At 71.6% G+C, this 115,343-nt stretch carries 90 protein-coding genes, 1 tRNA gene, 4 pseudogenes, 2 CRISPR repeat arrays and 1 riboswitch (1 of these 98 running past the window's edge); of the genes and pseudogenes, 36 read left to right on the plus strand and 59 right to left on the minus strand.

What is annotated here, in order from left to right; genetic code table 11:
• On the plus strand, positions 1-1,670 hold a 1,670-nt coding region (locus tag ACZ63I_RS09615), incomplete at its 5' end, for an alpha/beta fold hydrolase (protein ID WP_469337083.1).
• Positions 1,671-2,005: 335 nt separating this feature from the next.
• Here the strand turns inward: ACZ63I_RS09615 and sbnB are convergent.
• From sbnB to ACZ63I_RS09645, 6 genes are all read right to left on the minus strand, one after another.
• Positions 2,006-3,013 (minus strand): 2,3-diaminopropionate biosynthesis protein SbnB, encoded by a 1,008-nt coding sequence (gene sbnB / locus ACZ63I_RS09620; protein WP_469337084.1) that lies wholly within the window; start codon positions 3,011-3,013, stop codon positions 2,006-2,008.
• Positions 3,014-3,083: 70 nt separating this feature from the next.
• Entirely contained in the window at positions 3,084-4,031 is a 948-nt protein-coding gene (sbnA, locus tag ACZ63I_RS09625) for a 2,3-diaminopropionate biosynthesis protein SbnA (protein ID WP_469337086.1), read from the minus strand.
• Complete coding sequence (locus tag ACZ63I_RS09630) at positions 4,028-5,248, minus strand: glutamate synthase-related protein (protein ID WP_469337088.1); 1,221 nt, start codon at positions 5,246-5,248, stop codon at positions 4,028-4,030. Before ACZ63I_RS09630 ends, sbnA begins: the two co-directional genes overlap by 4 nt.
• Positions 5,245-6,261 (minus strand): asparagine synthetase A, encoded by a 1,017-nt coding sequence (locus ACZ63I_RS09635; RefSeq protein WP_469337090.1) that lies wholly within the window; start codon positions 6,259-6,261, stop codon positions 5,245-5,247. The genes ACZ63I_RS09630 and ACZ63I_RS09635 overlap by 4 nt, the downstream gene beginning before the upstream one ends.
• Positions 6,262-6,334: 73 nt before the next feature.
• A complete protein-coding gene (locus ACZ63I_RS09640) occupies positions 6,335-7,570 on the minus strand; it encodes a methylaspartate mutase (RefSeq protein WP_469338308.1) in 1,236 nt (411 codons plus the stop codon).
• A 112-nt stretch (positions 7,571-7,682) separates the two neighbouring features.
• Complete coding sequence (locus ACZ63I_RS09645; protein ID WP_469337092.1) at positions 7,683-8,153, minus strand: cobalamin B12-binding domain-containing protein; 471 nt, start codon at positions 8,151-8,153, stop codon at positions 7,683-7,685.
• A gap of 383 nt (positions 8,154-8,536) precedes the next feature.
• Between ACZ63I_RS09645 and ACZ63I_RS09650 the strand changes: the two genes are divergently transcribed.
• Entirely contained in the window at positions 8,537-17,365 is an 8,829-nt protein-coding gene (locus ACZ63I_RS09650) for a non-ribosomal peptide synthetase (protein WP_469337094.1), read from the plus strand.
• A gap of 134 nt (positions 17,366-17,499) precedes the next feature.
• Here the strand turns inward: ACZ63I_RS09650 and ACZ63I_RS09655 are convergent, their stop codons facing one another.
• Entirely contained in the window at positions 17,500-18,495 is a 996-nt protein-coding gene (locus ACZ63I_RS09655) for a LuxR C-terminal-related transcriptional regulator (RefSeq protein ID WP_469337095.1), read from the minus strand.
• Between the two features lie 195 nt (positions 18,496-18,690).
• Between ACZ63I_RS09655 and ACZ63I_RS09660 the strand changes: the two genes are divergently transcribed.
• From ACZ63I_RS09660 to ACZ63I_RS09680, 5 genes and pseudogenes are all read left to right on the plus strand, one after another.
• Entirely contained in the window at positions 18,691-19,431 is a 741-nt protein-coding gene (locus tag ACZ63I_RS09660; protein WP_469337097.1) for a Type 1 glutamine amidotransferase-like domain-containing protein, read from the plus strand.
• 184 nt (positions 19,432-19,615) lie between these two features.
• On the plus strand, positions 19,616-22,729 hold the full coding sequence (locus tag ACZ63I_RS09665) for a type 2 lanthipeptide synthetase LanM family protein (RefSeq protein WP_469337099.1): 3,114 nt from the start codon (positions 19,616-19,618) through the stop codon (positions 22,727-22,729).
• A 140-nt stretch (positions 22,730-22,869) separates the two neighbouring features.
• Positions 22,870-23,115 carry a hypothetical protein gene (locus tag ACZ63I_RS09670; RefSeq protein ID WP_469337101.1) on the plus strand — a complete coding sequence of 82 codons (246 nt, stop codon included), beginning with the start codon at positions 22,870-22,872 and terminating at the stop codon, positions 23,113-23,115.
• Positions 23,116-23,214: 99 nt separating this feature from the next.
• Positions 23,215-26,127: a helix-turn-helix transcriptional regulator gene (locus tag ACZ63I_RS09675; RefSeq protein WP_469337102.1), complete on the plus strand. Its 2,913-nt coding sequence runs from the start codon at positions 23,215-23,217 to the stop codon at positions 26,125-26,127.
• A 9-nt stretch (positions 26,128-26,136) separates the two neighbouring features.
• Positions 26,137-26,463, plus strand: a pseudogene (locus tag ACZ63I_RS09680) (Type 1 glutamine amidotransferase-like domain-containing protein); the annotation flags it as partial.
• 54 nt (positions 26,464-26,517) lie between these two features.
• Here the strand turns inward: ACZ63I_RS09680 and ACZ63I_RS09685 are convergent.
• Together ACZ63I_RS09685 and ACZ63I_RS09690 are read right to left on the minus strand one after the other, a co-directional pair.
• Entirely contained in the window at positions 26,518-27,237 is a 720-nt protein-coding gene (locus tag ACZ63I_RS09685; RefSeq protein WP_469337104.1) for an ABC transporter permease, read from the minus strand.
• 63 nt (positions 27,238-27,300) lie between these two features.
• Positions 27,301-28,182 (minus strand): ABC transporter ATP-binding protein, encoded by an 882-nt coding sequence (locus tag ACZ63I_RS09690; RefSeq protein ID WP_469337106.1) that lies wholly within the window; start codon positions 28,180-28,182, stop codon positions 27,301-27,303.
• Between the two features lie 134 nt (positions 28,183-28,316).
• On the opposite strand from ACZ63I_RS09690, the gene ACZ63I_RS09695 reads away from it, so the two are divergent.
• From ACZ63I_RS09695 to ACZ63I_RS09705, 3 genes are all read left to right on the plus strand, one after another.
• On the plus strand, positions 28,317-29,447 hold the full coding sequence (locus ACZ63I_RS09695) for a histidine kinase (RefSeq protein ID WP_469337108.1): 1,131 nt from the start codon (positions 28,317-28,319) through the stop codon (positions 29,445-29,447).
• Positions 29,444-30,046 (plus strand): response regulator transcription factor, encoded by a 603-nt coding sequence (locus tag ACZ63I_RS09700; protein ID WP_469337109.1) that lies wholly within the window; start codon positions 29,444-29,446, stop codon positions 30,044-30,046. Before ACZ63I_RS09695 ends, ACZ63I_RS09700 begins: the two co-directional genes overlap by 4 nt.
• Positions 30,047-30,270: 224 nt before the next feature.
• Positions 30,271-31,101: a COG4705 family protein gene (locus tag ACZ63I_RS09705; RefSeq protein WP_469337111.1), complete on the plus strand. Its 831-nt coding sequence runs from the start codon at positions 30,271-30,273 to the stop codon at positions 31,099-31,101.
• Here ACZ63I_RS09705 and ACZ63I_RS09710 read toward each other — a convergent pair.
• Positions 31,082-32,443, minus strand: a complete 1,362-nt coding sequence (locus tag ACZ63I_RS09710; RefSeq protein WP_469337112.1) for a sensor histidine kinase — start codon at positions 32,441-32,443, stop codon at positions 31,082-31,084. The two genes, ACZ63I_RS09705 and ACZ63I_RS09710, sit on opposite strands and share 20 nt — an antisense overlap.
• Complete coding sequence (locus ACZ63I_RS09715) at positions 32,440-33,102, minus strand: response regulator transcription factor (protein ID WP_469337114.1); 663 nt, start codon at positions 33,100-33,102, stop codon at positions 32,440-32,442. Before ACZ63I_RS09715 ends, ACZ63I_RS09710 begins: the two co-directional genes overlap by 4 nt.
• A gap of 128 nt (positions 33,103-33,230) precedes the next feature.
• On the opposite strand from ACZ63I_RS09715, the gene ACZ63I_RS09720 reads away from it, so the two are divergent.
• From ACZ63I_RS09720 to ACZ63I_RS09735, 4 genes are all read left to right on the plus strand, one after another.
• Positions 33,231-34,607, plus strand: a complete 1,377-nt coding sequence (locus ACZ63I_RS09720; protein ID WP_469337116.1) for a glycosyltransferase — start codon at positions 33,231-33,233, stop codon at positions 34,605-34,607.
• Positions 34,604-35,365 carry a polysaccharide deacetylase family protein gene (locus ACZ63I_RS09725; protein WP_469337118.1) on the plus strand — a complete coding sequence of 254 codons (762 nt, stop codon included), beginning with the start codon at positions 34,604-34,606 and terminating at the stop codon, positions 35,363-35,365. Before ACZ63I_RS09720 ends, ACZ63I_RS09725 begins: the two co-directional genes overlap by 4 nt.
• A 63-nt stretch (positions 35,366-35,428) precedes the next feature.
• On the plus strand, positions 35,429-35,812 hold the full coding sequence (locus tag ACZ63I_RS09730) for a BlaI/MecI/CopY family transcriptional regulator (RefSeq protein WP_469337119.1): 384 nt from the start codon (positions 35,429-35,431) through the stop codon (positions 35,810-35,812).
• Positions 35,813-35,816: 4 nt separating this feature from the next.
• Positions 35,817-36,803 (plus strand): M56 family metallopeptidase, encoded by a 987-nt coding sequence (locus tag ACZ63I_RS09735; protein ID WP_469337121.1) that lies wholly within the window; start codon positions 35,817-35,819, stop codon positions 36,801-36,803.
• Between the two features lie 66 nt (positions 36,804-36,869).
• On the opposite strand, the gene ACZ63I_RS09740 is transcribed toward ACZ63I_RS09735, so the two are convergent.
• From ACZ63I_RS09740 to ACZ63I_RS09755, 4 genes are all read right to left on the minus strand, one after another.
• On the minus strand, positions 36,870-37,826 hold the full coding sequence (locus ACZ63I_RS09740) for a M48 family metalloprotease (protein WP_469337122.1): 957 nt from the start codon (positions 37,824-37,826) through the stop codon (positions 36,870-36,872).
• The gene (locus ACZ63I_RS09745; RefSeq protein WP_469337123.1) at positions 37,823-38,203 is read right to left on the minus strand and encodes a BlaI/MecI/CopY family transcriptional regulator; all 381 of its coding nucleotides are present in this window, start codon (positions 38,201-38,203) and stop codon (positions 37,823-37,825) included. The genes ACZ63I_RS09740 and ACZ63I_RS09745 overlap by 4 nt, the downstream gene beginning before the upstream one ends.
• A 113-nt stretch (positions 38,204-38,316) precedes the next feature.
• Complete coding sequence (locus tag ACZ63I_RS09750) at positions 38,317-38,961, minus strand: DedA family protein (RefSeq protein WP_469337125.1); 645 nt, start codon at positions 38,959-38,961, stop codon at positions 38,317-38,319.
• A gap of 115 nt (positions 38,962-39,076) precedes the next feature.
• A complete protein-coding gene (locus tag ACZ63I_RS09755; RefSeq protein ID WP_469337127.1) occupies positions 39,077-39,748 on the minus strand; it encodes a phosphatase PAP2 family protein in 672 nt (223 codons plus the stop codon).
• A gap of 182 nt (positions 39,749-39,930) precedes the next feature.
• Between ACZ63I_RS09755 and ACZ63I_RS09760 the strand changes: the two genes are divergently transcribed.
• Complete coding sequence (locus tag ACZ63I_RS09760; RefSeq protein WP_469337128.1) at positions 39,931-40,317, plus strand: BlaI/MecI/CopY family transcriptional regulator; 387 nt, start codon at positions 39,931-39,933, stop codon at positions 40,315-40,317.
• A 36-nt stretch (positions 40,318-40,353) separates the two neighbouring features.
• Here ACZ63I_RS09760 and ACZ63I_RS09765 read toward each other — a convergent pair.
• The 9 genes and pseudogenes from ACZ63I_RS09765 to ACZ63I_RS09805 form a co-directional block, all read right to left on the minus strand.
• A pseudogene (locus ACZ63I_RS09765) lies at positions 40,354-40,973 on the minus strand (FTR1 family iron permease); the annotation flags it as partial.
• Positions 40,974-41,729: 756 nt separating this feature from the next.
• Positions 41,730-42,374: direct repeats of the CRISPR family, unit length 29 nt; unit sequence GGGTTCATCCCCGCACGCGCGGGGAGCAG.
• Between the two features lie 314 nt (positions 42,375-42,688).
• On the minus strand, positions 42,689-43,060 hold the full coding sequence (gene cas2e / locus ACZ63I_RS09770) for a type I-E CRISPR-associated endoribonuclease Cas2e (RefSeq protein ID WP_469337130.1): 372 nt from the start codon (positions 43,058-43,060) through the stop codon (positions 42,689-42,691).
• Complete coding sequence (gene cas1e, locus ACZ63I_RS09775) at positions 43,057-44,055, minus strand: type I-E CRISPR-associated endonuclease Cas1e (RefSeq protein WP_469337132.1); 999 nt, start codon at positions 44,053-44,055, stop codon at positions 43,057-43,059. The genes cas2e and cas1e overlap by 4 nt, the downstream gene beginning before the upstream one ends.
• 2 nt (positions 44,056-44,057) lie before the next feature.
• Positions 44,058-44,762: a type I-E CRISPR-associated protein Cas6/Cse3/CasE gene (cas6e, locus tag ACZ63I_RS09780; protein WP_469337134.1), complete on the minus strand. Its 705-nt coding sequence runs from the start codon at positions 44,760-44,762 to the stop codon at positions 44,058-44,060.
• Between the two features lie 3 nt (positions 44,763-44,765).
• Positions 44,766-45,497 (minus strand): type I-E CRISPR-associated protein Cas5/CasD, encoded by a 732-nt coding sequence (gene cas5e, locus ACZ63I_RS09785; RefSeq protein ID WP_469337136.1) that lies wholly within the window; start codon positions 45,495-45,497, stop codon positions 44,766-44,768.
• Positions 45,494-46,738: a type I-E CRISPR-associated protein Cas7/Cse4/CasC gene (cas7e, locus tag ACZ63I_RS09790; protein WP_469337137.1), complete on the minus strand. Its 1,245-nt coding sequence runs from the start codon at positions 46,736-46,738 to the stop codon at positions 45,494-45,496. Before cas7e ends, cas5e begins: the two co-directional genes overlap by 4 nt.
• Complete coding sequence (casB, locus tag ACZ63I_RS09795; protein ID WP_469337139.1) at positions 46,735-47,541, minus strand: type I-E CRISPR-associated protein Cse2/CasB; 807 nt, start codon at positions 47,539-47,541, stop codon at positions 46,735-46,737. The genes cas7e and casB overlap by 4 nt, the downstream gene beginning before the upstream one ends.
• Positions 47,538-52,256, minus strand: a complete 4,719-nt coding sequence (gene casA, locus ACZ63I_RS09800) for a type I-E CRISPR-associated protein Cse1/CasA (protein WP_469337141.1) — start codon at positions 52,254-52,256, stop codon at positions 47,538-47,540. Before casA ends, casB begins: the two co-directional genes overlap by 4 nt.
• 1,036 nt (positions 52,257-53,292) lie before the next feature.
• Positions 53,293-55,519: direct repeats of the CRISPR family, unit length 29 nt; unit sequence GGGTTCATCCCCGCATGCGCGGGGAGCAG.
• 359 nt (positions 55,520-55,878) lie between these two features.
• A tRNA-Pro gene (locus tag ACZ63I_RS09805) sits at positions 55,879-55,952 on the minus strand.
• Positions 55,953-56,108: 156 nt separating this feature from the next.
• Here ACZ63I_RS09805 and ACZ63I_RS09810 point away from each other — a divergent pair.
• Together ACZ63I_RS09810 and ACZ63I_RS09815 are read left to right on the plus strand one after the other, a co-directional pair.
• Positions 56,109-56,621: a mycothiol transferase gene (locus ACZ63I_RS09810; protein ID WP_469337143.1), complete on the plus strand. Its 513-nt coding sequence runs from the start codon at positions 56,109-56,111 to the stop codon at positions 56,619-56,621.
• Positions 56,618-57,475: an aldo/keto reductase gene (locus ACZ63I_RS09815; RefSeq protein ID WP_469337145.1), complete on the plus strand. Its 858-nt coding sequence runs from the start codon at positions 56,618-56,620 to the stop codon at positions 57,473-57,475. The genes ACZ63I_RS09810 and ACZ63I_RS09815 overlap by 4 nt, the downstream gene beginning before the upstream one ends.
• 56 nt (positions 57,476-57,531) lie before the next feature.
• Here the strand turns inward: ACZ63I_RS09815 and ACZ63I_RS09820 are convergent, their stop codons facing one another.
• The 8 genes from ACZ63I_RS09820 to ACZ63I_RS09855 all read right to left on the minus strand — a co-directional run bounded on the left by ACZ63I_RS09820 (position 57,532) and on the right by ACZ63I_RS09855 (position 64,721).
• On the minus strand, positions 57,532-58,569 hold the full coding sequence (locus tag ACZ63I_RS09820) for an alpha/beta fold hydrolase (RefSeq protein WP_469337147.1): 1,038 nt from the start codon (positions 58,567-58,569) through the stop codon (positions 57,532-57,534).
• 110 nt (positions 58,570-58,679) lie between these two features.
• Positions 58,680-59,216 (minus strand): GAF domain-containing protein, encoded by a 537-nt coding sequence (locus ACZ63I_RS09825; protein ID WP_469337149.1) that lies wholly within the window; start codon positions 59,214-59,216, stop codon positions 58,680-58,682.
• Complete coding sequence (locus ACZ63I_RS09830) at positions 59,213-59,935, minus strand: ATP/GTP-binding protein (RefSeq protein WP_469337151.1); 723 nt, start codon at positions 59,933-59,935, stop codon at positions 59,213-59,215. The genes ACZ63I_RS09825 and ACZ63I_RS09830 overlap by 4 nt, the downstream gene beginning before the upstream one ends.
• On the minus strand, positions 59,913-60,284 hold the full coding sequence (locus ACZ63I_RS09835) for a DUF742 domain-containing protein (RefSeq protein ID WP_469337153.1): 372 nt from the start codon (positions 60,282-60,284) through the stop codon (positions 59,913-59,915). The genes ACZ63I_RS09830 and ACZ63I_RS09835 overlap by 23 nt, the downstream gene beginning before the upstream one ends.
• Positions 60,285-60,286: 2 nt before the next feature.
• The gene (locus tag ACZ63I_RS09840; protein WP_469337154.1) at positions 60,287-60,724 is read right to left on the minus strand and encodes a roadblock/LC7 domain-containing protein; all 438 of its coding nucleotides are present in this window, start codon (positions 60,722-60,724) and stop codon (positions 60,287-60,289) included.
• A gap of 7 nt (positions 60,725-60,731) precedes the next feature.
• Positions 60,732-62,711 (minus strand): sensor histidine kinase, encoded by a 1,980-nt coding sequence (locus ACZ63I_RS09845; protein ID WP_469337155.1) that lies wholly within the window; start codon positions 62,709-62,711, stop codon positions 60,732-60,734.
• A 180-nt stretch (positions 62,712-62,891) separates the two neighbouring features.
• The gene (locus ACZ63I_RS09850) at positions 62,892-63,587 is read right to left on the minus strand and encodes a TetR/AcrR family transcriptional regulator (RefSeq protein WP_469338310.1); all 696 of its coding nucleotides are present in this window, start codon (positions 63,585-63,587) and stop codon (positions 62,892-62,894) included.
• Between the two features lie 207 nt (positions 63,588-63,794).
• Positions 63,795-64,721: an NADP-dependent oxidoreductase gene (locus ACZ63I_RS09855; RefSeq protein WP_469337157.1), complete on the minus strand. Its 927-nt coding sequence runs from the start codon at positions 64,719-64,721 to the stop codon at positions 63,795-63,797.
• A 228-nt stretch (positions 64,722-64,949) separates the two neighbouring features.
• Here ACZ63I_RS09855 and ACZ63I_RS09860 point away from each other — a divergent pair, with 228 nt between their 5' ends.
• Together ACZ63I_RS09860 and ACZ63I_RS09865 are read left to right on the plus strand one after the other, a co-directional pair.
• Positions 64,950-66,053, plus strand: a complete 1,104-nt coding sequence (locus tag ACZ63I_RS09860) for an FAD-dependent oxidoreductase (protein WP_469337159.1) — start codon at positions 64,950-64,952, stop codon at positions 66,051-66,053.
• Positions 66,054-66,181: 128 nt separating this feature from the next.
• Positions 66,182-66,985: an SDR family NAD(P)-dependent oxidoreductase gene (locus tag ACZ63I_RS09865; RefSeq protein WP_469337161.1), complete on the plus strand. Its 804-nt coding sequence runs from the start codon at positions 66,182-66,184 to the stop codon at positions 66,983-66,985.
• Between the two features lie 74 nt (positions 66,986-67,059).
• Here the strand turns inward: ACZ63I_RS09865 and ACZ63I_RS09870 are convergent, their stop codons facing one another.
• Together ACZ63I_RS09870 and ACZ63I_RS09875 are read right to left on the minus strand one after the other, a co-directional pair.
• Positions 67,060-68,562, minus strand: a complete 1,503-nt coding sequence (locus tag ACZ63I_RS09870) for an FAD-dependent oxidoreductase (protein WP_469337162.1) — start codon at positions 68,560-68,562, stop codon at positions 67,060-67,062.
• 239 nt (positions 68,563-68,801) lie between these two features.
• Positions 68,802-70,025, minus strand: a complete 1,224-nt coding sequence (locus ACZ63I_RS09875; RefSeq protein ID WP_469337164.1) for an MBL fold metallo-hydrolase — start codon at positions 70,023-70,025, stop codon at positions 68,802-68,804.
• A gap of 206 nt (positions 70,026-70,231) precedes the next feature.
• Between ACZ63I_RS09875 and ACZ63I_RS09880 the strand changes: the two genes are divergently transcribed.
• Together ACZ63I_RS09880 and ACZ63I_RS09885 are read left to right on the plus strand one after the other, a co-directional pair.
• On the plus strand, positions 70,232-71,437 hold the full coding sequence (locus tag ACZ63I_RS09880; protein WP_469337166.1) for a Glu/Leu/Phe/Val dehydrogenase dimerization domain-containing protein: 1,206 nt from the start codon (positions 70,232-70,234) through the stop codon (positions 71,435-71,437).
• A gap of 210 nt (positions 71,438-71,647) precedes the next feature.
• Positions 71,648-72,526, plus strand: a complete 879-nt coding sequence (locus tag ACZ63I_RS09885; protein WP_469338312.1) for a carbohydrate kinase family protein — start codon at positions 71,648-71,650, stop codon at positions 72,524-72,526.
• A gap of 6 nt (positions 72,527-72,532) precedes the next feature.
• Here the strand turns inward: ACZ63I_RS09885 and ACZ63I_RS09890 are convergent, their stop codons facing one another.
• Both ACZ63I_RS09890 and ACZ63I_RS09895 read right to left on the minus strand, forming a co-directional pair.
• Positions 72,533-73,573, minus strand: a complete 1,041-nt coding sequence (locus ACZ63I_RS09890) for a DUF6745 domain-containing protein (protein WP_469338313.1) — start codon at positions 73,571-73,573, stop codon at positions 72,533-72,535.
• A gap of 132 nt (positions 73,574-73,705) precedes the next feature.
• Positions 73,706-74,035 (minus strand): hypothetical protein, encoded by a 330-nt coding sequence (locus ACZ63I_RS09895; protein WP_041993189.1) that lies wholly within the window; start codon positions 74,033-74,035, stop codon positions 73,706-73,708.
• A gap of 181 nt (positions 74,036-74,216) precedes the next feature.
• Between ACZ63I_RS09895 and ACZ63I_RS09900 the strand changes: the two genes are divergently transcribed.
• Genes ACZ63I_RS09900 through ACZ63I_RS09920 form a run of 5 tightly spaced genes read left to right on the plus strand, consistent with a single transcriptional unit; the run spans position 74,217 to position 79,466 of the window.
• The gene (locus ACZ63I_RS09900; protein ID WP_469337168.1) at positions 74,217-75,170 is read left to right on the plus strand and encodes an STM4015 family protein; all 954 of its coding nucleotides are present in this window, start codon (positions 74,217-74,219) and stop codon (positions 75,168-75,170) included.
• On the plus strand, positions 75,151-76,281 hold the full coding sequence (locus tag ACZ63I_RS09905) for an STM4014 family protein (protein ID WP_469337169.1): 1,131 nt from the start codon (positions 75,151-75,153) through the stop codon (positions 76,279-76,281). The genes ACZ63I_RS09900 and ACZ63I_RS09905 overlap by 20 nt, the downstream gene beginning before the upstream one ends.
• A gap of 58 nt (positions 76,282-76,339) precedes the next feature.
• Positions 76,340-77,152 (plus strand): STM4013/SEN3800 family hydrolase, encoded by an 813-nt coding sequence (locus ACZ63I_RS09910; protein WP_469338315.1) that lies wholly within the window; start codon positions 76,340-76,342, stop codon positions 77,150-77,152.
• The gene (locus tag ACZ63I_RS09915) at positions 77,149-78,531 is read left to right on the plus strand and encodes an STM4012 family radical SAM protein (protein ID WP_469337171.1); all 1,383 of its coding nucleotides are present in this window, start codon (positions 77,149-77,151) and stop codon (positions 78,529-78,531) included. The genes ACZ63I_RS09910 and ACZ63I_RS09915 overlap by 4 nt, the downstream gene beginning before the upstream one ends.
• Positions 78,532-78,539: 8 nt before the next feature.
• On the plus strand, positions 78,540-79,466 hold the full coding sequence (locus tag ACZ63I_RS09920; protein ID WP_469337173.1) for an STM4011 family radical SAM protein: 927 nt from the start codon (positions 78,540-78,542) through the stop codon (positions 79,464-79,466).
• Here ACZ63I_RS09920 and ACZ63I_RS09925 read toward each other — a convergent pair.
• Positions 79,413-80,237: an SGNH/GDSL hydrolase family protein gene (locus ACZ63I_RS09925; RefSeq protein ID WP_469337175.1), complete on the minus strand. Its 825-nt coding sequence runs from the start codon at positions 80,235-80,237 to the stop codon at positions 79,413-79,415. The genes ACZ63I_RS09920 and ACZ63I_RS09925 overlap by 54 nt on opposite strands.
• 151 nt (positions 80,238-80,388) lie before the next feature.
• Complete coding sequence (locus ACZ63I_RS09930; protein ID WP_469337177.1) at positions 80,389-81,282, minus strand: M23 family metallopeptidase; 894 nt, start codon at positions 81,280-81,282, stop codon at positions 80,389-80,391.
• A gap of 3 nt (positions 81,283-81,285) precedes the next feature.
• A riboswitch (cyclic di-AMP (ydaO/yuaA leader) is annotated at positions 81,286-81,443 on the minus strand.
• A gap of 378 nt (positions 81,444-81,821) precedes the next feature.
• On the opposite strand from ACZ63I_RS09930, the gene ACZ63I_RS09935 reads away from it, so the two are divergent.
• Entirely contained in the window at positions 81,822-82,640 is an 819-nt protein-coding gene (locus ACZ63I_RS09935) for a tyrosine-protein phosphatase (protein WP_469337178.1), read from the plus strand.
• Positions 82,641-82,687: 47 nt separating this feature from the next.
• On the opposite strand, the gene ACZ63I_RS09940 is transcribed toward ACZ63I_RS09935, so the two are convergent.
• The 18 genes and pseudogenes from ACZ63I_RS09940 to ACZ63I_RS10025 all read right to left on the minus strand — a co-directional run bounded on the left by ACZ63I_RS09940 (position 82,688) and on the right by ACZ63I_RS10025 (position 102,074).
• Entirely contained in the window at positions 82,688-82,831 is a 144-nt protein-coding gene (locus ACZ63I_RS09940) for a DUF6126 family protein (protein ID WP_469337180.1), read from the minus strand.
• Positions 82,832-82,866: 35 nt separating this feature from the next.
• Positions 82,867-83,490, minus strand: coding sequence for a helix-turn-helix domain-containing protein (locus ACZ63I_RS09945; protein ID WP_469337182.1), 624 nt, complete (start codon positions 83,488-83,490; stop codon positions 82,867-82,869).
• A 110-nt stretch (positions 83,491-83,600) separates the two neighbouring features.
• Positions 83,601-85,004 carry an aspartate aminotransferase family protein gene (locus ACZ63I_RS09950; protein ID WP_469337184.1) on the minus strand — a complete coding sequence of 468 codons (1,404 nt, stop codon included), beginning with the start codon at positions 85,002-85,004 and terminating at the stop codon, positions 83,601-83,603.
• The gene (gene dxs / locus ACZ63I_RS09955) at positions 85,001-86,887 is read right to left on the minus strand and encodes a 1-deoxy-D-xylulose-5-phosphate synthase (protein WP_469337186.1); all 1,887 of its coding nucleotides are present in this window, start codon (positions 86,885-86,887) and stop codon (positions 85,001-85,003) included. Before dxs ends, ACZ63I_RS09950 begins: the two co-directional genes overlap by 4 nt.
• Positions 86,888-87,018: 131 nt before the next feature.
• Entirely contained in the window at positions 87,019-88,038 is a 1,020-nt protein-coding gene (gene hpnH, locus ACZ63I_RS09960; protein ID WP_469337188.1) for an adenosyl-hopene transferase HpnH, read from the minus strand.
• A gap of 5 nt (positions 88,039-88,043) precedes the next feature.
• Positions 88,044-88,691: a phosphorylase family protein gene (locus ACZ63I_RS09965; protein ID WP_469337190.1), complete on the minus strand. Its 648-nt coding sequence runs from the start codon at positions 88,689-88,691 to the stop codon at positions 88,044-88,046.
• On the minus strand, positions 88,691-90,688 hold the full coding sequence (shc, locus tag ACZ63I_RS09970; protein ID WP_469337192.1) for a squalene--hopene cyclase: 1,998 nt from the start codon (positions 90,686-90,688) through the stop codon (positions 88,691-88,693). The genes ACZ63I_RS09965 and shc overlap by 1 nt, the downstream gene beginning before the upstream one ends.
• A gap of 122 nt (positions 90,689-90,810) precedes the next feature.
• Positions 90,811-91,926, minus strand: coding sequence for a polyprenyl synthetase family protein (locus ACZ63I_RS09975; RefSeq protein ID WP_469337194.1), 1,116 nt, complete (start codon positions 91,924-91,926; stop codon positions 90,811-90,813).
• Positions 91,923-93,359: pseudogene (gene hpnE, locus ACZ63I_RS09980) on the minus strand (hydroxysqualene dehydroxylase HpnE); the annotation flags it as partial. The pseudogene hpnE and the gene ACZ63I_RS09975, both read right to left, overlap by 4 nt.
• A 46-nt stretch (positions 93,360-93,405) precedes the next feature.
• Entirely contained in the window at positions 93,406-94,356 is a 951-nt protein-coding gene (gene hpnD, locus ACZ63I_RS09985; RefSeq protein ID WP_469337196.1) for a presqualene diphosphate synthase HpnD, read from the minus strand.
• Positions 94,353-95,273, minus strand: a complete 921-nt coding sequence (hpnC, locus tag ACZ63I_RS09990; RefSeq protein ID WP_469337198.1) for a squalene synthase HpnC — start codon at positions 95,271-95,273, stop codon at positions 94,353-94,355. The genes hpnD and hpnC overlap by 4 nt, the downstream gene beginning before the upstream one ends.
• 378 nt (positions 95,274-95,651) lie before the next feature.
• Positions 95,652-96,443, minus strand: a complete 792-nt coding sequence (locus ACZ63I_RS09995) for an ABC transporter ATP-binding protein (RefSeq protein WP_469337200.1) — start codon at positions 96,441-96,443, stop codon at positions 95,652-95,654.
• Positions 96,430-97,359, minus strand: a complete 930-nt coding sequence (locus tag ACZ63I_RS10000) for an ABC transporter permease (protein ID WP_469337202.1) — start codon at positions 97,357-97,359, stop codon at positions 96,430-96,432. Before ACZ63I_RS10000 ends, ACZ63I_RS09995 begins: the two co-directional genes overlap by 14 nt.
• A gap of 113 nt (positions 97,360-97,472) precedes the next feature.
• A pseudogene (locus ACZ63I_RS10005) lies at positions 97,473-97,610 on the minus strand (glycosyltransferase family 2 protein); the annotation flags it as partial.
• A gap of 31 nt (positions 97,611-97,641) precedes the next feature.
• The gene (locus ACZ63I_RS10010; protein WP_078863789.1) at positions 97,642-98,427 is read right to left on the minus strand and encodes a CDP-alcohol phosphatidyltransferase family protein; all 786 of its coding nucleotides are present in this window, start codon (positions 98,425-98,427) and stop codon (positions 97,642-97,644) included.
• Positions 98,405-99,466, minus strand: coding sequence for an iron-containing alcohol dehydrogenase family protein (locus ACZ63I_RS10015; protein ID WP_469337205.1), 1,062 nt, complete (start codon positions 99,464-99,466; stop codon positions 98,405-98,407). Before ACZ63I_RS10015 ends, ACZ63I_RS10010 begins: the two co-directional genes overlap by 23 nt.
• Entirely contained in the window at positions 99,454-100,203 is a 750-nt protein-coding gene (locus ACZ63I_RS10020; protein ID WP_469337206.1) for a phosphocholine cytidylyltransferase family protein, read from the minus strand. Before ACZ63I_RS10020 ends, ACZ63I_RS10015 begins: the two co-directional genes overlap by 13 nt.
• A complete protein-coding gene (locus tag ACZ63I_RS10025) occupies positions 100,200-102,074 on the minus strand; it encodes a DUF5941 domain-containing protein (protein ID WP_469338317.1) in 1,875 nt (624 codons plus the stop codon). The genes ACZ63I_RS10020 and ACZ63I_RS10025 overlap by 4 nt, the downstream gene beginning before the upstream one ends.
• Positions 102,075-102,315: 241 nt before the next feature.
• On the opposite strand from ACZ63I_RS10025, the gene galE reads away from it, so the two are divergent.
• The 3 genes from galE to idi all read left to right on the plus strand — a co-directional run bounded on the left by galE (position 102,316) and on the right by idi (position 105,167).
• The gene (gene galE / locus ACZ63I_RS10030; protein WP_469337208.1) at positions 102,316-103,299 is read left to right on the plus strand and encodes a UDP-glucose 4-epimerase GalE; all 984 of its coding nucleotides are present in this window, start codon (positions 102,316-102,318) and stop codon (positions 103,297-103,299) included.
• 142 nt (positions 103,300-103,441) lie between these two features.
• Positions 103,442-104,380 (plus strand): cation diffusion facilitator family transporter, encoded by a 939-nt coding sequence (locus tag ACZ63I_RS10035; RefSeq protein WP_469337210.1) that lies wholly within the window; start codon positions 103,442-103,444, stop codon positions 104,378-104,380.
• Between the two features lie 190 nt (positions 104,381-104,570).
• The gene (gene idi / locus ACZ63I_RS10040; RefSeq protein ID WP_041993120.1) at positions 104,571-105,167 is read left to right on the plus strand and encodes an isopentenyl-diphosphate Delta-isomerase; all 597 of its coding nucleotides are present in this window, start codon (positions 104,571-104,573) and stop codon (positions 105,165-105,167) included.
• Here idi and ACZ63I_RS10045 read toward each other — a convergent pair.
• Positions 105,133-105,606, minus strand: coding sequence for an ATP-binding protein (locus ACZ63I_RS10045; protein ID WP_469337212.1), 474 nt, complete (start codon positions 105,604-105,606; stop codon positions 105,133-105,135). The two genes, idi and ACZ63I_RS10045, sit on opposite strands and share 35 nt — an antisense overlap.
• Before the next feature lie 218 nt (positions 105,607-105,824).
• Here ACZ63I_RS10045 and ACZ63I_RS10050 point away from each other — a divergent pair, with 218 nt between their 5' ends.
• The 3 genes from ACZ63I_RS10050 (at position 105,825) to ACZ63I_RS10060 (ending at position 109,522) form a co-directional block, all read left to right on the plus strand.
• A complete protein-coding gene (locus ACZ63I_RS10050) occupies positions 105,825-106,574 on the plus strand; it encodes an enoyl-CoA hydratase/isomerase family protein (RefSeq protein WP_469337214.1) in 750 nt (249 codons plus the stop codon).
• A gap of 128 nt (positions 106,575-106,702) precedes the next feature.
• Positions 106,703-109,135, plus strand: a complete 2,433-nt coding sequence (locus tag ACZ63I_RS10055; RefSeq protein ID WP_469337215.1) for a Tex family protein — start codon at positions 106,703-106,705, stop codon at positions 109,133-109,135.
• Positions 109,136-109,219: 84 nt separating this feature from the next.
• Positions 109,220-109,522 (plus strand): DUF4190 domain-containing protein, encoded by a 303-nt coding sequence (locus ACZ63I_RS10060; protein ID WP_469337216.1) that lies wholly within the window; start codon positions 109,220-109,222, stop codon positions 109,520-109,522.
• Between the two features lie 101 nt (positions 109,523-109,623).
• Here the strand turns inward: ACZ63I_RS10060 and ACZ63I_RS10065 are convergent, their stop codons facing one another.
• A complete protein-coding gene (locus tag ACZ63I_RS10065) occupies positions 109,624-111,261 on the minus strand; it encodes an ABC-F family ATP-binding cassette domain-containing protein (protein ID WP_469337218.1) in 1,638 nt (545 codons plus the stop codon).
• Between the two features lie 202 nt (positions 111,262-111,463).
• Between ACZ63I_RS10065 and ACZ63I_RS10070 the strand changes: the two genes are divergently transcribed.
• The 3 genes from ACZ63I_RS10070 to ACZ63I_RS10080 all read left to right on the plus strand — a co-directional run bounded on the left by ACZ63I_RS10070 (position 111,464) and on the right by ACZ63I_RS10080 (position 114,484).
• Positions 111,464-112,432, plus strand: coding sequence for an FAD-dependent oxidoreductase (locus tag ACZ63I_RS10070; protein WP_469337219.1), 969 nt, complete (start codon positions 111,464-111,466; stop codon positions 112,430-112,432).
• A gap of 102 nt (positions 112,433-112,534) precedes the next feature.
• Positions 112,535-113,581: a LacI family DNA-binding transcriptional regulator gene (locus ACZ63I_RS10075; RefSeq protein ID WP_469337221.1), complete on the plus strand. Its 1,047-nt coding sequence runs from the start codon at positions 112,535-112,537 to the stop codon at positions 113,579-113,581.
• Positions 113,582-113,758: 177 nt separating this feature from the next.
• Positions 113,759-114,484 (plus strand): MerR family transcriptional regulator, encoded by a 726-nt coding sequence (locus tag ACZ63I_RS10080; RefSeq protein ID WP_469337223.1) that lies wholly within the window; start codon positions 113,759-113,761, stop codon positions 114,482-114,484.
• 41 nt (positions 114,485-114,525) lie between these two features.
• Here ACZ63I_RS10080 and ACZ63I_RS10085 read toward each other — a convergent pair whose 3' ends face one another.
• A protein-coding gene (locus ACZ63I_RS10085; protein WP_469337224.1) for a 3-hydroxyacyl-CoA dehydrogenase NAD-binding domain-containing protein crosses the window boundary here: on the minus strand, positions 114,526-115,343 show its 3' portion. It continues 1,357 nt past the right edge of the window; the window shows 818 of its 2,175 coding nt (coding positions 1,358-2,175); its start codon lies beyond the right edge, outside the window; its stop codon occupies positions 114,526-114,528.

The raw sequence follows: 115,343 nt of genomic DNA on the forward strand, positions 1-115,343 counted from the left end.
GCTACACCACCACCCTCGGCCGACCCATCACCAACACCACCACCTACCTCCTCGACCACCACAACCAACCCGCACCCATCGGCATCCCCGCCCACTCCCTCCTCGGCGGCATCTGCCTCGCCCGCAACTACCACAACCGCCCCGACCTCACCACCCAACGCTTCACCCCCAACCCCCTCAACACCCCCAACGACCCCCGCACCTACCACACCGGCGACCTCTGCACCTGGCGCCCCGACGGCACCCTCGAATTCATCGGCCGCATCGACAACCAAATCAAACTCCGCGGCTACCGCATCGAACTCGGCGAAATCGAAAACTCACTCAACACCCACCCCTACCTCACGACCGCGGCCGTCGTCGTACGGGAGGACACTTCCGGCGACAAACGACTGACCGCCTACATCGTCACCACCCCCGGAACCAGCCCGGACATCGACGAACTGCGAGCCCATCTCCAGCAGCAGCTCCCGGACTACATGGTCCCGGCGGCCTACGTCACACTCGACCAACTGCCCCTGACCCCCAACGGCAAGGTCGACACCAAAGCCCTCCCGGCACCAGACCACCACCGTCCCGACCTCAACACCAGCTACACCGCCCCCCGCACCCCCACCGAACACATACTGGCCACCATTTGGGGCGACATCCTCGGCATCGACGCCATCGGTATCCACGACAACTTCTTCACGCTCGGCGGGCAGTCCATCAGCGCGGTGCGCGTGACCTCCCGGGTCCGGGAGGCCGGTCTGCGGATGGCCCTTCAGCAGCTCATGCGGCATCCCACGGTGGCCGAGCTGGCCGGCGTGCTGGACGCCCCGGAGACCGAGTCCGGCGGACTGGTCGTACTGCTCTCGCCCGAGGCGAACCCCGCTCTGCCCACGCTGTTCTGCGTCCATCCTGGCGGTGGGAGCACGCATCCGTACCAGGCGCTCGCACAGCGCCTGGCCGGGGCGTTCACCGTGTACGGCATCCAGGCGCCGGGGCTGAACGCGGGCGAGTCGCCGCTCGTCGGCTTCGAGGCCATCGCCGACCGCTACTGGCGCGAGATCCGCCGGGTGCAGCCCGAGGGGCCGTGCACGATCCTCGGCTGGTCGACCGGTGCCGTGATCGCGCACGCGATGGGTGCGCGGGACCCGCAGTCGGTGGCCGCACTGCTCCTGCTGGAGCCGGCGACGACCGGGGACGACCAGCAGGCCCGGTTCCAGCGGCACGCGGAGGTCTACCGCCAGGTGAACGCCCTGTGGCAGCGGGGTCAGGGCGAGACCGGCGACCAACGCGCCAGCACCGAAGGGGAGATGAAGCTCCTGGCTCCGGAGATGAACATCGACGAGGCCGCGATCACGCTCGCCGAGTGGCTGCCCTACGCGGTGCTGGAGGCCGAGGTACGCTCCCTCGCCGCGTACCGCCCTGCGGACTCGGCTGCCCCGGCCACGCTGTTCGTCAGCGACACCGTACGCGACGGCAGCGGTGACGAGGTGCCGCAGGCGCGGTACGTCGCCCACTGGTCCGGGCTCTACCCGATGGGCCTGGACATCCGCCCGATGCCCGGTCGCCACATGGAGATGGTGAAGGGTGAGGAGCAGTTGTCCGTACTGGTCGCCGCGGTACGAGAGGCCATGACGGCGGCCGGCTCCGGCCGAGAGGCGGCGCTCCTGCTGCCGGCCTGACGGACGACACCACGCCACCACCAGCCGCCCCCCGCACCCGCGGGGGGCGGCTGCCGTTCGTCCCGGGCCAGCGGCTTCTTCGTGCAGGAGCCTGGGTGCTCAAGGCTTGATGCGCGGTGCGTAGCAGGGGTGCGGAGTGCGGGGTGCGTAGTAGGGGGTGCGGAGTGCTCGGTGCGGGATGCGGCGTTCGAGGTACGGGGTGCTGGGTGCGGAGTGCGGGGGCGTAGTACGGGGTGCTGGGTGCTGGGGCATCCGCCCCGCAGCAACGTCGACGCCCTCGTCCCGGATCCGGGACGAGGGCGTCGAGGTCGTGCGAGCAGGTCAGGCTGGTCGGCTCACCAGCGCGTCAACTCCGGTATGAAGCTGGGGATTTCGGTGGCGCGGCCGCTGTCCAGAGCCGTCCGGTAGATGTGGCAGCCGACCGCCAGGTCCAGGACGCCGAGGCCGAACGGGGAGAACACGGTGGGGCGGTTGCGGTCGAGGGTGACCTTGCCGTTCAGGACGTCGGCGAGGGTGCCGTTGATGAAGTCGCGGCTGCCGTACTCGATTTCGGTGAGGTGGGGTGAGGTCTGGGCCGTGAGGCAGTGGTCGATGTCGTCGAGGATGTTGTTGCACTTGATCATGACCGTAGGGTGGATGTCGCGCAGCGACAGGTTCAGGATGAGCTGGTCCGGCAGCAGGGGCTGTTCGTCGGCCAGCCACGGCGCCGGCGCGGTGGTCGCGAGGATCACCAGGTCGGCGACGGCCAGGGCCGCGTCGATCTCCGTGACGGCTCTGGCCTGCCAGCCGTGGGCTTCGGCCGCGTAGGCGGCGAACTTCTCGGCGTACGACTCCACATGATCGTGGACGAGGCACTCGCGGACGTTGAGTCCGCGGGCGGCGAGAAAATCGGAGACCGTACGGCCGATGACGCCGGCGCCGACGAAGAGCACCGTGCGGGGCGCCTCGTCGGGGGTCAGGGTCTCCACGGCGAGCGCCGCCGAGGCCGCCGTACGGGCGGCGCTGATGGCGGACGCCTCCAGGCAGGCGAACGGGTAGCCGGTCTCGGCGTCGTTGAGGAGCAGGACCGCCGAGGCGCGGGGCAGGTTCTGCCGCACGTTCTGCGGGTAGCTGGCGATCCACTTCAGGCCGGACACCGGCGCCTCGCCGCCCAGGTGGGCGGGGAGGGCGATGATGCGGGCGCCGGGGTTGTCGGGGAAGCGCAGGAAGTAGCTGTCGGGATTCACGGTGGCGCCGCGGCTGTGCTGGAGGTAGGTGTCCCGCACGATGTCCAGGATCTCGGACGGCGCGGAGGTGATGACGTCTCGGGCGACGGCCCCGTCGATCACATGGAATGCAGACATCGGTGGTCCCTTTCACGGGAGGGGCGCGGGATGGCGGTAGCGGTGCCGATGGCGGTGGTGGTGGTGGTGGTCACGCGAGGACACCCAGGTGTGCTCCCACCCAGGCGTCGTTGTAGACCGTGCCGAGGTAGCGCTCGCCCAGGTCGGGTGAGATCGCGGCGATACGGGAGCCGGCCGGGAACACGTCGGCGTACCGGCGGATCGCGGCCAGGACGGATCCGGTGGAGCCGCCGACCAGCAGGCCGTGGGTGCGGGCGAGCAGCCGGCACTCGTGGATCGCGTCCTCCTCGGGGACGAACACGACGTCGTCGGCGAGGCCGGGTTCGAACAGTTCGGGGATCCGGCTGGCGCCGAGTCCCGGGATGACGCGCGGTCCTGGCGGGGCTCCGAAGATGATCGAGCCGACGGCGTCCACGGCGACGATCCGGGTGTCGGGCGAGTATTCGCGCAGATACCTGGCGCAGCCGACGAACGTGCCGGTGGAGCCCGCGCCGACGAACAGGTAGTCGATCTGCTGGAGTTCCTTCAGCAGGGTGCGCGCGGTCTGCTCGTAGTGGGCGCGGGGGTTGGCCGGGTTGGCGTACTGGTTGAGCCACACCATGGTGGGGTCGGCCTCGACGCGGCGCCGGATGTGGGCGATGCGGGACTGGAGGAAACCGCCGTTGGCGTCGACGGTGTCCACGACGACGACCTCGGCGCCGAGGGCGCGCATGTGGTCGATGCTGGTGGCGTTGGTGTTGGGGTCGACGACGCAGGTGAAGGCGTATCCCTTGGTGGCGCAGATGGAGCTGAGGGCGATGCCGAGGTTGCCCGAGGACGATTCGATGACGCGGGCCCCGGGGGTGAGGACGCCGCGGTGTTCGGCGTCCTCGACCAGGCTGAGTGCCGTCTTGAGTTTGACGGATCCCGCCGGGTTGAGTCCCTCGATCTTGAGGAAGACCTCGGCGCCGGGTGCCATGCGGGGCAGCCGGACGAAGAGGTCGTCGGTGACCAGCTCGTACGTGTGCTCGTAGATCATGACTCGGGCCTCCACAGGTCCTCGGGGCCGGTCTCGTCCGCCGCGTATCTGCCGAGGGAGCTGACGGCCATCCGCATCTCCAGGGCCATGGCCTCCAGGAGGCGTTCCAGGCCGTGTGCCGGGTCCTCGTCGGCGGCGACGAGCGCCGCGCGGCCGAGGCCGACGGCGCGGGCGCCGAGGGCGAGCAGTTTCACGGCGCGGATGCCGTCCCAGACGCGTCCGCTGGCGAGCAGGGTGCGTCCTTCGGGTTCGACGCGGCGCAGGCACTCGGCGAGCGGCAGTCCGACGTGGCCCAGGAAGCCGGTGGGGGCCCATCCTGTGCCGCCTTCGGCTCCGTCGACGGTGACGGCGTGGGCGCCCGCGTCCCAGGCGATGCCGGCGGCGTGGCCGACGTCCCTGCCGGGGAAGAGCTTCACCCAGCAGCGGGCGCGCGGGTAGTTGTTGCGCATGAGCTGGATCTGCCGGCGGAAGATCTCGTCGGTGAAGGTGCCGGGGCTTGAGCAGCGCAGGACGGCTCCGCCGTCCGTGAGGCGTTCGACGGCGTACTGGCCTTCGAGGTCGGCCGCGACCGCCTCGCTGACCATGGTGAGGCCGCCGAGTCCCGGCTTGGCGCCCTGGCCGACCTTCATCTCGAAGCCGAGGCGGCCGGAGGCGAGGAGTCCGGAGACCGCGGGGTCGCTGTAGACGTGGTTCCAGACCTCGGAGTCGGCGTCCTCGGTGCTCTGCTGGACGCAGATGCCGCCGACGCCGTCGGGCAGCTCCTCGCAGTAGGCGAGGATGCGCTCCAGCAGTCCCTTGCGGTGGTCGTCGCCGCTGCTGCGGAAGCCGTTCATCGGGGCGACGTTCTCGCCGATGACCATGGGGATGCCGAGGCGTCCTGCCTGCCGGCTGAGGGCGAGGCTGGTGCCGGCGACGCGGGTGGAGCCGAGGGCCGACATGTACACCGGCAGCGGGGCCTCGAAACCGCCGATGGCGGTGGTGAGGCTGACGTCGGAGTAGAGGGGTTCGCGGCCGAGGTCGATGAGCTTGGCGAGGCGGCCCGGCATGAAGACGGGCGGGGCCAGGCGCAGCGCGTCGATCTCGTCGCCCTGCGCGGGGGTTCCGCCGAAGACGGCGGTGCCGTAGCTGTCGAGCGGCGGGAAGACGGCGGCTGCTCCGTCGCGTGCGCGGGCGCGGATGTCGTCCTCGGGCAGTCCTGGTGCGGTCAGGTACGTCACGGGGACACGACCCCCGCGAGCTTCGGGAAGGCGGTGGCCTGCCAGACGGAGTCGAGTCCCGCGACCCAGCGGGTGAGGCGCTCCAGGCCGATGCCGAAGCCGGCGCTCCTGGGGATGCCGTGCCGGGCGACCTCCAGGTACCAGGCGTACTTGGAGGGGTTCTCGCCGGTCTCCCGCATCCGGGTGACCAGCGCGGCGTACTCGCTCTCGCGCTCGCTGCCGCTGCACAGTTCGCCGCAGGACTCGGGCGCGATCAGGTCGAAGTTGAGCAGGGTGCCGGGCTCGGTCGGGCTCTCCTTGTCGTAGAAGCCGCGCGAGCCCTTGGGGTAGCCGACGACGAAGAACGGGGCGTCGGCCTGGCGGGAGATGCGCTCCTCGGCCTCCCACTCGATCTCCGTGCCCATGGCCTGCGGGTAGCCGTCGGCGCGCAGCCGGTCGACGACCTCGCCGTGCGGTACGCGGGCGAACGGCCGGGCGACGAACCGGCGCAGGGCGTCGGGATCGCGGCCCAGTACGGCCAGTTCGGGGCCGCACTCGTCGGCGACGGTGGTGACGGCCTGCCGGACGAGGCCTTCGGCGATGTCCATGGCGTCGTCGCGGGTGGCGCCCGCGTACTCGACGTCGATCTGCCGGAACTCGGCGAGGTGGCGGCGGGTGGTGCTGGTCTCGACGGGCTCCAGGCGGACGTTGGGGGCGACGAGGAAGATGCGGTCGTACGCCAGCAGGGACGCCTGCTTGTAGAGGATGGCGCTGGTCATCAGCTTGTAGCGGTGCCCGTAGTAGTCGACGTCGACCTGCTTGGCGCCGCGCGAGCCGGGGTCGGTGACGGGACCGATGATCGGGTGGGACATTTCCACCGCGTCGTCGGCGCGGAGGTAGGCGCGGGCACCCGCGACCAGGGCCTGCTGGATGCGCAGGGCCGCCCGGGTGCGCGGGTCGCGCAGGTGTTCCAGCGGGGTGGGGAGGGCGGGAGCGGCGGCGAACGCCAGGGGGTGGTCGATCTGGAGTGTCATGTCGGTCCTTGTCCGGTCGACGTACGGTTCATCGGCCCGAAGAAGGGCCGCGGAAGGGGAAAGTGACGGTCCGTCAGCTCGCTCGGGCGAGCGGGACGGCGGCCGCGTCGTAGCGGGACTTGACGTGGTGGAGCGCGTACATCAGCCCCGACGAGGTCAGGGGGTGGGAGCTGTGCGCGGTGGCCGTGGGGCCGAGCGGCAGCGATCCGGTACGGGACCACTCCAGCCGGCCCTGGTCGGAGATGACACTGCGGGTGCGGCCCGCGTTGTCGGGGTGCAGGCAGAAGGGGACGTCGAGGTAGCCGCGGGCGAAGGCCCGGATCAGGGCCTGTCCGAGGTCGTCGTGCAGGCCGAGGACGGCCTCCACGAGGGCGCGGGCCTCCGCCTCGACGCCCGTGGACGGCGGCGGTGCGGTGGGCCGCTCGGACTGCCCTGCGGCCGTGGCGGTCTCCAGCGCCGTGACGTTCTCGGCGATCGACGGGATGCGGGCGGACTCGGCGGCCGTCTTGACGATGAGGCGCGCCGCTCCGGTCCGTACCGCGAGCCGTGCCGCGTCGGCGACGAGGGCCAGCGCACCGGGCCTGGTCTGCGGATAGACGCCCATGTAGGCGTAGACGACCACGTGCCAGGAGGTGTCGGGGAGGTGGTCGGCGGCCAGGGCGCGCAGCGCGTGGACGGCTTCCTCGTCCTGCTGGGCGTTGGTCTGCTGGGCGTAGCTGAGGGAGATGCTGCGCAGACCGTGCTGCCGGAAGAACATCCCTTCCAGTACGGAGATGGCGACGAGCAGCGAGGGCGGGCAGAGCTGGCCCAGCATGCAGCCGCCGAAGCTCTCCAGGTGCGGTTCGACACCGGATGCCCGGAGCGAGGCCAGCCTGCGGCACGCCTCGCCCCACGCCTGCACGGAAGTGGCCAGCGGAGTGCGGCCGTAGGGCAGGCAGTACGAGACGGGGCCGCCCTCGGTGGCGTCGAGACCGGCTTCGACCAGGGCCTCGACGATGCGGCCGGGCTGCGCCGAGCCGTGCCGCACCTGGACGGGGAAGTCCTCGCCGCGGACGCCGTCGAGCATCCCTGTGGTGGTGGCGACGGGCATGCTCACGAGCGGGTAGCCGTTGAGCGCATGGCCCTGAGCCGCGGCGCGTGCGGCGGCGGCGTAGTCGCCGACGCGGGTGAAGCTGTCGAGGGTGAGGGTGCCGACGGTGGTGGCCGCGGCGCCGCGGGTGGCGAGCAGTCCCGCGCGCATCCTGGCGGGCTCGGCGAACCCCATGCGGGGCTGGACGACGAGTGTGCCGTCGCGTGCCGCTTCGGCCATGAAGTGGTGGAAGGTGCCACCGGGGAGCGGGTCGGTGAGCGGCGCCGGGCTGCCGGGGGCCGGGTCGCTGCCGGGGATCGTGTCGCTGCCCGGCGCTCTGCCGAGTGCGGGATCAGCGGATCGCATCGGCGTAGGCCCTTCCGTGCCCGGACTGCGCGAGGGAGTCGAGCAGGCCGAGCATGCGCGGTACGGCGTTCGGCCCGATCAGGACGGCGTCGAAGCCGGCCTCGGTGAGCGCGGGATGGGCTTCGGGGTCGACGGACCCCTCGGTGTCGAGCTTGCCGCCGATGACGAGCGGCACCCGGGCCAGGGCGGGCTCGGCACGGACCGCGCGGGCGAGGGCCGGGCCCTCCTCGGCGCCGTGGCCGTTGACGGTGCTGACGACGATGAGGCCGGGCGGCCGGGCGGCGGACTCGGTGACCAGGACATCGACCGGGACGCAGGCACCGAGGTTGGTGACCTCCCATCCCTGTTCCTCCAGGGTGAGTTGGAGGAACAGCAGGTTCCAGGTGTGCGCGTCCGAGGGAATGGTGCTCAGGACCGCGTGGGGCGGGCTCTCCAGGGGCTGGTGACGCTGGTACACGACCGGCTTTCCTCTCGACACCGTAGGGGCCTCGATCGCTGCGACCGGGCCGGTCATCCGGGCCAGCCCCCGCGCCGGGCCGGTCCTCGAAGTCCCGCCCGCCTCAAGGGCGTTCGGCGGCGCTTCGGGAATCCGGCGGCGGGCGTACGGGCTGTCGTCGGGTGACGTTGTCCATCGTGGCCAGCGGTGTTGCTGAGCGGCACTGGGCACTTGTGGCCAGCCGCGGGGGCGTCACTTGTGCCCACTGGGGGTGTCCGCGCACGCGTCCTAACGTGCTCATCGCGGACGTCCTTCCGGCGCCGAACCGCTTGTACCGCGAGTACCGCTTGAACCGCTTGTACCGCTTGTACTGCTGACAACGTGCTGACGATGGGGAGTGAACGGTGGCTGATCACCAGGTGGAGGAGTGGCGGGGCGCGCTGGCGGGTCTGGAGCCGCTGGAGTTGCCGGCCGACCGGCGCCCTGCGGACGACGGGGCAGGACCGTCGGACCGGGTGCTCTTCGACGTGCCCGCCGCGACGGCAGCGGCGCTGTCGGCGACGGCGCACGAGCGGGGCACGGACCTTTCGACGGTCCTGCTGACGGTGTTTCAGGCACTGCTCGCACGGCACACCGGCCGGGGCGACGTCCCGGTGGTGGTGCGGGGCGACGACGGACAGGCGCTGGCCGTACGGGGCCCCGACGGCGACCCGCAGTTCGAGGACGCGCTGACCCAGGCGGCGACGGCGGTACGAGCGCGCGGCGGCCTGCCGTTCGCGGCGCTCGCCGACGCGGCGGCCGGTGCGCTGGACACTGCCCCCTGGTTCGTCTGGCGCACCGCCGGAGATACGCCGGCCGGGTGCGCGCCCGCGGCGCAGCTCACCCTGGAGCTGGCCGCCGACGGCGAAGCGCTGCGCGGTGTGCTGGGCTACCGCACGGACTTGTTCGACCGGGCCACGGCGGAGCGTCTCGCGGACCACTTCGGTGTGCTCGCCCGGTCCGCCGCCGACGATCCGGGGGCGCGGCTGGCCGCGCTGGAGATGCTGACGGCGGTGGAGCGGACCCAAATCCTGACCGAGTGGAACGGCCCCCGGTCCGCCTTCCCCGACACGTCGACCGTCCACCGGCTGGTCGAGGAGCGGGCCGCCCGGCAGCCGGACGCGGTCGCCCTGGAGCACGACGGTCAGTCGCTGACGTACCGGGAGCTGGACGAGCGGGCGAACCGGCTCGCGCGCCATCTGGGCGAGCGGGGCGTCGGTCCCGGCGCGCTCGTGGCGGTGTGCCTGGACCACGGCCCTGATCTGGTGTGCGCGCTGCTCGGGGTGCTCAAGTCCGGCGCCGCGTATGTGCCGTTGGACCCGTCGTACCCGGCGGAGCGGCTGCGTTACATGGTCGGTGACAGCGCGGCGCCCGTGGTGGTCACGCACTCCGCACACGCCGGCCTGTTCGCGCCGGGGACCGAACTGCTGCTCACCGACAGCGGCTGGCCGGACTGCGCCGCCTCGGCCCCCGCGGTCGAGGCGGGCGCGGGCGATCTGGCCTACGTCATCTACACCTCGGGCTCGACGGGCCGTCCCAAGGGCGTGCGGGTGGCGCACCGGGGCGTCGTCAACTACCTGCACTGGTGCGACCGCAACTACCCGGCGGCGCCCGGCGCCGAGATCGGCTCGCTGCTGTGCTCCTCGGCGGCCTTCGACCTGACGGTCACCGCGCTGTTCCTGCCGCTGGTGCAGGGGCTGCGCCTGGTGATACCGAACCCGGGTCCGGGCCGGACGGTGTTCGACGCGGCCGTGGATCTCGTCGCGACCGGCGCGCGGATCAGCTTCCTCAAGGCGACGCCGTCGCATCTGGAGCTGCTGGTCGCCCGGCTGGAGCGGGACGGGCTGCGGCACGGCATCGTGACGGTGGTGGCGGGCGGCGAGGACCTGACCCCGGCGCTGACGCACCGGATGCTGGCGAACGGCACGGACTCCACGGCCGTCGTCAACGAGTACGGACCGACCGAGGCGACCGTGGGCAACGTGGTCAGCCGTACGGTGTCGGTGGACCCGGCGGCCGACCATGTGCCGATGGGCCGCGCGATCGACAACACCGAGGTGTACGTGGTCGGCGCGCACGGCGAGGTCCAACCGGTTGGCGTGCCGGGCGAGTTGCTGATCGGCGGCGTGAACGTGGCCCTCGGTTATCTGGGCCGGCCCGACCTGACGGCGGAGCGGTTCGTGCCGCACCCGTTCTCACCGGATCCGGACGCCCGGGTGTACCGCACGGGTGACCTGGTGAAGTGGCTGCCGGACGGGCGCCTTGTCTATCTCGGCCGGATCGACGACCAGGTCAAGCTGCGCGGCCACCGGGTGGAACTGGGCGAGATCGAGAACGCCCTGCTCGCCCGTCCCGGTGTGGCCGCCGCGACCGTCGTGGTCCGCGAGGACGTCCCGGGCGACAAGCGGCTGGTGGCGTATCTGGTGGCGGCGGGCGAGACAGGTCCTGCCGTACCCGAGCTGCGCCGGGCCCTGGCGCGCGACCTGCCCGAGCACATGGTGCCCGCCCGGTACGTGACGCTGGAGCGGCTTCCGCTGACGCCGAACGGCAAGGTGGACCGCAAGGCGCTGCCCGCGCCGCAGGGCCACCGGCCCGAGCTGTCCGTGGCGTACACGGCGCCGAACACACCGACGCAGCTCGCGGTCGCCGGTATCTGGGCCGACCTGCTGGGCGTGGACCCGGTGGGCGCCGACGACGACTTCTTCGAGCTGGGCGGGCACTCCCTGCTGGCCGCCCGGGTCGCTGCCCGGCTGCGCCGGGACCTGGGTGTGGACGTCTCCCACCGCACCCTGTTCGAGGCGCCCACCCCCGCGCTGCTGGCCGCGGCCGTCGACGCGCTCGACCCGGGTACGGTGGCGGCGATGCCGCGCGCCGACCGGTCGGCGGGGCCGCTGCCGCTGTCGTTCGCCCAGCAACGGCTTTGGTTCCTGGACCAGTTGGAGCCGGGACGGGCGGAGTACGTCGTCCCGGCCGGGCTGCGCGTCACGGGGCGCTTCGCCCCTGATGTGTTCGGAGCGGCGCTGACGGCGCTGGTGGCCCGGCACGAGATCCTGCGGACCCGGTTCGTCGCGGACGCTACGGGCCGTCCGGTCCAGATCGTCGAGGAGCCGCGCGAGGTGTCCGTCGAGGTGCGCGACGCGCGGGACCTCGGCGTCGAGGCGGCGCTCGGCATTCTGCGCGAGGCGGCGGGAGAGCCGTTCGACCTGGCGGCGGGGCCGCTGCTGCGAGCGCTGGCGGTGCGTGTCGCCGACGAGGAGTGGCTGCTGCTCATCACACTGCACCACATCGTCTCCGACGGCTGGTCGGAGGGCATCCTGGCGCGTGAGCTGCGCGAACTGTACGGGGCCGCTGCCGCGGGACGCGAAGCCGGCCTCGTACCGCTGGAGTTCCAGTACGCGGACTTCGCGGCCTGGCAGCGTACGGCCCTGGAGGGGGCGGCGCTGGACGGGCAGGCGGCGTACTGGCGCGACCGGCTCGCGGGGCTCCAGCCGCTGGAGCTGCCCGCCGACCACCGCCGCCCGGCGGAGCGGTCGGGGCGCGGCGACGCGGTGGCCTTCACCGTGCCCGCCGAGGTGGTCGACGCGGCCCGGCGGACGGCCGCAGGGCAGGGCGCCACGCTGTTCATGTCCCTGCTGGCGGTGTTCCAGCTCCTGATGGCGGAGTACAGCGGGCAGGAGGACATCGCGGTCGGCAGCCCGGTCGCGGGGCGCGGCAGGGCCGAGACGGAGGAGCTGATCGGCTTCTTCGTCAACACCCTCGTGATGCGTACGGACCTGTCGGGCGATCCGCGTTTCGGTGAGCTGCTCGACCGGGTCAGGGACACCGCGCTCGGCGCCTACGACCACCAGGAGCTGCCGTTCGAGCGGCTGGTGGAGGAGCTGGCGCCGGAGCGCGACCTGTCGCGCACGCCGCTGTTCCAGACCATGTTCGTGCTCCAGAACACCCCGGACGGCAACGCGTGGGGGCTGCCGGGACTTGACGTCGAGCCGTTCGCCGTGCGGGCGGAGGAGGCCAAGTTCGACCTGACGCTGTTCCTGACGGAGCGGCCCGACGGTTCGCTCGACGGAAACCTCGTGTTCGCCGTGGACCTGTTCGAACGTACGACGGCGGCGCGGCTGGCCGGTCACTTCACCACGCTGCTCGCAGCGGCGGTCTCGGGCCGGGAGAGGCGGCTGTCGGAGCTGGAGATGCTGGTCGGCGCCGAGCGCGAGCGCGTACTGACCGAGTGGTCCGGGATCGCCTCCCTCTCCCCCACCGCCGACACGACGGCGCACCGGCTCGTCGAGGAGCGCGCGGCCGAACTGCCCTCCATGGCAGCGGTGTTGTCGGAGGCCGGCGAGCTGACCTACCGGGAGCTGAACGAGCGTGCCAACCGGCTCGCCCGGCATCTGCGGTCCCTCGGCGCCGGTCCCGGCCGGGTGGTCGCCGTCTGCCTGGAGCGCGGGCCCGACCAGATCACCGCGCTGCTCGCCGCGCTGAAGTCGGGGGCGGCCTATCTGCCGCTGGACCCGGAACTGCCCGCCGACCGGCTCGCCTTCATGATCGAGGATTCCGGTGCGGCGCATGTGGTGACCGACGCGGCGCACACGGCGCGGCTGCCCCGTACCTCCCACCGCTTCCTCACCGACCGGGACTGGCCGCGGATCCAGGAGCTGCCGGCGCACGACCCCGAGCCCGCGGCGACCCCGCACGACCTGGCGTATCTGATCTACACCAGCGGCTCGACCGGCCGCCCCAAGGGCGTACAGATCGAGCACCACAGCCTGGTCAACCTGGTCCACTGGACGGTGGAGAGCTTCGGCGCGGCGCCGGGCAGCCGGGTCGCGCATCTCGCCGGCATCAGCTTCGACGCCGCGGCGTGGGAGCTGTGGCCCGCGCTGGCGGCCGGTGCGACCGTGTGCGTCCCCGAGGACACCGTGCGCCGCACACCTGAGCTGCTCCAGGGCTGGCTGGCCGAGCGGCGGGTGACCGGCACGTTCCTCTCCACGCCCATGCTGGAGGCGCTGGCCGCGCTCGACTGGTCGGAGCCGGCCTCGCTGGCGTATGTCCTCACCGGCGGTGACGCGCTGCGTCTGCCGGCCGGGCTGCGGCTGCCGTTCCGCGTCGTCAACAACTACGGCCCGACCGAGTCGACGGTGGTCACGACATCTGCCGAGGTGGTGCCGGGGGTGCCGGTGCCGCCCATCGGCCGGCCGGTACGCAACACCGTCGTCCACGTCGTCGACCGGCACGACCGGCCGGTGCCGATCGGCGTCCCGGGCGAACTCCTCGTCGGCGGAAACGGGTTGGCCCGCGGCTACCAGGGGCTGCCGGAGCAGACGGCGGAGCGGTTCGCCACCCTGGACATCGACGGCACGCCCCGGCGGGTCTACCGCACCGGGGACCGGGTGCGGTGGCTGTCCGACGGGCAGTTGGAGTTCCTGGGACGCCTGGACGACCAGGTGAAGCTGCGCGGTCACCGTATCGAGCCGGGCGAGATCGCTTCGGTGCTGCTGGCCGGCGCCGACGTCACGGCGGCGACCGTCGTCCTGCGCGAGGACGTCCCGGGCGACAAGCGCCTGGTGGCGTACCTCGTGGCGGACGGGCAGCGGCCGACCGACGAGGAACTGCGCGCCCGGCTGCGCCGCGAACTGCCCGACTACATGGTGCCGTCCGCGTTCGTGGTGCTGGAGCGGCTGCCGCTCACCCCGAACGGCAAGGTGGACCGGCGGGCGCTGCCCGCACCCGAGCCCCGCTCGGCCGAGGCCGGCGTCGCGCCGCGCACCCCGGCGGAACGCGCGGTGGCCGCGGCCTGGTCGGAGGTGCTGGGCACGGCCGTCACCGGTGTGGACGACAACTTCTTCGAGCTGGGCGGCCATTCACTGCTGGCCACCCAGGTCACCTCGCGGCTGCGGGCCGCACTCGGCGTGGAGGTGCCGGTACGGGCCCTGTTCGCAGCGCCGACGGTCGCCGCGCTGGCGGCCGTCGTGACGGAGCTGGACGCGGACGACGCGGGGCGGATCGCACCCGTCGCCCGCACCGGCGCTCCGCTGCCGCTCAGCTCCGCCCAGCAGCGGCTCTGGTTCCTCGACCAACTGGAGCCGGGGCGCGCCGAGTACGTCGTACCGTTCGCGCTGCACGTCCGCGGCGACCTGGACGCGCAGGCGCTGGACGCCGCGCTCACCGCGATGGTGGCGCGGCACGAGATCCTGCGGACCCGGTTCGTGTCCGAGGACGGCGAGCCGGGGCAGATCATCGACCCGGCGGCGCCGCTGGCGGCGACCGTCCACGACCTGCGCCAGATCACCGATCCGACGGAACGGGAGGCGGCGGCCAGGCGGTTCGCCGAGACAGAGGCGGGCCACCCGTTCGATCTGGCGACGGGTCCGCTGCTCCGCGCCCATCTGGTACGGCTCGCCGACGACGAAGCCTTTGTTCTGCTGACGGTGCATCACATCATCGCCGACGGCTGGTCGGAGGGAGTCATGGCGCGGGAGCTGCGCGAGGGCTACCGGGCGGCCGTCGCGGGGGTCGCCCCGACCGGTCTGCCCGAACTGCCGCTGCAGTACGCGGACTTCTCCGTATGGCAGCGGGAGCGGCTGGCCGGTGACGTCCTGGACGAGCAACTGGGCTACTGGCGGGAGCGGCTGGCCGGGGTGGAGCCGCTGGAGCTGCCGAGCGACCACCGCCGCCCGGCGGGGCCGCCCCAAGGCGGCGGGACCGCGGCGTTCGAGGTGCCGGCCGAGGTCGCCGCGCGACTGCGGGCGGCGGCGACGGCGAACGACGCGAGCCTGTACATGGTGCTGCTGGCCGCTTTCCAGGTGCTGCTGGCGAAGTACAGCATGCAGGACGACATCACGGTCGGCAGCCCGATCGCCGGCCGCAACCGGGCCGAGACGGAGGAGCTGATCGGCTTCTTCGTCAACACCCTTGTGATGCGCACCGATCTGTCGGGCGACCCGGCCTTCAGCGAGCTGGTCGGCCGGGTCAAGGACACCGCGCTCGGCGCGTACGACCACCAGGACCTGCCGTTCGAGCGGCTGGTGGAGGAGCTGGCGCCGGACCGCGACCCGTCCCGCAACCCGCTGTTCCAGACCATGTTCGTCCTGCAGAACACCCCGGACAGCCACGCGTGGAGCCTGCCGGGCCTTGAGGTCGAGCCGTTCGCGGTAACGCTGCCCGACGCCAAGTTCGACCTGACGCTGATCATGGCGGAAGGCCCGGCAGGCAGCCTGCGCGGGACGCTGGAGTACCGCACCGACCTCTTCGAGCGCGTGACCGTCGACCGGCTGGCCGGCCATCTGGGCACGCTGCTCGACGCGGTCGGCGGCGACCCCGGGGCGCGGCTGTCCCAACTGTCCCTGCTCACCCCCGCCGAGCGGCGGCAGACACTCGTCGAGTGGAACGACACCACCGCCCCCTACCCGGACACGGCCACCCTGCACGGCCTCTTCGAGGAGCGGGCGGCCCAGCAGCCGGACACCGTGGCCATCGAGTCACCGCAAGCCACCCTGACGTACGGCGAGTTGAACGCGCGAGCCAACCGGATCGCCCACCATCTGCGCACCCGCTACGGGGCGCGGCCGGACATGCCGGTCGCGGTGTGCCTGCCCCGCGGGGCCGACCTGGTGACGGCGGAGCTGGCCGTGGTGAAGGCGGGGGCCGCGTACGTACCGCTGAACCCGGAGTTCCCGGTCGAGCGGCTGGCGTACATGGTGCGGGACTCGCAGACCCCGGTCGTCCTCACCGCCACCGCGTACGCCGACCGGATCCCGTCCGACGTCCCCCTGCTGCTGCTCGACGAATGCGACGCCGCGGGGGGCCCGTTGGACGGCGAGCCGGTCACCGATCCCGAGCCGGTCGCCACCGCGCACAACCTGGCCTACCTCATCTACACCAGCGGCTCCACCGGCCGGCCCAAGGGTGTCCAGGTCGAGCACCGCAGCCTGATCAACCTGGTCCACTGGACGGTGGAGGAGTACGGTCTCGATCCTGGCCGGCGGATCGCGCTGCTCGCCGGCGTCTCGTTCGACGCGGCGGCGTGGGAGCTGTGGCTCGGCCTCTCCCGGGGCGCGACCTGCTGCATCACCACCGAGCGGGTCAGGCTCACCCCGACGCTGCTGCGGGACTGGCTGGGCGAACAGGCCATCGACGCCACGTTCCTGTCCACGCCGATGCTGGAGTCGCTGGCCGCGCTCGACTGGGACCAGGACAGCACCCTCGAATACGTGCTGACCGGCGGCGACCGGCTGCGGATGCCGCCGCACGCCCGGCTGCCGTTCCGCGCGATCAACAACTACGGCCCCACGGAGACCACGGTCATCGTCACCTCGGCCGTCTGCGTCCCCGGGGACGCCGTCCCGCCGATCGGTCGGCCGGTCGCCAACACCCACTGCTTCGTGGTGAATCAGCACGGCACGCCGCAGCCGGTCGGCGTGCCCGGTGAACTCCTCATCGGCGGCGTGCAGGTGGCGCGCGGCTACCTGGGACGCCCCGATCTCACCGACGAGCGGTTCGTCATGTTCGAGGACGAGGAGGTCGGCGGCCGGGTGTACCGCACCGGCGACCTGGTCAGGTGGCAGCCGGACGGGCAGATCGAGTTCCTGCGCAGGATCGACGACCAGGTGCAGATCCGCGGCAACCGCATCGAACTGGGCGAGGTCGAGGCCAACTTGATCACCCACCCCGGTGTCGGCGAGGTCGCCGTCATCGTCCGCGAGGACGTGCCGGGCGACAAGCGGCTGGTGGCCTACCTGGTGGCGGCGGGCCCTGAGGCCCCGAGCATCACGGAGCTGCACGCGCACCTCGGGCGCTATCTGCCCGACTACATGATCCCGGCGGCGTTCATGACACTGGAGCGGCTGCCGCTGACCGCGAACGGCAAGGTGGACCGGGCGCAACTGCCGGTCCCCGACGGCAAGCGGCCGGACCTGGGTACGTCGTACACGGCGCCGCGCAACACCGTCGAGCGGCACATCACGGCCGTCTGGTCGGAGCTGCTGGGCATCGAACGCGTCGGTGTCCACGACAACTTCTTCCAGTTGGGCGGGCATTCGCTGCTCGCCACCCAGGTCGCGTCACGGCTGCGGAAGGCGCTGCGGGTCGACGTACCGGTACGGACGGTGTTCGACCACCCGACGCCCGCCGAACTGGCGCAGAACATCGCCGATCTGATGATGGCGGCGATCAACGCGCAGTTCGCACCGGCCGGATGAGGGCGGGCGGATGACCGCAGGCCGATGAAGGCCGCCGCATGACGCAGTACGCCCCCACCGTCAGGACGACGGTGGGGGCGTACGGGCGCGGCGTACGGGCGAGGCGTACGGGCGGGCTCCGTAAGGGCGGCGCGTCAGACCATGTCCTCGACCCGGATGCCGCCCTGGGCGATGGCCAGGGCGCCGAGTTGGAAGCGGCTCTGCGCGCCGAAGCGGTCGGTCAGCTTCTCGGAGAGCCGGCGGACCGTACGCAGCGAGACGTCCATCCTGCGGGCGGCGGCCGCGTCGGTGAGGCCCTGCGCCCAGAGCCGCAGCACGTGCTGCTCCTGGAGGGAGAGGCTGCCGCGGGTACGGGGGCGCGCCTCGGTCAGCGGCAGCGCCTCCTTCCAGAGGCGGCTGAACAGGGCGGCGAACGCCTCGGTGACCGACTCGACGCCGCACACCATGGCGCCGACAACGGACCGGGCGCTTGCGACCGGCACCACGGCGTGGGTGCGGTCGCAGAGGATCATCCACGCGGGCAGCGAGGGCAGCGTACGGATCGACCCGACGCTGTCGTCCGTCCCCCGTACGCGCCCCATGGCCTCGGGGTCGTTGCGGACGCTCTCCAGCACGATGGTGCGGGCGGGCGTGCCGCGGCGGCGCAGGATCTCGTCGACGGGCCGGGCCGACTCGGCGGCGGGCACGGCGAGCCGCTCGGTGGGACCGACGGTCAGCCACTCCTGCTCGCACCCTTCGGCGAGTTCCGCCAGGCGCCGCCACACGGCGTCCGCCCCGGCCAGCCATTCGACGCCCGGCATGCTGTCCCGGCTGCCGAGGGTGTGCTCGGACAGCAGCCGGGTCACCTCCAGCCTGCTGTCCTCCACCTGGAGCCGGTGGCGGGCGAGTTCGTCCTGCTGCCGGGCGAGCATCGCAGCGAGGCCCACCTCGGGGTCGACCGGCCGGAAGCCGGTCGCGGTGTCGCCGGGGACCACGAGCAGCAGGGCGGACAACCGCTCAAGACGCTGCCTGACCGTCTCCTCTGCCTCGTTCAACTGCTCGGCCAACTCGGCGACTCCGGCGTCGGGCTGGTCGACCATGGCGAGATAGACGCTCCGTGCGAGGGAGTCGATACCCAGAGAGGTCCGCATGTCCTTCACTCCTGTTGTCCGGGGGTCCAGGGGTCCGTCGGCCGGTCATCAGTAGACGGGAGGGCGGGCGGCCGGCGGATGCGGGGCGACCACCCAAGTTGTGGGCGCGGTCCCCACGTTGTATGTCGAGCCCGGGGGCGGGGTCGCCGGTGCCGTACGACGGCCGGCCGCGCGACAGGGACTACGATCGCGCGCATGCCCGCCTCGCAGCCGACCGTCCTTGCCACCTCCGGAGGGCATCGCGCCGGTGCCCGCGCGCGTGTGCTGTTCGACTCCCTGGTCCACCACGCGGTCGACCTGTCGGGGGTGACCGGCCGCCGGCCGCGCATCCTGTACCTGGGCACTGCGGTGGGGGACGCGGAGCATGTCACCGCGCGCATGCACGAGGCGGCCAGGGTGGCGGGGTTCGACCTGACGCCGCTGCACCTGTTCCCCATGCCGAACGTGGCGGACGTGGAAGGCACCCTCCTCGACCACGACGTCGTCTGGGTCATGGGCGGGTCGGTGGCGAATCTGCTGGCGGTGTGGCGGGTGCACGGCCTGGAGGGGGCACTGCGGCGCGCCTGGCAGGCGGGGGTGGTGCTGAGCGGGGTGAGCGCCGGGTCGATCTGCTGGTTCAAGGGCGGCGCGACCGACTCGTACGGTCCTGACCTGCGGCCGGTGGTGGACGCGCTCGGCTTCCTGCCGTACGGCAACGGTGTCCATTACGACTCGGACCTGGGCCGCCGGCCGCTGATCCACCGGCTGGTCGCGGACGGCACCCTGCCGACGGCGCACTGCACCGACGACGGTGTGGGGCTCGTCTATCACGGCACCCGTCTCGTGGAGGCGGTCACGGAGTCGCCGGGCAAGGGCGCCTACGTGGTGTCGTACGACGGTGACGGGGTACGCGAGGAGCGCTTGGAGCCGCGCCTGCTGCCGCGGGCCCGGCACTGACCACCCGCGCGGTGGGGGGCAACGGCACTCCGTGACCTGCGGGTTCGGGCTCCGGCGCGGCCAACGCGGCTCGTACGCGGCCCTGTTCACCGGGCCGGCCCCCACCCGTATGCGGGGGGCCGCCGGAGAATATGGGGGCCGCTCCCCCATGTGGGGGTCGCGCCAAATCTGGGACGTTCTTCCTGTGAACGAATCAGCCGCACCCACGACGCCCCGAAGCGCGCACCTGCCGCTCGCCTGGTGGGCCCCCGCGCTCTCCCTCAGCGAGCGTGTCGGCGCCCCCGGACGTCCGGAGGCGTCAGCCACGACCGCCACGTCCGGCCGCGCCCCGTGGGCCGTCGGGGACACGGCGGGCTTCGCGGCTCGGCTGGCCCATCTGGGTCTCGACGAACTCGCCGTATGGGAGCTCGCCGCCGAGGCACCGGAAGATCTTGCGGACCGCGCCGGCACGCCGCGCTGGGCCGGTTACGCCGAAGAGGCCCTGGAATGCGCGCACCTGGCCGCCCGGCTGGTGCCGGGTGACGAGAACGCCACCGGGCCCGAGGTGTTCGCGGCGGTCGTGGCCCCGCTGGTGGTGCCGGCTTCGGACAGCCTCGACCGGCAGCTCGCGCCGCTTCCGGCGGCCGAACGCGACGTACTGCGCGCCTCGTTCGAGCAGTGGCTGCTGAGCAGGCTGGCCCGGCAGGCGGCCCGCACACTCGTCAGCGAACTGGCCGGCGCCCGGCGCGCCGGACGGCTCGACGGGGCCACGCCCCGCGACCGGTTCGCCTCCTTCCTCGCCGCCAACGGCACTGCGGACGGCCTGCGTTCACTGTTCACCGCTTATCCGGTACTGGCCCGGATGCTGGCCCTGACGGCGCTGGACGCGGCCGAAGCGGTCGCCGAACTGGGCCTGCGGCTGCACGCCGACCGGGCCGAACTGGCCGCTGTCCTGCTCCAAGGACGCGAGCCCGGCCCGCTCACCCGCGTCGAACTGGGCCGCGGCGACGCCCATCGCGGTGGGCGCTCGGTGGCGGTGCTGACGTTCGCCGACGGGTCACGCGCGGTGTACAAGCCGCGCCCGCTGGGGCAGCACGCCCTGCTGGACGACCTGGCCCACTGGCTGACCGGCCGGGTCGAGGGCCTGGAGCTGCGCACCCCGCGTACGGTGCGGCGGCAGGAGCACGGCTGGCTGGAGTTCATCGAGCACCGCTGGTGCGGCTCGGTGACCGAGGCGGACGCCTTCTACCGGCGCCAGGGCGCGCTGCTGGCCCTGCTGTACGCGGTGGACGGCGCCGACATGCACTACGAGAACCTCATCGCCGACGGCGCCCAGCCGGTGCTGGTGGACGCCGAGACCCTGCTGCACACCGGACTTCCGCAGGCCGCGACGGCCGGGGCCGACCCGGCGGCCGACGCCCTCCAGGCGTCCGTGCACCGCACGTGCCTGCTGCCCCACCTGCTGATCGGCGAGAGCGGCGCGCTGGACATCTCGGCGCTGGGCCGCGCCGAGGAAGGCACGTACCCGAGCGAGGGCCTGTGCTGGGAGGACAGCGGCCTCGACACCATGCGGGTCGTCAGGGGCGCGGTGGTCAGCCCGGCCGCGCAGAACCAGCCGCTGCCCGACGGGCACCGCCTCCAGGGCGCCGACCACCGCGCCGCGCTGCTGGACGGCTTCCGCACGACGTACGCCGCGATCCGAGCGCACGGCGCCGAACTCACCGCGCCGGGCGCGCTGTTGGAGCGGCACGCGGAGAGCCCCGCACGGCTGATCGTCCGCTCGACCCGGCTGTACTCGACCCTGCTGGAGGAGTCGACGCACCCGGCGCTGCTCGGTGACGCGCTCGCCAGGGACGCGGCCTTCGCCGTGCTGTGGACCGAGTCGGCGCACGACCCGGCACGCGGCCGGCTCGTGGAGCACGAGACCGAGGACCTGTGGCGCGGGGACGTCCCCCTCTTCGTCCACCGGCCGTCCGGCACGGGGGTACGTGCGGCCGGTGGCACCTGGCTGCCTGACCTGCTCCCGGTGCCGAGCCTGAGCGCGGTCCGCACCAAGATCACCCGGATGGACGAGGTCGACTGCCGGAACCAGGAATGGATCGTCGCCGCCGCGCTGGCCGCACGCGACGCGGACTGCTCGCTGGTCCGGCCGCGCTCCGAACTGGTGCAGGCTCCCCTGCCGGCCGTCGCGCCCGAGCCGTCCCGGCTGCTGGCCGCCGCCTGCGGGATCGCCGACGAGATCGCCGCCCGCGCCGTGCGGTCCGGCGGCCGGGCCAACTGGCTCGGCCTGGAGAGCCTGCCGGGCGGGCACTGGTCGGTGCTCCCGATGGGCGCGGGACTCGCCCAGGGCTACACCGGGGTCGCGCTCTTCCTGGCCCAGGCGGGACTGCTCGCCGGCGCCGAGCGCTACACGGCGCTCGCCCACGAGGCCGTACTGCCGCTCCCCGCGCTGCTGAAGATGCTGGCAGCCGACCCCGAACTGTGCGCCGCCGTCGGCCCCGGGGCGTACGACGGGCTCGGCGGCATCCTGTACGGACTGGTGCGGCTGTCGACCCTCCTCGACGCCGACCTCGCCGACTCGCTGCCCGACGCGCTCACCGCACTCGAACACGCCGTCATGGCCAGAATGGACCTCGGCTTCGCCGACGGCGCCGCAGGCGCCCTGGCGGCCGCGGTCGCCACCCACGAGGCGACGGGCGCCCGCCGGGCCCTGGAACTCGCCGACGCGCTGGCGGACGCCCTGGCCCCCGCGGCAGCGCAGGGCCAGGACACCGCGGGCTTCGCCGAAGGCTCCGCCGGTATCGGCTGGGCGCTGCGGCGCCACGCGGACCACCGGGCGGACGGAAAGGGACACCCGGAGATCGCGGCCGGACTGCTGCGCTCCGCCGACGCCGCCCCTGAAGCCGCAGCGCCCAGCCCGTCGTGGACCACCGGCCTGCCCGGGATCGCCGCCGCCACCGCGCACCTGCCGGGCCACGACGACCTGGCCACCCGGCTGGCCGCCCTCGGCGACGGCCCCGAACTCAGCGCGGGCCACGGCGCCTTCGGCGCCCTGGAGGCCCTGTCGGTCCTGGCCGACCGGGGTGACGCCACGGCGTCCGCCGCTCTCGGCCGGGCCGGCGGCCGGGTCCTCGCGACCGTCGAGGGACAGCAGCACCGCTGCGCCACCCCCGGCCAAGTGCCCTCTCCCGGAATGCTGACGGGCCTCGCCGGCATCGGCTACGGGCTGCTTCGCCTCTGCTCCCCGACCCAAGTCCCGTCCGCGCTCCTGCTGGAGCACTCCTGTCCGGGCAACCCGGTCAACCCACCCGCCTGTTGAGGGCCAGCCTCCCCGGCCGCCCGAAACCGGCCCCCCAACTGCTCCTCCCCGCCGTTTCGTTGTCTCCGCTCTTCCGCTCGTTGACTAGCTCGTTCACCCGCTTGTTCACTCGTGCACTTCCCCCACGAAGGAGTTCCCCCATGAACCAGCACTCCAGCCGCGCCGCTTCCCTCGCCGCCGCCACCTCGGCCGCCGCCTCCGTCTCCGCCGACACCGAGGCCCCCACGCCCGCCGTCGCCGACGAGCAGGACGCGGCGGGCGGCATCACCCTCTCGGGCCGCAACCGCGCCTGCGCCCGCGCCCGCATCCTGGCCGGGATGGTCCTGACCAGCGGTATCGTCATCACGCTCAGCTCGATCGACACCTCGGTCTCCGCGCCCCAGTAGCCGCCCCCGGCCGATCGGCGGGCCGGCCGGCCCGCCGAACTGAATCGAAGTGCCGACGGCACACCACGGTTCCGGATATTCTGATTATGCTTGGAGGTCATGCGTCTCCAAGCATCTTCCCTCATCGGCCGGGATGCCCAACTGGGGCTGCTCGGACGCGCTTTGTCCGACGCTCAGCAGGGGCGCGGCGGTGTGGTCTTTCTCGTGGGCGAAGCCGGGGTCGGCAAGTCCCGGCTGGCGGCCGAGGTCGTGGGCAGTGCGCTCGGGGTCGGGATGGGCGTACTGCGCGGCCGCAGCAGCACCACAGGCCCCGCGGTGCCCTTCCGGCCGCTGACCGAGGCGCTGATGTCGCTGTTCCGCACCGGCGAGTCGCTGGACGAGCTGTCCCTGGGACCGTACAAGCCGGTGCTGGGACGGCTGATCCCCGACTGGAACACCGGCGCCGGCGACAGCAGTTCGATCGTGATCCTGGGTGAGGCCGTCCTGCGCCTGCTCATGGCGACCGACCACGGCCGGGGCCGGCTGCTGGTGCTGGAGGATCTGCACGACGCCGACCCCGAGACCCTGGGCGTCCTGGAATATCTCGTGGACAACCTGGAGTACAGCCCGGTCCTGCTGCTCGCCACCGTCCGCACGGACTTCAGCGACGCCCTCGACCTCGCGCAGTCGGCCCGCCGGCGCGGCACGGCCTCGGTCGTGGAACTGGCGCCGCTCACCCGCCCGCAGGTACGCGACCTGGTGGCGGGCCAGTTGGGCACCTCTCCCGAGGACGTACCGGCGCCGGTGCTGGAGCGGCTGTGGGAGGGCAGCGCGGGCAGCCCTTACCTGGTCGAGGAGTTGCTCCAGTCGATGATCGGCGCTGGCACCCTCGTACAGGGCCCCGACGGCTGGCGCACGGTCGGCGATCCGCGTGGCGACGTGTCGTCCGCCCTCGCCCGGGGAATCCTGCGCCGGATCGACCGGCTGGGCGCCGAGGGCCGGACGCTGCTGTCGGCGGCGGCCGTGCTGGGCAGACGGTTCCCGCTGACCGTGCTCCAGCGGATGACGGGAGTCGACGACCGGGCGCTGCTCAGCCATCTGCACGCCGGTGTCGCCGCTCGCCTGGTGGTCCCCGACGAGCCCGCTCCCGACTGGTACTCCTTCCGCCATTCGCCCACCGTGGAGGCCCTGTTCACCCAACTGACGCCTGGCCAGCGGGCCGATCTGGCGCGCCAGGGCGCCGAGGCGGTGGAGAAGCTGCACCCGCAACTGCCCGGCGACTGGTGCGCGCTCGCGGCCGGGCTGCGGTCCGAGGCCGGCGAGGACGCGGCGGCCGGCAAGCTGTTCGCCGAGGCGGGCCGGCGGGCCCTGGCAGCGGGCGCGCTCGGTTCGGCGGTGACGCTGCTCAGCCGGGCCGAAACCCTGCTGGCGCGGGCCGGCGACCCGCAGGAGCGTGCGGGCGCGCTGGAGCCGCTGCTGCCCGCGCTGGCCGAGTCGGGCGACTTCGACCGGGCCTTCGACCTGGTCGAGCATCTGCACGCGCTGGACAGCGCAGGTCTCGGTGCGTCCCGGCTGGCGATCCTGCACACCCGGCTGGCCAAGGTCGCGCACACGGCGGGACGTTGGAGCGACGGCAACCGGCAGATCGACCGGGCCCGCGAGGTGCTGGGGGCGAACCCGGACGGCGCCGCGACGGCGTCCGTCGACGTCACCGCCGCCTACCTCGCGCTGGACACCCCCGGCACCGACCGCACCCAGCAGGCGGAGAAGTTGGCCCGCTCGGCGGCCGACGCCGCCGAGCGCTACGCGCTGCCCGCCGTCGCCTGCCAGGCGTGGGAGCTGCTGGCGACCGTGGCCCGCGAGCGGGACCCCGACGAGTCCCGGGCCATGCTCGAAAAGGCCCTGTCGACCGCGGAGCGGCACCAGCTCCCGCTGCGGCGGATGTACGCGGCGACCCGGATCGGCGGCAACGACTGGCTGGCGGAGGGCGACACCGCCGGACTGCTGTCCGCCCGGGACGAGGCGCTGCGGCTGGGCTCGATCAACATCGTGCACACCGTGGACGGCATCCTCGTCCTGGACGGGGTGATGCGCGGCGCGCGCGAGGCGACCCGCGAGGCTGCGGTCGAGTGCCTGACGATCGTCCGCAGACTCAGACTCGCCCCGGCCGTCCGGTACCTGCTGATGTCGCTGGCCGCGCTGGAGGCCCACCAGGGCGACCGGCAGGCGATGGAGGCCGCCCTCGACTCGTTCGCCGAATGGGAGGGGGCAGGATCGCAGGAGGAGCCGCTGACACTGGGCATGGCCCGCGCCTTCTGCGCCCTGATGGAGGAGGACCGGGACCTGGCACGGGCAGAACTGGGGGCGTTGTCCGCGCTGGAGCGGCACAACCCCAGCACGTACCACCTCGGCGGCACGCACGGGGTGGGGCTGCTGCTGGACGTGCTGGCCGGCGACGCGGACCGCGTCCGGCACGATACGGTCGCCGCCACTGCGGTCGGACGGATGCGGTGGAACCGCCAGTTCGTCGCGCTCGCTGACGCGGTCCTGCTCGGCCGCGAGGGCCAGGGTGAGCGGGCCGCCGAGCGCATCGACTCGGCGCTGCGCGACGCCGCCGCGTACCCGGTCGCCCTCCACCTGGGCCTGCGGCTGGTCGCCGACGCGGCGCACGACGACGGCTGGGGCGAGCCGGTCGCCTGGCTCAGACGGGCGGAACACCACTTCCACGAGCAGGGAGTGCCCGCCGTCACCAACGCCTGCCGGGCCGCCCTGCGCCGACTGGGCGCCCCCGTGCACCAGCACCGCAGCGGTACGGACGGCATCCCCGAAGAGCTGCGGGCCCTCGGCATCACCGTCCGGGAGTACGAGGCGTTCGTACTCCTCGCCGACCGGCTGAGCAACAAGGACATCGCCGACCGCCTGTTCATCTCGCCCCGCACGGTCGAGAAGCACATCGCCAGCCTGATGAACAAGACGGGCGCGGCCAACCGCGCGGACCTGTGCGAGCGTTCGACCCGACTGCCGAAGCCGTGACGTGCCGCCATGAAACTGCTCCTCACCGACTCCGGCATCAGAAACGCGAGCATCCTGTCGGCGCTGGTCGACCTCCTCGGCAAACCGATCGCCGAGGCGAACGCCCTCTGCATCCCCACAGCGGGCTACGGCGGCCCGTACGGCGAGCCGAGCGGCCCATGGCGCTTCGTCAGCGGCCGGTCGCCCAGCCCCATGACCGAGCTGGGCTGGAAGTCCGTGGGCGTCCTGGAGCTCACGGCACTGCCCAGCATCGACAGAGAACGCTGGGTCTCCTGGGTGCGCGAGGCGGACGTCCTGCTGGTGAACGGCGGCGACGCGCTGTACCTGTGCCCCTGGCGGCTGACCTGATCCCCAAGCCCGGCCGGCGCCGCCTGGACACACCGGCGGCGCTCACCGGCGGGGCTCCCAGCGGAAGAGGCGGGCGGCGAGCGCGACGGCGACGACGACCCAGCTCAGGGTGGGCACCAGCAGGAGCAGGGAGTCCGTGACGGCGACACCGCCGTCCCAGGCGTTGACCACCAGCTCGGTGGCCGCGCCTCCCGGCAGCACCCGCTTGAGCGCGGCGAGGTCGTCGGTGCCGGCGATGCCCACCCAGCTCGCGACCCCGATCACCAGCAGGCTGACCGGCAGCGTGGTCACCTGAGCGTGTTCCGGCGAATTCGTGAGCCCCGCGGTGGCGAGCGCCAGGCCGACCATCATGGCCAGCGTCGCCAGGACGGCCGCCACGAGCAGCAGTATCTGGGCCGGTGCGGTGGCGACAGCGCCCAGCACGATCAGGATCACGATCACCTGGACGAGCGCGATGACGGTGACCGGCAGGAGCAGCCCGGCGAGAATGCCGACGTCGCCTGCGGCGGTCGAGCGCAGCCGCTTGAGGAAGAGGTTCTGCCGGCGCGACGCCAGCGTGGTCACAACCGTGGTGTAGAGGCCGAAGGCCATGATGGTGAACATCACGATCGCCGCGATGTAGCCGAGGCCGACCGCCTCGGCGAAGATCTCGTGCCGGTAGACGAAGAACGCGCTGACGACGACCGGAATGACGAGCCCTGTGACCAGGACGAGCCGGTTCCGGAAAATCTGGATCAGCTCACTGCGAGCGATCGCGAACATGCGGGGTGGGTCCCTTCGGAGGAGGGGCGGAGGTGGGGTGGGTGGGGTGGGCGACGGCCCGGGTCAGTCGCCGCTGATGGCGCGGAAGACGTCGTCGAGGCGGGTCGGTCCCGCCTGCAGTCCCCGCAGGTCCACCCCGGTCTCGTGCGCCCAGCCCAGCAGCCGGTAGAGATCCTTCTGCAAGCTGAAGGTCTCGACACGCAACCCCCCGTCCACGGGCACAGCGGCCACCGGCGGCTCGGGAGCACCGGCCGGGAGCGTGAAGCTGATCACCGACGGCAGGCTCTGCGTCAGCTCGACGACGGTCCCCTCGCGATGGAACGTCCCCTGGTGCATCAGCCCGATACGGTCGGCGCGCTGCTGCGCCTCCTCCAGGTAGTGGGTGGTGAGCACGATCGTGGCGCCCTCCTCGCGCAGCCGGTCGACGGCGGCCCAGAGCGCGTCGCGGGACCTGATGTCGAGGCCGGTCGTCGGCTCGTCCAGGATGATCAGCTCGGGGCCGCCGTAGAAGGCGGTGGCGAAGTCCAGCCGGCGCTTCTCGCCGCCGGAGAGCTGCGACACCTTGGTGCCCGCCTTGTCCGTCAGCCCCACGACACCGAGCACCCGGCCGACGTCGTCCCGCCGCTGGGTCAGCGTCCCGATCAGCCGGACCGACTCCCGCACCGTGAGATCAGGCGAGAAACCGCTCTCCTGCAGCATGATGCCCATCCGCGGGTGCACGGCAGCGCGGTCCAGCGGGCTCCGGCCCAGGACGCGGACGGCGCCCGACGCGGTGCGCCGGTGCCCCTCGATGACTTCGAGGGTCGAGGTCTTCCCCGCGCCGTTCGTGCCGAGCAAGGCGTACACCTCGCCCTTCCGCACCTGGAACGACAGATCCTTCACGGCGTGGAAGTCGCCGTACCGGACGTTGAGCTTCTCGACTTCGATGACTGCGGTGGTGGACATGGCTCGATTCCACCGTGTGCGGCGCCCGCCAGGTAGTGGCGTCGCATCACGTCCGCACCATGACATTCCTGGCAAGCGCGTATGACGTGGTGTCACTGGCGTATCGGTGAGTACGCACGAATACTGGCCGCACGATGTCCGATATTTCCGAAGCGACAAAAAGCCGGCTGCGGCAGCTCAACCTGATCATGGTGTTCCCTACCGTCGCGGCCAGCGGCGTGCTGCTGGTGGCGCTGGACACCGAGACCTGGTGGGACGGGGTGGTCCTGGGTCTGGGGGTGCTCGCCGCCCTGGTGGCATTCATCTCCTGGGCGGCGGGCCGGCTGGCCCGGGTCGCCGTGCCGTGCCTGGTCATCACCGCCGGCGTCTGGCTCTTCGGGGTGCTGGTGGCCGGGAGCGGTAAGGCCGTCTTCGGCCTGTCCGTCGTGGGCCCGCTGATCGTGCCGCGGCTGCCCCGCCACCGCGACTGGGCCGCCGCCGGCCTGGTGGCCTACGTCGCCCTCGCGGGCGCGGCCCGGTTCCTGGTGACCCACGACAACCCGAGTGACATGCTGGTCGAGTTCGTCATCATCCCGGCGGGCGTCACGGCCGTGGTGACCGGGCTGATGTTCCCCAACAAGCGGTTCTACGACATCGTCGACGAACTGGACCAGTCGCGCCTGCGCGAGGCGGAGCTGGCCGTCGTACGGGAGCGCATGCGCTTCGCCAGCGACCTGCACGACATCCAGGGGCACACCCTGCACGTGGTGAAGCTCAAGGTCGCCCTCGCGCAGAGGCTGGTGCACCGCGACCCCGGCCGGGCGGAGCAGGAGCTGCGCGAGATCCACGCGCTGGTCGGCGACACCATCGCCCAGACCAAGGAGCTCGCCTACGCCAAGCGCCGACTCAACCTCCCCGCCGAGCTGGAGAACGCGAAGAACCTGTTCGAGGCCGCCGGCATCAAGGTGCACATCCGCCGCGGCACGGACGCGGACGCCGATGTGAGCGAACTCCTGGGCCAGGTCCTGCGCGAGACGACGACCAACATCCTGCGGCACGCCGAAGCCGGCGAAGTACGGATCACCCTGTCCGGGACCGGCATCACCATCGTCAACGACGGCGCCCCGCACACACCCCTGCCGGAACTCGGCGGCCTGGCCGTGCTCGGAGAGCGCGTGGCCGACGACGGGGGCAAGCTCACGGTGGAGCAGAAGGACGGACACTTCCTGACCGCCGCGACGTTCCCCGCGCCCGCCCCCGCGTCCGAGACCCAGGAGGCCCGATGACCACCGTCGTACTCGCCGACGACGAGGCACTGCTCCGCAAGGCGCTCGCCGCGCTGCTGCCGCTGGAGGGCGACATCACCGTTCTCGCCGAAGCCGCAGACGGCGCCGAAGCGGTCAGCGCCACGCTGCGTCACCGGCCCGACGTGCTCGTCATCGACCTGGAAATGCCCGGTATCGACGGCCTCGGCGCCGTGGCGGAGATCCGCGCCGTCCAGCCGGACCAGGTGATCCTCATGCTGACCAGACACGCCAAACCCGGCGTGCTGCGCCGGGCACTGAAGCTCGGCGTCCAGGGCTTCGTCAGCAAATCCGCCGAACCGGCCCACATCACGTCCGTCATCGCAACCCTCCACGAGGGCCGCCGCTGGATCGACCCGGACGTCTCCGCCCTCGCCCTCATCGACGACTGCCCCCTCACCGACCGCGAGATCGACGTCCTACGCGCCACATCCCAGGGCTACTCCGTAGCCGACATCGCCGGCCAACTCCACCTCGCGGAGGGCACCGTCCGCAACTACCTCTCGAACGCGATGGGCAAAACCCAGACCCAAACCCGCCACGAAGCGGCACGCTACGCGCGCGAACACGACTGGCTGTGACGGCGAAGGTGTGACCGGCCCGCAGGGCCAGGACCGGTCGGCGTCCCACGGCGGTCCGGCCGTCCGGCGTCCCACGGCGGTCAGGTGGTCCGGCGGTCAGGTGGTCCGGCGGTCAGGCGGTCAGGCGGTCAGGCGGTCCGGCGGTCCGGCGGTCCGGCGGTCCGGCGGTCCGGCGGTCCGGCGGTCAGGATGTGTTCAGACTCCGGCTGCCAGGGTCACGTCCCATGACAGAAACCCATGGTCGTTCCCACGCGTACCCGCGCTCCGACGGCGCCCCCGGCCACCGCTTCCGCTGGAACAAGGTCCCGGAGGTGACCGCGTACTTCTGGATCGTGAAGGTGCTCTGCACGACGGTCGGCGAGACCGCGGCGGACCTCCTCAACGAGAAGCTGGGCCTGGGCCTGACCGGTGTGTCGCTGCTGATGAGCGCTCTGCTGGCGGTGGTTCTGGTCGGGCAGTTCCGCACCACGGCGTACCGACCGGGTGTGTACTGGCTCGCCGTGGCCCTGATCAGCGTGGTCGGCACCCTGATCAGCGACAACCTCACCGACAATCTGGGGGTGCCGCTGGCGGTGAGTACCGTTGTGTTCGCCGCCGCCCTCGCTGTCGTCTTCTCCGTCTGGTACCGCCGCGAGCGGACCCTGTCCATCCACAGCGTCGACACACTCTCCCGGGAGGGCTACTACTGGCTGGCCGTACTGTTCACCTTCGCGCTCGGCACGGCGGCAGGCGACCTCGTCGCCGAGAAGATGGCCCTCGGATACTGGGTCTCCGGCGTGCTGTTCGCCCTGGCCATCGCCGCCGTCGCGGTTGCCCACCTCACCCTCGGCCTGGACGCCGTACTCAGCTTCTGGATCGCCTACGTCCTCACCCGGCCGCTCGGCGCCTCGCTCGGCGACTACCTGTCGCAGCCGACCGGCGACGGAGGGCTGGGTCTTGGCACGGTGGTGACGAGCGCGCTGTTCCTCGCGGTCATCCTCGGTCTGGTCGTCCACCTGTCGGTGAGCCGCCGGGACGTCCGGGAGACCGAGCGCCTCACCCCAGAGGAAGCCTGACGACGAAGGCCGCGCCCGGGGCGTGCCGCTCGTCGTGGGCCACATCGCCGTCGGCGGTGCGGGCGAGTCGTCGCGAGAGCGACAGCCCCAGCCCCGCGCCGGTGTGCCCGTCCCCGGGATCGGCCCGGCGCCCCGGCTGGAAGAGCCGCGCTCGGAAGGACGCCGGCACACCGGGGCCGTCGTCACTGACGACGATGTGCACCTCGCCCGGCCGGGCGCGGGCCCGGATCTCCACCCGGGTGCGCGCGTGCCTCAGCGCGTTGTCGAGCAAGGGACTGATGACGCGCTCCAGAAGGGCGCCGGGAACTCCGGCCGACAGCCCGGCTCCCCGTACGCTCACGACGACCTTCACCGGACCGCCGGTCTCGATACGGCCGGTGAGAGCGCCCAGCACCGCCGCCACGTCACTCACGCCCTGTCCGTCCGCCGCGCTGTCGCGGGCGTCGTCGAGAAGCGTGTCGCAGATCGTACGCATGGATTGGGCGGCGTCCGCGACGGCTTCCTGGACGGCGCGGGTTTCGTCGGCCGAACGGGGCCTGGCCTGCCACCAGTCGAGTTCGGCGATGATCCGGGCGAGCGGGTTGCGCAGTTCGTGCGAGAGTTCACGTGTGAGCTGCTGCTCATGGCGCAGCACTGCGCGGGTGCGGTCCAGCAGCGCGTCCAACGATCCCCCGAGCAGCGCGAGTTCGGTGGGCCGGGCCACGGTCGCGAACCGCTCGTCGGAGGCTACGGCGCGCCACCGCTTCGCGCGGTCGGTCATCGCGTGGACCGGCTTCAGCGCCCGCGCCACCGCCATCCGGGTCAGTGCGTACGTGCAGGCCAGCATGACGACGTCCAGCGCAACCGAGCCCAGGAGCAGATCGTCGGCCGAACTGGTGTAGGGAGCCAGGTCCAGGGCGGCGACGACGACCGCGCCGCCCTGGCCACCGGACACGGTCCGCGAGCACAGCCGTACGTCGCCGTGGATGTCTTCGGTGCCGCAGTGCTCACCGGTTCTCCCGGCCAACCGGTCGGCCGCACGGGTGAGCGGTCCGGTGGCTGTGACGGCCGGCGGCTTCTCCAGCAGCCGATCTGCCGTGTAGATCCATACGTCGGTGTCCAGCAGCTCCTCGCCCGGTGTCTCCAGGACCCGCACCTCGGGGCCGCCGGTATCGAGGGTCGCCGCCACGGCGGCGGCCCGCGTCGTCAACTCGTCGTCCGCCTGCTTGCGCAGATGCCGCTGCGCGACGGTGTTGAACACCACCGTGAAGACCACCATCAGCAGGGTCGCGGTGGTGAGCGCGACAAGGGAGAGCCGGCCGCGCAGGGTCCGGGGCCACCACCGGAGTGCCGTGCCTCTCATGACAGGCGGTGCCCGACACCGCGCGCGGTGGTGACGGTCAGTGTGCTGCCGGCGTCCCGGAGCTTGCGGCGCAGCCGGGTCAGGTACTGGTCGAGGGTGTTGTCACTGACCTGCGCTCCCTCGGGCCAGCCTGCCCTGATCAGCTCCCGTCGCCGCACGATGCCGCCGGAGGCCGCCATGAGAACGGCCAGCAGCCGGAACTCCGTCGGCGTCAGGGCGACGCGCGTGCCCCGTACGGTCAGGCTGTGTCCGGCCGGGTCGAGCAGGGCATCACCGGTGCGTACGGCGGGAATTGACCCGGTGCGCTTGAGTGCCGCCCGCAGCCGGGCGGCCAGCTCTGTCAGATGGCACGGCTTGGGCAGGTAGTCGTCTCCTCCGGCGGAGAAGCCCGACAGCCGGTCGGTGAGGTGGTGATGCGCCGTCAGAAAGACCACAGGGGGCAGGAATCCGTTGGCCCGCATCGCCTGGCACACGTCCCGGCCGTCCGCGTCGGGCAGCCCGACGTCGAGCACCACCGCGTCGATGCCGTGGGTGGCCAGCCGCAGCGCGGTCGCGCCGTCGGGCGCGGGCACGGTGTCGAAGCCTTCGTCCCGCAAGCCACGCCGCAGTGTCCCGCGCAGGGCGTGATCGTCCTCGACGACCAGGATCGTGTGTCGCACAGCGCTCCTCGATCAGCATCGTGGCGTTCATTCTACAACGTGTAGTAGCTTCTCTGGAGTCCCGCCCGGCCCGGTTCGGCCGCCGCGCAGGGGCGATTCCTCGCGCGCCTTCAGGAGGCTGACCCGCCATGCCCCATCGCACCACCGCAGCCCACCCCCGGGCCTGTGCGGCGCCTTCCGCCGGACGGGGCCGCGTCACGATCATCTCCGCGAGTGTGGGCGCGGGGCACGACGGCGCCGCCGACGCACTTGGCGCGCGGCTGGCGGCGGCGGGTTTCACGGTCGACCGACTCGACTTCCTCGACCTGCTGCCCGCCCGCACGGGCCGGATCCTGTCGCGTCTCTACCACCGGACCCTGCTGCTCGCGCCCGCCGGTTATCAGCGCGTCCACGCCGCGCTGGAACGCGCCGACCGGCCCGGCCTCCCCCTGCGGCTCCTCCTGCGGAGCGCGGAGAGCCGCACGCTCGCCGCCATCACCCGCGGCACCGTCGCGGTCGTCTCCACGTATCCCGGTGCCAGCCAGGTGCTCGGGGCGCTTCGACGGCGCCGGCTGCTGGATGTGCCCGCGCTGACCTATCTGACGGACTTCTCCGTGCATCCGCTGTGGGTGGCGGCCGGCATCGACGCCCATCTCGCCGTACACCCGATTCCGGCGCGGCAGGCCGACGGACGAGGGGCCGCACGGGTGGTGGTCACCGGCCCCGCGGTCGGACCACGCTTCTTCCCCGCCGGCGAAGGCGAACGACGCGCCCTGCGCGCACGGTTCGGCCTGCCTGCCGGTGCCGCGCTGGCCCTGCTGGTGGCCGGTTCCTGGGGGGTGGGCGCCCTGCGGCGCTCCGCAGCCGAAATACGCGGAACCGGAGCCGCGACGCCCGTAGTGGTGTGCGGCCGCAACGAAGCACTCGCCGCGCGCCTGCGCGCGGACGGCTTCGCGCATGTCCACGGCTGGGTCGACGACATGCCCGGCCTGATGCGCGCCTGCGACGTACTCGTCCAGAACGCCGGCGGACTGACATCGCTGGAAGCGTTCGCCAGCGGGCTGCCGGTCATCAGCTACCGCTGCATACCCGGCCACGGCCGGACCAACGCCGCCGCGCTCGACGAGGCGCGACTCGCACCGTGGGTAAGGGAGGCGCACCAGCTCGCACCGGCGCTCACCGACATGCTGAGCGGTCCGGTCTCCGAACGGCGGCGGGCCGCAGGACTGGCACTGAACGCTCCGCCCCGGGACGTGGTGACGGTGATCGCTTCGACCGTCTCGGGCAGCGCCCCCCTTGCCGGACGCGGCGCGCCGGCGGTGCGGAGAAGCAACCGGCCACGAGCCACGAGCAGAACCAGGTCCAGGGCCAGGAGCATAACCAGGAGCAGAACCAGGGCCATGGCCGGTGCACTGGTCGCCACCGTCTGCCTGGGCGTCGGAATACCCCTCGCCGGCGCGTACGACGCCGGCCCCGCCCGCTTCTCCTCGTTCGCGCACGAACTCCTGGAGAGGTACGAGCTGTGAGCGGCCGCCCCGGCACCTCGGCGCTGATCGGCGCCGGGGTCGCACTGTCCGCGGCAGCACTGCCCGCGGCCGCACTCCACGCCGGTCCCGCGCTGTCCACGTTCGGCCCGCTGCGCAACCGGTTCTTGCCCCGTCTCGCGGGGCAGGGCGACCCCGGTCATGTGGCGCTGACCTTCGACGACGGGCCCGACCATCTCTCCACGCCGCACTTCCTGCGCGTTCTTGAGAAGTACCGGATCCGGGCCACGTTCTTCCTGCTGGGCTCCATGCTGACCCGCTCCCCCGCCCTGGCCCGGGAGATGGCCGCCGCCGGACACGAGATCGCCTGCCACGGCTGGGCACACCGCCCGCTGGCCGTGCGCGGCCCACGGGCCACCCGCGAGGACCTCACCCGGGCGGTCGGCCTGCTGACCGAGGTGCTGGGCGAACCACCGCGGCTGTTCCGCCCGCCGTACGGAGTGATGACCACGCCGGCCCACCTCGCCTGCCGCGAGCTGGGCCTGAGCCCCGTGCTGTGGACCGCCTGGGGCGAGGACTGGCGGGCCCGCGCCACGCCTCGCAGCGTTCATGACACGGTGATGGGCTCGCTTCGCGGCGGTGGTACGGTCCTGCTCCACGACTCCGACTGCACCTCAGCCACCGGTTCTTGGCGCCATACGCTCGGCGCCCTTCCCCGCATTCTCGATACCTGCCTGGACCGGGGCTGGCAGCCGGGGCCGCTGCGCGACCACGGCTCGCCTTTCCTCTACAAGCGGTAGTAGCTTGGTTCCGTGCTCCGCGAACGCCGCGGTGCCGCCACGGACGACGGAGGAGCGGGCAGTGTGACGGGTGACACTTCGGAAGCAGCCGGCCGACGGGCACCCGGTGAGCTGGAGAACGAGGTGCTCGCGGCGCTCTGGGCCGCAGGGCAGCCGGCCTCGGCGGCGACGGTGCGCGAACAGGTCACCGGCGACCCCGCGTACACGACAGTACTGACGATCCTGTCCCGGCTCCACGAGAAGGGGCTGGTGACCCGCGAACGGGCCGGTCGCGGATATCTGTACGCGCCGGTTCGCGACGAGGCGGGACACACTGCCGCCGGGATGCGGGCGCTGCTGGAGAAGGGCACCGACCGAGCTGCGGTACTCGCCAGGTTCGTCTCCGAACTCCCCTCCGAGGACGAGCAGTTGCTGGAGCAGTTGTTGCGCGGACACCCAAGGGACTGACCACGTGCGGATCGCCCTCTTCATCCCCTTCACCATCAGCGTCGTCCTGGCGCTCACCGCCCGCTCCGCCGGGCACAGGCTGCCGCCGAGACCGGCCGCGTGGCTGCTGACGGTCGCCGCTGTCGTGACGGGAGCCGGGTGGGCCGCCGCGCTGGGCATGCTGGCCTTCACACTCATCGGCAGATTCCCCGAGCTGGCCGAAGAGGGTGGCTGGTCCTCGGGCGTGCTGGCCGCGGAGACACCGGTGAACTGGCCGGTCGCCGCCGGCTGCGCCGCCCTGCTCGTCGTCTGCGCCGTCATGCTGCTGATCGCCGCCGCGCGGTGCACCCGGACCCTCGTCAGGGCCCGACGGCAGAGCCGCCGGCTGCCCGCCGGCGGTGATCTGGCCGTGGTCGACGACCCCGTGCCCCTCGCGTTCGCACTGCCCGGATCACCCGGCCGCGTCGTCGTGTCGTCCAGCATGTTGCAGGCGCTCGGTACGGACGAACGGCGCGCCCTGTTCGCGCACGAACGGGCGCATCTGCGCCACCGCCACCATCTCTTCCTGCTCGTGGTCCAGTTGGCCGCAGCGGTCAACCCGCTGCTCCGGCCGGTCGCGACCGAGGCCGGCTTCGCCCTGGAGCGGTGGGCGGACGAGAACGCGGCCGTCGTCGTCGGCGACCGTCCTCTGGTGGCCCGCGCCGTCGCCCGAGCGGCGCTCGCCGCGAACCGTGCGCCGCAGCAGGCTCTCGCGGTCACTGGAGGCCAGGTGCCCCGGCGCGTCCAGGCGCTGCTCGTCCCGCCGCCCCCGCTCCGCCGGCACCTCGTGGCGGCGCACACCGCACTCATGGTGCTGTGCTGTGCGAGCCTGGCCCTGTCGGCACACGACATGGACGAGATCTTCGACATGGCGTCCCCGACGCACACCACCACCATCACCCGCGTCGTACCACCGCCGCATCGACAGCCGGAGTCGAAGGCCGGCGACGACACGGTCACCGTCAGCCGCTGAGCGTCCTGCGCGCTGGTAGAAGTCACCCGTCCGTCGTCGCTTGAGCGGACTCAGCGCGGAGCGGACTCAGCGCGCTCGCACGGCTTCAGCGGCGAACTCCACGTATTCGTGCAGCCCGTAGGCCAGGACCAGCCCCAGCGCCGCCGACAGCGCCACGGCCGTCAGCAGGGCGGCGACGGCGGCCCGCGCGCCGCGCGCCCGGGGCCGGACCGGCACCGGACTCAGCAGGGCCTGGACCCGGTGCGGAACCGGCCCCGTACTCACCGACAACCGGGGCCCGGGGCTCTCGCCCGCACCTCGCTCCGATTCCGTGGACGCGGCAGCCAGCGCCGCGCGGGCGATGGCTTTCGCCGCCAGTCGGCGATCGCCCACCAGGGAGGCTGCCGTCTCGTCCGCCCAGCGCTCCAGGTGGAAGTTCAGGGCCCCGCCCAGAGGGTGCAGGGCCGGATGCACCGCGGCGGCCAGATAGGCGGTGGCCGTCAGCAGATGGTGGCGGCCGGTCAGATGGGCCCGCTCGTGGCCGAGCAGCACCTCGCGTTCCGCGCGGCCAAGAATCCGGAGCATGCCGGTCGTCACCACCACCCGCCCGCTGTGCTCACGCCAGGCGGGCAGCGCGAACGCCTGCGGTGCGGGATCCGGCACCACGAGGAGGTCGCCGGCGGGTGCCACCTCACCGATGGACGCCCAGGCGCGTACGAGCATCGAGCGGCGCTCGTACCAGCGGCGGGCCAGCAGCACCGTCTGGAACACCAGGAGCGCCCCGGCCGCCGCTGCCACGGGTAGGGCGGCCGGCCACTCGGCAGCCGCCCGGCTCAGCGGTATCTGTTCGAGGGAGGCGAGGAACGGCACATGGAACAAGCCGACCAGCGCGGCGAGCGTGCCGCCCGCCAGGAGCACGGCGGCTCCGGTCAGCACGGCGCACGCCTCCCGCGGTGGCAGCAGGCCGGCCAGCCGACGCGCGGCCGCCACCGCGCCCCAGGGCACCACCAGCGTCAGCGCGACCAAGGACAGAGCCAGGGTCACGCGCCGTCCTCTGATTCCAGCAGGAGCCGCTTCAACGCGACCTCGTCGCCTTCCGACAGCGAGGACACGAACCGCTTCAGCACCAGCTCGCGGTGCGGCTCCCGCTCCAGTTCCCTGCGCATGCGCCCGGCCGCCAGCCCGGCGGCGTCGTCCGCCGCCGCATAGGCGAAGCCGCGGCCCTGCGGGGTCCGCACGACCGTCCCCTTCTCATGCAGACGGACCAGGATCGTCGTCACCGTCGTCCGCGCCAGATCCCGGCCGAGCGCGGCATTGACCTGCGCCGGTGTCAACGGTCCCTTGGCCGCCCAGAGAATCCCCAGCACGTCCGCGACCAGTTCACCGTGCGGACGCCTCGCGTCCCGGTCATCGCCCACCATCGTGTTACCGCCCCGCTACCGGCCCCCGGACCGGCTCGTCCGGGCTTCCACAGTCCTGCCCGGCCAACTGTACGGGGCCGCGTACCGGCCAGGTCCGGCCCTGCCCGGCCCGGTCAGCCGCTGGTTCGCCCGCCACGGCGGGTGTGCCGGCGGGAGCGCAGATATTCGAAGGCGATGGGCAGCAGCGACACCACGACGATGGCGATCAGGATGAGTTCGATGTTCGCCTTGACGAAGTCGATCTTTCCGAGGAAGTAACCGAGCACGGTGACACCGACTCCCCACAGGGTGCCGCCGATGGCGTTGAAGACGATGAAGGTGCGGTAGTGCATGGCGCTGACCCCGGCGATCACCGGCGTGAACGTACGGACGACGGGGACGAAGCGCGCCAGCACGATGGAGCGGGGACCGTACTTCTCGAAGAACTCGTTGGCCTTCTCGACGTTCTGCTGCTTGAACACGCGTGAATCGGGGCGCCTGAAGAGCGCGGGCCCCGCCTTGCGCCCGATGAGGTAGCCGGCCTGGTCACCGAGGACCGCGGCCGCGGCGATCAGCAGGCAGACGAGCCACAGCGGCTGGCTGAGGTATTTGCCTCCTGCGACCAGGAGTCCCGTGGTGAACAGCAGGGAGTCCCCTGGCAGGACGAAGCCGATCAGCAGGCCGGATTCGGCGAAGACGATGACCAGGATGCCGATGAGGCCGAAGGTCGAGATCAGATAATCGGGGTCGAGCCACTGGGGGCCGAGAGCCAGAGTCATGGTCACGTTCCTGTGCGCGGGAGGAAGGGGAGCGGGCGACGGGGAGCGGGCGACGGACCAGGCCGGGTGCGGCTGTTCCGTCGTCAGGCGTGGAAGCTGTGCCGGGCGACGAACTTCAGCGGCCGGGCGGTGGAGGCGTACGCGACGACGAAGGAGACGCGGGCGGCTGGCCGGCGCGCGCCGCTGTCCGGCGCCGCCACAGCAGAACGAGGAGCGCCGCTGATCCCGCCCAGCAGGCGGCCAGCAGCCAGCCCGCCAGGACATCGGTGGGCCAGTGCACGCCGAGGTAGATACGGCTGAAGCCCACCAAGACGGCCCACAGCACCGGCAGAACCAGCAGCACCGGCCTGGCGCGGCCCCGCGCCCTGCGGTACACACCGGCCGTGAGCAGCACGGCCACGACCATCGACGTCGTGGTGTGTCCTGAGGGCATGGCCCAGCCACTGGCCTGGGCGGCCCAGTCCTCGGCCGGCGGCCGGGGGCGGGCCAGAGCTGTGGCGAGGGCAATGCGGACCATCTGCGCGGAGGCAAGGGCGATCAGGCCCGCGAGAGCACCGCGCCATACGTCGATCCGCAGCGCGAGCACACCGCCCAGGGCCGCCAGGGCGTAGGCGGGCACCCCGCTGCCGCTGTCCGTGACGACGACAGCGGCATGCCGCGCCCACGCGGGACGGTGGCTCAGCGCCCACTCGTGCACAGCGGTGTCCAGGGCGAAGGGGGCACCCCGCACCGAGACGGCCGCGGCCAGGACACCGAGCGATACCGCGCCGACCGACGCGACGGTCACCGCCCACCGCCATGGCGGGTCTGGACGCGGAGGGGGGTGGATGGGCGAAGAGGACATGAGTCATCCTGTGGACAGGGTCGTCGCGCGGGTGGATGCGTGTGGCGTCGATCAGAAGACACCGTATCTTCTATACGCGAATAGAAGATACTACGGACTGTGGACCCAAGGGGCAGGAGGACGGTTTGAGCGCCCGGAGACAGCCGTCGGGAGAGAGCGGCAGACGACGCGCGAACGGCGCGCTGGAGGCCGAGATCCTCGCCCTGCTGCATGCCACGGGAGAGGCCATGACTCCCGGGGAGGTGGCCGACCGGCTGGCCGCCCCGCTCGCCCACACCACTGTGGCCACCACACTCGCCCGCCTGCACGGCCGCGGCGTACTGAACCGCTCGCCACAGGGGCGCAGTTATGCCTACACGCCCGTCACCGACGAATCGGGCCTGACCGCGCGGCACATGCGCCAGGTGATGGAGACGGACAGCGACCGAGCCGCCGTACTGACCCACTTCGTGGGCGAGCTGTCCGCCGACGACGAAGCCCTGCTGCGCCGCCTGTTGGGCGGCGCAGGGTAGTTGGGCGGCGGTGGCGGCCGGTCTCGGCCGTGATCTCTACGGCGCTGCCTGCCGGGTGCCCGCGAGCCTGGCCGCAGCCGGTTTCCGACGCTCAGGGAGAAGGAAGAGGATCATCACGGGCACGAGGTAGGAGGCCCACACGACGGTCTGCAGGATCGTGGGGTCGGGCTGAAAGTTGAACACGCCCTTGAGGAGCGTGCCGCCGTACCAGGAATCCGGGGGGACGGTCGTGCTGATGTCGAACGCGAGGCTGTTCAAGCCGGGCAGCAGGTCGGCTTCCTGAAGGTCGTGCATGCCGTACGCGAGGACCCCGGCAGCGACGACCACGAGCATGGCGCCGGTCCACCGGAAGAACTTCGCCAGGTTGATCTTGAGTGCGCCTTGGTAGAAGAGCCAGCCCAGGACGACTGAGGTGAGCAGCCCGAGGAGGGCTCCGCCGAGCGGGCGGACGCCGTCGCCGGTGGCCTGGACGGCCGTCCAGATGAACAGCGACGTCTCCAGTCCCTCGCGGCCGGCGCGCCGGTACCGAGCGCGAGAGCGGCGTCCAGTTTGCCCTGGAGTTCGGACCTCAGATGCCGGGCGGTGCGCCGCATCCAGAAGACCATCCAGGTCACCAGGGCGACGGACAGGATCGACAGGCTGCCTCCGAGGGGGTCCCCAACTGGCCCCCACCACAATGCCACCGCCCAGGCGGATCGGCCTCTCCGAGGATTCACGATCCGGAGGTCAGCAACTCAGGAGGCATCGCGCCGACGGGCCCGCTCGGCTTTACGTTTGAGGTTCCTGATGGCCTCGTGCCATCGCCAGGAATCGCTGGTGTACCAGTCTTCTTCGTCGATGGGCCGCCAGCTCGCCAGCTCCTCCAACTGTGAGATCACCGCGTAGGTGTCGTGCTGACTTCCACCCGGGTCGAGTTGACGTGTGATGTCGTGCAGTCGGCGGGCGGCGGGCGGCGGGCGGCGGGCGGCGGGCGGCGCGGTAGTACGAGACCTGACTGCCGGTCAGCCTGCGTACGGCGTAGCCGCCGCACTTGCCGCACCGGTTGAAGTCGTCTCGCGCGAGCAGGTCCGTGACAGTCAGAAGATCGTCGTTGGCTGCGATACCGCGGGTTCATCCCCGCACGCGCAGGGAGCAGGGCGGCACGTGGCGGAAGGATGCGACGAGCCTGGGTTCATCCCCACACGCTCGGGGAGCAGATCGCACGCTGTAGAGCCACCTGGGCGTCGATGGGTTCATCCCCGTACGCGCGGGGAGCAGGCAGGGGGGCGGGGGTCGTGGTCATCGGGTGTGGGTTCATCCCCGCACGCGCGGGGAGCAGGATCGATCTCCCACTGGCCGAGCGCGTTGAGGGGGTTCATCCCCCGTACGCGCGGGGAGCAGCTTTGAGCTGAGACTTACGAGGCACCGGATTGGGGTTCATCCCCGTACGCGCGGGGAGCAGAGCTTCACCGGCGCGAGGCGCGCGATGGCGGAGGGTTCATCCCCGTACGCGCAGGGAGCAGGTGACGCCGTCGAGCGGCAGGATCGCCACGGCGGGTTCATCCCCGCACGCGCAGGGAGCAGCAGTTCGCGGCCGATCTGCAGACCCTCGCCGCGAAGGGGGGTTCATCCCCGCACGCGCGGGGAGCAGCCGCTCCCCGATCTCGCCGAGATCCGTCGCCGGGGTTCATCCCCGCACGCGCGGGGAGCAGAACGGCTGGCACTGCCACTACCACGTCCTGCTGGGTTCATCCCCGCACGCGCGGGGAGCAGCCAAGTGCCGGAATAGCCTCTCGGAACAGCTCGGGTTCATCCCCGCACGCTCGGGGAGCAGTTCATGATTCAGGTTAAAGAGCGCAGTTCGCGGGGTTCATCCCCGCACGCGCGGGGAGCAGGCCACGATGTCGTTCAACAACCGGGACGGCCGGGGTTCATCCCCGCACGCGCGGGGAGCAGAAGGTGGTGCAGATCGTCCCCGTGAACGAGGCGGGTTCATCCCCGCACGCGCGGGGAGCAGGCCGAGCCATTTCCCGGCGCCGATCATGAGCTGGGTTCATCCCCGCACGCGCGGGGAGCAGTCTCCATGACCTGCGCATTTAGCCGAGGTAGGTCCTCGGTGCAGCAACGATGAGAGAAACGCACAATGTAGACGAATGAGACGAAAGCGATCTGGACGGCTCGTGAGGTGGAATCTAGGCCCCAGCCGGGTACTTCGGGCCGGCTCAAGGCGACTCGTCAGTGGTGGATCTCCCCGTCGTGGGACGTGCGCAAGCCGGTCGCCTCAACAAGGTGACGGCTGTGATTCTTTTGCCGACGAGTTTGTATGGAGAATCCCGGAGCTGAAGCGGACTTTGGAAGGGCCTGGGCACAGCCAGGGGTTGAGAACGGCGCATTACGGGGCCCGGTTGCCGAAGCGGCGGCGTTTGGACGCTTTGCTCCATCCCGATGGGCCCGACAACGAAGTACGCGGAGTTCCCGGAGCGGGTGGGCGGTCGGTGGGGCGGAAGATGAGGGTGAGGCCCTCGTGGTCGACGGGGTGCCATTTGTGATCGTGGGTGCGGAAGTCGTAGCCCTGCTCCGAGTTGGTGGAGTAGGCGAGCAGTGCGCGGCCTTGGCCCGCGTACTGGCGGACCTCGTCCCACAGGGCGTCGCGGATACGGGCCGAGGGGCTGCCCAGGAAGACGCCGGGCGAGATCTCCAGGAGCCAGCGGGTGAGAAAGCCGCGCAGGCCCACGGGGCAGTGGGTGAGGACGATGACGGTCACCAGATGACGCCGTCCTGCACCATAGCGTCCTGGGTCTGGGCACCGTCGTACCGCGCCGCGTCGTCGCCGTAGTTGCGGCCGGCGGCCACCTCGGCGCCCTTGTCGGACAGGAGGGTGACGCGGTCGATGTCGTCGTCGTCCGGTTGGTCACGCTTCGGCGCGAGCAGCGCCTGGATGTCGCGTACGCAGCGGTCCAGCAGGCCCGCGCTGTTGATCCGGTCCCGCAGTGCCCGGCGGGTGCGGGGGCCGATGTCCCCGGGGCCTTCGGCGACCACCTCGAAGGCGACCGGGATGCCGATGTCGGTCTTGTAGAAGTCGGCGACGTCGAGAACGAAGGACAGTTCGTGGCCCGAGTGGACGAAGCCGAGCCCTGGGCTGCAGCCCAGGGCGGCGACGACGGTCTGCGCGATCCCGTACATGCACTGCGCCGCGGCCGTGACCGCCTGGTTGGGCGCGTCGCCCGACCCGAAGTCGCCAGGTGTGAACCGCCGGCCGCGCCAGGGGACGCCGGTGCGGGCGGCCTGCTCGGCATAGCAGCGCTTGACCCGGTCGCCCTCGCGGCCGAGCAGTTGGCGACGCGTACAGCCGGCCGGATCCTCGTCGGGGAAGCGCAGCCGGTACATGGCGCGGGCCACATCGAGCCGGGTCCGCTGGTTGGCCCAGGCGACCGCCTGTGCTTCGACGAGCGCGGAGGAACGACTCAGTGCCCGGCCACCGGCGTAGAACCGCACGCCGTTCTCCCCGACCCACACCACCACCGCTCCGGTCTCGCCGAGAACCGCCATGGCCTGATGCGTGATCCGGGTACCCGGGCCGAGCAGCAGCGTGCCGATCGTCGCGGACGGGATGTGGCGTATGCCGTCCGCGTCCTCGGCGGTGATGGCGTTGGCGTCGCGGTGCACGACACAGCGTTCGAGGTAGACGAAGGACAGGCGGTCGCCGACACGGGTGAGCTGCCGGGGGCTCGACGCGGGGCGTCTGCTGACCGTACTCACGGCTACTCCGCCGGGGCGAGGGTCATCAGCCCGCACCCGTACGCCTTGGCCTTGCCGAGGCCGGCGGTGAGCGTGCGGCGGAGCGCTTCGGGGTCCAGGACCCGGAGGCGGCCGTCGTAGGTGACGCGGGTGAGGGTCACTTTGTGCGCACGCTCGTCGGACTCGTTTCTCTTGCCGAAGGCCAGGTTGCGACGGTCGTGGACGACGACCTCGTGCCAGGGGCCGTCGAGTCCGTCCGGCCGGGGCTCGGGTCGTTCCACGATCGCGAACCCGGCGTCGGCCTGCCGCTTCAGCAGCCAGGCGAGCTGATGCCGGGGGGTGATATGGGCGGTGCGCTTCGTCGGCTCCGCCGCGTGCCGTCGAGCGCTGTGTACGGGGTTGGCTGTCAGCCGGAAGGCCCAGGTGTCGTCGGTGGCGAGCCGGGTGAGGAACGGCGTGTACGACGCGGTGTGCCAACTGCCCGTCGTCGGCCAGCCTGCCTGCTCCACCAGGTGGGTGAGGTCGGGCCGCTGCGGACTGACGATGTAGAGCAGCACCTCGCTGCGGGACTGCTGGTCCAGGCGCCACAACACCCGTGGCCCGTTGCCCGGTTCACCGGGCTTCTCGGCGAAGGAGGACATCACGGCTGCGTGCAGGCTCTGCGGCGAGGTGAGCAGCCGACGGGCGCCCAGGCGTGCGGTGTTGACGCGGAAGCGGGTCAGAAACATCGGTCAGTCTTCCAGTATCGGCATCGGGTCGTGCCTCGGTGGCACGAAGGCCCGGCGGGTGGTGCTCAGCGGATTGATGACGGTCACGGCCCGCGAATCGATGCTGCGCAGGCCGTAGCGGCGGTGGCGGGGGTCGAAGCTGAGCGGCTGGTCCCGTACGGCGTCGCCTGGCCCCTCGCCGGCCCCCAGGTCCGCGATCGCCTCCAGTTCGACACGCCGCTCGCGGGCGCGGCGGCGCTGGACCCAGGTGGACGCCTGCCAGGGCTCGGCCTCCAACGCCCGCCACAGGTCGCCGCGATGAACGCCCAGGTCGATCGGGCGCGACGGCGGGCAGGAGCGGCGGCCGAGGAACGGCAGGTACACCGGTGCACGGACCGCCGCGTAGAGAGCCTCGATGAAGGCTTCGTCGCCCTCGACGGCGGCGACGAAGACCGCGTCGGAGAGATAGAAGCGTTCCGACACCGGCATGGATTTACCGGTGTCGCCGTGGCGGGCGGTCTGGTAGTCGCGTACCCGGGTGCCCGGCTGGTCGAGCCGGACCGCGAAGGTCAGCGCGGCGAGGTCGGTGACGTCGGCGGCACGGTCGCGGCCCTGCGCTGCGGCAAGCAGCCCCAGTACCCCGCTCTTGGTGGGGGCGCGTTCCGTCGTGCGCCGTGTAAAACGGGACGACGCTCCCCAGGACTGGAGCGGGCCGGCCAGGCGCAGTGTCAGCACACGGCGGTCTTTCGCGGTCATGCGGGACGGTCCGGCCCGTTCTGCGCCTGCCCGGCCGACCGCCGCGCCGGACCGTCCGCCAGCCGTTCGGCGACCGCGCCGCCGACAGCGTCGAGCAGTCCATTGATGGTGACGTCCGTGCCGAGGGCCGCCAGGGGCTCGGTCGCGGCGCCCACCCGCAGCACCCAGCTCGGGTCGCCGGTCACCTCGTACGCCTTCTCGATGTCGGAGACATGGGCGAGCAGTTGGGCGCACGCGCCGCGCAAATGGCCCCCGGCCTCCTGGGGGGCGAGAACGGGTTCCTCGAAGGCGGAGACGAAACTGATGGGCCGCGCTGAGCGGAGGGTGACGACCACGGCCTCGGGAAGGGTGTGGTTGCCGAAAGTGTTGATCTTCCCGGTCGGCATGGAGGCGATGAAGCCCTGGAGGAAGGCCCGGACAGCTCTGCGCACCGGCTCGGTCACCGACTCGTCGGCGCTCAGTCCGACGCCGAGATTGTCCTGCAACTTGTCCACGTCGAGCGCGGCATAGCGGTACAGAGTCGCGGAGTTGAAATCCACCGTACCGATCATGCCGGCACCGGACTCCTCATCCTCCTTGTTCCGGTCGTCGACCGCGGTGAAGTAGTCCGACTCGTTCTCGACCTGGTGGACGCTGATGGCGTGGGCGACTTGGGCCGCAGCGTCGACGTTGAGGTCGGTGGAGTCCGCGACCATCCGCCCGAACAGCGCGACGTCCACCGAGTGCCGGGTGTCAGCGGTCTTCCGGGCGCGATCCTTGTTCTCCTTGACCTTCAGATACGCCTTGATGTCGTCGGCTCCCTCGACCGCGAGGCGGGCCAGGCCGTCGAGCTGGCGTGAGCTGAGGAACATCAGGTACGAGGACTCCGGCGGCGGCTGGGGCTCGCCCTTCTTCTTGGCGCTCTCCGCCTTCCTGCGCGGCACCTCGATCTTGGAGCCCGTCGCGGCGTAGAGCACTTCGGCAGCCAGCGCCAGGGCGGTGGCTTCGTTCAGCGCGGGCTCCACGGCGGTGATCCGTTCGGCCAGCAACTCCGCCACCCGGCGCGTGCGGAAACCTAGTTCGGCGGGGTCGAGCAGAGCTTGGAATGCCTCACGGGTGGCCTTCTTCCACGCCTGGCTCGACACGCGGGCCCGGCGTACACCGCCGTAGACAGCCGTCTTCGGGGTGCCGGTGTCGTCGCGGTTCAGGTTGCTCGGCGGCACGGTCTGCAACACGTGCACATCGATGATGGTGCGGCTCACGGGGTTTCGTCCTCCGAGGTGGTGGTGTCGCCGTCCGGGGCGGCGGTGTCGAGATCGTCGGGCGTGCTCTGCTCGGCCGCGGCGCCACTCTCCGACGCCGATCGGGGGACGGCGAGGTAGGAACGCCCCCAGGAGCGGCGTACCGACTGGGCCCCGCCGGGGGTCTGCCAGATGTAGAGCTGATCGGCGAGCAACCCGTAGTCGAGCGGGACGGCATCGCGCCGCAGCAGGAGTACGAGGTCGCGCAGCCGCCCTGCGAGCACTGCGGGGGTGGCGGCCGTACCGGCCCGGACGAAACGCTTGCGCGTCGGCTCATCGATCCCGCCGCCCGGGTGCAGACGGCGTACGGCCGCGCCGAGTTCCGGACCCGGCCTGCGGTGCATACGAGCCGTATGGCGGGACTGCTGGTGCAGCGACCACAGAGTGACGGTGGCATACGCCGCCTCTTCGGCCCAGCGCATTTTCTGCTCGGTGAGATCGCCGTTCTCGTACTGCACGAAGAGCGGCTCGGTACCGACGAGACCCCACAAGTCAGGCATCTCTCCGGCAGGGCGGCCTACACCGCGCCGCAACCGGGCCAGGGTGCCCACCGCGTCGCTGCGGTCGTCGAGATAACCCCGCTGAAGCAGGTTGATGCGCTCGTGGACGGCGGCGCCCACCAGCCCCAGGGGCGCCTGCCGGGGGCCGAGCGGTGTCTTTCGCCGGCCGGGTGCCACTGTCGCGGGGCCGGGGCCGGGGCCGGGGGCGGTGGCGGGCGCGGCGGTGGGGCCGGGCTCGGGGGCTACGGGCAAGGTCGCGGTCATACCGGCGCCTCCACGGGGGCGGGTCGGGAGGGCGAAGGAGGTGAGGCATCCGCAGGGCCTTCGCCGGTATCGGTGGGCAACAGCTTGCCGAGCCGCGTGCGGAAGCGGAGTTCGGCCGCGGCGTCGTTCAGCCAGCGTGGCCCGCCCTGGCCGTCCACGACGCGTCCCTCCCAGGCGGCGAGGCCGGTACCGTCCAGCATCTCCGCCCCCAAGCCCGCCACGACGCGCCGCAGTTCGCGCCTCCAGTCGCTGCGGTAGTCATCCGGGTCCGGGCGGGAGCCCAGTTCCCTCAGCCAACGGCGGTACGAGGTGTCGAGAGTGCCGAATCCCAGATCGCGAGCGGTGTTCCTGCGGGGCTCCGGGTCGGACCCTGCGGCCAGGGCGAGGTCGGTGGCGAGATCGCCCAAGATGCGGACAGCTTGCTCCGCATCGTCCAGAGCGTCCAGGGCCCTTTGTCCGTACCGCTGGTCCTCATGGTGCATCAGCACCACGGACATCAGCACCCCGTCGTCCACCACCTCGTCGATGACGGACTGCTGGGTGCCGTACCTCGCGCCGATGAGGCGAGTGCGGATCAGGTGGCGCGGCGTGAGGATCCCCTCTGTGCTCAGCCGGGCGATCCACTCCACCATCCCGGGACGCAGGCGCGCTGCGGCCCCCTCCCCCTGTGTTGTCCCCCGCTCACGTCCGGCGAGCAGCCCCTCCAGGCCGCGCCATGCCATGTGCGACGGGTCATGTTCCAGGGGCAGGTAGACGGTCGGCTCTCCTCGTTTCTTCTCCTGCGCCGGGCTGCGACGCCAGACGGTCATGGGCTCGTATCCCTGCTTGTTGTGCGGTTCAAGAGGGTCGCCGTAACACAGCACCACTCCGTACACACCTTCAGTGTCATGGTGGAGCCGGATACGGCGGGACTGCCAGGTGTACAAGTCCCGCAAGCCGTACGGCCGTTGCTTGAGGTCCGCCGCCGCGGCCGGGCCGCTCGGCTCCGTCGCCCGCCAGGCGGGCCGGTCGGCGGGACCGCCATGTACGCGGGCGGTATCCGCAGCCACCAGGTTGAGCAGCAATGTCTCGCGGAGGGTGTTCCCTTCGATCAGCACGCCGCCGAGATTGCCTGCCCAGGCCACACCCAACGGATAACCCTTGCCGGACTTCACCCGGGGATCGCCCACCGCGCCCGACTTGATGCCCGACGGGTCGAACGCGTGAGCGTGCACCAGCCAGCGGGCCGCCTCGGCGAAGCCGAGCCGGCTGACACCTGGCATCCGCATGCTGAAGAAGGGGTCGCCGTTGGGGACATCGGCGACGATACGGTTGAGTGAGGAGACCTCGTTCTTGGCCGTATGCAATCCGGCGACCTGGTAGAACGGGTGCTCCGGGTGCAGCAGATCGAAGCGTTCTCGGTGCCGGGTCAGATAATCGGCGACGGACACGGCGAACGGGGCGTCGGCCAGCCACAGCTCCTCCCACGCGTCGATATCGGCCGGCGCCGAGCCCATCTCCGGGGCGTCGCCGAGAGCGTCGTGGAGGATGGCCAGAAGCAGTCTGACCAGCGCGAACTCCTGGGTCGGGAGATCCCCGGCCAGCCGGCGGATGTCGCGTGTCTGGTCGAACACCTCCAGCAGGGACAGCTCCCGCTCCGTCCCGTCCGCGAATTGGACGGGTAACCAGGGGCGGTTGGTCAGGTTGAAGGACGGTACCTCGGGCATCCGTACCGCCTCCTTCCTCTTGCTCGGTTCGTCACGGGTCACCAGCAGGCCCTCGTCGGGGTCGTACGCCAGCCACCACCCTGCCAGCCGGGTCTGACAATCCTCGTCGAGCGCGAGGATCAGTTCCCCGGCGAGCCAGTGGCTCTCCTTCTCCTGCCAGGCATCGACGTAAAATTCCTCAAGCTCGGCGAGGGCCTGGTCGTGCTGTTCGGGAAAGGAGAAGTGGTACGGCAGACGCAGCCCGCTCGCCGCGACCGCGCGGGCGGCCCGCGCGGACGGCACCGCGTCCGTGGGCAGTTCGAGGCCGCCGCGGCCCTTGTCCAACCAGGGCAGGGTGCACAGGGTGCCGTCGGCCCGGCGCATCACGACCAGGACCTCCAGGCTCTCCCGGCTGTCGCGTACCTGCGCCCGGCCGGCCGGGGTGTCGTCGGCGTCGCCGACACCGGCGTCGATCCAGCCGATGATCGGCCTGCCGTTCTTGCGGACCTCATCCAGCCGGAAGATCTCCGCCTTCTGCCGCTGCACCGCACGGGACTCGTCGTGAAGCGCGCGCGCTGGACCGGTGGCCTGCTCCCACTGCGGCGGGCAGGGCTCGTCCTCGCCATAGGCCCGCTGGACGAGTGGGCTGATGTCCTCCGGCAACCGGACCGGACGTGCGGGGCTCTCCGGCCCGCCAAGGTGCGGAGCGAGAACGGCGAGGGAGCGCAGCAGCGGATAAGCCCCGTAGACGGTGCGCGAGCCCTTCACCGGTTGCGGAGCGGGCGCCGCCTGCCAGTCCACACCTGTCACCAGGCAGCGCGGCTGCCGCAGCCGCGGCGGACGCTCGCTCTGGTCCGCACCGCGCGGATGCCGGTGGAGTCGTCCCATCCTCTGGAGCAGCAGGTCCACCGGGCACAGGTCGGTCACCAACAGATCGAAGTCCACGTCGAGGGACTGCTCGGCGACCTGGCTGGCGACCACGATGTGGGCGATGCGCGGACGGTGCGGCGAGGTACCGCCACCGTGGTCCGGTGGTCCGAAACGGGTCAGCAGCGAGGCGTCCTTGCGTGCCCGGTCGACGTCGATGAAACGCGCGTGCGCGACGGTGACGTTGTCCGCGCCGAACCTCTCCCGCAGCACGGCTGCCGTGTCCGTCACCCGGTCGACGGTGTTGCGTACGACCAAGGCGCAACCTCCGTCGGCCAGTTCCTCGGCCAACCGGTCCGCAAGTACGGTGACGTCGTCGGCCAGTCGCTCCAACTGGACATCGCTGCGGCGGCCCGAGGCGGCGGGCGACGCCGTGGTGGCGCCGGCGCCAGGGGCGACGGCGGTCAGGAGCGGATAACCGGTAGCGACGGCGGTCTCGGGGGCCCCACCGGCGCCGGCGGTCGCTCCGGTGTATGCCTGCGCCAACTCCCTACGCCTGCCTGCCGGAAGGGTCGCGGAGAGCACCACGACGGGCACGCGGTATGCGCCGAGCCACGAAAGGACGCGGTCGAGATACGTGTTCATGTAGGCGTCGTAGGCGTGGACTTCGTCGATGATGACGACCTTGCCCGCCATCGCGAGGTGACGCAGAGCCAGATGTCGGCTCTTGAGACCGGTCATGAGCAACTGGTCGATGGTCCCTACGGCGAACGACGCGAGCAGCCCCTTCTTCCGCCCGCGCAGCCACTGGTGCGCGACGAGGTCGGCGGAGGCGGCGCTCTTGGCCGAACCCGGCTTGCGCGCCGGGGCGGTGGGGTGTTCGTCGGTGGCGTACGCGTCCACGGCGGCGATGGTGCGGTGGCTGTCCCGCATGAGGACGGCGTAGTCCTCCTGGAGCGCGGCTTTGGCGTGAGCGAGGAGCACGGAACGCTCCACGGCGGTGGTCTGCGGGGCGGAGTCTCCGAAGACATGGTCCACAGGGGCGTCCGGGAGCCGGTCGAGCCAGGCCAGCAGGCGCGGGAACATCGCGTTGCTGGTCGCCATCGTCGGCAGCGCGACGTAACACCCGCCGGCGCCTGAGCGGGCCGCGAAGACCTCCGCGACCGCGAGGGCCGCCTCGGTCTTCCCTTCGCCCATGGGTGCCTCGATGATCAGCATGCCCGGCTGCGACATCCCGCGCGCCATCACAACAGCCTGCTCCTGCACGGGCCGTACCCGCGCACCGGGCGGCAACGCGAAGCGCGCGGCGAACAACTCAGCCGCAGGGGCGCCGGGTTCGGCGGGCGACCATGGCGGAGGGAGCCGTAGCCCCTTCCACGCGGCCGCGACACGCTCCGCGTCGCTTCGACGTTGCGCCTCGGGAAAGTACGGGAAGAGGTCCGGGTTGCTGGCGATCCAGTCACACACGATGACGGTGGCGGAGAGCAAGACCTGTACGGGCTGCGGCAGTTTCACCTGGCGCCAGTCGTCGAGCCGATCGCCGACCCGGAAGACGTCGGCGCAGGCGTCCAGCAACTCGTTCTGCACACGCTGCCAAACGGCCTCCGCCGGGCCGGGCGTTCGCAGCAACTCGGGGTGGGCGTCCAGGTTGTGGAGCTGCATATGGTCGGGCGGAACGCCGTGATGACCACCCGCAACGACCGCGAACTGCGCCGACGCGCGGCGCGTCCAACCGCGTCTGTCCTCCAGCCACTCCTGCAGCAACACTTGACCGGCCAGCCCGTGCGGGGCCATTCGGCGGTCGTCACCGAACTGCTTTCTCGTACGCATACGAAGCCCGGCGGTACCCATCACGTGGGCGAGATCGTCCACTTGGCACGCGAAGGCGGGCGTGCACTTGCCGATGTCATGCGTCCCGGCCAACCACACACACAACCGCCGCCCGTCGTCCGCTCCCCCAGGCAGCGGTTCCGCGATGAGCTGCTTGACGTTACGCGGCAGCCAGTGATCCCAGAGCAACCCGGCGACGGCGGCGCTGTCCGCCATATGCCGCCACAGCGGCAGCCACTGCTGACTGTCCCGATCATGCTTGGCCCACACGGTCCTGGCCGCACCCGTCAGACGGTCACTCAGACTCGGGGGCTGTTCCTCTCTGTCATGCACGGCGGTTATTCAACAGGGCTTAAGGCGATACGCGCAGCGCGTCCGCCAAAGCGATCAAAAAAGATCACGCATGGCGAAACTATTTCCACACTCGAACATTGAGCTACGCAGGTGGGAACGAGTGCCATGCCGAGAGGTCGAAGAGTCGCCGAACTCCGAGCGCCTGGGAGTTGATTCACCCGCTTTGATGACGGCGAATTTTCCGCCTACGGGTACAGACAGACTAGGATCACCCCCAATCTGCTCCTCGCGCACGCGGGGTAATTCTGCCGGAACGATAAAGCCTCGGACGCGACTCGCGCCCACGTGGTGAGCCGGCCGAGCCTACGGGAGCCTTCCCTATCCGGAGCACACCGGATGTCCCCGCTAATGCCTATTGGGCCACATACGACCGCTCCCCGCACATGCGGGGATTAATATGCCAGCCTGACTGACTGATTTCCCTTCACTTCCTCCGCGCCTTTATACAGAACGCTAAAGACTAGTCGGCAAGCGGCGCGCCTGGGGCGGTGAAGCGCCACGATTGGATAGCGTCACCGACAAGCCAGGCTGCCGCAGAGCGGCCTTGAAGGCTGAACCGATAGACGCATCAATCCCACAAGACGATTCACGCGATGGACGGGAAATATGAACCTGCAGATCCTCGCCTCGACTCCGCAAACCTTCGGGTGTGCCCTCCTATGTCTGCTGGTGTGCGGCCTGGATCGGGTAAGAGTCCGAGCTGGCGGCCGAAGGTTCCATGTCGTCATCACGCTCTGGCTCGCCCCGCATAGTCATGCAAGCAGCAGCTACAACTGGGGGCACTGGGTATACGTGACAAGTCGCTTCCCGACTCGGCCATCTCGTCGGTGACGGTGACGGGGTAAATCCCCGCATAGGCGCCGAGAGCCGAAGTGCTCGCCCCTCCCCGCGCCTGTGCGGGTTCATCCCGACAGGCGCGGGGAGCAGGTCGAGTACATCGATACAACACCGCCAGCGAGGCTTCGCCCCTGAGGCGCGGGCAGTTCAACCCGCCGTACTCCCACCGGGCTGCGGAGGGGCCACCCCCACAGGCGCGGGGAGCAGATGTAGTGGACGGTCGCGTGCTCGTCGTCCGCGGGTTCATCCCCGCATGCGCGGGGAGCAGTGAGCATGCCGGGGTTCGAGTGGAGGCGTGGCGGGTTCATCCCCGCATGCACGGGGAGCGGAGAAGGACGTTGTTGCGGTTGCCTTCGGGCGCGGGTTCATCCCCGCATGCACGGGGAGCGGCCGGCGAATCGGGCGGGTGGATGCCTGCCCGCGGGTTCATCCCCGCATGCGCGGGGAGCAGGGCGAGTACGTCGTCCGCCGGCACCTCCGCCTGGGTTCATCCCCGCATGCGCGGGGAGCAGTTGAAGGTGAGCATCTGCTGAGAGATCGCCGAGGGTTCATCCCCGCATGCGCGGGGAGCAGGACGGCAAGGCCGCGCTGTGTATGGGCTTCATGGGTTCATCCCCGCATGCGCGGGGAGCAGTGTTGCGTCGTCGCGGTATCCGTCGGCATCCGGGGTTCATCCCCGCATGCGCGGGGAGCGGTCGGCAGGGGCTGCGGTGGTCCGTTGGTTTGGGGGTTCATCCCCGCATGCGCGGGGAGCGGGCAGCCTGACCCGCAGCACCCCGAAGGCCCGTGGGTTCATCCCCGCATGCGCGGGGAGCAGACCGCGATGGTTGAGGCGGCGATACGGGTGCGGGGTTCATCCCCGCATGCGCGGGGAGCAGCCCGACTGGCAACTGTGCCCCGGGGTGACCGAGGGTTCATCCCCGCATGCGCGGGGAGCAGTAGTGAGGAGCCCCCATGGCCGCCAACTACCGGGGTTCATCCCCGCATGCGCGGGGAGCAGACTTTCCCTGTCCCTCTGTTCGTGGCAGCTCCGGGTTCATCCCCGCATGCGCGGGGAGCAGCGCTGAGTCCCCAGTCACGGACGGCCTGGGCGAGCGTTCATCCCCGCATGCGCGGGGAGCAGACCACGCTGCTGATCGGTGCCGCGCTCGGCATGGGTTCATCCCCGCATGCGCGGGGAGCAGGCCATCCAGTCGACCGTGTCGATGCCGCCCAAGGGTTCATCCCCGCATGCGCGGGGAGCAGCGTTGTGGGACCGTGCGACTCGCGAAGCGCTCGGGTTCATCCCCGCATGCGCGGGGAGCAGGTCTCTCCCCGGGTACGTATTTGGACTCGCTCAGGTTCATCCCCGCATGCGCGGGGAGCAGCGCCTGGTTCTCCTGCTCAGCCGACGCCAGCAGGGTTCATCCCCGCATGCGCGGGGAGCAGTGACCTTGAGATCCTTAGCTTTGATCTTTGTCGGGTTCATCCCCGCATGCGCGGGGAGCAGCCGGGGCGCGGCGCGTGGATGACGTCGGATCCGGGTTCATCCCCGCATGTGCGGGGAGCAGTCGCCTTGGGTGACCCAGATGTGCGCGTAGGCGGGTTCATCCCCGCATGCGCGGGGAGCAGGTGTCGCCGAACACGAAGCGGCAGCGCCCGGTGGGTTCATCCCCGCATGCGCGGGGAGCAGCCCCACCGCTCCCGGCGCCCTCGCTCGGGGACGGGTTCATCCCCGCATGCGCGGGGAGCAGGGGTGCCAGCCTGACGGAGGCAGGCACTCCCGGGGTTCATCCCCGCATGCGCGGGGAGCAGGCCACCTCAATGGGCTCGACCTCGGTCGCGAAGGGTTCATCCCCGCATGCGCGGGGAGCAGGAGAAGGGCGCGCAAGAGGAAGTCGACAGCCGGGGTTCATCCCCGCATGCGCGGGGAGCAGGGTGTCCGTCTCGTCCCGCTCGGGGCCGCGCGCGGGTTCATCCCCGCATGCGCGGGGAGCAGACCCTCCTGGAGCAGATGCCCGTCACTGCGGGGGGTTCATCCCCGCATGCGCGGGGAGCAGGTGGTCGCCGGGACCGGGTCGGCTCGACGTGTGGGTTCATCCCCGCATGCGCGGGGAGCGGTCAGGTCCCGCAGCACCCGCGCTTCGAGGTCGGGGTTCATCCCCGCATGCGCGGGGAGCGGCAGATCGACAAGCACACCGAGCACAACGACCGGGGTTCATCCCCGCATGCGCGGGGAGCGGGCTTCACATCAAGCTCATTCGGCCGAAGATCCGGGTTCATCCCCGCATGCGCGGGGAGCGGTCGGAGGCCGGGCCGCTGTCGATCCCGCCGTTGGGTTCATCCCCGCATGCGCGGGGAGCGGTCGGAGGCCGGGCCGCTGTCGATCCCGCCGTTGGGTTCATCCCCGCATGCGCGGGGAGCGGGCTCGTTGACCTGGGGCTTTCCTGGGGGGCTACGCCCGTTTGAACCAACTCTTGAGATTCGGGCAAAAAGGGTAAAGCTCACCATGTCGCGCCCGACATATCGCTCCGACAACACCCTACGACCCCAGCCATCGGTCCAACATCCCCGGCCACGAGGTGAGTTCGGGGATGCCGGGTCTGATCTCCGTACGCGGCCTTTCGCGGCGGATCCGGGCGTGTCCGGCTTTTCGACGGCAGCCTCGCCGCCCCCGGCGGGGGCTGTCCCCCCGCGCCGGCTCCCCGAGGCGATCCGGGCTGGAACGATCAAGGGCCGGTGTCGGAATTCTCCGATACCGGCCCTGATCTGCGACTCTTTCGAGTCGGGACGACAGGATTTGAACCTGCGACCCCTTGACCCCCAGTCAAGTGCGCTACCAAGCTGCGCCACGTCCCGATGCCCGTGTGACCTGGGGTTTCCCCCGGCTCGACGTGCACCAGAACAATACCGCACTCGGCCGGGTGCTCACTAACGGCATTCCGGGGGCGTCCCGTGCCGACAAGAGGGAACCTGGACAGGACGCACCGATCACCACCAGGAAGGGACCCAGCCATGACCGCAAGCGGTGACCTGCTCATCGATGCCTTCGGCCGTATCCGTGAGCTCGTCCACAACGTGGTCGACGGAACGGCTCCCGATGATCTCGCCGCCCGGCTGGACGACGGGGCCAATTCGGTCGCCTGGCTCGTCTGGCATCTCACCCGGATCCAGGACGACCACATCGCCGGTCTCGCGGGGAGCGACCAGATCTGGACGTCGCAGGACTGGTCGGAGCGGTTCGCCCTGCCGTTCCCGGCCGGCGCCACCGGCTACGGGCACTCCGTACAGGACGTGGCCGCGCTCGGGAGTGTGTCAGGTGAGCTGCTCGCCGGGTATCACGACGCCGTCCACGACCGGACCGTCGAGTACGTGGCCACGCTGAAGGACAAGGACTTCGAGCGGGTGGTCGACGACTCGTGGACGCCCGCGGTCACCCTCGGGGTCAGGATCGTCTCCGTCGTCTCCGACGATCTCCAGCACGCCGGCCAGGCAGCCTTCATCCTCGGTGTGCGGGGGCGGCAGTGAAGAAGCGCCGTATCGGCTCCGTGAAGGTGGGCGCCATCGGGCTCGGCGGTATGCCGATGTCGATCGAGGGGCGGCCCGACGAGGCCCGCTCCATAGCCGCCGTGCACGAGGCGCTGGACTCCGGGGTCACGCTCGTCGACACCGCCGACGCGTACCATCTGCACGCCCACGAGGTGGGGCACAACGAGGCGCTGCTGGGCAAGGCGCTCGCCTCGCACGACCGCGGCTCCGAGGTCCTGGTCGCCACCAAGGGCGGGATGACCAGGCCCGGCGACGGTTCCTGGAAGGTGGACGGCTCCCCCGCCCACATCAAGGCCGCCTGCGAATCCTCGCTCGGCCGACTCGGGGTCGACGCGATCGGGCTGTACCAGCTCCACCGCCCCGACCCCGACGTGCCGTACGAGGAGTCGGTCGGCGCGCTGCGCGAGCTGCTCGACGCGGGCAAGATCCGGCAGGCGGGCATCTCCAACGCGAACCCGGAGCAGATACGGGCGGCGAACAAGGTGCTCGGCGGGCGGCTGGCCTCCGTGCAGAACCAGTACTCGCCCGCCTTCCGCTCCAGCGAGGCCGAGCTGAAGCTCTGCACCGAGCTGGGCATCGCCTTCCTGCCGTGGAGCCCGTTCGGCGGCATCAAGCAGGCCGCGGACCTCGGCTCCCGGTTCGCGCCGTTCGGGCAGGTCGCCAAGGCCCACGGGGTCAGCCCGCAGCGCGTCTGCCTGGCCTGGCTGCTGGCGAAGTCGCCGGTCGTGGTCCCGATCCCCGGATTCACCCGGCCCGAGACCGTACGCGACTCGGTCGCCGCCGTCGGTCTCGTCCTCACCCCGGCCGAGCTGGCCACGCTGGACGCCGCCTGACCGCGACCGCGCGGACCCGACCGACCGGCCGGCCGCGGACGCGTCAGACAGACGCGTCAGACGTGCGCGTCCAGCCAGTCGGTCAGGTCCCGGTGCACCTCGTCGCGGTTGGTCTCGTTCAGGATCTCGTGCCGGGCGCCCGGGTAGCCCTTCCAGCTCAGGTCCTCGACGCCCGCGTACCGGAAGTCCTCCAGCAGCTCGTAGACCAGCGTCATCCGCTGGTTGCAGGGGTCCTCCTCGCCCGCAGCGACATGCACCGGCAGGTCGGCCGGCATCCGGGCGAGGGAGCGCGGGTCGTTGATCTTGCGTACGGCGTGCAGCCAGTCCAGGGCAAGACCCGCGCTGAAGGGGAAGCCGCACCGCTCGTCCGCCACATAGGCGTCGACCTCCGCCTCGTCACGGGACAGCCACTCGAAGCCCGTGCGGTGCGGGAACGGATCGTTGAACGAGGCGAAGAGGCCGGGGATGTACGGGGAGTGCGCCGCCCTGCCGTGCTCGGCGATCTCCTGCTCGAGCCCCGCGAGCGAGGTGTCGATCTCCGCGCCCGGCAGGGTGCGGAAGGCGCCGGTCAGCACGAGCGCGGTCAGATCGTCCGGGTACTCCTGCGCGTAGTCGCGGGCCAGCATCGAGCCCAGGCTGTGGCCGAGCAGCACCACCGGCACGCCCGGGTACAGGGTGCGTGCCTGGTCGCCCGCCGTCTTGAGGTCCCTGACGATGGCCCGCCAACTGCTCGGGGGGCCGTCGTCCGTGCTCGCGGCGCTGTCGCCGGTCGCGCCGCTGTCGCCAATCTCAGCACTGTCGCCGGTCGCGTCACTGTCGCCGGTCTCAGCACTCTCGCCGGTGTCGGGTTCGGTGACCCCGAGGCCGCCGGTGGAGGTGGCCGTGGCGCCGTGCCCGCGGTGGTCCGTGGCGACCACCCCGTAGCCGTGCTCCAGCAGATGCCGGGCGAACCGGTCGTAGCGCAGGGCGTGCTCGGCGGCGCCGTGGGCGATCTGTACGAGGGCGCGCGGCCTGCCGTTGTCGGGGAGCCAGGTGTACGTGGCGATCTGGACGCCGTCGTGGGCGGTGAGCAGCCCCGGTTGGTATGCGGTCATCGGCGGCGTCTTCCCCGTACCGGCCCGTCCCATGCCGTCCCGTCGCCGGGTTGCTCCGGATGCCGCGGATCCCGCGCCCGCAGATACCGCGCCCGCAGATACCGCCACCGTCAGATACCGCCGTCCTCCCGGTGGTGGATCTGCCGGACCAGTTCGGCGGCGACGGACTTGACCAGGTCGAGCCCCGGCCGGCCCCATCGCCTCGGCTCGGTGTCGGACACGCAGACCGTGCCGAGCGCCAGCCCCGTACGGTCGACGAGCGGTGCCCCGAGGTACGAGCGGATGCCGCTCTCCTCGACGAGGGGGTTCCCGGCGAACCGGGGGAAGTCGGCCACGTCCTCCAGGACCAGCGCCTTGCGCCGCACCACCACATGCGGGCAGAAGCCGTGGTCACGGGCCAGATAGCGGTCGGCAGGCGCGCCGGGCGGGGTGTGCAGCCCGGCGAAGAACTGCCGCTCCTCGTCGATGAAGTTGACCATCGCGTACGGCGCCGCGGTCTGTTCGGCGAGCTGTCTGGCGTACGCGTCGAACGCGGGCTCAGGCCGCTGCCCGAGCCCGAGCGTACGCAGCCGCCGCACCCGGTCCGGCGCCTCCTGGTCGACGGGGGTGAGCAGTAACCGGCTGAGCGGGTCGTACCCGTGCCTCATACGGACGCTCCGTCGCTCGGCTCGGCGGCCGTGAGAGTCGCCGCCGTGGCTGGGGGCACGGCTGGGGGCACGGGGGCCGGGGCGGCTCCCGTCGTCGTGAGCAGGTGCTGTACGAGCGTGACCAGGGTCCTGATCCCGGAGCTGGCGATCCGGGCGTCGCAGAGCACGATCGGCACCTCGGGCTTGAGATCTATCGCCGCCCGCACCTCGTCGGGCTCGTAGCGGAACGAACCGTCGAACTCGTTGACGGCGACGACGAACCCGATGCCCCGCTGCTCGAAGAAGTCCACGGCGGAGAAGGAGTATTCGAGCCGCCGGGTGTCGGCGAGGACGATCGCGCCGAGCGCTCCCCGGGACAGCTCGTCCCACATGAACCAGAAGCGCTCCTGGCCCGGGGTGCCGAAGAGGTAGAGCACGTGCCGCTCGTCGAGCGTTATCCGGCCGAAGTCCATGGCGACCGTGGTGGAGGTCTTGGCCTCGACACCCGTCAGGTCGTCCGTCTCGGCCCCCACCTGGGTCAGCAGCTCCTCCGTGCTCAGCGGGGCGATCTCGCTGACCGCGCCGACGAAGGTCGTCTTGCCGACCCCGAAGCCGCCGGCGACCAGGATCTTCAGCGCGGTGGGGAAAGCCGTGGGGAACGCCGTCGGGGACGCCGTCGGGGACGCCGCGGGGAGAGCCGTCGGGGATGGTTCGGGGCTAGAGCTGTCGTCGTAGACCATCGAGCACCGCCTCCAGCAGGGCTTGGTCGGTGGGGTTGTCGAAGGTGTCGGGCGGCCGCGCGGTGATCGCCCCGCAGCCCACCAGATCGGAGAGCAGCACCTTGGTCACGGTCGCGGGGAGCCGCAGGTACGCCGCGATCTCGGCGACCGAGGTCGGCCCCTGGCAGAGCCCCAGGGCCTCGGCGTGCTCCGGGTCGAGATGTGTCCGCGGGACGCTTCCCGTGGACATCACCTGCGTCAGCAGGTCGAAGGCGACGGCCGGCCGCGTACGGCCGCCGCTGACCGTGTACGGACGGATGAGCCGGCCCGCGGCCTCGTCGAGCCACGGCCCGTCCGTCGGGACCGGCACCTTCAGCGCCCCGTGAAACTCTGCGCCGGACCCGCCGCCTGCCTGACCGGGGTGGCCAGGTACGGCCGTACGCTCTTGACGAGCATCGCCATCTCGTAGCCGAGGACCGCCGCGTCCGCCTCACGGCCCGCCAGCACGGCCAGACACGTCCCGGAGCCGGCTGTGGAGACGAACAGCAGGGTGGAGTCCAGCTCCACCACGACCTGGCGGACCTCGCCGCTGTCGCCGAAGCGGATGCCCGCGCTGCGTCCCAGGGAGTAGAGCCCTGAGGCGAGGGCCGCCATGTGGTCGGCGCTGTCGGAGTCGAGACCGTGGGCCGACCTCACGAGGCCGTCGGAGGAGAGCAGCACAGCGCTGCGGGTGTACGGGACACGCTGGACCAGGCCGCTCAGCAGCCAGTCGAGATCGGTGACATGTCCGTTCGGTACATCGCTGGCCATGGTGCATCTACTCCTTGGGGGTGGCGTCGTGGGGAGCCGAGGGGGTGGCGTCGTTCGGGGCCGTGGGGGCGGGCTGCGGGTCCGGGTCGGTGGGTCGCTCTGCGGGTCGCCCGCCGGATCGCTCTTCGGCCCACGGCTCGGGCGGCCGGATCTCGACCCGTGCTTCGGGCTGGGCCTCGGCGAGGCCGATGCCGCGGCGGAAGGCGGCCATCAGACCGGGGTCGTGCAGAACCGGCTCGTCGTCGGGGCCCGCGGCCGGGGTGTCGCGCAACTGGGGCACCAGATGCTCCTGGCCCCGGCGCTTGGGCAGTTGGGGCCGGGTCGGCCGGCTCATCGTGCCCCGGATCGTGCCGTCCCCCGCGGGCGGCGGGTCGCTCGGGCCGGGCGGCGCTGCCGCGACCGTCGCGGCGCGCGCGTCGGGGGTGGGCTGCCGGGCGGCGTGGCTGACGCCGGGCCGCGCGGCGGCGGGCGTGGGCCGTTCGGCCCGCGCGCCGCGCACCGGCAGATGCGCGGGCCGGGGCGGCGGACCCGCCACCTGCACCGGGACCACGGGAACCGGTGCAGGTACGGGTACGGGTGCGCTTACAGGCGCGGGTGCGGGTGCGCGGGTGTCGGCGGGTGTACGTACCGGTGCGGCTGTACGTACCGGTGCGGGCGCAGGTGTGGGTACGGCGGCGGCGCGGCCCGGCCCGGCGCCTTCCGGCTCTCCCGAGCCGAGCAGGGCCTGCGGCAGTACGAGGACGGCCTGGATGCCGCCGTAGATGTTGGACTGCAGACGCACGGCGATACCGTGTCTGCGGGCCAGCGCCGACACCACGAACAGCCCGATCCTGCCGTCCTGGAGGAGCTGGGCGACATTGACCTGGTCCGGGTCGGCGAGCAGCCCGTTCATCCGCTTCTGCTCGTCGGCCGGCATGCCGAGGCCCCGGTCCTCCACCTCGATGGCGAGACCGGCCGTCACCTGCTGCGCCCGCAGCAGCACTTGGGTGTGCGGTGACGAGAACACCGAGGCGTTCTCGACCAGTTCGGCCAGCAGGTGGATGACGTCGGCGACGGCGTGGCCGCGCAGGGTGCCGTCGATCGGCGGCACGAGCTTGATCCGCGGGTACTGCTCGACCTCGGCGATGGCGGAGCGCAGGATCTCGGTCATGGTGACCGGCTTGCTCCACTGCCTGCGGGACACGGCGCCGCCGAGTACGGCGAGGTTCTCCGCGTGCCGGCGGATCCGGGTGGCCAGATGGTCGACGTGGAAGAGGCCCTTGAGCAGTTCGGGGTCCTCGACCTCGTGCTCCAGGTCGTCCAGGAGCTGGATCTCCCGGTGGACCAGGGACTGAAGGCGCCGGGCCAGATTGACGAAGACCTCGACCTTCTGCTCGTTGCCCGCGCTGCTGGACAGCCGGGACGCCTGGACGACGGCGGCGAGCGCGGTCTGCTGGGAGCGCTCCAGCTCCTTGGCGAGCAGGTCGAATTCGTCCTCGCCGTAGGTGGCGGTACGGGCGGTGGCGGTACGGGCGGCGGCGGTACGACCGGCGCCTCCTGGCGCCGGCGGGGTACGCCGGGCGGGCACCGGTTCGCCGCGTCTGAGCTGCTCGACGAGGGCGCGCAGTTCGGCCTGGCCGCGCACGCCGGAGCGGCGCAGCGCCTCGCAGCGTCCGATGAAGGACTTGGCGGTGCGTTCGGCGCCGAGCGCGGCGGCGGCGACGGCGGCGAAGGCGAGCAGCGCCGTGCCGACGAGGCCGGCCCAGACGGCGGTGGTGGGTTCGGCGGCCGACGAGCGGAGTGTGAGCGCGACGCCGGTGGCGCCGCTCAGCGCGGCGACTATGGCGGGCAGGACGGCGGTGCGCAGGAGTTGGGGACGTATCCGGGTGTCCGGTGACGGCGGCGCGGTCGGCCGGGCCGTGGGCGACGGCGGTCGGCCGCCCGGCCTGCCGTGCCGCCCGCCCTCGCGGCGCTCGGGCCGCGCGACGGGTGCGCGAAGGTGAGACATCAGTGTGGAGCCCTCCGTTGATCACCAGCAACACACAGTAGTCGCCAAGCGGTCACGAGCGGAGTGCAGTTGACAAAGTCGCCCATACGGCGTCCCGCTCTGGTATGAGGCTTCGTACGCGCGAACGAAATGCCGCGTATACCGTATGCGCCTCGTATACCCCGTACCGGGACTCTTCGCTCAGTTCGCGCGGCCTGCGGCCCCGTAGCCGTACAGGAAGGCGTCGACGGCCCTGGACACGCACGCGCGTATCCGGTCCTGGCTCAACGAGGGGCTTCCGTAGGGGCGGAGGGTGATCTCCGACGTGACGAGGGCGATGAAGTGCGAGGTGGCACGCGCCGGGTCGGCGATACGCAGCAGCCCGGCCTCCGCGAGCCGGCCGAGCTGCCGCGCCACCTCCTGCTGCACCCGCGCGGGCCCTGCCTGCTGCCAGGTGTCGATCACGGCCGCGGGGAAGTGCCGCACCTCGGCCTTGATCTGCCCGACCATCGCGAAGTGCTCGGGGAACTGGGTGCACTGGTCGACGAAGGCGCGGCCGAGGGCGAGCAGGTCGGCCCGCGGGTCGGTGCCGGTGACCTGCTGGTGCACGGTCGCGATGAACGCGTCGGCGACCTGGGTCGCGCTGTCGTGCAGCACGTCGGAGAACAGGTTCTCCTTGCCGTCGAAGTGGTTGTAGATGGTCCGCGTGGACACCCCGGCCTCGGCGGCGATCGCCTCGATGCTGGTGCGGCTGTACCCCTCCCGGCCGAAGACCGTGCGCGCACCCTGCGTGATGGCCCGGCGCTTCCCGGCCCTGCCGCCGCGGCGGCCCGCGCCGGTGGTGCCCGGCGCCGCGTCCGCGTCGGGCTCGGCGGGGGCCGTCGATGTGGTGTTCAGGGGAAGCCTCCAGGTTCAGATGGCGCGCAGGCCGATTTACCGTGCACGTTGTACTTCACTTTCCGGGCGTACGGCAATACTCGGCGCGGTACGACCGCCGGCCGGACGCGCGGGAACCCGGCGCGTCGGTCGGTCCCGCGCGTCGGTCCCGCGCATCGGTCCCGGCCTTCAGCCCCGCCCTCCAGCCCCGCCGGTCAGTCCCGCCGGTCAGTCCAGGGGCGGCATCTCCAGGACGGTCTTGCCCTGGCTGTGTCCGCCCTCCACAGCCCGGACCGCCTGCGCGGCCCGCTCGAACGGGACCACCCGGGTCACCTTCGGATCGAGGGCGCCGGTGCGCACCAACTCCACGACGGCGCCCAGGATCGCGGGGTCCCGCACCGGGCCCACCGGTGCGCCGCCCAGCGCGGCGACGGCCTCCCGGTCGGCGCCGCTCACCAGTTTCGTACGGTCGGTCAGCAACGCGGCGACTTCGCGCAGCACGTCGCCCCCCACCAGGTCGAGGACGCCGTCCACGCCGTCGGGCACCGCTGCCCGCACCCGCTCGGCGAGGCCGGGGCCCGACGCGACGAACCGGACGCCGAGCGATGCGGTGAACTCCCGCTTGGCCGGGGCCGCAGCGCCCACCACGGTCAGCCCGAGGCCCACCGCCACCTGGGCCGCCGCCACTCCGACGCCTCCCCCGGCACCGGTCACCAGCAGCACCGCCCCCTTCGGCAGCGCGAGTTGGCGCACGGCGCCGTAGCCGGTGGCGGCGGCGATCGGCAGCGCGGCCGCGTCGGTCCAGGACACCTCCGGCGGTTTGCGCACCGTCGCGGCCGCCGGCAGCAGGGTGTACTGCGCGTACCCGCCGGTCAGCGGGCCGCCGAGGACCGCGTCACCCACCGCAAAGCCGGTGGTGCCGGGGCCGAGCGCGACCACCTCGCCGGCCGCCTCGCCGCCCATCACGGCGGGCAGCTCCACCACGGGCGCCCCGGCCGGTCTGCGGCCCGAACGGCGCTTCCAGTCCACCGGATTGACGCCCGCCGCACGCACGGCTATCAGCAACTGGCCGGGCCCTGGGACCGGTTGCGGGAGATCGGCGAAATGCTCGACCTCGGGGCCACCGAAGCGGTCGTAGACATAGGCCATGGGCATGCGGCACCTCGTCACTTCTCGTTCGTCACATCTGACTTGCGGCTGCTGACTTGCGGCTGCTGACTTGCGGCTGCTGACTCGCGGCTTGGCGCGCGGCCGGCTCGGCGCGCGGCCAAATTGCCATGCAGATTGCATTTTACCTGAGCGGGCCGTTAGGCTCCGCGAAAGTCGGCGGAGCCCCGTTCCCTCCAGTGGGCTCCAGGCGGTACAGCACAAGGAGCGCAACTTATGGGCAGCACGGTCGCGATCGTCGGCGGCGGGTACGGAGGGGCCGCACTGGCCCGTCAACTCGACCCGGACTTCGACGTCGTACTGATCGACCCCAGGGACGCCTTCGTGCACACGGTCGCGGCCCTGCGCGGGCTGGTCGACGCGGAGTGGGCGGAGCGGATCTACTTCGGCTACGACGGTCTGTTCACCCGCGGCCGCCATCTGCGCGGCCACGCGGTGGCGGTGGACGCGGGCGGTGTCACGACGGCCGACGGCACCGGGATCGCGGCGGACTACGTGGTCCTGGCCACCGGCTCCTCCTACCCCTACCCGGCCAAGCCGGACACCGAGACCAGCACCGACTCCCAGACTCGGCACGCCGACACCCGGACCGAACTCGCCGCAGCCTCACGGGTGTTGCTCCTCGGCGCGGGCCCGGTGGGTCTTGAGCTGGCCGGTGAGATCACCGAGCAGTGGCCGCAGAAGGAGGTCGTGGTGGTCGATCCCGCCGACGACGTCCTCGGCGGCAAGTATCTGCCCGGACTGCGCGACGCGCTGCGCGAGCAACTGGCCGCGCGCGGCGTGCGGCTGGAGCTGGGCAGCGCGCTGGCGGAGCCCCCTTCGGTGCCGCCGGGCGTGCGCGAGCCGTTCTCGGTCACGACGGAGGCGGGCGTACGCATCGAGGCGGATCTGTGGTTCCGCTGCTACGGCGTGGTGCCGAGCAGCGGCATGCTGCGCGGCGAACTCGCCGCGGCCCGGCGGCCCGACGGGCATGTGGAGGTCGACGAGTACCTGCGGGTGGCGGGTGCGTCGAACGTCTTCGCCGTCGGTGACGTCACAGCGGTGCCCGAGCCGAAGCGGTCCAAGGCAGCCTCCGAGCACGCGGCGGTGGTGGCCGCCAACATCCGGTCGCTGGCCGCGGGACGGCCGGCGGAACACACGTACCGGCCGGGCGAGGACGCGGTCCTGGTGCCGCTGGGCTCCACCGGCGGCGCCTCGCAGGTGCCGGGCCCCGAAGGTCCCATCGTGCTCGGCGCCGCGGAGACGGCCCGCTACAAGGGCGACGATCTGCTGCTGGGCCGGTTCGCCGATCTGTTCGGCGCGGCGGCCGAAAAGAACTGACGAGTCATCAATTAGTTTCACAAACCCGCCAGTTCGGCCGATCACGACACGATTCCGCAGCACCGTCTTCACGCACGTCCGTCAGGATCGGGAGCAACTCCCCGTCCTGAACGAGAGGTCGTTGACCGATGAGTAACGGAACGCAGTCCCTCGCCGGCAAAGTGGCCGTGGTCACCGGCGGCGCGGGAGGGATCGGCGTCGCCACCGTGGAGGCACTGGCGACCGCGGGGGCGGACGTCGTCCTCGCGGACGTCGCGGAGGCGCCCGCCCGAGCCGCGGCGGCCGAACTGGCGGCCAAGGGCCTGTCGGTGGTCGGCCACAGCGTCGACATCGCGTCGGAGGACAGTGTCAAACGCCTGGTCGACTTCGCCGTCGACACCTTCGGCGGCATCGACATCCTCGACAACAACGCGGCGCTGACCTCGGCGATCCGGCAGGACCGCGACGTGGTGACGATGTCCGTCGAGCTGTGGGACCAGGTGCTCGCCGTGAATCTGCGCGGGCCCATGCTGCTGTGCAAGCACACCGTGCCGGTGATGATCGAGCGCGGCGGCGGCTCGATCATCAACATCACCAGCGGCCAAGGTCTGTCCGGGGACCGGGTGATGGTCGCCTACGGCAGCTCCAAGGGCGGTCTGGTCGCACTGACCCGCTTCGTGGCCGCCGCGTACGGCGCCGACGGCGTCCGCTGCAACGCCGTCGCGCCGGGGCTCGTCCGCACCCCGGCGCTGGAGGCGGACATGCCCGTACCGGTACAGCAGATGTTCCAGAGCGCGAACCTGATACCCCGGCTGGGCACACCGGACGACGTGGCCCAGTTGGTGGCGTTCCTCGCCTCCCCCGCCGCCTCCTTCATCACCGGTCAAGTGCTGTCCGTGGACGGCGGGTTCCTCGCCCACCTCCCTACGCTCTCGCCGCTGCCGCCGCGCTGACAGCACCACCTGCTCCGGGCGGGGCCGGACGAGGCCGGGGCGGGGCGGGGCGGGGCGGGGCCGGGGCGGGGCGGTCAGCCGACCCAGGGGGTGATGCCGGCCTCCACCGCTGACGCGTCCGCCGCTCCGGCCCACGCGTAGTAGCCGTCGGGCCGCACCAGGACCGCCTCGGGCGCAGTGGTCGCACCGTCGGCGCGGTGGGCCACGACCAGCCGCTTCTGCCGGCCGGGAGAGTCCAACCCGGTGGGTTCGGCGGTCTCCTGGGGCAGGACCAGGACGAACCGCCCCTCCCGCAGCACCTCGTAGAGCCGCCCCCGGTCCAGCGCCAGATCCGGGGCCCGCTTGCCGACCAGCTTGTGGGCCCCGCGCCCCGCCGGGTACGAGTAGCCGATCCCGGTGATCTCCCCGACAGCCGCCCGCGTCACCGGCCGTACGTGCGTGACCACCAGCTTCCGCACCGTGCGCAGCGCGATCTCCAGCGGGTTGTGCGCCATGGCGAGCCGCAGGTTGAGCCCGCTGCTGCGCAACACCGCCTTGCCGACCGGGTGGCGCTCGCTGTGGTACGTGTCCAACAGGGCGTCGGGGGCGGCGCCGTCGAGCACGGCTGCCAGCTTCCAGCCGAGGTTGACGGCGTCCTGAAGACCGGTGTTCATCCCCTGGCCGCCGGCCGGCGAGTGCTGGTGCGCGGCGTCGCCCGCCAGCAGCACGCGGTCCACCCGGTAGGCGGGCACCTGGCGTTCGTCGCTGTGGAAGCGGGAGAGCCAACGCGGTTCGTGCATACCGAAGTCGGAGCCGAAGGCGCGCTCGATGATGGCGCGTAGCTCCTCGAACTCGACCGGGGAGTCGTCCGGTTCGCCCCGATGGGCCCGGTCCCAGCCGCCGACCCGCCAGTAGCCGTCGCCGAACGGGGCGATGAAGCCGAAGGCGTCGCCGGTGCCGTGCACCCGTACCACCAGGCTGGGCTGCTCGGTGAACTTGACGTCGGCGAGCGCGACCGACCGAATCACCACCTTGCCGGGGAAGGGCAGGCCAAGGGCCTCGCGCACCGCGCTGCGCCCTCCGTCGGCGCCGACGAGGTAGTCGGCCCGCAGGGTCGACTCGCCTTCCTCGGTGCGCACCGACACGGTGACACCGTCGTCGTCCTGGTCGAGTCCGGTGACCTCGGTCCCGTAGCGGAAGGCCGCACCGTTCTTCAGGGCCCGGCGCAGCAGCAGCTTCTCGACCTCGTACTGCGGGGTGACCAGCAGGAAGGGGTAACGGGACGGCAGCGCGCCGATGTTGAAGGGGATGGCTCCGAACAGCCGCAGCTCGCCGATGACTTGGCCGGTGGTGACGAGTTCGTCGGCGAGGCCGCGGGCGTCGAGGAGTTCGAGGGTCCGCGCGTGCACACCGAAGGCGCGGGTCAGATTGCTGATGCCCTCCGGGCGTTTCTCGACCACCACGACATCGACACCGGCCGCCGCGAGATCGCCGGCGAGCAGCAGCCCGGTGGGGCCCGCTCCGGCGACGACGACCGCGTGGGAGCCGGGGACCCGCTCGGGGCCGCCGCCGGCAGGGGTTTGATCCGTGTGGGACATCCGCAACTCGCTTCCTACACGTCGGATTCGGGGTCCGGCCCCGAACCGCCGGCAGGGCGGAAGACGCGGGGGTGCTGGGAAGCCGGGGCCGGCTGCGTCCAGCCTGCACCCCGCGTATGAAGGCGGTGCTGCGACAGCGTTTCGACCCCATGGGGGGGACGGGTCGGTGCGTCCGGCCGTACGTCCGGAGGGAATTGACGGTCCGTTGCCTCCGGACCCGTCAATTCCCTCCGGACACGTCAGCTCTGCGCGGGCGAGGCCGCCGTGTCCTTCGTACCCGCCGTCGCGGTGACGGCTGCGGGCTTCGAAGCGGCGGTGGGCGCCTCGGGCCAGCCGCCCGCCGGTGCGACGGCGACGGCCCGCCACCACGGCTCGGTCGGCACGGCGTCACCCGTCGGTTCGAAGGGCTCCCCCGGCCGCGGCAGCGCCAGCGGCGCGCCCGCTTCGGCGCCGGCCGTGACCGTACCCTCACCGGGCTCGGCCCACGGGTGCGGAGCCAGATTGAACGTGCCCCAGTGGATCGGCATCATCACACCGGAGGGCGTGCCGCCCTGCAGGTCCAGATGCGCCTTCATCCCCTCGGCCGGGGTCATGTGGATGTCGGGCCAGGCGTCGCTGTAGGCGCCGATCTGGATCATGGTGGCGTCGAACGGGCCGTGCTCGGCGCCGATGTCCTGGAAGCCGGGGAAGTAGCCGGTGTCCCCGCTGTGGTAGATCCGGTGCTCGGGCCCCTGGACGGCCCAGGACGCCCACAGCGTGTGCTGCTTGTTGCGCAGGCCACGGCCGCAGAAGTGCCGGGCGGGGGTCGCGGTGAGCCGGAGTCCCGCGACCTCCGTCGACTCGTTCCAGTCCAGCTCGCGCAGGCGCGACGCGGGCACCCCCCAGCGCTCCAGATGGGCGCCGACGCCGAGCGGTACGGCGAAGACGGTGTCCGTCGTGGCGAGCGCCTTGATGGTGGGCAGGTCGAGGTGGTCGTAGTGGTCGTGCGAGATCACGACCACGTCCACGGAGCCGAGCGAGGCGAGCGGCACGGGGGCGGGGTGCAGCCGCTTCGGACCGACGAAGGAGAACGGCGAACAGCGCTCGCCCCACACCGGGTCGAAGAGCACCCGGCTGCCGTCGATCTCGGCCAGCACGCTGGAATGGCCCATCCAGGTGAGCCGCAGCCCGGAGGCGGGCGGCCTGGCGATGTCGGCGAGGGTGGTGGGATGCACCGGAATGGTGCCGGCGGGCGCCCGCAGCACCCGCTGCTCCTTCTCGAAGTAGACCTTCGCCAGCTCGACGCCGGAAGCGCCGGACGGCCGGGTCCTGGCTCCCACCGGGTTCTGGAAGACGCCGTCGGCGAAGTTGGGCGAGTTCTGGATGCGTTCCAGCCGCTTCCCCGCCGAGTCGGCCCCGAAGGGCTCGGACCGCAGCGAGCGCAGTCGTGAACGCAGCGATACGGGAGAACCAGCGCCTGTCACAGCACCTCCTGGAGCTTCGGTTTCGTCCCCCATTATGACGGGGGACGTCGTTCGGTGCGGGGCGAGTGCATGAGGAATACACGGACTCGGGGAATACGTCACATCAACGGGCGGGGTGCCCCCAGGATTCCCCGGCATGCCGGGGATCAGCGAGAATTCCGCGGCACCCCCCGCAAGAAGTCGACAAGACCGAGGAGACCCACCCGATGACGGCGACCCCGCCCGGCGACGCCCCGCTGATCTCGCTCACCTGGACGGACCACGTCACCGGACGCGAGGGATACCTGGTGGTGGACCGGCTGGTACGCGGCGTGGCCAGCGGCGGGCTGCGGATGCGCGAGGGCTGCACGCTGTCCGAGGTGGCGGGGCTGGCCCGGGGCATGACCATGAAGGAGGCCCTGCACTTCGACGCGGAGGCGTCCACGGCCCGGTACGTGCCGCTCGGCGGCGCCAAGGGCGGGGTCGACTGCGACCCGCGCGACCCCGGGGCGTACGACCTGCTGGTCAGGTTCCTGCGCGCCACCCGGCCGTACGTCGAGTGCTTCTGGACCACCGGGGAGGACCTGGGGCTGAGCCAGGACACCGTGGACCGGGCCGCCGCCGAGGCCGGTCTGGTCTCGACCGTCCAGGCCGTCCATCCGCTGCTCGACGACGAGGCGGCGGCCAGGCGGCGGCTCGCGGACGCCTTCGCCGTCGAGGTGGCGGGGATCGGCCTGGACGCGCTGGTGGGCGGCTGCGGCGTCGCCGAGTCGGTGCTCACGGCGCTGGACCGGGCGGGGGTCGGCCACGACGGGGTCCGGGTCGCCGTGCAGGGTTTCGGGACCATGGGCGGGGCGACCGCGCGGTTCCTGGCCGAGGCGGGGCTTCACATCGTCGCCGTCGCCGATGTGAAGGGCACGATCGCCCACCCGGACGGCCTTGACGTCGAGGCGCTGCTGGCCGCCCGCGACACGTACGGCACGGTGGACCGGGCCGCGCTGCGGCCGGACGACCGGGAGCTGCCGGCGGACGGCTGGCTGTCGGTGCCGGCCGACGTGCTCGTGCCCGCCGCGGTCTCGTACGCCGTCGATTCCGTCAACCAGGCCCGGATCGGGGCCCGTTGGATCGTCGAGGCGGCTAACATGCCGGTGCTGCCCGAGGCCGAGGAGCTGCTGGCGCCGCGCGGGATCACGGTGCTGCCCGATGTCGTGGTGAACTCGGCCACCAACGCCTGGTGGTGGTGGACGCTGTTCGGCGACATCGGTCCGACGGCCGACGAGGCGTTCGCCCACATCCGGCGGTCGATGCGCGCGCTGGTCACTCTGGTGCTGGAGCGGGCCGAGGCCGAGGGGACCACCCCGCGCGCAGCCGCGCACGCGCTCGTCGCGGACCGGCTGCCGGTCATCGCGGAGCGGTACGGCTGGTACGGCTGAGGCGGGCGATGCGGGTGAGTAGGGTGACGGCGACACATCAGCACCGGTGTTCGACACCGACGCGTACCGACGTACCGACGCATGACGACCCACCACGACCCACCACAACGTTCACCACCCGGTTTCACAACTCAAGGGGAGACTGTGGCGCAGCGCCAGACCGACGGGACCGACGGGACCGACCAGGCGGCTCGGCCCGGACTTGATGTGCTGGTCGTCGGGGGCAGCGGGGTCGACACCGTCGTCCGGGTCGACTCACTGCCCGTACCGCTCGCCGACTCGGTCGGGGTGGGGCCGATCATCGAATGGCCGGGGCACACCGGCGGCAATGTGGCCCTGGGCTGCCGGCGGCTGGGGCTCGATGTCAAGTTCCTCGACTTCATCGGCGAGGACAGGACCGGTGAGCAGGTGCGGGAACGGCTCACCGAGGGCGATGTCGACTTCGAGACGCTGATATCCCCGGCCGGCACCCGAAGGGCCGTCAACTTCGTGGAGAAGACGGGCCGCCGGATGTCCTTCTTCGACGCCCGCGATCCGGCGGAGCTGCGGATGCCACGCGAGTTCTATCTGCCGCATCTGCGGCGCGCCCGCCATGTGCATCTGTCCGTCACCAACTTCGCGCGCCATCTCTTCGACGACATCGAGGAACTCGGTGTCCCCGTCTCGACCGATCTGCACGACTGGGACGGCCTGGACGACCACCACAGGGAGTTCGCGCTCCGCGCCGATCTGGTGTTCCTCAGCGCGTCCGGGTCCGGCGGGCGGATCGCCCAGTTGATGAAGGAGATCCTGCGCGAGGGGCGGGCCGAGACGGTGATCGCCACCGCGGGCGCCGGCGGCTCGTATCTGATGTCCCGGCAGGGCAGCCGGTCGCCGCGCCCGGTCCCGGCGACACCGCCGCCAGGTCCTGTGGTGGACTCCAACGGCGCGGGCGACGCGTATGTCTGCGGGTTCCTGTACGGCCGGCTGACCGGCCGTGACCTGGAGGAGTGCGCCCACCTCGGGGCCGTGGCCGGTGCCTACGCCTGCACGGGCGAGGGGCCGGCCTCCCTGATCGACAGGGACACGCTGCTCGCCCGTACGGTCTGAGCCGGCTCAGGTCTGCCGCACCGGCTCGTACGTGTCGGCGTCGAGCCCGAACGTCCAGGCCACTCCCTCCTTCGCGGTACGTGTCCTGGGCGGCACCCGCAGCCAGTACGTGCGGTGTTCGCCGTCCGGTTCGGGCGTCGCGTTGACGACCTCGACCATCACCACGTCCTCGTCGCCCGGCAGCCCCGTCCGCCACAGCACCCCGGTCTCGTCCCGGTGCACGGGCCGGGCGCCGGACTCGGCGAGGAAGCGGTCGTAGCCGTAGTGCTCCAGCATGACGCGGCGCAGCTCCGCGTTCTCCTCGGTCCGTATCCGCTCGGGCGTCAGCGCGGGCAGCTCGTCCAGGAACGTGGCGGGTACGGGCATGCCGCGCCACGCGTACAGCGCGAAGCCGTCCGGGTAGGCGAGCGCGGGCCCTTCCGCGTGGTCGAGCCGGCCCGCCTCGTCGCGGTGCAGCGCGACGGGGCGCTCGCAGATCACCGCGACGTTCTCGTACGGCCACCACCAGCCCGCGTGCTCGGCGACGGCGGCCAGACCTTCGAGCCGGGCGCTGCGGCCGTCGAAGGCGGCGAGCCAGGCGGCGTCCTGCTGGCCGAGCACCGCGTCCAGCAGGACCGAGCGCACCCGCGCCGCCTCCGCCAAGTCGTCGGCGCCCGCGGTGAGGGAGTCGACGACGCCGGTGCGTATCCGGTCGGCGAGCAGCCGTGTCGTGTCCCACAGCCGGGCGCCGGTCGCGCTCCAGTGGGCGGCCCAGCCGGCCGGCCCCAGCGCGTCGTGCACCCTGCGCCGCTCCTCCGCCCAGGGGCGGGTGCGCACCTCGTCGCGCACGGAGCGCCCCGCCCCGGCGCCCGCCAGGGCCCGCGCGGTCTCGGCGCCCGCCAGCGGCGATCCGGCCCACCGGATCTCGGCCGGTTCGGCGAGTCCGGCGCTGCGGTAGGCGAGCCGCACGCCGCGCTCGGCCGCCGCCCGGTCCGCCGGGCCCGTCGCGGCGGCGACGAGCCGCCACTTGTCCAGCTCCTCCACGCCCGTGCCCCTGCCCGCAGCCATGCCGTCGTCCGTACCCAGGTCCGTGCCGATGTCCGTGGTGTCCGTGCCGATGTACACGAAACTCATGTCCGAAGCCCCTCCGCTGTCATGTCTGTCCTGCCTCCGTCCTCGCCAGCGCACCGTGCGCCGGGCTCAGTCGGCGACCACGCGCACGGCCCCCGGCAGGTACTCCCGCTGGCGCACCACCCGGAACCAGCCCTTGGGCAGCGGTATCGCCGCGTGCTCCTCATGCACCACCCGTCCGCCGTCCGGGAGATGGAGGTACATCGGCCCCGACTCGTCCCCCGGCACCCGGATCAGCCTGCCGGGTCCGGTGACCGCGTGGGCATGGCCGGTGACCTCGCCGAGCGCCAGGACCAGCCGCCCCCGCGCGTCCCTCGGGCCGCCGTCCGCCGTCACGAGATGCGGCGGCACCGCACTCTCCGCGACGGGCATGATCAGCACGTCTCCCTGCCGGAACATGGCTCTCCCCTCGACCGGCCGGCGCCGAGTGCGCCGAACCTGTCTCCGACGCTAGAGGCCGGGTCTGACAATCGGCGCCGGCCGCGCCCGACCGGCCCCCCGCCGAGGCCCGGTGTCAGTGGCGCTTGGTACAACTTCGCCATTGGCCCGTCAATGCCGCCCGGTGTCAGGAGCATCAGTCATGTCCATCTCGAACCACCTGCAGGAGCTCTACGGCCTGCCCGCGTTCGACTTCCCCGGGGGCGGTGTGACGGAGCCGCTGCCCGAGCCCGGCACCGTGGCCTGGCGCGTCTCCGTCGACTCCTACGAGGCGGAGGAGCCGTGGGAAGCGGCGTTCGCGCGCTTCACCGAGACCGTCGACACGACGGAGGTCCAGGCGCTCATCATCGGCTCCTGGAGCGACGCGTACGAGTCGGGCCCCGAGGAGGTGATCGCGGCCGTCGTGGCGGCGCGCGGCCAACTGCCCGAGCTGCGGGCCCTGTTCCTCGGGGACATCACCTTCGAGGAGTGCGAGATATCGTGGATCAACCAGACTTTGGTGACTCCCCTGCTCGACGCGTTCCCCGAGCTGCGTGAGTTCGGTGTGCGCGGCGGCCAGGACCTGCGCTTCCCGCCGGTCAAGCACGAGCAGTTGCGTTCGCTGACGATCCAGACGGGCGGGCTGGACGTCGAAGTGGTCCGGGGCGTCGGTGCGAGCGAGTTCCCGGCGCTGGAGCGGCTGGATCTGTGGCTGGGCGTCGACGACTACGGCGCGAACGCGGAGATCGCCGATCTGGCCCCCTTCCTGTCCGGGGCGCGGCTGCCCGCGCTGCGCCATCTCGGCCTGTGCAACAGCCAGATGCAGGACGAGATCGCCGCCGCGCTGGCCGGTGCGCCCGTCGTGGCCAATCTGGAAACGCTCGACCTGTCGATGGGCACGCTCGGCGACGAGGGTGCGGAGGCGCTGCTCAGCGGTCAGCCGCTCACCCATCTCAAGAAGCTCGACCTCAACCACAACTACCTCGGCGAGACCATGCGGCAGCGCATCGTCAGCACCCTCGGCGAGGCCGGTGTCGAGGTGGACGTCGCCAACAGCACGGAGGCCGACACGGAGGACGACGGCACCGAATGGCGCTATGTCGCGGTCGGCGAGTGATCAGGTGAGACTCGCCGTCGTGGGCAATCCCGGCAGCCGCCGCGTCGGCCTGTTCCAGGCCGCCGTGCGGTCGGCCGGGCTGCCCGCGGCCCGGGTGCTGGCCTGGCGCGATGTGCTGGGCGGCCGGGCGTCGTTCACGGCGGGCGAGACGGTACGGATCGAGTCGCCCGGGGAGGACCCCGAGGTGGACCGGCTGCTGCGGGGCCCGGTGGAGCCGACCCGGGTGGAGGGTTCCGCCCGGTGGTACGGCACGTTCACCGCGGCGGTCGACCGGCTCGGCCGACTGGCGGACGCGGCGGGCGCCCGGCTGCTGGACGACCCCGCCGAGCTGGCCGTCCTCTTCGACAAGCGGCTGTGCCACGGCGTGCTCGACCGGGCGGGCGTGGCCGTACCGTCCTCACCGACCTCGGGCCCCGATGCTGCCCCCGTGTCCTGCTGGGACGACGTACGGGCGCTGCTGGCCGGCGCCGGGCTGCGGCGCGCTTTCGTCAAACTCGCCCACGGCTCTTCGGCGTCCGGGGTGCTCGCCGTCGAGACGGCGGGCGGCGGGCGGGTGCGCGCCACCACCTCCGTCGAAGTCGACGGAGCGGGCCGGCTCCACAACTCGCTGCGGGTGCGCACCTATACGAGCGAGCGCGAGGTCGCCGCCATCGTCGACACGCTCGCGCCCGACGGTCTGCACATCGAGCGGTGGCTGCCCAAGGCCGCGCAGGGCGGCAGGTCGGCGGATCTGCGGGTGGTGGTCGTGGCCGGCCGCGCCACCCACGCCGTCGTCAGGACCAGCTCCTCGCCGATGACCAATCTGCATCTCGGCGGCGCCCGCGGCGACCTCGCCGCGGCGCGGGCCGCCGCCGACGCCGCGGGCGGTGACGGCTGGGCGGGCGCGCTGGCTCTCTGCGAGCGGGCGGCGGCCAGCTTCCCGGGCACGCACTGCGTGGGCGTCGATCTGCTGCCGGTCACCGGCTGGCGCCGGTTCGCCGTCGGCGAGGTCAACGCCTTCGGTGATCTGCTGCCCCGGCTCACCGGGCTGCCGGGCAGCGGGGCCGAAGGGCTCGACACGTACGCGGCGCAGCTCGCCGCCCTGCCGGGGAGCGCCCGTGCGTACGTCTGACGGCTCCCCCGGCTCCCCCGAGTCCCCCGAGTCCCCCGAGTCCCCCGAGTCCCCCGACATGAACGAGGTCGTCGGGCGGGACGATCTGCTGTTCGTCACACTCGACACCCTGCGCTACGACGTCGCCGCCGCGAGCGCCGCCGCAGGGCGCACCCCGAATCTCACCCGCCGTCTGCCGGGCGGCCGGTGGGAGCGCAGACACGCGCCCGGCAGCTTCACCTATGCCTCGCACCAGGCGATGTTCGCCGGCTTCCTGCCCACCCCGGCGAGCCAGGGCCCGCATCCGCGGCTGTTCGCCGCGCGGTTCGGCGGCAGCGAGTCGACCGCCGAGCGCACCTTCGTCCATGACACCCCCGACCTGGTCTCCGGCCTCGCGGCGGCCGGCTACCGCACGGTGTGCGTCGGCGGGGTCGGCTTCTTCAACCGGCAGGGCCCGCTCGGCTCCGTACTGCCCGGACTGTTCCAGGAGAGCCACTGGGAGCCGGAGTTCGGTGTCGCCTCACCGGTCTCCTTCGAGGCGCAGATCGACCGCGCCGAGGAGGTCATCGGCCAACTGCCGCACGAGCAGCGGCTGTTCCTCTTCGTCAATGTGTCGGCGCTGCACCAGCCCAACTGGTTCCATCTGCCCGGCGCCGACCGCGGAGCGGGCGATTCGCTCGCCACCCACACGGCTGCCCTGGAGTACGTCGACCGCCATATAGGCCGGCTGTTCAGCGCCATGAGCAGCAGGCGCCGCTGCTTCGCCGTCGTCTGCTCCGACCACGGCACCGCCTACGGCGACGACGGCTGGAGCGGCCACCGGCTGGGCCACGAGGTCGTCTGGACCGTGCCGTACGCCCACTTCTTCCTGAACCCAGGTGAGCCCCGATGAGCACCCCACGTCCGTACGAGAGTTACGTGTACGCGTATCCGCACAAGACGGCGTACCGCGAGCTGCCCGACCTGCCGCCGCTGCGTGAACTGTGGGCGGGGGAACGCACCGAGGCGCTCTCCCTCTATCTGCACATCCCGTTCTGCGAGGTGCGGTGCGGCTTCTGCAACCTGTTCACCCGGGTCGGCGCGCCCGACGAGCTGACGACGCGCTATCTGGACGCCCTCGACCGGCAGGCCACGGCCGTGCGCGACGCGCTGGGCGACACCCGGCCCGTACGGTTCGCGGCCGCGGCCTTCGGCGGCGGCACCCCCACCTTCCTCACCGCGGCCGAACTGGACCGGCTGTGCGACATCGCGGAGAAGCGGACCGGCGTCGATCTGCGCTCCGTCCCGCTGTCCGTGGAGACCTCCCCCGCCACCGCGACCGCCGACCGGCTGGCGGTGCTCGCCGACCGGGGCGCGACGCGGCTCAGCATCGGGGTGCAGAGTTTTGTGGACGCTGAGGCCAGGGCGGCGGTCCGCCCGCAGCGCAGGGCCGAGGTGGAAGCGGCCCTCGGCCGGATACGCGACGCTGGCGTGCCCGTGCTCAACATCGACCTGATCTACGGCATCGAGGGGCAGACGGCGGCGACCTGGCGCAGCTCGCTGGACGCGGCGCTGGCCTGGCGCCCCGAGGAGCTGTATCTCTACCCGCTCTACGTGCGGCCCCGCACCGGCCTGGCCCGCCGCGAGACCGCCGCACACGCACGGGACGACGAGGCGGCCCACGACAATGCCGCAATCCGGGACGACGAGGCGGCGTGGGACGCGCAGCGGCTGCGGCTCTACCGGCAGGGCCGCGACCATCTGCTGGAACAGGGCTACGAGCAGGTGTCCATGCGGATGTTCCGCAGGTCCGGCTCGCCCGTCGCCGCCGCCGACGACTACGCCTGCCAGAGCGACGGCATGATCGGCCTCGGCTGCGGCGCCCGCTCGTACACCTCCCGGCTGCACTACTCCTTCGACTACGCCGTCGACATGCCGAAGATCCGGAACATCATCGACGACTACACGGCGACCGAGGACTTCTCCCGCGCCCGGATCGGCTTCGCGCTCGCCCCGGACGGGGACGAGGCCCGGCGCCGCCATCTGCTCCAGTCGGTCCTCCAGGCGCAGGGCATGGAGATCGCTGAGTACCGGGCGCGGTTCGGCAGCGCGCCCGACGAGGACTTCCCCGCCGAGCTGCGGTTCGCGGCCGAGCGGGGCTGGCTCGACGCGGCTGCGGACGCCGGACTGCTGCGGCTCTCGCCCGAAGGTCTCGCGCACTCCGACGCGCTGGGTCCGCTGCTGTTCTCCCCCGCCGTGCGCGCGCGTATGGCCGCCTACGAGACGAAGTGAGCGGCGCGATGGACCTGACGATCCTCTACCGGGGCCCGCTGGCCTCCTGCGACTACGACTGCCCGTACTGCCCGTTCGCCAAGCGGCGCGACAGCCGCGAGCAACTGCGCGCCGACCGCGCGGCGCTGGAGCGGTTCGCCGGCTGGGCCGCCGCGCAGACCGAGGACCGGCTGTCGCTGCTGTTCACCCCGTGGGGCGAGGCTCTGGTCCGCTCCTGGTACCGCAGGACGCTCGCCGAGCTGTCCCGGCTGCCGCACGTCCGGCGGGTCGCCGTCCAGACCAATCTCAGCGCGCGCGCCGACTGGCTGGACGACGCCGACCCGGACACGCTGGCCCTGTGGTGCACGTACCACCCGGGGCAGACGCCGTACGACCGCTTCCTCGCCAAGTGCGAGGAGCTGACGGCGCGGGGCGTCCGGTTCAGTGTGGGGGTGGTGGGTCTGCCGGACCATCTGGCGCACGCCCGCCGGCTGCGCGCGGCGCTGCCCGCCCAGGTCTATCTGTGGATCAACGCGGCCGAGGGGCACACCTACACCGACGAGGAGGCGGCCCGCTGGACGGACCTCGACCCGCTGTTCCCGTACAGCCGCCGGCCGCACAGGTCGGCGGGGCTGCCCTGCCGCACGGGCGAGTCGGTGATCTCCGTGGACGGTGCCGGTACGGTACGGCGCTGCCACTTCGTCCCGGCCGAGCTGGGCAATCTGTACGACGGTTCGTACCGCGCGGCGCTGCGCCCCCGCGCCTGCCCGCTCGCGGTGTGCGACTGCCACATCGGCTATGTGCATCTGGAGACACTGCCGCTGTACGACGTGTTCGCCGGCGGCGTGCTGGAGCGGATCCCCGCGGCGATCGGCCGGCCCGGCTCTCCCCCGGGCGCGCTCTCAGTGGTCCAGCGGGAGCAGGTCGGGCCGCTTCGCGGCGACATGGTCCCCTGACGACTCGCCGCGCAGCCGCCTGCCGATCCAGGGCACCAGATGTTCCCTGGCCCAGTTGATGTCGTCGCGCCGCACCTCGAAGGCGCCGCGTGGCGCCTGCGGCGGCCAGAGCTGGTCCGGGTCGGCCGGTATGTCGAGGCCGAGCACCTGCGCGGCGCGCAGCGCGACCCGGGTGTGGCCCTCGGGGGACAGATGCAGCCGGTCGGCGTCCCAGGCGCGCCTGTCCTGCACGGACCTGAGCGACCAGAGGTCGAGGACGGGGCAGTCGTAGCGGTCGGCGATGGCCCGTACATGGGCGGTGTAGGTGGCGATCTTGCCGCGCAGATGGCGCAGGACGGGCACGCCCCGGGTGTCGAACCCGGTGGTGATCATGACGGTGGGCACCGCGCCCGCGAGGTCGGCCACGGCGCGTTCGAGCCGTTCGGCGACATCGTCGGGGTCGGTGCCGGGCCGGATGATGTCGTTGCCGCCGGCACAGAACGTCACGAGATCCGGGGCGAGTTGTTTCGCGCGCGGAATCTGTTCGGCGACGATCTGGTCGAGGAGTCTGCCCCGTACGGCGAGATTGGCGTACCGGAAATCGCCGTGCGCCGTGTCCACGGGTGCGTGGCACACCGGCAATTGGTCGGCGAGCAGGATCGCGAGCCGGTCCGCCCAGCCGATGTACCGGCCGTCGGGCCCCGGATCTCCTACACCTTCGGTGAAACTGTCACCGATCGCCGTGTACGACCCGATGACGTCATGTCTTCTTGATCTCGAATCGTTTGCCACGTCTCCATATGCTCCTCTTACGGATGTGACCTACGCGACCGTAAGGAGGGGTTGACGGGTGGTGAGAAACGCCACCGGTCAAGTTCTGCAAAAGCCGGAATAGCCGCCGCCCGCGGTGAAGCGGACGGCGGCGCTATTCCGGTGGCGCGGCTCAGACGGTGACGCCGTGCTCGCGGAGGTAGGCCAGCGGGTCGATGTCCGAGCCGTAGTCGGGGCCGGTCCTGATCTCGAAGTGCAGGTGCGGACCTGTCACATTGCCGGTCGCGCCGGAGACGCCGATCTGCTGCCCTTCGGTGACGGTCTGCCCTGCGGAGACCGTGAGGGCGGACAGGTGGCCGTACTGCGAGTAGTCGCCGTCGCTGTGCCGGATGACGACCTGGTTGCCGTACGAGCCGCCCCAGCCCGCCGTGACGACGGTACCGGCGGCGACGGCCTTGACCGTGGTGCCGGTGGGCACCACGAAGTCGGTGCCGGTGTGGTAGCCGCTGGACCACATGGCGCCGTTCTGGTGGTACGGCGTACCGATGGGCGCGCCGTCGACCGGCAGGGTGTAGCCGCCGTCGGTCTGCTTCGTGGCGGCAGCGGGGGTCGCGGTGGTGGCGGTGGCCGCGGTGGTCTTCGCCGAGGCGCTCGGGGCCGCGGGGGCCGCCGCCGCCGGTGCCTTCGCGCCGATGGTCAGCTTCGTACCGGGCCTGATCAGGGACGGGTCGGAGCCGATGACCGAGCGGTTGTCGTCGTACAGCTTGTGCCAGCCACCGCTCACCTGCTCCCTGGCCGCGATCTTGGACAGATAGTCCCCGGGGACCACGGAGTACGTCGTGGCCGCCTTCGCCGGAGCGGCCTTCACCGATGCGGCCTTGGCTGACGCGGCCTTCGCCGAAGCGGCCTTCACCGGTGCGGCGGTGGGTGCGGCGTGCTCGGCCGCGTGGGCGCCGGTGGCGCCGATGAACGGCATCGCGAGCGCGGCACCGCCGGCACCTGCGGCGGCGAATCCGCGGGCGAGTGAACGGGACTTGGGACGGCGGTGCTTACCCTTTCCGGGCATGGCGAATTTCCTCTCCTGCGCCTGCGAGGTGAGCTGTCGGGTTAGGGCCGGAGCTGCCCTGCCGCGCTTGTCGCGCGACTTCACCCCAAGCCGTCCGGACATCCGGAATCGGCGTTCTACCTGGGTCCCCCGCTCCTGCCACACGTGGGTGGATGGGAATTCCGGGTGGCGGCAGGATTCGGCGTTCCGCCCGGATTGACGGTGACGGTAAGCGAGCGGGGTCGGCGGTAACAAGCCGTTCGGTGAATTCGCCGGCGGGTGCTCGGGCACCACCTCGGAGCGACGGTCACCCTGCGTGGATTCCGGATCTTCGAATTCCCCCGGACCATGGAATTCCATTTCTGTTCTCCGCCACGGACCGTCACCGATATGATCCTGCTCACCAGCCGGACACCCATTTCCCCCACATCCGGGGCGCGTTGGGTCAATATGCTCAATACGGACAGCCGGTACGGGCAGGTCACGTCATAACCGATGCCATAAAGTCGGAAGCCGACATCGCCGTCCCTGGGGGCGGCGCCAGATCTGGAGGAGCTTCCGTGACACAGCAGCTACCACCCGTCCCGTCGACAGAGCCCGAGCTGACCGGAGTACGCAATTTCCGCGACGTCGGCGGGCTGCCGACGACGGACGGACGGTGGGTGCGGCACGGCAAGCTGTTCCGCAGCGGCCATCTCGCGTCGGCCGCCCCCGCCGACGCCGCGTTCCTGGCCTCGCTCGGGCTGCGCACGGTCTTCGACTTCCGCAACTCCGCCGACCTCAAGCTGGACGGCCCCGACATCGACCTGCCCGGCGTGCGGAACGTGAACATCCCGCTCAGCGACCCGGCCGACGGCGCGCAGTTCTGGCGGATGGTCCGGCAGGGCGATCTCGACCAGCTCAAGGCGATCCTCTCGGAGGACAGGGCGGCCGAGCGGATGACCGGCTCGTACCGGTCGATGCCCGTCGACCGCGCCCCCGAGCTGAGCCGTGTCCTGCACGCCCTGGCCGACGACGACCTGCCCGCGCTGCTGCACTGCGCGGCGGGCAAGGACAGGGCCGGGGTGACGATGGCAGTGACCCTGCTGGCCCTCGGGGTCGGCAGGGACGCGATCGAGGAGGACTACCTCAAGTCCAACGACCCGCGCAGGCGGTATCTGGTGCACCGCGACGACACCTCGCCCACCGGGCGCTCCGCCGAGGTGATGGAGCTGCTCAGTCCGCTGTTCGAGGCCCGCGCCGCGTATCTGGCCGCCGCCTTCGAGACCATCGACACCACCTGGGGTTCCACGGAGCGCTATCTGGCCGAGGGCCTGTCGCTGGCACCCGGGACCGTCGAGCGGCTGCGCGCCCATCTCCTGACCGACGGCGAGGCCTGAGGCAGCGGTACCTGAGGCAGCGGCGCCCGGGGCAGGAGCGGGCCGGACTACTTCCCGACCGTGAAGAGCAGGTACAGGAAGCCGGCGAAGAGATGGCCGGCCACCAAATAGGCGAAGAGCCGCACGACAAGGGACTTCGGAAGCGTCCACTCCTTGCGCGGGGCACGCTTCGGTACTGGGTTCTCCGGCATGGGACGGCTCTCTTCTCCCGTACGGGGCTGGCAGGTCAGCGGCGATGAGCCGGGCCGCCGAGACACAGCTCGGCGGTCGGGCTCTGCAGCAGGGTGTGGACGAACAGCAGCCCGGTGCCCGGCGGGTCGGCGGCGGCGATGCGGTGCGGGGTGAGCGAGTCGAAGTGGGCGCTGTCCCCCGGGTCGAGCACATGGACACCGTCGCCGAGGCCCAGCCGCAGCCGCCCTTCGAGGACGTAGATCCACTCCTCCCCCGGGTGCACCCTGATCAGGTCGCCCTGCGCGCCGTACGGCACGGTGACCCGCAGCGGCTGCATCGCCCGGCCCGAGCCGCCCGCCTGGTGGTACGTCCAGCCGTCCGCCTCGACGGGCTCGGTGCGTCCCGCGCGGACGATCGGGTCACGCTCGGGCGGCATCTCGCCCAGCAGGTCGGAGACCGTCGTACCGTAGATCCGGGCGAGGCCCAGCAGCATGGGCAGCGACGGCTGCCGGGCTCCGGTCTCGAGCCGGGACAGATGGGCGGCCGAAAGACCTGCCCGCAGGGCGGCGGCCTCCAAAGTGAGCCCCCGGCCGCGGCGCAGTTCACGCAGCCGGGGGGCGACGCCGGGGAGTTCGTCGGGCAGCCGGTCCGCTGCCGCTCCGGCAGGAGGTGTGGTCATGCCTCCATTGCGCCAGGAACTTTCCTCCGAGGCAAATTTCTTGCCTCGGAGGCAATACCGCGTGGTGCTCCGCGCGGTGCCCCGCGCCGCGCCGCGAACGGCGCCGGCGGCTACCGGTTGGCGACCGCCTGCTTCACCAGGGTCTTGCCGAAGTCCCACATCAGTCCGCCGCCGCCGTGCGCGTCGTCCATGACGGCGGTGAAGGCGTCCACGAACCGGTCCACCTCGCGCTCGCCGATGGTCAGCGGCGGAATCAACTTGATCACTTCGAGGAAGTCGCCGGACACCTGGGTGAGGATGCGGTGCTTCTGGAGCAGCGGTACGACGACCATCTGCGCGAAGAGCCCCTTGCGGGCCGCCTGGAGCATGGTCCAGCGGCTCCGCAGCTTGATCGAGTTCGGCCGGCCGAACTCGATGCCGATCATCAGCCCCCGGCCGCGCACCTCGTGCAGCAGCTCGTAGCGCGGCACCAGCTCGGCCAGCCGGGTCCTGAGCAGATCGCCGGTGGTCCTGGCGTTGGCGACGATCCGCTCGTCCTCCATCACGGACAGGACGGCGAGTCCCGCCGCCATGGCCTGCGCGTTGGAGCCGAAGCTCGCGGAGTGGACGAGGACCCGGTCCATCGACGAGTAGACCTTCTTGAAGATCCAGTCCTTGCCGAGGGTCGCGCCGACGGGTACGTAACCGCCGGAGAGCGCCTTCGCCACGCAGACCAGGTCAGGCTCGACCCCGGCCTCGTGCTGGTAGGCGTAGAAGTCGCCGGTCCTGCCGAGCCCGGTCTGCACCTCGTCGGCGATCAGCAGTGCCTTGTGCTTGTGCAGCAACTCCTGGGCGGCGAGCAGGAATCCGGGCGGTGTCTCGTGCACGCCCTTGCCCTGGATCGGCTCCACGACGAAGCCGGCCACATCGCCGCGCTTCAACTCCCGCTCCAGCGCGGCCAGATCGCCGAGCGGGATCGCGGTGTCGGGCAGCAGCGGCGCGAAGCCGTCCTTGAAGCTGGCCTCGCCGTTGACCGAGAGCGATCCCGTGGTCAGTCCGTGGAAGGCGTGCGAGGCGTAGAGGACCCTGGGCCTGCCGGTCGCGTAGCGGGCGAACTTCAGCGCGGTCTCGACCGCTTCGGTGCCGCTGTTGCCGAAGAACACCCGGTCCAGGTGCGGGGTGTGGGCCAGCAGCTTCTCGGCGAGCAGTCCCGGCAGCGGCTGGCAGTCGAAGCGGGTGAGGTCGGCGAGCGAGGCGTCGAGCACGTCGTGCAGCGCCTTGCGGACGACGGGGTGGTGGCGGCCGAGGCCCATCACGCCGAAGCCGGCCAGCATGTCCAGGTAGTCGTTGCCCTCGGCGTCCCAGAAGTAGGCGCCCTCGGCCCGCTCGTAGACCCGGTCGAAGCCGATCGTGTGCAGCATGCGCGGGAGTTGGTGGTTGAGGTATTTGGTGTGCAGTTCGTAGCGCTCGGCGCCGCGCTCGGCGAGGAGCTGCGTCAGGTCGAAGCCCTTGGGCTCCTCCGTGGGCTGGGTCATTCCGTGCTCTCCTTGTGTGCCAGGGCGGCACTGATCCGTCCTGCGATCTCCACCGGTGTCAGACCGATCTCGGCCAGTACCTCATCGCGTTTGGCGTGTGCCAGGAACTGCTCGGGGATGCCGAACGTCCGCAGGGGCACGTCTACCCCGGCGTCCCGCAGTGACTGCCCGACGGCCCAACCGACGCCGCCGCTGCGGCTGTTGTCCTCGACGACGGCGACAAGTCGGTGCCGCGCCGCGAGCGGTGCGAGGTGTTCGTCGACGGGCCGGACCCAGCGCGGGTCGACGACGGTGCAGCGGACGCCTGCTCCGGCGAGCAGTTCCGCCGCCTGAAGGCAGGTGGCCGCCAGCACTCCGACGGCGACGAGCAGGACGTCGGCGCTGCCTTCGGCGGGCCGGTGCAGGACGTCCATCCCGCCCAGCCGGGCCACGGCCGGTACGGGCTCGCCCACCGACTCCTTGGGGAAGCGCAGCACCGTCGGCGCGTCGTCCACGTCGACGGCTTCGCGCAGTTGGGCCCTGAGCTGGTCGGCGTCGCGGGGGGCCGCGATCCGGATGCCGGGGACGCACTGCAGGATCGACATGTCCCACATGCCGTTGTGCGAGGGCCCGTCGACCCCGGTGACCCCTGCCCTGTCGAGGACGAAGGTCACGCCGAGCCGGTGCAGGGCCACGTCCATCAGCAGTTGGTCGAAGGCGCGGTTGAGGAAGGTGGCGTACACGGCGACGACGGGATGCAGTCCGCCGGTGGCGAGCCCCGCCGCCGAGACCGTCGCGTGCTGTTCGGCGATGCCCACGTCCCAGATCCGCTCGGGGAAGCGCTCGGCGAACTTCGTCAGCCCCACCGGGTGCAGCATGGCGGCCGTGATGGCGACGACGTCGGGCCGCTCGGCGCCGATGGCGGCGATCTCGTCGCCGAACACCGACGTCCAGGAGGGGGCGCCGGGTGCCACGAGCGGTTCACAGGTCAGCGGGTCCATCACACCGACGGTGTGGAAGTGGTCGGCCTCGTCCTCCAGGGCCGGCGGGTAGCCGCGGCCCTTCTCGGTCAGTACGTGCACCAGGACGGGCCCGTTGAACCGTTTGGCGCGGTGCAGCGCCGACTCCACGGCCTCGACGTCGTGTCCGTCGACCGGGCCGATGTACTTGAGGCCGAGGTCCTCGAACATGCCCTGCGGGGCGAAGGTGTCCTTGAACCCCTTCTTGGCGCCGTGCAGCGACTCGTAGAGCGGCCTGCCCACCACCGGGGCGCTCTGCAGCCGCTCCTTGCCCCAGGCCAGCGCCCGTTCGTAGCCGTCCGTGGTGCGCAGCGTCGCCAGGTGGTCGGCGAGGCCGCCTATCGTCGGCGCGTAGGAGCGTTCGTTGTCGTTGACGACGATGATCAGGGGGCGGTCCCGGGCGGCGGCGATGTTGTTCAGCGCCTCCCAGGCCATACCGCCGGTGAGCGCCCCGTCGCCGGTGACGGCGACGACATGGTGCCGGCCGCCGGTCACGTCCCGGGCCTTGGCGAGGCCGTCGGCCCAGCCGAGCACGGTCGACGCGTGGGAGTTCTCGATGACGTCGTGCGCGGACTCGGCGCGTGAGGGGTAGCCGGAGAGGCCGCCCTTGGCGCGCAGCTTGGAGAAGTCCTGCCGCCCGGTGAGGAGTTTGTGGACGTAGCTCTGGTGCCCGGTGTCCCACAGGACGCGGTCGACGGGCGAGTCGAAGGCCCGGTGCAGGGCGATGGTCAGTTCGACCACGCCGAGGTTCGGCCCGAGGTGCCCACCGGTTCTGGCCACCGCCCGGACCAGGAACTGCCTGATGTCCTCGGCGAGTTCACCGAGTTCACTTGCCGCCAGCGCCTTGAGGTCGTGCGGCCCCCGGATGTTCTCCAGGATCGTCACGCTCGGGCCCCCTCTCCGATTCCGATCAGCTCGCGGTGGCGGCGTGTCCGCGCCGCCCGCTGCCGGTCCGGGCAGGCAGCGCCGTGGCAGGTGCCACGGCGCCGCTGCCTGGACCGGCGGTCATGGCGTCGTCAGCGCGTTCCGGCGACCGTCTCGCGCGCGGCGCGGATGGTCTCCTTGAGCGAGCCCATGGTGGCGAGGACGGCGGTCGGCTCGTAGCCGCAGTGGGCCATGCAGTTGGCGCAGCGGTCGTCCTTGCCCCGGCCGTACTTGCTCCAGTCGGTCTCGTCGATGAGCTTCTGGTACGTCGGGACGTAGCCGTCGGCCATCAGGTAGCAGGGGCGCTGCCAGCCGAAGAGCGAGTAGTTGGGAATGGCCCACGCCGTGCAGGGGAAGTCGGCCTTGCCTTCGAGGAAGTCCAGGAAGAGCGGCGAGTGGTTGAGCCGCCACTTGCGCCGGTTGCCGCCGCTGAACGCCTTCTTGAACAGCTCCCTCGTCTGCTCGACACCCAGGAAGTGCTCCTGGTCGGGGGCCTTCTCGTAGGCGTAGGCGGGCGAGAGCATCATCTCGTCCACCTGCAGCTCGTCGTTGAGGTAGTTGAGCACCTCGATGATGTTCTGCGGGGTGTCCGTGTTGAAGAACGTCGAGTTGGTGGTCACCCGGAAGCCGCGCCGCTTGGCTTCCTTGATGGCCTCGACCGCCTCGTCGAAGACGCCTTCCTTGGCGACCGACTCGTCGTGCCGCTCGCGCATGCCGTCGATGTGGACGGTGAAGGCGAAGTAGGGCGAGGGGGTGAACTTGTCCATCTTCTTACGGAGCAACATGGCGTTGGTGCACAGGAAGACGTACTTCTTCTTGGCGACCAACTGCCGCACGATCTCGTCGATCTGAGGGTGCATCAGCGGCTCGCCGCCGGCGATGGACACCATCGGGGCGCCGGACTCCAGCACGGCGCCGACGGCCTGGGCAACGGGCATGCGCTGCTTCAGTACACCGGCGGGGTGCTGGATCTTGCCGCAGCCCTCACATTTGAGATTGCAGGCGAACAGGGGTTCAAGTTCGACAATGAGCGGAAACTTGTCGCGCCTGCGAATCTTCTGTTCGGCGAGATAGGTTCCGATTTTGATGGTCTGGCGGAGCGGCATGGCCATCTGGCTCACCTCCTGGGGAGCAGCGAAGAACGGTGCCATTCGTAAAAGGCCGGAAGGACGGCACGCAGGACGCGGAAGGCTGTTGTGCCTCCGCGCACCGTGCCGATACGGACAAGCTCGTGCTCCGGAGCGTCCACGACCACACGTACGGCCGCGACCGGGCGGGGCCCGGCGCTCAGAGCGGTGCGGAGGGTCGCCGCCGACTCCATGTCGACGGCGATCGCCCCGGTGGTGCGCAGTTCGGCCCGTTCCTGGCCGCGCACCACGTGGTCCGACCCGGTCAGCGGTCCGGTGTGGACCGTGTGTCCTGGGACGGCCCGGGTCAGCGCGTCGACGAGCAGACCGGTGCCGGTGCAGGGCGTGACGCCCTGCGCGCTCCGGGTCTCGTCGGCGACAATCAGGTCCCCCGGGTGCATCCCGGGGGTGAGACCGGCGCAGAAGCCGGACGCGATGACCGCCGCGTCCCTGTTCCGGTCGGTGCCGAGGGTGCGCGCCACCGCACGCTCGGCGTTGTCGGGCCCCATTCCGGTGCGCAGGACCGTCACGGGCCCCGCAGCGCCGCGCCTGCCGCGCAGGGCGAACCGCTCGATGCCCAGCGCGCAGGCGATCAGCAGGGGGTCGGCGGGGCCTTCGGGCCCGGTGGCTCTGCCCATCAATTCCCCTTGCGGCCGTGCACGGCGAACGGTTCCCCGTTGACGTAGCGGCCGAGGGCGGTGAGGGGGAACACCTGCCGGTAGAGGTGGTAGTTGATGGAGAAGTCCCACGGGAATCCGGTGCCGGTGAAGTACGGCTCGTCCCATGAGCCGTCCTCCAACTGGGTGTCGGACAGGTAGGCGATGCCCCGCTCGACGGCCTTGCTCTCCTGCTCGCCTGCCGCGAGGAGCGCGAGGAGCGCCCAGGCGGTCTGCGAGGCGGTGGAGGCGCCGTGGCCGATCCACTTCTCCTCGCGGTAGGAGCGCAGGTCCTCGCCCCAGCCGCCGTCGTCGTTCTGCACCGATTCGAGCCAGCTCACCGCCCGCCGGATCGCGGGGTGCGAGACGGGCAGTCCGGCGGCGGTCAGCGCCGGTACCACGGACCCTGTGCCGTATACGTAGTTGACGCCCCAGCGCCCGAACCAGGCGCCGTTGGTCTCCTGTTCGGCGAGCAGCCACTCCACACCTCGCCGGGTGGCGGGGTGGTGTGCCTTGCCCTCGTAGGCCAGCATCTCGACGACATGTCCGGTGACATCGGCGGACGGCGGGTCGATGACCTCGCCGAAGTCCGAGAACGGCAGCCTGTTGGGGAACGGGCTGGTGTTGTCGGCGTCGAAGGCGGCCCACGCGCCGTTGCGCGACTGCATGCCCATCGTCCACCGGGCGCCGCGCTCGACGGAGGCGTCGAGCCGTGCGGGCACGGGGTGTTTGACGCGGCGCAGCGCGAGGATGACCTCGGCGGTGTCGTCGATGTCGGGGTAGTTGTCGTTGTGGAACTCGAACGCCCAGCCGCCCGGTGTGAGGGCCGGTCTGCGGACGGACCAGTCGCCCGGCCGGGCGATCTCCTCGTTCATCATCCAGTCGGCGGCCTTGACCAGCGCCGGGTGGTCCGGGCTCAGGCCCGCGTCGGCGAGCGCGATCGTGGCGAGGCAGGTGTCCCAGACCGGCGACTGGCACGCCTCGATCATCCGGGCGCCGTCCTCGCGCCACACGGCGAACCGGTCGAGCGATTCGAGTCCCGCGCGCATGACGGGGTGGTCTATGTCGTAGCCGAGCAGATGCAGCGCGATGACCGAGTAGACGGCGGGCGGCTGGATACCGCCCCAGCAGCCGTCGTTCTCCTGCCGCTCGATGATCCAGCGCGCCGCGGCGTTCATCGCGGTACGCCGCACACTGCGCGGGGCGAGCTTGTGGTAGGCGTGCAGGCCCTTGTCGAGGCGCTGGAACACACCGTCCCAACTGGCCAGGGGCGCGGTCGGCTTGCTCGGGTTGGGCCGGCGCACATCGCTGTGCAGCTCGTCCAGGGCGAAGGGAGCGGGCCGGACGGGGCGCTTCGCCGACACGATGGTCAGCGGCACGATGGTCTGCCGGGCCCAGCAGCCGAAGTCGTAGATGTTGAGCGGGAACCACTTCGGAAAGAAGATCAGCTCGGGCGGCATGACGGGGAGGTCGTCCCATTTCCACCAGCCGAACAGGGCGAGCCAGATCCGGGTGAAGACCCGGCTCTCGGCGATGCCGCCGCGCTCCCTTACCCAGGCGGACGCCCGCGCCATGTGCGGGTCTTCGGGCTTGTCCCCCGCCAACCGCAGGGCCACGTACGCCTCGATGGTGGTGGACAGCTCGCCGGGGCCGCCGTAGAAGGTGGCCCAGGTGCCGTCGGCGCGCTGTTCGCCGCGGATGAAGAGTGCGGACGCCTCGGTGGTGCTGGCGTCCTGGATACCGAGGAACTGACGGAGCAGCAGGTCTTCCGCGTCCATCGTCACATTGGTCGCCAGGTCGCCTTTCCACCATCCCTCGGCGTCCTGCTGGCCGAGCAGATACTCGACCGATCGTGCGGTGGCCCGCTCTGCGGCCACCAAAAGGTCTCCGGCCGCGGCGATGGTGGTATCGGTCGGTCGGTTGGCCGAGGCTGCGCGGGGTCCCATGGCCCCGGTGCTTCCGTCGGTCGTCGCTGTCATGGCTTCCCCTTCGTGCAGTGGTGCTTCTGCTGTGCTGGGGTCTCCGTCGTCCGGTGCCCGACGGGCGGTGGACGGCGACTGTTGGGGCTATCCCCCAGAAGAGGCGGGTAGGGGAATGGTGATCATCTCTTTCGTACGACGACGAAGTCGGCGAGCGCGACGAGCTGCGCCCTGACCTGTTCCGGCATGTCCACGGCCGCCAGCGTCTCGATGGCGGTGGCGTGCTGTCTGCGCGCTTCCTGAGAGGTCCACTCCCGGCCGCCCGCCTCTTCGATCAGCGCTGCCCTGGTGGCGAATTCTTCCTCGGAGAAGGTCTCGAAATCATTGCTTTTCGCGTCGGCGGCGAGCAGTTCGGCCAGCCGCTCCGAAGCGGGCCCGCCGGCGGCGAGCGCGGCGACCACCGGCAGGGACTTCTTGCGCTGCCGCAGGTCGCTCCAGGTCTGCTTGCCGGTGGCGTCCGGGTCGCCCCAGATGCCGAGCAGGTCGTCCACCGCCTGGAAGGCCAGGCCGAGATGGTGGCCGAAGGACTCCAGTGTGTCGGCGGTCCGGTCGTCGGCGCCGCCGAGGACGGCCCCGATGGAGACGGCGCAGGCCAGCAGGGCGCCGGTCTTGTTGCCCTCCATCAGCAGGCATTCCTCGACGGTGACGCGCTCGCGGTGCTCGTACGAGATGTCCTGCGCCTGACCGTCGATCAGCTTGCGGGTGGCCGCGGTGAGACGGCGCGTCGCGCGTCCCGCCTCGGGGGTTCCCAGCTCCAGCAGCACCTCGTTGGCGAGCGCGAACAGCGCGTCGCCGACGAGGATCGCCTGGGCGGGGCCGTGCACCTTCCACACCGTGTCGCGGTGCCTGCGCTGCTCGTCGCCGTCCATCAGGTCGTCGTGCAGCAGCGAGAAGTTGTGGACGAGTTCCACGGCGACGGCGCCGGGCACACCCGTCTCGGGTGAAGCGCCCGCCGCCTCGGCGGAGATCAGCGCGAGCGCCGGGCGTACGGCCTTGCCGCCGTCGCCGTCGGCGGGCCTGCCCTCGGCGTCGATCCAGCCGAAGTGGTAGGCGGCGACGGTGTCCATGGGCGGGGCGAGCCGGTCGACGGCGGCGCGCAGCACCGGGGTGGCCAGCGCACGTCCGCGCTCCAGCAGCGCGAAGACGTCCGCGGTGTCGACAGCCGGATCGGCCGGGGGCACAGTCGGCACGGTCTCTCCTCTTGTTCCAGTACTCGTCGGTGCAGTACTCAGGCTCATGCCGCCTCCTCCAGCGGATGTTCATGGGGGTGGCCGAGCTCGGAGAGGGCGGCGCCGGCAGCGCTGAAGCCGCTGCGCACGGCGCCCTCCATGGTCGCGGGCCAGCCGGTGGCGGTCCACGCACCGGCCAGGAAGAGGCCGGGCGCGTTGGTTCGGGCCGCTGGCCGCAGCCGGCCCACCCCGGGGGTGGGGGCGAAGGTCGCCGTCCGCTCCCGGGTGACGAAGAAGTCCCGTACCTCGGCGCCGCGCGCCGCGGGCAGCAGCCGCTCCAGTTCGGGGAGGTAGCGCTCGCGCAGCTCGGAGACCGGTGTGTCGATCTCGTCCTGGGCCGCGGACTGGGACAGGGCGAGGTACTGGCCGTCGGTCAGACCCGAGGCGTCCGTGCGGTCGAAGACCCACTGGACGGGCGAGCCGAGCGCGGCGAAGAAGGGTCGGCGGAGCACCTTGCGGTCGTAGACCACATGGACGTTGAGGATCGGCGCTGTGCCGATGTCGAGCAGGTCGCCGGGCCGGTCGAGGGCGCCTTCGGGGAGCAGTGCGTGTGTCTCGCGCTGTGCCACGGCGAGGACGACCGTCCGCGCTTCGAGCCGTTCGCCGTCGGTGTCGACGTACCAGCCGCCGTCCGGCGCGCGGGTGACGGCGCTGACGCGGGTGCGCAGTTCGGTGCGTACCCCGGCGGAGTCGAGTGCCTTGCGGGCCAGCGTGTCGTGCAGTTCGCCGAGCGGGACCCGCGCCCAGCCGATGTCGGCGGCGCCGGGTTCGGAGAGGAGCCCTGTCTTGAAGACCATCGCGGCGAGCGCCAGGGAGGAGTGCGGGGCGGTGGCGTTGAGGGTGGCCACACCGACCAGGTCCCACAGCGCCTCGATGGTGCGCTCGGACTGCCCGTGCCGGGCGAGCCAGCTTCCGAAGTCGGTGTCGTCCAGCGCGGGATCGGAAAGGTCGAGGCCCTTGAGCGCGAGTGCGGCGCGGCCGACGGAGGCGCGTTCCGCGAGGGACAGGTGCGGGTAGCGGGCGAGCCCGGCGGCGAGGTGCAGCGGTACGGGCAGCGCGGTGCGCCGCAGCCGGCCGAGTCTCGGCTCGGGCCGCCCGACGTCGAGCACCGGTACGTCGAGCCGGTCCTGCAGGGGTGCCAGGTCGGCGCCGTCGACCCGGTCGAGGAACCAGCGGTACGCGGTGCAGCAGCGCAGGTACACGTGCTGGCCGTTGTCGACGGTCAGTTCGCCGCGCCGGAAGGAGAAGGCGAGACCGCCGAGCCTCGGCCGGCCCTCGACCAGTGTCACCCGCACTCCGGCGTCGGCCAGTTGCAGTGCCGCCGTGATGCCCGCGAGTCCGCCGCCGATCACAACGGCATGGCCGGAACCGGACGGTGTGGCCTCGGCCGTTGTCATGCGCGCTCCCCTCGGACTGTCGCAGTCAGGGACGCGCTTTCCTTGTGCGGGGTTGTCAGGGCGCGGGAGGCGTCTTCGGCGATCTGCCGCATCAGCCGCGCCTCCTGATGGTCTGCCTGGAGACATGGCGGGCATCGAGACCGGAAAGCCCGCGCACGGCAACATACGCCTTCTCGCGCCCCGGTAGTGAGACCCTCCCCCGCAGGACCGCCTCGGGATCACGTTCGATGCGGTCGAGGAGGCGGCGGTAGATGCCCGCCATGGCCGCCACGCAGGCGCCGCTGCGCCGGTCGAGCATCGGCAGCAGCCGGTAGCCCTCGGCGAACAGCGCGCGGGCGCGGCGCACCTCGAAGTGCACGAGCCCGGCGAAGTCGGAGCCGGCCGGCGGGGTGGCGCTGTGGAACCCCACGGAGCAGCCGAACTTGGCGAGGTCGTCGGCGGGCAGGTAGGTGCGGCCGTTGCCCGCGTCCTCCCGTACGTCCCGGAGGATGTTGGTCAACTGGAGTGCGAGACCCAGCGTGTCGGCGTACTCGGCGGCGCGCTCGGCGCCCGGCACCCCGGCTCCGGTGCCGAACACGCCGAGCGAGAGCCGGCCGATCGCACCGGCGACACACCGGCAGTAGTTCTTGAGGTCGTCCCACGTCTCGTACGTCTCGCCGCGCACGTCCATCAGGACGCCGTCGATCAGCTCGTCGAGGCCCTCGATCGGGATCGGGAAGCGGCGCGCGGCGGCGGCGAGCGCGACGGCCACGGGGTCCGTGTCGTCCTCGTCGACGGCGCCTTCCCTGATCCTGGTCAGCAGCCCGCGCGTCTCTTCGAGCCGGGCGTGTTTGGCATCGGCGGGGAGCGTCCCGTCGCCGATGTCGTCCACCCGGCGGGAGAGCGCGTACAACGCGGACATGGCTTGCCGCTTCTCCAGCGGCAGCAGCCTGATGCCGTAGGCGAAATTCCGGGCCTGCTGCCCGGTCACAGCCTCGCAGTAGCTGTAGGCCGCCTGTACCGGCGCGGACATGGGTGTCTGTCCCTCCACGTTCCGGCTCACCCCTCTCTGTGCGCTCTTCGCAAGACAGCTCCCACTTCGCGCAGCAGACGCGGCTTGGTGGGTTTGGGCGGTCCGGGGAGCACATCGTGCCCGGCGGCCGCGATCGAAGCGAGGGCGGCGCGCCCTCCGGCCACAAATCCGGCGAGCAGCAGTCGGAGCCTGCCGTGGACGCTACCCACCAACGGGGTGCCTTCATTCAGCAGGGTGCCGGCCCGTTCGGCTTCGTAGGCGATCAGGGTGCGCACCGACGCGTTCCCCGAAGCCTCGGCCAGGTCCGCCTCGGTGACACGGAAGCGTTTCATGTCGGCGGCCGGCAGGTAGATCCGGTCGCGGCCGAGGTCCTCGGCCACGTCCTGGAGGTGTTCGACGATCTGCAGCGCCGTGCAGACCGCGTCGGAGCGGCGGATCCGCTCGGGGGTCGCCGTGCCGGTGATTTCGAGGACGAGCCGGCCGACCGGGTTGGCGGACAGTTCGCAGTAGGCGAGGAGGTCGTCGTACGTCTCGTACCTCCCCACCAGTTGGTCCTGGCGGTTGGCCGCGATGAGCCCGAGGAACGGGTCGAGACTGAGCGATCTGCGCCGCACGGTGGGCACCAGGGCGCGCAGCAGCGGATGGCCGGGTTCCGGCCCGCCGGATGCGAACACCCGTCTGAGGTCGGCCTCGAAGGCGTCGAGCATGACGAGCCGGTCGTCGGCCTGCGCCTCGGCCACCCCGAGATGGCGCGCGTCGGCGCCGCCGGGGGCCAGATCGCCGTCGCCGATGTCGTCCACGAGCCGCGCGAATCCGTAAACCGCCATCAGATCGCCCCGCCAGGCGCGGGGCAGGAAGAACGGGGCTACGGGGAAGTTCTCTTCCGCGGCCTTGTCCAGTGTGCTGCGCGACGAGGCGTCAGGGCGCACCTGCGGAGTGCCCGTCACTGCGAGCTTCCCGGTACGGGGACGGAATAATCCTCGTGGCGCTGGAGATTTTCCGTCATTGCCGTCACATCTCCCGTTCTACACTGCCGACCTAATACATCCCATTTCGGACACGCCGCCCGCTTGCCCGAGTAAACGCCTTCGGGCAGCCGGAATGGCCAGGGTGTATCACCCCACTTGCCGCGAATTCAGAACCAGCTCAGCTTACGTTGTACAACGCGGACGACCACGCCGGGGTGTTGCGCGCATTACAAGAACGCTGCAATACGCACCAACCTTCCCCGGCGCCGGATGACTTGACCCGTTCTTGACGAGAGCGATCAAGGCCCCCGCCGGAACGATCCCGGCGGGGGCCCTGGTCGGAGCTGTGCGGAGCGGCTACTTGCCGGTCTCCTTCTCGTACGCCTTGAGCACCTCGTCGGTGGACCCGTCCATCAGCAGCTCGCCCTTCTCCAGCCAGAGCACCCGGTCGCAGGTGTCCCTGATGGACTTGTTGCTGTGGCTGACCAGAAAGACCGTGCCCGCCTCTTCGCGCAGTTCGCGGATGCGCGCCTCGGAGCGGATGCGGAACTTGCTGTCACCGGTGGCCAGTGCCTCGTCGATCATCAGCACGTCATGGTTCTTGGCCGCCGCGATGGAGAACCTCAGCCGGGCCGCCATACCGGACGAGTAGGTGCGCATCGGGAGCGTGATGAAGTCGCCCTTCTCGTTGATGCCGGAGAACTCGACAATTCCGTCGTAACGCTCCCGCACCTCCTCGCGCGACATGCCCATGGCCAAACCGCCGAGCACCACATTGCGTTCGCCGGTCAGATCACTCATCAGGGCGGCGTTCACGCCCAGCAGTGAGGGCTGGCCGTCGGTGTAGACCTTGCCGCTCTCCGGCGGCAGCAGTCCCGCGATGGCGCGCAGCAGGGTCGACTTGCCCGAGCCGTTGGTGCCGATCAGGCCGATGGCCTCGCCCCGGTACGCGGTGAAGGTGACGCCGCGTACGGCGTGCACCTTGCGGATGCCGCGCGACTCGCCCTTGTCCCTGCGCACGATCCGGTTCAGCGCGGCGGTCGCCGACCCCCGGCCGCCGCCACCGCCGTTGACCCGGTACACGATGTGCACGTCGTCGGCAATGACGGTGGGGACGCGCCCCTTCACGTTGGTATCAGCCACGCCCATACTGCTCCTCAGCCTTCCAGAAGAACACAAAACCGAAGACGCCCACGACGAGCGCCCAGACCAGCGCGATGGCCCAGACGTGTGCGGGCAGGTTGCTCGCTCCGTAGCCGTCGATCATCGCGTACCGGACGAGGTCCATGTACACGGCCGCCGGGTTGTACTGCAGGACGTCGGCGATCCAGCTCGGCTTGCCCTTGAGCATCACCGGGATGGAGAACATCACGCCGGACGAGTACATCCACGTGCGCATGACGAACGGCATGAGCTGCGCGAGGTCGGGTGTCTTGCTGCCCATCCTGGCCAGTATCAGCGCGAGGCCCGTGTTGAAGACGAACTGGAACACCAGCGCGGGCACGACCAGCAGCCAGCGGAGCGAGGGGTAGCTGCCGAAGGCGCAGGTGATGATGACGAGCACGATCATCGAGAACAGCAACTGCTGGAGCTGCTGGAGCGCGAAGGAGACCGGCAGCGCGGCGCGCGGGAAGTGCAGCGCGCGCACCAGGCCCAGGTTCCCGGAGATGGCGCGCACCCCCGCCGTCACCGAGCTGGTGGTGAAGTTGAAGACGAACACCCCGGTGACCAGGAAGGGGATGAACACCTCCTGCGGCATGCCCCGCTTGGTCCCCAGGATCAGGCCGAAGATCAGGTAGTAGACGATGGCGTTGAGCAGCGGGGTCGCCACCTGCCAGAGCTGTCCGAGCTTGGCCTGGCTGTACTGGGCGGTCAGCTTCGCGCTGGAGAAGGCGAAGATGAAATGCCGCCTGCCCCACAGTTGGCGGGCGTAGTCCGCGAGCCCCGGCCGGGCGCCGCTGACCGACAGCCCGTACTTGGCGGCCAGCGCCTCGGGCAGCAGACCGTCGTCGGGGGACGGCGGTGCGCTCGTCATGGTCGCACCGTCATGGGTAGTGTCACTCACAAGTGGGAACTTCCGTGTTCGAGAAGCCATCTGATCGGGCACGGGCGCTGCGGCCGGGCCCCTGGGCGTGCGGACCGGGCTGACAGCGTTCAATGCTGTCAGAACCGAGCTTGTCAGACGACCGGCGGCCGGCCCAGTCGGGTCGGCCGCCATACCGTACGCCACTTCATGGGGTGCCGGGATCCGGGCGGCGGGGCCCCGCCTTCCCCGAAGCCGGCGAACCAGACTTTCCGGGCGGTCACCGGCGGCCGGACGGCCGGACAGGGCGGGACGACCGGTCGCTCACCTCAGCCTGCTGGACGCCAGGATGGAGACGAGGTGCAGCAGCGTCTGCACGAGGGCGATGCCGGCGAGTACGGCGATGCCGAGGCGGGTGAAGAACAGGTCGCCGTGGACCACGTCCAGGATCGCCATGAGCAGGATGAACAGGCTGGCCTCGATGCCGCCGACGAGCCGGTGGAACTTGAGCGCGGCGGCGCCGCGCCTGGCCAGGGCGAGACCCGAGGAGCGGGGCGCCGACGCCTCGTCCTTGACCGCGGGCAGTCCGCTGCGCTGGCGCGCGACGTCGACCAGGTCCGTCTCGGCCTTGATCAGGATCGCGCCGAGCGCGGCGAGCGTGCCGAGGAAGGCCCACAGCCAGTTGGCGGTCGAGCCGTTCTGCTCGAAGACGTCGGCGCCGCGCACCCCGAAGCCGACGAGCAGGGCCGCCTCGCACAGGTAGTGGCCGACGCGGTCGAGATAGACGCCCGTGATGGAGGTCTGCTTGCGCCAGCGGGCGACCTCGCCGTCCACGCAGTCGAGCAGCAGATAGATCTGGAACAGCACCACGGCGAGGATCGCGCCGGTGATGCCGGGCACCAGCAGGGCGGCGCCGCCGATCACCCCCACGACCACCATCAGATACGTGAGCTGGTTGGGCGAGATACGGGTGTTGACAAGGTACGGGTCGATGTGCAGCGAGATCTCCCGCATGTACATGCGCCCGGCCCAGTGCTCCCCGCTGCGCCGGTCCTTCACGCCCTCCGGGTGAACGACGGGCCGGAGTTCAGCTACTGATGGTCTTGGCATAGTCGGCGTACGCGTCCCTGATCTGATCGGTGGACAGGTCGAGGTGCTCAAGAATCGTGAAGCGCCCGGGGCGGGTCTGCGGCGCGTAGGCCACGGCCCGTACGAACTCGTCGGCGGAGAAGCCGATCTCCTCGGGCAGCACGGGCAGCCCGTGGCGACGCAGCACCTGGGCAAAGAGCCCTGACTGCTCGTGCGCGCCGCGCAGATGCATGGCGAACGCGGCGCCGAGGCCGACCTGTTCGCCGTGGAGCGCGGCGCGCTTGGGGTACAGCAGGTCGAAGGCGTGGCTGATCTCGTGGCAGGCGCCGGACGACGGGCGGGTGTCGCCGCTGATCGACATGGCGATACCGGTGAGGACCAGGGCCTCGGCGAGGACGGTGAGGAACGCGTCGTCGCCCGCCCCCGCCGGATGGCGCAGCACGGCTTCGCCGGCGGTGCGGGCCATCGCGGAGGCGAGGCCGTCCACCTGCTCGCCGTTGACCCGGTGGGAGAGCTCCCAGTCGGCGATGGCGGAGATGTTGGAGATGGCGTCGCCGATGCCGGAGCGGACGAAGCGGACCGGGGCCTGCCGGATGACGTCGAGGTCGATGACGACGGCGATGGGGGTCGGGACGCCGTACGAGCCGCGGCCGTTGTCGTTGTCGAGGGTCGAGACCGGTGAACAGATGCCGTCGTGCGAGAGGTTGGTGGCGACGGCCACCATGGGCAGGCCGAGCCGGGCGGCCGCGTACTTCGTCACGTCGATGATCTTGCCGCCGCCGAGGCCGACCACGGCGTCGTACCGCTTGCCCTTGATGCCGTCGGCCAGTTTGACCGCCGAGTCGATCGTGCCGTCGGCGACGGGGTACCAGTCGGCGTCCGGCAGCAGCGGCGCCAGCTTCTCGCGCAGCGCCTGTCCCGATCCGCCGCTCAGCGCGAAGGCGAGCCTGCCCGAGCTGGAGATCCGCTGGTCGGCGAGGAGCGCGGCGAGCTGGTCCATGGCGCCGCTGCGGATGTCGACGACGACCGGCGAAGGGATGAGCCGGGTCAGTACTGGCACGCGATCTCACGGCCCTTCGCGAGGTCGTCGTGGTTGTCGATCTCGACCCAGGAGACGTCGCCGATGGGTGCCACGTCCACGATGAAGCCGCGGTTGACCAGCTCCTGGTAGCCGTCCTCGTAGTACAGGTCGGGGTCGCGCTCGAAGGTGGCCTTGAGCGCGTCGGCCAGCTCCTCGGCCGCCTCGGGCTCGATCAGGGTGACGCCGATGTACTCGCCGGTGGCGGTGGCCGGGTCCATCAGCTTGGTGATGGAGCGCACGCCCTTCTCACCGTCGGTGATGACCTTCATCTCCTCGTCGGCGAGGTGCTTGACCGTGTCGAGGGCGAGGATGATCTTGCGGCCGTGGCCGCGGGCGCCGAGGAGGGTGCGCTGGACGGAGACCGGGTGCACGGTGTCGCCGTTGGCGAGGATCACGCCCTGCTTGATGACGTCGCGCGCGCACCAGAGGGAGTAGGCGTTGTTCCACTCCTCGGCCTTGTCGTTGTCGATCAGGGTGATCTTCAGACCGTAGGTCCGCTCCAACTGCGCCTTGCGGGCGTACACGGCTTCCTTGCGGTAACCGACCACGATCGCCGCCTCTTTGAGGCCGACCTCGGCGAAGTTGCCGAGCGCCAGGTCGAGGACGGTGATGCTGCCGTCCCCCGCCGCGTCCACCGGCACCAGGGCCTTGGGGAGCGTGTCGGTGTAGGGGCGCAGTCGCCGGCCGGCTCCGGCAGCCAGTACGAGGCCGATCATGCGGTTTCTCCTTCGTCGTGTACGGCGGGGGCCGCCGAGGACACCCAGAAGCGGATGGACTCGGCGAGCACGACCAGCGCCACGGCGACCGCGAGCACCGTCAGGGCCGTGGGGAAGTCGGTGTGCCGCGTCACGAGTACGGCGGCGAGGACGGTGACGACGAGCGTCCTGCCTTCGTGTCCGCCGATCGCCATGACCAGCCACCGGGGCGGGGCGCCGGTGCCGCCGCGGATGCGGTACACCGTGTCGTAATGATGGTAGGCGACGGCGGCCACCAGGCCGAAGGCCGCGGGCAACGCGCCGTTCACCTCGGAGCGGGCGGCGAGCAGCAGGACCGTGCCGTACTCGGCGGCCCGGAAGACCGTGGGGACGAGCCAGTCGAGCGCGCCGGTCAGCGGGCGGGCGACCGCGATGCCCGAGGTCAGGACGTAGACCGCGGCGGCGACGGCGGGCCAGGGCCCGTCGATCGGGGCGAACGCCGCGGTGGCGGCGACAGCGGCGCCGCCCGCGAAGGCCACCAGGAAGGACAGGACGGCGGGCATCCGGCGGGCCGGGCGGCGCAGCACTCCGGCCACCGACCGGGCGAGCGGTCCCGAGTCGGTGAGTTCGGCGAGGGCGCGGGCGGCCCGCTCGGTGCGGTTGGCCTTGCGGGTGAGCGAGCGCAGGACCCGGCCCGCGCTGGTGTAGCAGGCGGCGAAGCCGCAGCCGACGAGCAGCGCGTAGAAGACGATCCGGGGCGTGGTGAACGCGGTGAGGACGGCGATCATCGCCCAGCGCTCGCCGATGGGCAGGACGATCATCCGGCGCACCCACACCGTCCAGCCGACGCTGTCGAGCTTGCTGGAGAGCGCGGCTGTCGGGGTGCCTGCCACGGCCTTGCCGTCGGCCGTCGCCGCCGTGGCGTCGACGTTCGCCTCGTTGAAGGAGGAGTCGAGGAGGTGGCGGCAGGCCTGGAGCACCATCGCGCCGAGCGCCAGCGCCCACACGTCGTCGCCGCCTCGGGCCGCGCCGAGGGCGAGTCCCGCGTAGTACGCGTACTCCTTGGCGCGGTCGAAGGTCGCGTCCAGCCAGGCGCCCAGGGTCGAGTACTGGAGCGAGTAGCGGGCGAGCTGTCCGTCGGTGCAGTCCAGCACGAAGGAGAAGATCAGCAGGACCGCCGCGGCGACGAAGCCGCCGCGGGTGCCGGTGGCCGCGCAGCCCGCCGCGATCAGGGCGGTGACCAGCGAGGCGGTGGTCACCTGGTTGGGCGTCAGGCCCCGGCGGGCGCACCAGCGCGCGAGGTAGCGGGAGTAGGGGCTGATGCAGAAGGTGGTGAAGAAGCCGTCGCGCGCCTTGACCGCGGAGCGCAGCCGTACGGCTTCGTCGTCGACGGCGCCGACGGCGGCCTCGGCCTCGGCGCGCGCGGCGGCGTCGTCCGGTACGGCGGCGACGAGCGAGCCCAGCTCGGGGCGGTGCACGGCGGTGCCGTCGGCCGCGACGGCGTCGGCGACGAGGTCGGTGAGCGGCGGCTGCCGGGTGAGCCGGCCGGGGAGCGCGGGTCCTGCCGGGACCGGGACGGCGGCTTCCGCCGGGACGCCGGCGGCGCCGACGGCGCGCAGCAGCGCGGCCCTGGCCTCCGGCTTGGCGGTGAGCGCTCCCGGCACGGCGACGGCCGGGAACCGCGGGTCGGTCAGCGCGAGGCGCAGCGTGTGCACATGGCCGACGAAGCGCGGGTCGACGAGGGCGATCCGCTCACCGGCCGGGGCGGCCGCGGCGAGCTGTCCCGCTTCGGCGGCGTCCGACGCGTCGCGGACGTCGAATCCCAGGGACCGCAGATGGCCTTCGAGCGGCGATCCGGGCACCGGCGTACCTGTGAGAATGGCGGTCGACAGACGAACTCACTCCTTGGCACTGACAGGGCTGGGTGCGCGGCTTCGCGACCCGGTGTCGGGGGCGGCGGCACGTCGGCAGAGGCTATCGGATGAACGCCGGCCGGAGTTCACCGGCTGTTTACGCCCAGGACGCTCCGGTCCGATCCGGCCGGGCCCCGGCCGGAGATCATCATCGTCCACCGGCATCCCACCGCCAAACCGGCCGACCGGCCGCCGCGCAGCGGCCGGTTAGGGTGACCGCATGACGTGGCTGATCACAGGCGGAGCGGGTTATATCGGGGCACATGTGGCGCGGTCGATGGCCGGCGCCGGCGAGCGGGTCGTCGTCCTCGACGACCTGTCGACGGGGGTCCCCGAGCGGCTGCCGAAGGAGATCGAGCTGGTCGAGGGCTCGCTGCTGGACCGAGATCTCGTCGACCGGACGCTGCGCGGCCACGGGATCACCGGTGTGGTGCATCTGGCCGGGAAGAAGCAGGTGGGCGAGTCCGTCGAGCAGCCGCTGCGGTACTACCGGGAGAATCTGCACGGTCTGACGGTGCTGCTCGAAGCGGTGGTGGCGGGCGGCGTCGGGCGCTTCCTGTTCTCGTCGTCGGCGGCCGTGTACGGGGTGCCGGACGTGGAGCTGATCACGGAGCGGACCCCGGCGGCGCCGATCAGCCCGTACGGCGAGACGAAGCTGGCCGGCGAATGGCTGGTACGGGCCACCGGGCAGGCGCACGCGCTGGCCACCGCCTGCCTGCGGTACTTCAACGTGGCGGGCGCGGCGTCGCCCGAGCTGTCCGACACCGGCGTGTTCAACATCATCCCGATGTACTTCGACCGGATCACCCGGGGCGAGGCCCCGCTGATCTTCGGCGCCGACTATCCGACGCCGGACGGCACCTGCGTACGCGACTACATCCATGTCGCCGATCTCGCCGACGCGCATCTGTCGGTCGCGCGGCGGCTGGCCGAGCAGCGGCAGCCCGGGGACCTGACCCTCAACATCGGCCGCGGCGAGGGCGTATCGGTGCGTGAGCTGGCCGATCTGGTGGCCGATGTGACCGGGCACGGGCTCGCGCCCGAGGTCGCGCCGCGCCGCGCGGGCGACGCGGCGCGGGCCGTCGCCTCGGTCGACCGCATCAGCCAGGAGCTGGGCTGGACGGCGCGGCGCTCGATGCGGGACATGGTCGCCTCCGCCTGGGAGGGCTGGCGGCTGCGCCATCCGGCGACCCCGGTCGGATGATCTTGACAGGGCGCTGACCTGCGGTCATTTCCGCAGGTCAGACGGAATGACAACGGTGTTCAGTCCCGTGTTGCCGGATACCCCCCGCCCGTAGTTCACTGACGTGGTCCGGCAGTTCGTCCGACCAGCGGGAGGCGTCCTCATGGGGGCAGGGCACGACCACGGACACAGCCACGGGAGCGTGCCGACGGGCACGGCGACCGCCGCCTACAAGGGCCGGCTGCGGATCGCGCTGGGCATCACGCTGTCCGTGATGGTGATCGAGATCATCGGTGGCCTCGCCGCCGACTCGCTCGCCCTCATCGCCGACGCCGCCCATATGGCGACCGACGCCGTCGGGCTCGGAATGGGCCTGCTCGCCATCCACTTCGCCGCGAGGCCCGCCGACGACAGCCGCACCTTCGGCTACGCGCGCGCCGAGATCCTCGCCGCGCTCGCCAACTGCCTGCTGCTGCTCGGCGTCGGCGGCTACCTGGTGTACGAGGCGGTCGAGCGCTTCATCACGCCGCCGGACACCCGGGGCGGTCTCGCGATCGTCTTCGCGCTGATCGGCATGGTCGCCAATGTGATCTCCCTCTCGCTGCTGATGCGCGGCCAGAAGGAGAGCCTCAATGTGCGCGGGGCGTATCTGGAGGTGCTGGCCGACACCCTCGGCTCGCTGACGGTGCTGATCTCGGCCTCGGTGATCCTGACCACCGGCTGGCAGACCGCCGACCCGATCGCCTCCCTGCTGATCGGGCTGATGATCGTGCCGCGCACGGTGAAACTGCTGCGCGAGACGCTCAACGTGCTGCTGGAGGCGGCGCCCAAGGACGTGGACATGGGCGAGGTACGGGCGCATATGCTGGCGCTACCCGGAGTGGCGGACGTGCACGACCTGCACGCCTGGACCATCACGTCCGGCATGCCGGTGCTCTCCGCGCATGTGGTGGTGGACCAGGACGCGCTGGACACGGTGGGCCACGAGAAGATGCTCCACGACCTGCAGGGCTGTCTCGGTCATCACTTCGACGTCGAGCACTGCACCTTCCAACTGGAGCCGGGTGGCCACGCCGAGCACGAGGCGGGACTCTGCCCCTGACGCGGCGCGGCGCCGGTGGTACACCAGTGGTGCGCGCGCCGTGACCGTACCTCCGTGCACCGGCGGGGCGGCCCTGTGGCGGTGTCCCGGCGGGTAAGAGTGGGAACGGACATGCCCACGCCCCCGAAGTGCGGACACGGGGCTTTTGTACGGCAGACTTGGGGGCCGAGGCCCGAAGCGAAGGATGGTTATGCCGACCACACCAGTCACTGCTGCGGCGAACAGCTCGTCGAACGGCGTACAAGAACCGATCATGCTGGAGCTGGTCGACGAAGACGGCAACACCATCGGTACGGCCGAGAAGCTCTCCGCGCATCAGCCACCGGGGAAGCTGCACCGCGCCTTCTCCGTCTTCCTCTTCGACGAGCAGGGCAGGCTGCTGATCCAGCGCAGGGCGCTGAGCAAGTACCACTCCCCCGGCGTCTGGTCGAACACCTGCTGCGGTCACCCGTACCCGGACGAGGCGCCGTTCGCGGCTGCCGCCCGCCGTACGCACGAGGAGCTGGGCATCTCGCCCACGCTGCTCGCCGAGGCCGGCACGGTGCGCTACAACCACCCCGACCCCAAGTCGGGCCTGGTGGAGCAGGAGTTCAACCATCTGTTCGTGGGGCTCGCGCAGTCCTCGCTGCGGCCCGACCCCGACGAGATCGACGATACGGCGTTCGTCACCCCGGCCGAGCTGACCGAGCTGCACGCCGAAGCGACGTTCTCCGCCTGGTTCATGACCGTGCTGGACACGGCGCGGCCGGCGATCAGGGAGCTGACGGGGCCTGCCGGGGGCTGGTGAGCGGCAGCGCCGCCCAGACGATCTTCCCGCCGCCGGCGGTGTGCTCGACATCGCAGCTACCGCCGGCCTCGGCGGTGATCTCCCTGACCAGCAGCAGCCCGCGCCCGCTGGTCTGCGCGTAGTCCCGCTCCAGCGCCTTGGGCCGGTACGGGTGGTTGTCCTCGACGGCGATCCTGATCCACCCGGCGCCGATGGCGACCTCGACGCCGACCTCGGGCGAGAGCAGGGCCGCGTGCCGTACGGCGTTGGTGACCAGCTCGGAGACGATGAGCAGGACGCCCTGGACGAGTTCGTCGGGGGCCCCGGCCGTCTGGCGCTCCAGCAGGTCGCGTACCGCGTGCCGGGCCTGGGGCACCGACGCGTCGACGGCCGGAGCGGTGAACCGCCAGATCCCCTCGTACACCGGCGGCGGGGCCGGAACACTCGCGCGGCTCTCCATACTGCGGCACCCACCCTCGGCTCGGCCCGCCGGCGGACCGGCGCTGTCCTGGTCACCGAGTCTTGGGAAAGATCCGGCCCGCCCCCGGCTACTGAACAGAAGTCAGCGGGTATCGACGCGTTATGACCGAACGGGCACGTGGGACGGTGTCTTGCGACCGGTCCTGATCTCCGGTTGTCGCTTCACCGGCGTCTTCGGTGCCCGATACCATCCGGTCCATGGAGCCCCAGTTGCTGCCCACCGTCGCGGACGGCATCGCGACCGTGGTGATCCACCACCCGGCCAAGCGCAACGCGATGACCGCGGAAATGTGGCGTGAGCTGCCGCCGCTGCTCGGGCGGCTCGCCGCCGACGCCGCTGTCCGGGTGCTGGTACTGACCGGTGCGGGCGGCACCTTCTGCGCGGGCGCCGACATCGCGTCGCTGCGGGAGCCGGGCGAGGATCCGCAGTCCCTGGCCGTTCGGGCGGAGGAGGCGCTGGCCGGCTTCCCCAAGCCGGTGCTGGCGGCCGTACGCGGTCACTGCGTGGGCGGCGGCTGCCAGTTGGCCGTGGCCTGCGATCTGCGCTTCGCGGACGAGGGCGCCGTGTTCGGGGTCACGCCCGCGCGGCTGGGGATCGTCTACCCGCCGTCCTCCACCCGGCGGCTGACCGGACTGGTCGGGCCGGCGGCCACCAAGCACCTGCTGTTCTCTGCCGAGTTGATCGCCGCGGACCGCGCCCTGCGCACCGGGCTCGTCGACGAAGTGCTGCCGGCGGGCGAACTGGACAAGCGGGTGGCCGACTTCGCCCGTACGCTCGTCTCGCGCTCCCAGCTCACCCAGGCGGCGGCCAAGGAGTTCGTCTCGGGCAGGGACGACCGGGCGGCGCACTGGGCCCGGCAGGCCCGGGTCAGCGGCGAAACCGCCGAGGGCGTCGCCGCCTTCCTGGAGCGCCGCGAGCCGCGCTTCGGCTGGACGCCGCAGGGCTGACCGCCGGCACCCGGCCGGCGGCCCGGCGTACGGCCGGCGAACGCGCCGTGCCGCCCGTCGCGACCGGGGATGTCACAGCCACCTGCCACAATGCAGACCGCGGAACGGACAGAAATGCGGAGCGTGAAGTGACGACGTCCATCGAAGGCAGGATCGCCGAGGAACTCGGCGTACGGGAGCGACAGGTGCGGGCGGCCGTCGAGCTGCTCGACGGCGGATCGACCGTGCCGTTCATCGCGCGCTACCGCAAGGAAGCGACGGAGACGCTCGACGACGCGCAGTTGCGCACGCTGGAGGAGCGGCTGCGCTATCTGCGGGAGTTGGAGGAGCGGCGCACGGCCGTCCTCGAATCCGTACGGGAGCAGGGCAAGCTCGACGCCGCCCTGGAGGCGCAGATCCGCGCCGCCGACACCAAGGCGCGCCTTGAGGACATCTATCTGCCCTTCAAGCCCAAGCGGCGCACGAAGGCGCAGATCGCCCGTGAGGCGGGCCTTGAGCCGCTGGCCGACGGCCTGTTGAGCGACCCGTCGGTGGATCCCGTCGCCGCTGCCGCCGCTTTCGTGGACGCCGAGAAGGGGGTGGCGGACCCGGCGGCGGCGCTGGACGGCGCGCGCGCCATCCTCGCCGAGCGCTTCTCCGAGGACCCCGACCTGATCGGCGAGCTGCGCGAGCGGATGTGGGCCAAGGGCCGGCTCGTGGCGAGGGTCAGGGACGGCAAGGAGGAGGCAGGCGCGAAGTTCGCGGACTACTTCGACTTCGCCGAGGCGTTCACCGCACTGCCCTCGCACCGCGTCCTGGCCATGCTCCGCGGCGAGAAGGAGGACGTCCTCGATCTGACGCTGGAGCCGGAAGAGCCGTCCGATGAGCCGGGCCCCTCCCTGTACGAGAACATGATCGCCCGGCGCTTCCAGGTCAACGACCGGGGCAGGCCCGGCGACAAGTGGCTCGGCGACACCGTGCGCTGGGCCTGGCGCACCCGGATCCTGGTCCATCTCGGGATCGATCTGCGGCTGCGGCTGCGCACGGCGGCCGAGGACGAGGCGGTGCGGGTCTTCGCCTCCAACCTCCGCGACCTGCTGCTGGCAGCGCCCGCCGGCACCCGTGCGACGCTCGGCCTCGACCCGGGCTTCCGTACCGGTGTGAAGGTCGCCGTCGTGGACGCGACGGGCAAGGTCGTCGCCATCGACACCATCCACCCGCACGTCCCGGCCAACAGGTGGGACGAGTCGCTGGCGACGCTCGCCCGGCTCGCGAAGCAGCACGCGGTGGACCTGATCGCCATCGGGAACGGCACAGCGTCCCGCGAGACCGACAAGCTCGCCGGTGAACTCATCGCCAAGCACCCGGAGTTGAAGCTCACCAAGGTGATGGTCTCGGAGGCGGGCGCCTCGGTGTACTCGGCCTCGGCCTTCGCCTCGCAGGAGCTGCCCGACCTCGACGTGTCGATCAGGGGCGCCGTCTCCATCGCGCGCCGGCTCCAGGACCCGCTCGCCGAGCTGGTGAAGATCGACCCCAAGTCGATCGGTGTCGGCCAGTACCAGCACGACCTGTCCGAGGTGAAGCTGTCCCGCTCGCTCGACGCGGTCGTGGAGGACTGCGTGAACGGCGTGGGGGTCGACGTGAACACGGCGTCGGCGCCGCTGCTCTCCCGGGTCTCCGGGATCGGCGCGGGGCTCGCCGAGAACATCGTGGCGCACCGCGACGCGAACGGCCCGTTCCGCTCCCGCAAGGCGCTCAAGGACGTGGCCAGGCTCGGCCCCAAGGCGTACGAGCAGTGCGCGGGCTTCCTGCGGGTGCGCGACGGCGACGACCCGCTGGACGCGTCCAGCGTGCACCCCGAGGCGTACCCGGTCGTGCGCTCCATGGCGAAGACCACCGGCGCCGAGGTCGCCGCGCTGATGGGCAACTCGACGGTGCTGCGCTCGCTGCGCCCGGCGGACTTCGTGAACGACTCCTTCGGGCTCCCGACGGTCACCGACATCCTGCGCGAGCTGGAGAAGCCGGGCCGCGACCCGCGGCCGGCGTTCAAGACGGCGACGTTCAAGGACGGCGTCGAGAAGCTGGCCGACCTGGAGCCGGGGATGATCCTGGAGGGCGTCGTGACGAATGTCGCGGCGTTCGGGGCGTTCGTCGACATCGGCGTCCATCAGGACGGTCTCGTCCATGTGTCGGCCATGTCGCGGACGTTCGTCAAGGACCCGCGCGACGTGGTGAAGTCGGGCGACGTGGTGCGGGTGAAGGTGCTGGACATCGACATCCCGCGCAAGCGGATCTCACTGACGCTGCGGCTGGACGACGAGGCGGCGGCCGGGTCGGGCGCGGAGTCCGGCGACGGCGGACGGGACCGGGCGCCGCGGCAGCGTTCGGGCGGCGGCGGTCCCCGCCGCAAGGCACCCGGCCAGGGTCAGGCGCAGGGCCAGGGACAAGGGCAGGCGCAGGGACAGCGCCAGAACCAGGGGCAGGGCCAGGGACGCCGGTCGGCTCCGGCGCCCGCTCCCGGGAACAGCGCGATGGCTGACGCCCTGCGCAAGGCGGGACTCGTCGACCCCAAGGGCCGCTGAGAGGCGGCCCGTTGCGGATGAGGCGGACGAGTAGCGGCGAGAGCCGGGGGTAGCCGCAGAAGACCAACACGAAAAGAGGATCTGATGTCGAACCTCTCTACGTCAGGAACGGGTCATCTGCGGGCCGGTGCCACCCCCGGCACCACGCACAACGGCATGGGCACGGCTTCCCTGGTCCTGGGGATCATCGGCCTGGTGCTCTCCTGGTACTGGATCGCCGCGCTTCCGCTGGGAATCGTCGCCATCTGCCTCGGTGTCGCAGGCCGCCGCAGGGCCGCACAGGGCCAGGCCGACAACCGCGGTTCCGCGACCGCCGGAATGGTGCTCGGAATCGTCGCCGTGGTGCTGGCGGTGGCGTTCGTCGCCATTGTCGCCGCCACTCTGTGACGCGCGGGAACGCGCGCTTCGACGCAACAGGGGGAACGGGCGGGGTGCGTGATCACGCACCCCGCCTGTGCTGCGCGCCCCGCCTGTGCTGCGCGCCCCGCCTATTCCTCGTGCACCTTTCCCGCTGAGACGACCAGCCGGCGCGTCGTACTGACGGCGTCCAGCATCCGGCGGTCGTGGGTCACCAGCAGCAGCGTGCCGCCGTACGAGTCGAGCGCCGACTCCAGTTGCTCGATCGCGGGCAGGTCGAGATGGTTGGTCGGCTCGTCCAGCACCAGCAGATTGACGCCCCGGCCCTGGAGCAGCGCGAGCGCCGCCCTGGTCCGCTCCCCCGGCGAGAGCGTCGTGGCGGGGCGCGACAGATGGCCGGCCTTCAGCCCGAACTTGGCCAGCAGGGTGCGGATCTCCGCGGGTTCCGTGTCGGGCACGGCGGCACGGAACGCGTCCAGCAGGCTCTGTGCTCCGTGGAACAGCGCGCGGGCCTGGTCGACCTCCCCCACCACCACGCCGGCGCCGAGGGTGGCGTGGCCTTCGTCCAGCGGCAGCCGGCCCAGCAGGGCGGCGAGCAGCGTGGACTTGCCGGCGCCGTTGGCGCCGGTGATGGCGACCCGGTCGGCGCGGTCGATCTGGAGGGACACCGGGCCGAACTGGAAGCCGCCGCGCCGCACTTCGGCGTCGCGCAGCGTCGCGACCACGGCGCCCGAGCGGTCGGCTGCGGCGATCTCCATCCGCAGCTCCCACTCCTTGCGCGGCTCCTCGACCACGTCGAGCCGTTCGATCATCCGCTGTGTCTGGCGGGCCTTGGCCGCCTGCTTCTCGGTGGACTCGGTGCGGAGTTTGCGGCCGATCTTGTCGTTGTCGGTGGCCTTGCGGCGGGCGTTCTTGACGCCCTTTTCCATCCAGGCGCGCTGCATCTGGCCACGGGCTTCGAGCGACGACTTCTTGTCCGCGTACTCGTCGAACTCCTCACGGGCATGGCGCCGCGCGGTCTCGCGCTCTTCGAGATACGCCTCGTAGCCGCCCCCGAAGAGGGTGATCTTCTGCTGGGCCAGGTCGAGTTCGAGCACCTTGGTGACGGTGCGCACCAGGAACTCGCGGTCGTGGCTGACCACGACCGTGCCCGCGCGCAGCCCGCTCACGAAGCGTTCGAGCCGGTCGAGTCCTTCCAGGTCCAGGTCGTTGGTCGGCTCGTCCAGCAGGAAGACGTCGTAGCGGGAGAGCAGCAGCGAGGCGAGGCTGGCGCGGGCCGCCTGGCCGCCGGAGAGGGTGGTCATGGGCTGGTCGAGCCCGACGGTCAGACCGAGCGAGGCGGCGACCTCCTCGGCGCGTTCGTCGAGGTCGGCGCCGCCGAGCGCGAGCCAGCGCTCCAGACCCACGGCGTACGCGTCGTCGGCGCCGGGCGCGGCGTCCACGAGCGCCTGGGTGGCCTCGTCCAGGGCGCTCTGCGCCGCGCTGACGCCGGTCCTGCGGGCCAGGAAGTCCCGTACCGTCTCGCCGGGCCGCCGCTCGGGCTCCTGCGGGAGGTGGCCCACGGACGCGGTGGGCGGCGAGAGCCGCAGCTCGCCGCTCTCCGGCGAGTCGAGTCCGGCGAGCAGCCGGAGCAGGGTCGACTTCCCCGCCCCGTTGGCTCCGACGAGTCCGATCACATCACCGGGGGCGACGACGAGGTCGAGCCCGGTGAAGAGCGAGCGGTCGCCGTGTCCTGCGGCGAGGTCCTTGGCTACGAGCGTGGCAGTCATCAGATGGCTGATCCTATCGCCAGGCCGGAGCACCGAACGGAGCCCCGGACGGGGCGCAGAAGGGCGCGAAAGGGGCGCGGGACGGCGCGCGGAACAGCGCACGGGACCGGGGCGGCCGGGCCGGCTGTCCCGCGCGGGGTACGCCAACTGGTCCGCGGTGCGAAATGCCGCGTGTCGGGCCGGATTCCGCTACGGTCCGACCATGACCAGCAGTGATGTGATCGTGGTCGGCGGCGGCGTTATCGGGCTGACGACCGCGGTGGTACTGGCGGAGGACGGCCTGCGGGTCGGTCTGTGGACGCGCGATCCGGTGGGCCGGACGACATCGGCGACGGCCGGTGCGCTCTTCTGGCCGTACCGGATCGAGCCCGCGCAGCTCGTCGGGACCTGGCTGGAGAGATCGCTCACGCGCTACGAACAGCTCGCCGAGGACCCGGCGGCGACCGGGGTCCGGGTGGTCGAGGGCCTGATGGCCAACACGCCCCTGAGCGACCTCGGCGGCTGGGCGTCCCGGGTGCGCGGTCTGCGGGAGGCGCGCGAGGACGAGTTGCCCCAGGGCTTCGCCCAAGGGGTGCGGGCCGCCGTTCCGTTGATCGACATGCCGGTGTATCTGCGCTATCTGAAGACGCGGTTGCGGCTCGCCCGCGGCACCGTCGACGTACGGTCGGCCACGGGCTTCGACGAGCCGGCCGCCGAGGCGCGCGTGGTGGTGGACTGCACGGGTCTCGGCGCCCGTGAACTGGCCCCCGACGCCTCGCTGTTCCCGGTGCGCGGTCAGGTGGTGGTGGTCGAGAACCCGGGGATCGGGGAGTGGTTCGTGGCGACGGACCCCGACTCGACCGACATGACGTATGTGATGCCCCAGCCGTACGGGGTGCTGCTCGGCGGTACGTCGACCGACCACTCCTGGGACCTGGAGACCGACCCGGCGGAGGCCGCGGCGATCGTGGCGCGCTGCGCGCGGGTCCATCCCGGGCTCGCCACCGCACGGGTGCTCGACCACCGGGTCGGGCTGCGGCCCGCCCGGCCCCAGGTGCGGCTCGATGTCGTCCAACTGCCCGGCGGCGGGCGGCTGGTGCACAACTACGGGCACGGCGGCGCGGGTGTCACCGTGGCCTGGGGCTGCGCCGAGGACGCCGCCAGGCTGGCGACGGCCGGGCTGACCTTGTGACCGGCCGGGCATCCGGCGGAGAAAGCGCTCTCCGTCGGCGGGCGGGCAGCGGATAGGGTGTAACGGTTCAATGTGTCAGTTCGCTGCCGAGGAGCGCACGCCTTGACCGATTCGTCCCCCGGGGACCGCCCCACACTGGAAGCCGTGGCCGCGCGTGCCGGTGTCTCACGGGCCACCGCCTCGCGGGTCGTCAACGGCAGCACGGGTGTGCGCCAGTCGCTGGTGGAGAAGGTCCGCGAGGCGGTGGACGAGCTGGGGTACGTGCCGAACCACGCGGCCCGCACCCTGGTCACCCGGCGCACCGGCGCGGTCGCCGTGATCATTCCCGAGCCGGAGATACGGATCTTCTCGGACCCGTTCTTCTTCCAGCAGATCCGCGGCATCAGCAAGGAACTGACCCTGCACGACACCCAGTTGGTGCTGCTGCTGGTGGAGGGCCCTGGCGACCACGGGCGGATCGCCCGCTATCTGACCGGCGGCCACGTGGACGGCGCACTCGCGTTCTCGCTGCACACCGACGACCAGATCCCGGCGATCACCCGGCGGGCCGGGCTGCCCACCGTGTACGGCGGCAGGCCGGTGTGGACGGTGGCGCCCGAGCAGCAGGCGGTGCCGTACGTGGACGCCGACAACCGGGGCGGCGCGCGGGCCGCCGTGCGGTATCTGCGCGACATCGGCAGGCGCCGGATCGCGCACATCGCGGGCCCGCGCGACCAGACGTCGGCCACCGACCGGCTCGACGGGTACCGCGACGTGCTGCCGGACGCCGATCCCGCGCTGGTCGTCGAGGGCGCCTTCACCGCGGAAAGCGGTGTCCGGGCGATGACGGAGCTGCTGGAGCGGTGTCCCGACCTCGACGCGGTGTTCGCGGGCAACGACCTGATGGCGTCGGGCGCGCTGCGGGTGCTCAAGGAGCACGGCCGCGCCGTACCGGGGGATGTGGCCCTGGTCGGCTTCGACGACATGGATTCCGTGGCCGAGAACACCGATCCGCCGCTGACCACCGTCCAGCAGGACGTGGAGGGGCAGGGCAGGCTGATGGCCCGGCTGCTGCTGGGCGGCTTCGACCGGTCGCCGAACGGCGCGCCCGCCCCTGAGCAGGAATCGGTGATCATGCCGACCACGCTCGTGCGCCGCGCCTCCGCCTGAGCGCGCGCGGCCCGCGAGTACGGGACCGGGCCGCTGGTACGGGACCGGGCCGCTGGTGCGGGACCGGCCCGCCGGTACGGGACCGGGCCGCTGGTACGGGATCGGCCCGCTCCCGCTTTCGCAGTGCCGGTGCGACAGCAATACTGTTGCACCGGACACAGCGACGGGAGGTGGCAGATGGCGACCGGTGCCGAGGACATCCTCACCGTCGACCAGCTCGCCGCGCGGGCCGGGGTGAGCGTGCGTACCGTCCGCTTCTACAGCACCCGCGGGCTGCTGCCGCCGCCGGTGCTCGGTCCGCGCCGGGTGGGGCAGTACGGCAGGGACCACCTCTCCCGTCTCGCGCTCATCGAGGAACTCCAGCACCAGGGCATGACGCTCGCGGCGATCGAGCGCTACCTCCAGCAGTTGCCGGCCGACCTGAGCGCCCATGACCTCGCCATCCACCGCGCGCTCGTGGCCTCCTGGGCACCGGACTCCGCCGAGGAAGCGGGCAGGGCCGAGCTGGAGCGCCGGGCCGGGCGGACGCTGACCGAGCGGGACATCGACCGGCTCGCCGCCATGGGCGTGCTGGAACGGGCCGAGGCCCCGGGCACGTACCGGCTCGATCCGGGGCTGCTGCCGCTCGGTGTCGAGCTGCTGGAGCTGCCGCTCGCCCACGAGACGATCCTCGCGGCCCGTACCGTCCTGCTGGAGCACACCCGCGCGGTGGCGCACGAGCTGTCCCGGCTGTTCCGTGACGAGGTGTGGGGGCCGTACACGGAGCGGGAGCCGGACCCCGAGCAGGTGGCCGCGATGCGGTCGCTGTCGGGGCACGTACGGCCGCTGGTGGCCCAGGCGCTGGTGACCGCGTTCCAGCGCTCGCTCAAGGACGAGCTGCGGGCCGCGTTCCCTGCCGAATAGCCGGGGAACGCGGCCCGCCGCGCACTATGCGCCGCGGCGCCTCACGCGTCGGTGAACGTCTCGCCCTTCTCCGCCTTGCCGACGAGCAGCGCGGGCGGCTCGAACCGCTCGCCGTACCGCTCGGCCAGCTCGCGCGCGCGGCCGACGAAGCCGGCGGGGCCGCCCTCGTAGCCGTTGATGTACTGCAGGACGCCGCCGGTCCAGGCGGGGAAGCCGATGCCCATGACGGAGCCGATGTTGGCGTCGGCCACCGAGGTGAGTACGCCCTCCTCCAGGCAGCGCACGGTGTCGATCGCCTCGGAGAACAGCATCCGCTCCCGCATGTCGGCGAACGGCACATCCGCTCCCGGCTTCGTGAAGTGCTCACGCAGCCCCGGCCAGAGCCGGGTCCTGGCGCCGTCCTCGGCGTACTCGTAGAACCCGGCGCCGCCGCTGCGGCCGGTGCGGCCGAACTCGTCGACCATCCGGTCGATGACGGTGTCCGCCGGATGCGCGGTCCAGCGGCCGCCCGCCTCCTCGACGGCGCGCCGCGCCTCGGCCCTGATCTTGCGCGGCAGGGTCAGCGTCAGCTCGTCCATCAGCGAGAGCACCTTGGCGGGGTAGCCGGCCTGGGCCGCCGCCGCCTCGACCGAAGCGGGCTCGACGCCCTCCCCGATCATCGCGACGCCTTCGTTGATGAACTGGCCGATGACGCGCGAGGTGAAGAAGCCGCGCGAGTCGTTGACGACGATCGGCGTCTTCCTGATCAGCCGCACCAGGTCGAAGGCGCGCGCCAGCGCCTCGTCGCCGGTCCGCTCGCCCTTGATGATCTCGACCAGCGGCATCTTGTCGACGGGCGAGAAGAAGTGCAGCCCGATGA

The organism is Streptomyces sp. NPDC087906 (genome assembly GCF_055584925.1).

Bases quoted from the DNA above. Each gene is read 5' to 3' on its own strand.
- ACZ63I_RS09855 (WP_469337157.1), bottom strand. From the start codon at position 64,721: ATGCCCATGGCCTATGTCTACGACCGCTTCGGTGGCCCCGAGGTCGAG.
- ACZ63I_RS10060 (WP_469337216.1), top strand. From the start codon at position 109,220: ATGTCGAACCTCTCTACGTCAGGAACGGGTCATCTGCGGGCCGGTGCC.
- ACZ63I_RS09905 (WP_469337169.1), top strand. From the start codon at position 75,151: ATGTCGCGGTCGGCGAGTGATCAGGTGAGACTCGCCGTCGTGGGCAAT.
- ACZ63I_RS09900 (WP_469337168.1), top strand. From the start codon at position 74,217: ATGTCCATCTCGAACCACCTGCAGGAGCTCTACGGCCTGCCCGCGTTC.
- ACZ63I_RS09870 (WP_469337162.1), bottom strand. From the start codon at position 68,562: ATGTCCCACACGGATCAAACCCCTGCCGGCGGCGGCCCCGAGCGGGTC.
- ACZ63I_RS10065 (WP_469337218.1), bottom strand. From the start codon at position 111,261: ATGACTGCCACGCTCGTAGCCAAGGACCTCGCCGCAGGACACGGCGAC.
- sbnA (WP_469337086.1), bottom strand. From the start codon at position 4,031: ATGATCTACGAGCACACGTACGAGCTGGTCACCGACGACCTCTTCGTC.
- ACZ63I_RS09695 (WP_469337108.1), top strand. From the start codon at position 28,317: ATGTCCGATATTTCCGAAGCGACAAAAAGCCGGCTGCGGCAGCTCAAC.
- idi (WP_041993120.1), top strand. From the start codon at position 104,571: ATGCCGACCACACCAGTCACTGCTGCGGCGAACAGCTCGTCGAACGGC.
- ACZ63I_RS09685 (WP_469337104.1), bottom strand. From the start codon at position 27,237: ATGTTCGCGATCGCTCGCAGTGAGCTGATCCAGATTTTCCGGAACCGG.
- ACZ63I_RS09810 (WP_469337143.1), top strand. From the start codon at position 56,109: ATGACCGCAAGCGGTGACCTGCTCATCGATGCCTTCGGCCGTATCCGT.
- ACZ63I_RS09745 (WP_469337123.1), bottom strand. From the start codon at position 38,203: ATGGTGGGCGATGACCGGGACGCGAGGCGTCCGCACGGTGAACTGGTC.
- ACZ63I_RS09865 (WP_469337161.1), top strand. From the start codon at position 66,182: ATGAGTAACGGAACGCAGTCCCTCGCCGGCAAAGTGGCCGTGGTCACC.
- ACZ63I_RS09750 (WP_469337125.1), bottom strand. From the start codon at position 38,961: ATGACTCTGGCTCTCGGCCCCCAGTGGCTCGACCCCGATTATCTGATC.
- ACZ63I_RS09860 (WP_469337159.1), top strand. From the start codon at position 64,950: ATGGGCAGCACGGTCGCGATCGTCGGCGGCGGGTACGGAGGGGCCGCA.
- ACZ63I_RS09950 (WP_469337184.1), bottom strand. From the start codon at position 85,004: ATGACCCAGCCCACGGAGGAGCCCAAGGGCTTCGACCTGACGCAGCTC.
- hpnH (WP_469337188.1), bottom strand. From the start codon at position 88,038: ATGGCCATGCCGCTCCGCCAGACCATCAAAATCGGAACCTATCTCGCC.
- shc (WP_469337192.1), bottom strand. From the start codon at position 90,688: ATGACAGCGACGACCGACGGAAGCACCGGGGCCATGGGACCCCGCGCA.
- ACZ63I_RS09830 (WP_469337151.1), bottom strand. From the start codon at position 59,935: ATGGTCTACGACGACAGCTCTAGCCCCGAACCATCCCCGACGGCTCTC.
- ACZ63I_RS09975 (WP_469337194.1), bottom strand. From the start codon at position 91,926: ATGAGCCTGAGTACTGCACCGACGAGTACTGGAACAAGAGGAGAGACC.
- ACZ63I_RS09690 (WP_469337106.1), bottom strand. From the start codon at position 28,182: ATGTCCACCACCGCAGTCATCGAAGTCGAGAAGCTCAACGTCCGGTAC.
- ACZ63I_RS09635 (WP_469337090.1), bottom strand. From the start codon at position 6,261: ATGACACTCCAGATCGACCACCCCCTGGCGTTCGCCGCCGCTCCCGCC.
- ACZ63I_RS10010 (WP_078863789.1), bottom strand. From the start codon at position 98,427: ATGCCAAGACCATCAGTAGCTGAACTCCGGCCCGTCGTTCACCCGGAG.
- ACZ63I_RS09670 (WP_469337101.1), top strand. From the start codon at position 22,870: ATGAACCAGCACTCCAGCCGCGCCGCTTCCCTCGCCGCCGCCACCTCG.
- cas5e (WP_469337136.1), bottom strand. From the start codon at position 45,497: ATGACCGCGAAAGACCGCCGTGTGCTGACACTGCGCCTGGCCGGCCCG.
- ACZ63I_RS09965 (WP_469337190.1), bottom strand. From the start codon at position 88,691: ATGGGCAGAGCCACCGGGCCCGAAGGCCCCGCCGACCCCCTGCTGATC.
- ACZ63I_RS10035 (WP_469337210.1), top strand. From the start codon at position 103,442: ATGGGGGCAGGGCACGACCACGGACACAGCCACGGGAGCGTGCCGACG.
- ACZ63I_RS09700 (WP_469337109.1), top strand. From the start codon at position 29,444: ATGACCACCGTCGTACTCGCCGACGACGAGGCACTGCTCCGCAAGGCG.
- ACZ63I_RS10020 (WP_469337206.1), bottom strand. From the start codon at position 100,203: ATGATCGGCCTCGTACTGGCTGCCGGAGCCGGCCGGCGACTGCGCCCC.
- ACZ63I_RS09820 (WP_469337147.1), bottom strand. From the start codon at position 58,569: ATGACCGCATACCAACCGGGGCTGCTCACCGCCCACGACGGCGTCCAG.
- ACZ63I_RS09640 (WP_469338308.1), bottom strand. From the start codon at position 7,570: ATGGCCGAAGCGGCACGCGACGGCACACTCGTCGTCCAGCCCCGCATG.
- ACZ63I_RS09910 (WP_469338315.1), top strand. From the start codon at position 76,340: ATGAACGAGGTCGTCGGGCGGGACGATCTGCTGTTCGTCACACTCGAC.
- casB (WP_469337139.1), bottom strand. From the start codon at position 47,541: ATGACCGCGACCTTGCCCGTAGCCCCCGAGCCCGGCCCCACCGCCGCG.
- ACZ63I_RS10080 (WP_469337223.1), top strand. From the start codon at position 113,759: ATGGCGACCGGTGCCGAGGACATCCTCACCGTCGACCAGCTCGCCGCG.
- ACZ63I_RS09720 (WP_469337116.1), top strand. From the start codon at position 33,231: ATGCCCCATCGCACCACCGCAGCCCACCCCCGGGCCTGTGCGGCGCCT.
- ACZ63I_RS09845 (WP_469337155.1), bottom strand. From the start codon at position 62,711: ATGTCTCACCTTCGCGCACCCGTCGCGCGGCCCGAGCGCCGCGAGGGC.
- ACZ63I_RS09945 (WP_469337182.1), bottom strand. From the start codon at position 83,490: ATGACCACACCTCCTGCCGGAGCGGCAGCGGACCGGCTGCCCGACGAA.
- ACZ63I_RS10045 (WP_469337212.1), bottom strand. From the start codon at position 105,606: ATGGAGAGCCGCGCGAGTGTTCCGGCCCCGCCGCCGGTGTACGAGGGG.
- ACZ63I_RS09890 (WP_469338313.1), bottom strand. From the start codon at position 73,573: ATGGCTGCGGGCAGGGGCACGGGCGTGGAGGAGCTGGACAAGTGGCGG.
- ACZ63I_RS09675 (WP_469337102.1), top strand. From the start codon at position 23,215: ATGCGTCTCCAAGCATCTTCCCTCATCGGCCGGGATGCCCAACTGGGG.
- ACZ63I_RS09930 (WP_469337177.1), bottom strand. From the start codon at position 81,282: ATGCCCGGAAAGGGTAAGCACCGCCGTCCCAAGTCCCGTTCACTCGCC.
- ACZ63I_RS09995 (WP_469337200.1), bottom strand. From the start codon at position 96,443: ATGGGCGTGGCTGATACCAACGTGAAGGGGCGCGTCCCCACCGTCATT.
- sbnB (WP_469337084.1), bottom strand. From the start codon at position 3,013: ATGTCTGCATTCCATGTGATCGACGGGGCCGTCGCCCGAGACGTCATC.
- ACZ63I_RS09915 (WP_469337171.1), top strand. From the start codon at position 77,149: ATGAGCACCCCACGTCCGTACGAGAGTTACGTGTACGCGTATCCGCAC.
- ACZ63I_RS09895 (WP_041993189.1), bottom strand. From the start codon at position 74,035: ATGTTCCGGCAGGGAGACGTGCTGATCATGCCCGTCGCGGAGAGTGCG.
- ACZ63I_RS10050 (WP_469337214.1), top strand. From the start codon at position 105,825: ATGGAGCCCCAGTTGCTGCCCACCGTCGCGGACGGCATCGCGACCGTG.
- galE (WP_469337208.1), top strand. From the start codon at position 102,316: ATGACGTGGCTGATCACAGGCGGAGCGGGTTATATCGGGGCACATGTG.
- ACZ63I_RS10070 (WP_469337219.1), top strand. From the start codon at position 111,464: ATGACCAGCAGTGATGTGATCGTGGTCGGCGGCGGCGTTATCGGGCTG.
- ACZ63I_RS09880 (WP_469337166.1), top strand. From the start codon at position 70,232: ATGACGGCGACCCCGCCCGGCGACGCCCCGCTGATCTCGCTCACCTGG.
- ACZ63I_RS09940 (WP_469337180.1), bottom strand. From the start codon at position 82,831: ATGCCGGAGAACCCAGTACCGAAGCGTGCCCCGCGCAAGGAGTGGACG.
- ACZ63I_RS09920 (WP_469337173.1), top strand. From the start codon at position 78,540: ATGGACCTGACGATCCTCTACCGGGGCCCGCTGGCCTCCTGCGACTAC.
- cas6e (WP_469337134.1), bottom strand. From the start codon at position 44,762: ATGTTTCTGACCCGCTTCCGCGTCAACACCGCACGCCTGGGCGCCCGT.
- ACZ63I_RS09840 (WP_469337154.1), bottom strand. From the start codon at position 60,724: ATGGCCAGCGATGTACCGAACGGACATGTCACCGATCTCGACTGGCTG.
- ACZ63I_RS09705 (WP_469337111.1), top strand. From the start codon at position 30,271: ATGACAGAAACCCATGGTCGTTCCCACGCGTACCCGCGCTCCGACGGC.
- ACZ63I_RS09825 (WP_469337149.1), bottom strand. From the start codon at position 59,216: ATGAGGCACGGGTACGACCCGCTCAGCCGGTTACTGCTCACCCCCGTC.
- ACZ63I_RS09710 (WP_469337112.1), bottom strand. From the start codon at position 32,443: ATGAGAGGCACGGCACTCCGGTGGTGGCCCCGGACCCTGCGCGGCCGG.
- ACZ63I_RS09655 (WP_469337095.1), bottom strand. From the start codon at position 18,495: ATGCGGACCTCTCTGGGTATCGACTCCCTCGCACGGAGCGTCTATCTC.
- ACZ63I_RS09660 (WP_469337097.1), top strand. From the start codon at position 18,691: ATGCCCGCCTCGCAGCCGACCGTCCTTGCCACCTCCGGAGGGCATCGC.